Raw genomic sequence first — 100,284 nt, 5'->3', positions numbered from 1 at the left:
GTCAAACGTCAAACGTCAAACGTCAAACGTCAAACGTCAAACGTCAAACGTCAAACGTCAAACGTCAAACGTCAAACGTCAAACGGCTCGGAGCCGGTACAGACCAGTAGCGAAGTGAGCGGCCGGCCGGGACAGCTGTCCGAGGCCCATTCGGCGGGCGATCAGTGCCTTGGCAAGGCCGTGCGGCAATGACAAAAGGGCGCGGCTTGATACGGCGGTTTTCGGGCGGTAGGAGGTCATTGTGAGAACAATTCTCAACTGGTGGTGCATACTCTGCCTGCTCCCGATCCTGCGGCCTGCACTTCGCGCATCAACGCGAGCACGCGACGAAACTCAGGGTCCGCCTCCCGCAGCGCGCCGCCAGCCATCGAGCGATTGCGCACGCCATTGAGCGACTCGACAGTCAGACCCAGGATAAAGTCCGCCGCATAACCTCCCTGGAGCATGAAGAAAGTGTTCTTTGGCTCAATTGGCGTGATGAGTCCTCGCGGTCAGCACAGCCGGTTGAACTGATCCAGATTCTCATACAAGCAAGGTTAGTCCCACATTGTCAGAGCATCTTGCCTCCAAGCGAGTTTTCTCCTGTCTGCGCGCTGCCGGACATGAAGGATCCGGCCACGAACTTGGAGAACCCGCTAACGGTGTAGATGCCGTGTATCCCCAACCAAATGAAGTTGCACTGCACTGCCAACATCAAGAGAAGCAAGTAGCGATAAGGCGCGTCCGACACTCGCAGCCATGCGGTGGCGACCGCGCCAGAGACAGCGATCGTGCGCCGCCGGCTGGTTTGACGGGGCGCCCTCCGAAACCAGCTGATGCCGTCCCAGCGCGGCCAACTTTCCCTGTCAATCAACCCATTGCAAGTCGAAGACGTGGTAGCCCCAGGGCGGCATGTCCAGGAAAAGACCACGGGCGCGCAGGTCTTCGCCCGGTCGATCATAGACAGCCGGGCTGAGGCGGTCCTGGAGTCGTACGGTCCGCCCCCTCAGTTCGGCAAAGGGCGTACGCATGAAGCATTGGCTTTGCTGCGGCGAGTAGTTTACGGCCACGAACATCCACTCGTGAGGCGCCCGTACCCAGCGGAACGCGATGAAATTGTCCGACGTAGTGTTGTCGGCCCAGACCGGAACACATTCCAGTAAGGACCAGTTTCCATCGCGAACCAGCGGTTGGCGCAACACGGCAAGCAGCCGGTCATAGAACTGCGCGAGCACTCCGTCCACCGCTTCTTCCGGGGCGCGGACCAGATGCGGCGAGATACGCGTGCGCCGGCCCGCGAGCTGTCCCTGGTGGAAGAAGCGCAAGCCCGGCGAGAGGAAAGTCAGCACCGCGGCAGCCGCATGGACTTTGGGTGCAAAGGTCGAAGCCGCGCGCGGCTCGTCGTGATTCTCCAGAAAGCGCGCCAGCTTGTCCTGATAGGCCATGTCCGCGCCCAGATGCTCGCGCACGGGGCGGGCGCGCTGTTCGCGCAAGCGGTCGTACAAGCGCTTGTCATAGGCGTAGTCGAAGCCCTGCTGCTGCAGCGTCCATTCCATATCCCAGTAGACCTCAGCCATGAACAGGAAGCCGGGATGCTGGCGCCGCACTGACCCCGTCGCCTTCGGCCAGAACAGGTCGGGCCGGATGCCCCAAGTACGCTCGAACACCTCGGGCAATACCAGCATGGCCATGTCGCAGCGCACGCCGTCGCACTGGTCGGCGATGCGCTCCAGTTCGCCAATCATCGCTTGTTGCAAGTGCGGATTGCCGTAGTTGAGCTGCAGAGTGTCGGGCCAGCCGTCGAAATATGGGTCCCTGCCGTAGGCAAGCAGCAGCGGTCCGTTCTTCGTTGCCACGCGGCAATAGTTGCGGGGCGAACGCTCCAGATCCTCCTCGCTGCCATGGACGAAATAGTCCGGGTGCTCGTCGGTCCACGCGTGATCCGGGGCCATGTGGTTCGGCACGAAATCGAGCATCAGGCGCAGCCCGCGCTGTCGCGCGCGCGTGCGCAGGCGCGCCAGCGCTTCGTCGCCGCCGAGGTCGCGGTGCACGGAGTAACGCGTGATCGCAAAGCCGGAGCCGGCGATATCCGACTCGCACAGGTCGGGCAGCGTTTGCTCGAACTCATGCCGCCACGCCGCGCTGCTGCGCGAGATGCGCTGCGCGGCAGGCCCGGTCTGCCAAACGCTCAGCAACCAGAGCCAGTCGAAACCTATCTCCACCAGACGGTCCAGTTCGGCGTCGGTAATGTCATCCAGCGTGACTGCATGGCCGAGCGACAGCGACAACTCGGTCATCCTGACCCGGGTGTTGAGCTGGTAAAGTGCCGGATAGCGAGGTGTCAGCACAGTCGTCAATCCCCTCTTTGGAACCAAGGATACAGCGTCATCCCGCCCTCGATGAGAAGCGTCGTGCCGACAATGTAGTCGGTGAAATCCGACACTAGCCAGACCGCGGCACGGCCGATCTCCCCGCTCTCCCTGATGCGCTTGTACGGCACGAGATTCATCAGTCCGGCATAGGCCTCTGGCGTAGACCATGCCGGAGCGTTCATCGCCGTTCGGATCGCGCCCCGCGCTATGGAAATGACACGGATGCGCTTCTTGGCGAGTTCCCGCGCCAGGCTCTTCATCAGCGGCATCAGCCCGTCCTGGGAGGCTGCGTAATTGAGGTGGCGAGTCCACGGAATCAGCTCGTGCACCGAACTTGGGAAGATGGTGTTGCCGGTCGCTACGGAAACGCCCGGGCGCACGCCGCGCCGGAGGAACTCACGAACGGCCTCGCGCGCGCGCAGAAGGGTGCCAGGAAGGTTGACGCTGATCACCGCGTCCATTGGGCCACGCTCATCTCGTGGAACGGCGCGTTGCGCCCCATGCCGTCAGTGCTGACGAGGATGTCGACGGTGCTAAACTCTTGCTCCGCCGCAGCGAACATGGCTTGCACTTGCGCCTCATCGGCTATTCGGCGGGTGCGGTGATCGCGCTCTGCCCGCCTCCGCGAATTCCTTCGTCCACCAGCTCGGTGTCCGCAGGGTTGGCCACGTCGGACTATCACGTTGGCGCCTGCCCGGCCGAGCGCGACAACGATGGCGGGGCCGATCCCGGAATTGGCGCCCGTCAACCGCGCTGTCTGGTCTTTTGGCAAGTCCAGAGATTTCAGCGTTGGGATCGCCGGCTGGGGCAGGTTTCTGTTGGCGTAGTAGCTCTCCATGGCGTACTTCTTCGTTCGGTTGCTGGGTAAGCGCGGCATCGTTGGCTCCGCAGGTTTCTTCGCCCTTCGCGGCTGATTGGCCTGGGTCGCCTAGGTGGCCTTCTCGGGATTGACAGGAATGCCTTGGGTTGTAGACTCCGGGCCCCTGTGCGCGGCTCTCAGCGCACGCAAGGTCGCCACCTGCGCGCCCGGCGTTAGCAGCAAGTCCTTCGATAGCATGGCATTCCCCTGAATGATGCGCGCGACGCAGCCGGTCCAGCCGGTCTGGTGGCTGGCGCCGATCCCGGCGCCGGTGTCGCCGTGGAAATACTCGTAGAACAGCACGAGGTCGCGCCAGTGCGGGTCGTCGCGGTACTTGTTCGCCGCGCCATACACTGGTCGGCGGCCATCGCTGTCGCGCAGGAAGATCCGGCTCAGGCGCTCGCCCAATTCCTGCGCCACTTCGAGCAGCGTCATCATCTGGCCAGACCCAGTCGGGCACTCGACCTTGAAGTCCTCGCCAAAATAGGCATACAGGCGTATCAGCGAGGTGTAGAGCAGGTAGTTGATCGGCATCCACACCGGCCCGCGCCAGTTGGAATTGCCGCCGAACATGCCAGTGTCGGAATCGCCCGGCACGTAGGCCACGCGATACTCCTGGCCCGCGTGGTGAAAGACGTAAGGGTGCTCGAGGTGGAAGCGCGACAGCGCGCGGATGCCATGTGGGCTAAAGAATTCCTCTTCATCCAGCATGCGCGCCAGAATGCGGCGCAGCTTCTGCTCGCCAACGATTGCCAGCATGCGCCGGTTGGCTACGCCGGGCTGCTGGGGCAGATGCATGTTGGCGGCGAGCTCGGGGTGGCGCCCCAGGAAAAGCCTGGCACGCTCGCGGAACTTCGGCAGCCTGGTGAGGAGGTCTTCTTCGAACACCGCCACCGCGGCCAGTGGCAGCAGCCCGACGATGGAGCGCACCTTGAGGCGCGTGGCGCTACCGTCCGGGAAACGCAGCACATCGTAGAAGAAGCCATCCTCTTCATCCCACATTTCATCGTTCCGCTCGCCAACGCTGTCCAACGCGCCGGCAATGAACACCGTGTGCTGGAAGAATTTCTCGACGAACTCCTCGTAGAGCGGCTCCTGCAACGCAAGCTCGACCGCGATGCGCAGCATCTGCTGGCTGAAGAACACCATCCACGCGGTACCGTCGGCCTGGTCCAGGTAACCGCCCGTGGGCAGTGGCGACGAGCGGTCGAACACCCCGATATTGTCGAGCCCGAGAAAGCCGCCCTCGAAGACATTGGCCCCCGTGCGGTCCTTGCGGTTGACCCACCAGGTGAAGTTGACCAGCAATTTGGAGAAGGCGTACTTGAGGAATTCGATGTCGCCCCTGCCACCGTGACGCTCCTTGTCGAGGACGTAAAGCTGCATCGTCGCCCAGGCATGCACGGGCGGATTGACATCGCCGAAATTCCACTCGTAAGCGGGGAGTTGGCCGTTCGGATGCAGATAGTCGTTGCGCAGCATCAGGTCAAGCTGTTGCTTGGCGAAGTCGGGGTCGACCATGCTCAGCGGAATCATGTGAAAGGCCAAGTCCCACGCGGCGTACCAGGGATACTCCCATTTGTCCGGCATCGAGATGATGTCGTCGTTGAACATGTGCGCCCATTCGCTGTTGCGTACCCGCCTGCGCTCCGGTTTCGGCAACCGGCCACCTGCGCCGTGCTCGTCGAGCCAGACGCCGAGGTCATAATAGAAGTACTGCTTGGTCCAGAGCATGCCGGCCAGCGCCTGGCGCATGACGCTCACCCGGTCTGGGTTGTCGCGAATTGCGAGCGGTGTCATCGACGCGTAGAAGGCATCGGCGTCCTCCAGCCTGGCGGCGAACACGGCGTCGAAATCATGGAAGGGCGCGGACGCCGCACCCGGCGCCTGGGTCGTCAACCGTAAACGCACGACTTGCGACTCACCACCGCCGATGTTGAGCTGATAGTGGGGCGCTGCCTTGGTTCCCTGCTGCGCGGGGTTTACTGCCGCGGCATCGCCATGCACGATGAAGTCGTGGATGCCGTCCTTCGCGTAAGGCGACGCATTGCCCGTGCCGAACAGCCGGGTGTTGTTGGTCTCATTCTCGGTGAAGAGCAGCGGCACGTCGGGGTCGCAGTAAAGGTAATACTCGTCCAGCGATTCCAGAAACAACGGGTCGCTGTGACGGGCGCGGACCGCCGCTTGCCCGGAGAAATCGACGCGCTCGAGGATCGGTTTCGAACCGCCCCCCGGCTGCGACCACGTGTTGCGGAACCACAGGGTCGGCAACAGGTGCAGCGGCGCCGCGTCCGGACTGCGGTTGAAGACGCTGATTCGCACCAGCACGTCTTCAGGCGCCGCCTTGGCGTATTCGACAAAGACGTCAAAATACCGGTTGTCGTCAAACACGCCGGTGTCCAGCAACTCGTACTCGGCCTCATGCTTGCCGCGGCTGCGGTTGGTCTCGACGAGGTCGGTGTATGGATAGGCGGCCTGAGGATACTTGTACAGATACTTCATGTACGAGTGCGTCGGCGTGGAGTCGAGATAGAAGTAGTACTCCTTCACGTCCTCGCCATGATTGCCTTCGCCGTTGGCCAGGCCGAAGGCGCGCTCCTTCAGGATCGGATCGCGCCCATTCCACAGGGCAAGCGCGAAGCACAATACCTGGTGGTCGTCGCTGATACCGCCGAGGCCGTCCTCGCCCCAGCGGTAGGCGCGCGAGCGGGCCTGGTCATGGGAGAAGTAGTTCCAGGCGTCGCCGTTGTCACTGTAGTCCTCGCGCACCGTGCCCCATTGCCGCTCGCTAAGGTAGGGCCCCCATTTCTTCCAGGCCGCCCGGCCCGCCTGCGCTTCATCGAGCCGGTTCTTCTCTGCTTCATTGCTCATGGCGTGCTCTCCTTCTGGCCGGCGAAGCCGGGCAGCTGGATCGGAAGGGGGGCGGGCGTGAGCACGATACACGTGCAATCCAGTCAGGCATTAAGCCGGCTTCTGCGAAAGCTGCGTAGATACCTGCCTGATCTGCGCCCAGTGGGCCGCCACCTTGCAAGACGAGAATCGCCTGTTCGAACTTTCCGCCATTCGCGATTGGCGTTCGACATCTTCGCGTGGCTTGGAGTGGGCATGATCGTGGTTGGGGAATCGGTGCGTGCACACGTAAAAAAGCTTAGGCGCCGGGATCATCTTTGTAAAAGGTTGACCGCCTGCTGAAAACTCAATGGAGCCACCACGACTCTCTGGCACCACAAAGCGCTCGTAATCGCGGCTTCTGCCTTCCTGACCTACGACCGTTCGCCCTGCTGTAGCCGCGCCATGTCGTGCTTGATCACGGCCATCCCCCAGCCGTCATCACCGGGTCAAGGCGCCGAATATCAGGATCCCATTGTTCGCGTCGACCGGCCCCAGCAGACGCCCTGGACATGACGATATCGTCATAGCCCAGGGTCACCAAGTCAGGTAGCTTGCTTCATGCGCCAATTGTTTGGGTAAGGCCTCGTCTGAGCGCATCGGACTTCGCAACTTCAGAACACCATCCCTAGCGGCTATGCGGCTCGTGCTTGCATACGTGACGATTCAATGGCGAATACAACGAGCATGCCGCCCAGGATTGAGACATTCTTCAGAATGTGATTAAGTTGATTCAGGATATCTGCGGGATCGGCGCGCCAGAAGCCGTGGAAAATGATGGTCGTCGGCACCAGGAACAGTGCAAGAAGCAGCGCGCCCAACCGCGCGTTCCAGCCCGAGATCACGGTCAGTCCGCCACCAATTTCAATCACGATGGTTAGCACCAGCAGCAGATCCGGGCTCGGCAGTTCAGCGCTGGCAATCCACGCAGAGTAGGCCGCGAAGTTGCCAATCTTCAGGAGACCGGAAAATAAGAAAAGAGAGCCGAGAAGGGCGCGACCGACAGCGTACGTTCGTGAAATGAGGGTGGGCGCGAGCGACATAGTGGACGTGACCATGATAATTCTCCAGAATCAAACAACGCCGGCAGGCGTTTCTTATCAGCCAAATGGTTGAACGGATCGGCGTCCCACAATGCTGGCTGCTGCCAGGAGCCAGTTGACGGGCGCAGGGACCTCACCTTCGTGTTTCATATCAAACAATATTCCGAACCGTTCCCTGACGAATCGCAAAAGCCTCTTTCCGCCCTGCAGTGATTACGTCGCCCGGGGAGGGCTGATCCATGCGTTATCACAAGGGGGAATCACCTTGATCGAGAGTGGCGAGCGGCTCGAGATAATCCGTGCAGCGGCCCGTGACGGGCGAAGGATTGGGCGGCCGGTTGGTCGGGATTGGTGGGCCACCTTCATGGTGGCCGGCACCTCGATCCGCTTCAGGATGCGGACGTTCAGTGCTCCCTAAACGCCGGATCGACGCGAGCAGCATGTGGCTTCGCGCCGCCAGCAAAGTATCCTCGAACCTGAACATTGCCTCGGACAGCAGTTTCAACTCGACCTGGCTCTTGGCTTCGTCTGTCCTGCATGCATCAATCTCGATGTAGATGCGTTTTCCAAGATCACGCACGAGAGCGGGATCGAGCTGCCCCTGAGAGGCTGCGTGACTCAGGTGAAACAGCAGGGTGATCAATCCGTTCGGAGTGGAACGGGCCGGCGACGCGATGCTTATTCTTGAACCCACCATTGCAGTCTCCACTTTCGGCAAGGCACCGACTATAGGATGCGAAAGATCCCGGAATTTTGGTTACATCATCAAAATGGCAGGCCATTGGCCCGCAATAAGGGGGTGTCGGCTTTGCATGCGTTATGCTGTCACCGCACGCGCCGGCCTGGCAGCCGGTGTTCTTCGCCTTGAGGCCTGTTTATGTCGGAGTCGGATACTGGGGCGAGTGTGTCCCTGCTTGTAGCCAGTATTGTTCCAGATCGATCAGGTTAAAGAGAAATGTGAGATCCATCGGTTCGTCTTCGGCCGTGATCCACTGCTCATGATCGGCCCCTTGATAGATCACCGTCAGGTAATAGCTGCCATGAGGGAGTTTGAGATAGGCCAGGGGACCGTCCGTGACCAGTCGTAGCAGTCGTTTGCCCTTCTCGTTGGCCAGGATCAGCATGACGCCAGAGACGGGCCTGCCTTCCGAAGGATCTTGGAAGCTGAGCCGCACATTGAATTGGCCGGAGATAGCCTGCATTTGCCGCACGGCTTCGCTCCCGATCCCGCCCGAGACATACCGGACGCCAGAGGATTGGTGGATTTCCGGCGGCTTTGGATGCGCCGCGAGGGTCTGTGCGTGGAGAAGCGGCGCGGTAGCAAGAAGCAACGCAGCGGCAGCCGTACGCATAACCTTGCTAGCGTGCATGGCAAGTGATCGATGATGGCTTTCCTCGTTTCCAGACTGCAGCATCGCGGTCATGGCAATCCTCCTGCCTTGGCGGACAAGGCGCGCAATATAGCTCCGCCTGTTCTGAAGCGTAGGTCGTATGCGCATTGGCCCATTGATGCATCGCAAGCTTGATGCCGTATACATCCCTGCCGGCTCCTCATGGGTGCTGTTGCGCAGCAGGGGGGTACGGTCTTACTCTTGCTCCATTCGCGCCTCGATGCGTCCTTTGCGAATGGCGGCCAGGAACGCTCGATAGTCGTTCCGATTCTGAGAGCAGTACTCGGTCGCGAACTCGCAGATCGCGTCGTCGAAGGTTTGTCCTGAACCCATGTAACCAGCGATCATAGCGGCATCGCCGGAACGGGCATGCGCTCGGGCGAGGGCGTGTGCGCACATCCGGCCGTATTGCCTGAGCATGCCGGTATCCCAATCTTCGATGACCGCCGACAGTTTCATGTCACGCAACTGGCGTATAAAGAAGTCGCGTCCGTTTTTTCCCCGGGTCCACCCCAGGAAGACGTCGCTAGCAGTCTGCATGAGACGCTGGCCAATGATGACGCGTTGGCCGTGATTGGAATGCAAGCTCTTTCCAGCGTAAGGTTCCAGGACAGAAGCACGGGCTTCCTTTACCTGCAGAAACAGCGGATCGTTATCCGCGGCAAGAAACAGGCCTACGCCGCACATCGTGCCAACGCTCCCGACACCGACCACCTTGATGGCCATGTCGAAGAAGTGGAATCGGTCAAAGAGCACTCGGGTATGCTCGGCAAGACTTTCCCGATATGAGGCAATGGCTTTCGCGTAGCCCGACGCAAGGCCGGGCGCCATTTCCTCGGTCGGGTGGAAGATCAGGGGTGGCTCATCCTTGATTCTGGGCTTTTCTCCTTCCGCAGACACCAGCTTTGGATACAGATGGTCAGGGACCGTCTTGCGCCTTTCGGCCTCGATTCGCTGTGCAAGCCGCTTGCGGGCCGCGGCGACGATGTCGGGATCACCGCTGCGGTCTTCATACTTCTGCAGGTCGATCCGGTCATACCAGACGTCCAGCGCGCGCATCCAACCGTAGTTGAACATCCGTTCGCGATACTCGCGTACAAGGTCAGTGACGACACGCGCGGCATCGCTCTTCGGCAGCGCGAGATGCTCGGCAGCGATCGCCACGCTGGCGGCAAGACGCTTGAGGTCCCATTCAAAAGGGGCCGGAAGCGTCTCGTCGAGATCGTTGATATCGAAGATCACGTTGCGTTCTGGTGTAGCGAATCCGCCGAAGTTCATCAGATGCGCATCTCCGCATGCCTGTACGCGGATCCCGCTGGCGGGCGTGGTGGCAAGGTCGGCTGCCATCAAGGCAGCCCCACCGCGATAGAAGGCGAAGGCAGAAGCCGCCATACGTCCAAAGCGGATCGGTATCAGTTCGAGAATCCGTCCCGCATTGGATTCGTCCAGAAGTTTGACCGGATCCTGGCGATTTGCCACCGGCGTCCAGCCGGACTGCGACACGCGGGGTACGGTGTCGCGCAATGCCCGACCTTTGGCTGCGCGCTCGTCGGCGCTGAGGTAGGACGAGTGGGCTTCGGATATAGCGGCCAGGTTTTTGATATTTTCGGGCTTGTTCATGACATTCTCCTTCTGTCAGGCTGTCTCGGCCTGTACCGGACTCAGCGGGCTATGCTAGGCCGCTGTTGGCGCCGCCGTGCCTCCTGGTGCGATAACCGATGCTTCGGGCGCCCGGAATCCGTCGATTACGTCCGCCACCGAGATGCGGCGCCCGAAGTAGCCAAGACGCTCTTCGAGCCCTTCAGCACGAAGGATGTCCCTCACTTCGGCGTGTGCTGCAACCAGGCGCAGCGGGATGCCGGCACCTTGCAGTTCTTCATGCAGCGCAGCCAACATGCGGGCCCCTGCCAGGTCAACGACGGGGGAAATCGAAAGATCACACACCACCAAACGGAGCGGCTCGGCGGTGCTGTGAATCTTCTGCCAAACTACCGTACGCACATGCTCGACGTTGAAGTAAAGCAGCGATGACTCAACACGGAAAATCAGGACATGCGGGACAAGTTCGTTGTCCGGATTCCTCTCGATATCGGAATACATTCGCGTCCCGGGAATGCGTCCCAGAAATGCTACATGCGGGTGGGCGGCGCGATGGATGATTAGTAGCATGGATACAAGCACCGCCACGACCACGCCTTTCAGGATGCCCAGCAGCAGGACTGCGGCAAACGCCACCATGGACACCACGAATTCGAATCGGCTCACGCGCCATACGTGGCGTAGTTCGCGGATGTTGATTAGACCCTTGACCGCGACTAGTACGATAGCTGCCAGGACGACACTAGGTAGGTTGGCCAGCAGGCCGGTCAGGAACAGCAGGCACAGTCCGATCGTTCCCGAAGCAAATACCAGGGCAAGCGGCGTCTTAGCGCCAGCCTTGTCGTTGACCGACGATTGGGACAGGCCGCCGGCGACCGGATAGCCCTGAAAAAATCCCACAGCCAGATTTGCCGCGCCAAGGCCAAGCAGTTCCTGGCGTGGATCAATGTCGTAGCCGTGCAATTGAGCAAGAGCGCGTGCCGCCGACACACTTTCCACATAGGACAACAACAGGCAGGCGAACGCCAGAGGAATCACTCCGTCCACATCGCGTGGCCGCAAGTCTGGCAGACGGAATTCCGGCAAGCCTTGCGGCAGGGCGCCGACGACCTTGAAGCCGAGCCCGCCGAGTGATGTCAGTGAAAGCAGCGCGATCGAAACTACCACGACGAACAGTGCTACCGGCCGGCCCGGAAGGAATTTTTCCCCGAGAAGCAGTACAGCGATCGCGCCCAGGCCGAATCCGAATACCGCGAGGTTGGTCTCCGGCACCTGCTGTGCAAGTACTGCAATCCGTTCGAAGAAAAATTCGCCGCCTCCCTTGACCCCGAATAGTTTTGGCAGCTGGGTAAGCGCGATGGTCAGGGCCGCACCGGCTTTGAAGCCGAGCAGTATCGTTTCGCTGATGAAATTGACCAGCGAACTCAGCCGTAGAAGCCACGCCAGGACGCACATGGCAGAGATCAGGAGAGCAGTCAGCGCCGCAATCGACGCCAACCTGCTGGGATCGCCATTGGCCATGCCCGCTACGGTGACGCCGACGAGCATCGAAATCGCAGAGGTTGGCCCGACTGCAAGTTGACGCGACGAGCCGAACAATGCATAGAACAACCCACCGGCCAAGTAGCAGTAAATTCCGTACTGCGGCGGCAATCCCGCAAGGGATGCATACGCCAGCGACACCGGGATACCATATGCGGCCAGCGTCACACCCGCGATGGCGTCATGCGCCAGCCATTGCGGTTGGTAACTCGGCAGCCATTGTGCGGGCGGGAACATGGTGCGCCAGACGCTGGAGACCGTGGTGGTGCTTCGTTTGTCCAGCGCTGAAGAGTCTTTCATCACGGCACCCCCAAGCCTATGGGTCAGAAAATGGCACGAGCATATCGTCACATCCGTTTGTGCCGCCTGCCTCCAACGCCACTCTCACCTGATATCCATACGGACGGGAACGGGACTGCGTTCGCCCGCGAAGGGCGAAACCCACTGAGCGGCAAGTTAAGGCTAGGAGCGCTGCAAGAATCGAAGTTGATCCACATCAGTCATCCGTACTCTCGGGGCTTTGCGGGCAGTTCATCTGATTTCTGGCCGTGGGCAAACGCAGCCTATTCCGCGACCTATGCTGAATGTGCAGCCAAGGGGTCGTCGCATCGAGCCAATTCGCCCAGTCTTCACTCCTGCCGTCAAGTCTGGTTCCCATGGTTGAAGGACGGCCGCGCCCGGCGATGGCTCGGCCAGACGCGCAAGAATTTGGTGCCTGCCATGCACTCTGCGCCACCATTCTCCGAACGAGAATGTCATGAATGCCTTTAGGCTGACCATTGCCTTTGACGACAATCTGTTCTGTGCGATGCCTGGAGAAAGCCTCAAATAGCCATTCGTCCAGAGGAGACATTTGTCTTGGCCTTCGCCAACATCATGGTTCACATGGACAAGCTGGTCTCAAGCAGGGGGGCGTCATGCCCAGGATTAGGGACGAACTCCGGGGCGCGGAGTTCCGGTAGCCTGGACCTTCAACGCGCCGCGTCCCCCGGGATGCGGGCTATGCCATCGCGTCCTTGATGTCGCCGGTCACAGCGCCAAAAATTAGACACGTACCCAAACGACCTGAGGAGCGCGATCATGGCGGATTTGGCTGATGCTGCGACCCGGCAGGCGCGATGCGGCGATGATCCCTTGCGTCAGTTGTTGGTGGCATCGGAAATCTTCCCTCTGGCCAAGACGGGCGGCCTGGCGGACGTCTGCGGGGCGCTCCCCAAAGCGATTGCCCGACTCGGCATCGACGTCCGCTTGATGATGCCGGCATATCCGGAAGCCTTGGAGCGCCTTGTTGCGCCGCGGCAGGTAGCCGAGCTTGCGGAACTGCTGCCGGGAGTCTCTGCGCACCTGATTGCGGGTTCGATGCCGGGTACCGGCTTGCCGGTCTGGCTGGTCGACTGTCCGGAACTGTTTGACCGACCCGGTACACCTTATCAGGATCCGAGCGGCTGCGATTGGGAGGACAACGCGCAGCGCTTTGGCGTGCTCTGTCACGCGGCCGCACGGGTGGCCCTGGGGCAGGCCATCCCCGACTGGCGTGCGGACGTCGTCCATGCGCACGACTGGCATGCCGGACTAGTGCCTCTGCTGCTATTACTGAACGGCCAGCACCGGCCACGCACCGTATTCACCGTCCACAACGCGGCTTTCCAGGGCAACTTTCCACTCGACCGTGCAGAGCTGCTTGGTCTGCCTCAAGAGACAGTGACACCCGACGGCATCGAATTTTACGGCCAGCTCTCGTTCTTAAAGGCCGGAGTGCGCTACGCCGACAAGGTGACGACCGTCAGCCCGACGTACGCGAACGAAATCTGCACGTCCGAGTTCGGCTTCGGCATGGAGGGGCTGTTCCGGGCCAGACGTGCCGATCTGGTCGGCATCCTCAACGGCATCGATGCGGAGCAATGGGATCCACGTACCGATCCGTATCTGTCGCACCACTACTCGCGCGACGATTTGAGAGGAAAGCAATCATGCAAAGCCGACGCGCAGCGGGACCTATATCTGAATGTCGATGCGTCGGCACCGCTGACGGTATTCATCAGCCGTTTGACCTCGCAGAAGATGGCCGATGTGGTGCTCGAGCGGTTGCCCTACATGATGGCGCGCCACCCGCGGCTGCAATTTGCACTGCACGGGTGCGGCGAGCGTAAGCTGGAATCCGGCTTTACGTCCATGGCCACCCGCTTTCCCGGGCGCGCGTCAGTGCAGATCGGCTATGATGAGGCGCACGCGCACAGCCTGCATGCAGCCGGTGACATTCTCCTGCACGGGTCCCGTTTCGAGCCATGTGGCCTGGCCCAGATGTATGCCATGCGTTATGGCACGGTTCCAATCGTGCGGCGGGTTGGCGGACTTGCCGACAGCGTGCGCGATGCGGGCACGCATGACCGGCCCGCTCCCGGCGCGACCGGCTTCTTGTTTGACGACGCGACGGGGGAAGCCTTGGAATTCGCGCTGTCGCGCTGTCTGGCCCTGTATGAAACGCGGCCTAAGCGCTGGTCAGAGCTCCGGCAGCTGGCCATGTCGAGCGACTTTGCTTGGGCGCGCTCGGCAGCGAGCTACGCGTGTATTTATCGTGAACTGGCGGGCATGCGTCTGCCTGCGCTTGGCCCTGGTTCGCGAGGACCGAATGCTGCCCCTGATTAAGCCGGGACGTGTGGTCGGCGTGTAGTGCAACCGACGTTGCAATCCCGAGGGGCTCCTGCACACGCTCTGTCTTGTGGCTGCTTACGCTGTCGCGGATAAGGCGAATTCCTTGCTCCGGGCGCTGACGACAATGTCGAGGGAGAACTGGTTCGCGCCCATTCAGCGCGAGGTGATCGCGAAAAGTCAAGCCGATCAAGTGGAGGTACGACGGTCCATCACGGCGATTCTGTCCGGTGCCTTTTCACTGATGCAGTGGTGTTGTCTGTCGGCATATGCGGGGCGGCCCGACATGCGCAGCCAACCAAAGCAGCGTGGCGCCGGGCAGCTGCAAACCAACCTATTGTGCTGATGATCCCACGTGTATGCGTTGCCGCGAACCCTGCCGGAGAAGTTGTCTGCGTTGACGGAACTGGCACTCGATTTGCGCTGGACTTGGAGTCACGCGCTGGACGTCTTGTGGCAAACCATCGATCCGGAGCTCTGGGCGCGCAGCCCCAATCCATGGGTGATCCTGCAAAACATTCCGCCAAATCGTCTGGATGAACTCGGGAGCGACAGCACCGTCTTGCAGGACCTCAATCGGGCGATTGAGAATCGCCGGTGCTACCTCGCGGGCGGGCTCGGAGTGCTGGCGGGCGACTACCTCAAGACGGCTAGCGATCTGGATGCGCCAGTGATTGGCATAGGACTGCTCTACCAGGAAGGCTATTTCTGCCAGATCATCGATGCGAATGGGGACCAGCGGGAAGCCTATCCCCACAACGCTCCGACGAGCCTGCCTATCCAGCCGATGATCGGCGCGGATGGCGCGTGGCTGAAAGTTGAACTGAGGCTGCCTGGCCGTATGCTGTTTGTCCGTGTATGGCAGGCGATTGTCGGACGCACCCGCTTATACCTGCTCGATAGCAACGATGTGCGCAACGGTGCCGCGGAACGCGGCATCACGGCTAAGCTGTACGGCGGGGGGGCGGAAATGCGACTGCTACAGGAGGTGGTGCTTGGCATTGGCGGCTGGGCCATGCTCGAAGCGCTCGGCATCGAGGTGGAGGTGTGTCACCTCAACGAAGGTCACGCAGCGCTGGTGGTCTTGGAGCGAGCCCGTCGCTTCATGCAGCGCACGAATGTCTCGTTCCGGGAGGCCATGTGGGCCACCGGAGCCGGGAACGTGTTCACGACGCACACGCCAGTGCCGGCAGGATTCGATGCATTTCCGCCATCATTGGTCTATGCGTACGCGCGCGAATATCTTCGTGAATTCAACCTCTCGGTAGATGATTTTCTTGCGCTGGGTCGGCTTGACCCGACCGACAAAGACGAACCGTTCAATACTGCCTATCTGGCACGGAATGGGTGCACGTATGTCAATAGCGTGAGCCGGGTGCATGCCGAGGTCAGTCGCAGGCTTAGCGCGCGAGCCAAGCGATGACAGCGGCCCCGTCGTCGGTGGGGGCCATCCGGGCGGCCGGGGCGGGTGCGCGGTTGCTCCCGCCACCGGACAGCGCCCGAGGCAGCCGCTCCAGCGGCATGGGTGGCGTGGCGACGGGTCATCGGTCTATGTAAAATCGTGTCAGGCGTGGGTGCGTGGGTGCGTGGGCGCCCAGGCGATGCCCTTGCTGGCTGCAACTCCCCCGTTCCGGTTATCGCATTCTCGAGCAATCTGGACGTCCCGGACAATCGAAGGCGCCACTGATTTCCATCAACCGTCCTTGGGCATCACAACCTAGAGTGAATCCAGGACCATCCAGGCCGACGGAGTACAGCCATGCGCTATGAAAGCATTTTGGTGCACCTCGATGCCAGCCAGAGCGCAGCGCGCCGCCTGGAGCTCGCCGCCCGTCTGGCCGTGGCCAACGAATGCCGGCTGATTGGGTTGTTTGCAGGGTTCATGGCTCCCGCGTGGGTCTATGCTATGCAAGGTACTGAGCAGTTCATGGCCGAGGATCTCGAGCGGCGCCACCAGGTACGCGACGAGGTGCGACGCCGGTTCGAGGCCGCAGTGAGCGAGCTGTCAGTGGAAACGGAGTGGCGTGCGGTGGAGGGCGAGCCTGTGGCGATGGCGCTGCGCGAAGCCCGCGAAGCCGGCCTTATCGTTGCCGGACAGTACGATCCGAGCGATCCCGGCAGCTTCGTCGCGCATCAGTTTTTGGAATCCTTGATACTTGAAGCCGGCAGGCCGGTGCTCGTGATTCCGTTGGCGGGGGTATTCCCAACGGTGGGGACGCGGGTCATGCTGGCATGGAATGGCAGCCGGGAAGCGACAAGGGCCCTGCACGACTCCATTCCGCTCATCGCCGGCGCACAGGTCAGGATCCTGAACGTGCAAACCACGTCCAAGGAGATGCGCGCGGACGCAACGCCTTGCAGCCACGCGGCCCGGACGCTGATGCGCTACGGCGTTGCCGTAGAGGTCGAGCACGGTACCGGGGGCTCCGATCTGACCATCGGCGAGTTGCTGCTTTCTCGCACGGCAGATTTCAATGCTGACCTGATCGTCATGGGGGCCTACAGCCATGGCCACGTGCGCGAGCTGGTGCTCGGCGGTGTGACGCGCACGTTGCTGGCGTCCTTGACCGTTCCCGTATTGATGTCGCACTGACTTCCGCCTGGACCGCCGGCGTGTAGAGGGTCGCTTCGAGCAGGCCGCAATGGCGATGGCGTGGATACCTTCCGAGCTTCGGCAAATCGAGCTGTGGACCGGCGTGACGGTCGCGTGCATGTTCAAGCAAATAGGCAATGGTATGGGGTCGCAGCGAGTGCGGTCCGCGATCTCCAGCAGCGCGCCGGCGTCGGTGGGCGCGTTCCAGGTCGGCCACAGCACGCAAGCGCGGTTCTTCCCCTAGCGGGGAATAGGAATAGGGCGAGGCCGGGATGTCGCATCAAATGAAGCGATCGGCGGGCGTGGTTGTGCTGCGGCCGGAGGCGGGCGAATGGCGTTGTCTCATTCTACGTGCCTACCGAAATTGGGATTTCCCCAAGGGGTTGCCTGAACCAGAGGAGACCGAACTGGGGGCGGCATTGCGCGAGACCGAAGAGGAAACCGGCCTGACAAGGCTGCAGTTTCGGTGGGGCGAGCAGTACTGCGAAACCGAGCCCTACAACCGCGGCAGCAAGGTGGCTCGCTATTATCTGGCGGTTTCGGCCCGGGGCGACGTTGTCTTGCCGATTAGCCCGGAACTGGGCCGGCCGGAACACCATGAATTCCGCTGGGTATCTTTTGCTGAAGCTGAGCAGCACTTGCCGCCCCGGCTGTTGCCTGTACTTGAGTGGGCGCGGAGGATGGTCGTAATGAAAGTCGCGAGAGACCCTCCTGAAGGGGCGTCGGGTCCGGCGCCAATGGAGTAGCGCCTCCGCCTTCTCTTTCAAGTGACGCATGCGGACGATTCCAGAGATCTGAGGGTTAGCAGCCCTTGCAGGGATTCGTCGACTTCAGGGACGGATCGTCAGAACGGCGGCGCCGGCCAGTCTGCCCGCACCCATGGGGGCAAAGGTCAGCGCCGCGAGTGGGCGAGCACCGGTCTCTGCGCTACAGCTTGCACCGCCGGCTGCACCACTTGTCCAGTTCCACCGCAATCGTCAATGTCAGCGCGAGCGACAACAGCCCGGCCCACGTCGTAGCCGACACAGGTGTGAGACTGAGCGTGTCGCTTAACCCAGGTATGTACATGGCAGCAATATGGAATGACTGGGCGGCCAGTACGCTGGCCACCAGCATCGGATTGGCGAAGACCCCCTGTCGGAATACGGAGTGGCGCTCCGAACGGCTATTAAACGTCTGCAAGTTCTCAAACAGCACAAACAGCAGCAGCAATTGGTTGCGTGCCTCGTCGATGGGATAGCCGCGGTCGAGCAACCAGTAGAAAGTTGCGAATCCCCCTACGCCCATGACTAGAGTCGAATAGCAGATGCGGCGGATCATTACGCGGTCAAAGATCGGTTCCCGGGGCTTGCGCGCCGGATACGACAGTTCATCGCCCTCCGCGTGCTCGGTAGCAAGAGCCACGTCCTGGATGCCATTGGTCACGAGGTTGAGCCACAGCAGCTGCACCGGCAGCAATGGCATTGGCAGACCCAGGGGAATCGCAAGCAGAAACAGAACCATTTCGGCCGCGCCCGTGGAAACCACCATAAAGATGACTTTTCGAATGTTCGCGTACGCCACCCTGCCTTCATGGATGCCGTTGACGATGGACGCAAAGTTGTCATCGGTGAGGACAATGTCTGCGCTTTGCTTCGCCACTTCAGTTCCCTTTCGGCCCATGGCCACACCGACGTGTGCGTGCTTGAGCGCAGGAGCGTCGTTGACGCCGTCGCCAGTGACTGCCACGAAATGGCCGGTTCTTGCCAGCGACAGGACAATGGACAGCTTCTGGTCCGGACTGACGCGGGCGTAGATGCGCGCACGGCGGGTCAGTTGGTCGAGTCCGTGCGGCCCCTCGCTCTCGGCCTGGCGCACCTGCTCGCCCGTCACGACCTGGTCCGCGTTAAAGCGCAGCCCCGCCTGTGAGCCAATTGCGCTGGCCGTCAACGGATCGTCGCCAGTCACCATCGCCACGTCGATGCCGGCGCTGTAGCAGCGTCGGATAGCCTCGGGGACCTCTGGACGAACCGGATCCTTCATGCCTGCCATTCCCAGAAAGGTCAGATTGACCAGGTGCCCGTGTCCATAGGACCCGTCCGGCTCCGCATCAATCGTGCCTTCAGCGAACGCCAGCACGCGTAGTCCTTGCGCGGCCAGCGCTGTCTTTTCCCGAAGCAGTGCCTCGCGCCGGATCGGCACGGCATGGCCGCGAACATCCGCCTGGTCGCACATGGCGATCAGCGTCTCGGGCGCTCCCTTGACGAACACGCGGATCGTCTCTTCGTGCCGGTGGAACGAGGCCGCGTACCGCAGGTCTGGCTCATAGGGGATACGGGCCACCAAGGGGTACCGCTGTCGGACCTCATTGGCTACGGTGCCTCCCTTGTGCGCCGCGGCCAGCAGCGCCACGTCCACGCTGTCCCCGGTGCCAGTCCAGCCGTCGCGCTCCCTGGATAGTTGCGCCTCATTTGGCAGCGCCGCGGCCCTCAGCAGGGCCGCTACCTGCGTTCTGGCGTCCTGCTCGGTGGCGCCGGCGGCGCGGATCTTGCATTCGTCCAGGTCGTGCCCGACGTCGAAGGACAGCGCCGTGCCGCCGGGAAGCCGGACATCCGTGACGACGAGCTCGTTCATGGTCAGGGTGCCGGTTTTGTCGGTGGCGATCATGGTGCAGGAGCCAAGCGACTCCACGGCGGGCATTTTGCGCACAATCACGTGGGCCTTTGCCATCCGCCGGATGCTGATCGCCAGCGCCACCGAAATGGCGACGGGCAGTCCTTCGGGGATCGCGCTCACCGCCAGTCCGACCGACATCATGAACAGTTCGCGCAATGCCATGCCGCGCAGCATACCCACCAACACCAGCAACGCCACAGCGACGCCTACCGCCACCGCGATCAGTCGAGAAAAACGCTGGAGCCTGAGAATCAAAGGTGGCTGCGAGATGGATTCGCGGCCCAGTTCCCGCGCAATCCGGCCAATTTGCGTGGCAGGGCCAGTTGCCACCACGATGCCGTGGCCCCTGCCGCGGAGCACCACAGTGCCGGCGAAGGTCAGGCACTGGCGGGCGCTCGCTGGGGCGTTGCTGGGATCACATGCGGAGAGCTTGCGCACCGGTAACGATTCGCCAGTAAGCAGGGATTCATCGCACTGCAAGTCAATGGCGTAGGTCAGTTCCAGGTCGGCCGGCACTCGGCTGCCGGCTTCCAGCACCACCAGGTCACCCGGTACCAGGGTACTTGCGTCGATCTCCTGCTGCACGCCGTCCCGGATCACCGTGGCACGGGGCTGCTCCATCTTGCGCAGCGCCACGGTCGCCTTGTCGGCCGTATGCTCCTGTGCGGTGCCGATGACGCCGTTAATCAGCAGTACTGCCCCAATGAACAGTGCATCCTTCAGGTCACCCAATGCAAGCGACACCGCCGCCGCGGCCAGGAGGATGTAAATAAGCGGACTGAGGAACTGGCGCAGAAACACGGCGACTACCGACCTCGGGGCCGCCTGAGGCAGCACATTGCGACCCACCTCCGCCAGCCGCGCACGAGCCTGCGCGGTGGTCAGGCCGGGTGGGACGTGCGCCGGATCGATGCCATCCCGGGTACCGTAAGGTTCTTCGTGAGATCGGGGGCGATCCGTTTGCAACGCGCTGGAGCGATTTTGCATGAGGTTTCCCAAGGGATGCTCGGCGCGGAGCCAGGCGTGTGCACCCTGCGCGTACGCCATATGCGGCCGGCGGGGCCGGACACTGTTCAAGCGTAGGTACCCGTGTGTCCACATGATTGATCCGGATCAACCACTATTCGGTTCCCCCTCCTAGACTGCCTGTATCAGCCAGCGGCACCCGTGGTGGGGCCAGCGGCTTTGCGCAAGCGTCAAAGGACACCAGCATGCAACTGCAATTCCTCGGCGCGACCGATACGGTCACCGGCTCCAAGTACCTGCTCGATACCGGCCGTCACCAAGTCATGGTCGACTGCGGCTTGTTCCAGGGATACAAGACCCTGCGCCTGCGCAATTGGGACCCACTGCCGCTCGATCCGGCCAAGCTCGACGCCGTGGTGCTGACCCATGCCCACATCGACCACAGCGGGTATTTGCCCCTGCTGGTGCGCAACGGCTTCCGCGGCAGCGTGTATTGCACCATGGGCACCGCGCAGCTGTGCGGCATCCTGCTGCCAGACAGCGCCCACCTGGCGGAAGAAGACGCCGATTACGCGAACCGCAAGGGCTTTTCGCGTCACCGGCCCGCATTGCCTCTTTACACTGCCGCCGACGCTGCACGAGCAATGCGGCGGCTCCAGCCAATGGAGTTCGGCAAGCGCTTCCAGGTGGTGCCCGGCGTAGAGGCCGAGTTTGCCCGGGCCGGACATATCATCGGGGCAGCGATCGTCACGTTGTTCGTCGACGGCAAGCGCATCGTCTTCTCCGGCGACCTCGGGCGGCAGCAAGACATCGTCATGCGCGCGCCGGAGACGGTGCGTCAGGCGGATTACCTGCTGGTGGAGTCCACCTATGGCGACCGGCGGCATCCGGATGACGACCCGCTGGATGTGCTCGGCGAGATAGTCAGCCGGACAATTGGCCGCGGCGGCAGCTTGATCATCCCCGCTTTCGCGGTGGGGCGCACGCAGAGCTTGCTGTACTGCCTGCACCGCCTGCGCGAGCTCAAGCGAATCCCCGACGTGCCGGTGTACCTCAACAGCCCGATGGCCATCGACGCGACCATGATTTTCTCGCTGCATCCGGAAGAGCTGCGCATCAGCCGCGAAGAGTGCGCCGCAGCCTGCAATCTCGCCACCCCGGTGCAAAGCATGGAGCAGTCGATCTGGCTGAACCACGACCGAAGTCCCAAGATCATCCTGGCTGGCAGCGGCATGGCTACCGGTGGTCGTGTGGTCCACCATCTTGCCGCCTACGGCCCGGACCCTCGCAACACCATCCTGCTTTCCGGCTTCCAGGCGGCGGGTACGCGCGGCGCAGCGCTGGCCGCAGGCCGGCGCGACATCCGCGTCCATGGCAAGGACATCGCCGTGCATGCGTCGGTGGAGCAGGTGGAGAACCTGTCCGCACATGCCGATGCCGCGGAACTCATGACCTGGCTTGGCGGCTTTCACCAGGCGCCGCGGCGTACGTTTGTCGTGCACGGCGAGCCACAGGCAAGCGATGCGCTGCGCCAGCACATCGAGCGCGATCTGCGCTGGGCGGTCACCATGCCGGAATATCGGCGGTCCTACCCGCTCGATTGATCCAGCCCGGCGCCTGTCATGTGCTTCTTTAGGCACGTCTGACAAACCGGAATCACGTTATGGACTTTAGAACCATCCTCGTCGACCTCAGCGAAGATTCTGCCCGGTCGGCACGCATTGAAACGGCGGCACGGGTTGCCGCGAAATTCGGCGGCAGCGTGGTCGGACTGACTGCAACGGGAACAAACCTGGAGCCGTTTCGCGGGGCGGGCGAAGAAGCCGGGCAATACGCGGCGCTTGCCGCCAGCCAGCTGCACAAACTGGTTGCCGGTCACAAGGAAGCCCTCGACACGCTGACCAGGCAAGTGTCGCCGGACATTCCCACCCGGCACATCATTATCGACGCCGAATCCGGCTGGGCGCTTGCCGACGAGGGCCGTTTCGCCGATCTCATCCTGCCCGCGCCGCCGTCGGCGGATGCCGATGTGCCGGCGCTGCTGGCCGGGGTTGCGGAGTATGCGATGCTCAATGCCGGCCGGCCCATCTTGCTGGTGCCGGGCGCGGCCGGCCCGCGCTTTGCTCGCCATGTCGCCATCGCATGGAACGGCGGCAGAGAGGCCGCGCGGGCCGTAGCGGACGCATTGCCGTGGCTCGCGCATGCCAGTGCTGTTTCCGTCCTGGTGGTCAGCCCAGACAAGTATGGTGGTGCCATTGGGGAAGAGGCCTACCGTGACAGCGGGAACCGGCTGACAGCGTGGCTGGCCAGCCATGGCATCAATGCCGATCTGGTTTTCGGGGAGGGCGACCCCGACCACGTTCTGCCGCAACTTGCTTGCAAGGTACAGGCCGACCTGCTGGTCGCCGGCGGCTATGGCCGTTCCCGGCTTAAGGAGCTTGTGCTGGGCGGCACCACCCGCGCCCTACTGCGCCAGGCAGCGTTTCCGGTCTTTATGTCGCACTGAGGTGCGATCACTGCCAGTCGGACCTGGCAGTGCGTTAGCGGAGGCCGTGCCGGGGGCGCCGTTTGGCTAGCACTTTGCCGGGCAAGCCAAACGTCGGGTTGCCGACATCGCCGAGCTGATTCCTGAGCTAGTCTCTAAAACGGCTTCCCACAACAGCGGCTCGGCTGCCGAAGCGCCGAAGAAGCACGAGAATCGAGCCTTGGAACACGCCGGCTCAGGTGCTGAGCGGATTGAGCTTTGGCTTGCAGGACCGTGTCGTCGCTCTATATTCTATTCAGAAGTGATTAAGAAGCCCGGAATCGGCCAGACATTGCGCGTTGCGTGACTAACCCATTCGCCCCCAAAGACAAGGCTCAGCTGTTATCGTTCGAGAGCCCGCGCTCCTATGCTATCGATATGGCGATTGGCAGTGGCGCGGTCGTCCTCTTCGTAGTGCTTGCCTTCGTTTTGCAGGCTACCGTCGAACGGCACCGGGGGCTTTTGGCGCCGTTGGTGCCGCTATTGGGGGGGGGCATCGGGCTCGTTGTTGGTCTCTATTGGATCAGGCTGAGAAGGCTCAGGCGCGTCTCGGGGGGCAGCCGTCAACGACTGGAGGAAAGCGAAGCGCGGTTGGCGGAAATCATTCGCTCGTCCATGGAAGCGATCATCTCCGTGGACAGCGACCAGCGCGTCGTGCTGTTCAATCCGATGGCCGAAGCCTTGTTTGGCTGGCCAGCGGCGCAGGCGATTGGCCGCCCACTGGGCGATTTCATTCCTGAGCGCTTCCGCGCCGCGCACGCGGAGCATGTGCGCCGGTTTGGGATTACTGGCGTATCGGAGCGTCAGATGGGATCTCAACGCCTGGCGCTCTATGCTATGCGGCGGGATGGCAGCGAATTCCCGGTCGAAGCGTCCATCTCGCAAACTGTTCACGGCGGCACCAAGCTGTACACTGTGATGCTGCGCGACATTACCGAGCGCGTCCGTGCTGAGGAGGCCATGCAGCGCAGTCTTCAACGCGTGAGGGAAAGCGAGGCCCGCCTGGCTGGGATCATCCGTTCCTCCATGGAGGCGATCATCACTGTGGACAGCGACCAGCGCGTCGTGCTATTCAATCCGATGGCCGAAACCTTGTTTGGCTGGCCGGCGGAGCAGGCGATCGGGCGCCCACTGGGCGACTTCATTCCTGAGCGCTTCCGCGCCGCCCACGCGGAGCATGTGCGCCGGTTTGGGATTACCGGTGTATCGGAGCGCCAGATGGGGCGTCAACGCCTGGCGCTCTACGCCATGCGGCGGAACGGCAGCGAGTTTGCGATCGAGGCCTCCATTTCGCAAACGGTCGACGGTGGCGGCAAGCTGTATACAGTGATGTTGCGCGACATTACTGAACGCGTCAGTGCCGAAGAGGCCCTACGAAGCTCGCGCGAGGAATTGCAGCAGCTTTCCGACAGTATCCTCGCCACTCGCGAAGAGGAGAAGCGCCGCATCGCGCGCGAACTCCATGACGACCTGGGTCAGCGCCTGAGCGCGCTGAAGATGGACTTAGCCATGCTTGGCTCGGACGTGGAGGAGGGTAAGCCCACCGTTGGCCTGCTGGACGAGATCGCAGGCATGAACGCGGTCATTGACGACACGGTGGCCTCTGTCCGCCGTATCGCCAGCGCTCTGCGGCCCGCGCTGCTGGACGACCTGGGTATGCTGCCAGCCATTGAGTGGCTGGCGAACGATTTTGCCAACCGGTATGGTCTGGCGGTGACGGTGGACGGCGTCGACGTCGATGTCCCGGAGCAGACGGCGACCGCGCTGTTTCGCATCGTGCAGGAGGCACTGAGCAACGTCGTTCGCCACGCTAACGCGACCAGCGTGCAGATCCACCTGGTGTGTGATGACGACCGGGTTGGCCTGCGAGTACAGGACAATGGTGCAGGCTGGGACATGAAGCCACACGCCAACGAGCCGCGCAAGTCGCTGGGCCTGTTGGGCATCCGGGAGCGGTCTCGTCTGCTCGGGGGCGCCGTATCGATCGAAAGTGCTCCCGGGAAGGGCTTTTGCTTGAGGGTAGATATCCCCCCGCAACGGAACGCCGGCTTGGCAGGGCGCGCGCCGTGATTGGCCTCCAAGGAAACACGATTCTACGGGAGATCCCCCCACGCTGGAAAAACTGCCGCCCGGATGAACGCCATGAAGCGCCCGGAAAATCACTCGCGTGGCCGGGCGTTGGCACCACTGCGAAAGGTAGGGCCGCGGCGTCATATCGACAGCACTTTAGGTGACTCATGGATTAGCATCCAATTGCGATCGAGCTTGCGTCGTGCCAACAGTGCCCGGCGCCGGCGGCTTGCCGGCCATCGTGGGGCATCGGGCACATGGCGGGATTGCCTTCTCCGGCACAGACTCTATAGTCCATTGGCATGTTAACGGAAATGAGAGCCTGCTGCCGGCCAACCGGTTCGATGGGAAAGGGAAAATCGCTGAAGGTTCCGTCGCGGCAATGCGCTCTGCGGAACTCGTGGGAAGAGGGGCCTTCCGCGTGAGTGTTTTCTTCTCACATGAACAGGGAGACCATGCATGACACGCGTGATGATTGCGGACGACCACGCCGTCGTGCGAGACGGCTTAAGGCACATCCTGGAACGGGCGGGGTCGTTTCAGGTGGTTGCCGAAGCGGCTGACGGCGCGCAAGTACCAAGAATGGTGAGGGAATGCAGTCCGCAGGTCTTGCTCCTTGATCTGTCCATGCCCGGCAGGAGCGGTCTGGAGTTGATCCGCCTACTACGCACCGAAGCCCCGGCCTTGCGCATCCTCGTGTTGACGATGCATGCGGAAGAGCAATATATCGTCCGTGCGTTCCAGGCCGGAGCGGCAGGCTACCTGACCAAGGAAAGCGCGGCCACGGAGCTGGTGTCCGCCATCGGACAGGTAGCGCGGGGTGGTACCTATGTGAGTCAGGGAATTGCAGCAAAACTGGCAAGCGGCCTGAAGGATCAGAGCGATGACTTGCCCCACCTGCGGCTGTCGGACCGCGAGCTGGAAGTGTACCGGCGGCTGGTGCTGGGCGAGCCCATCACGGCGATCGCCACGGCACTGTGTGTCAGCGCCAAGACCGTTAGCACTTACAAGATGCGCCTCATGGAAAAGATGCAAATGCCCAATGAAGCCATGCTGCTGCGGTATGCTATGCGGAACCATCTGTTCGACGACGACGCCGACCTGTAGCAGTCGCGTGTAGTTGAACTCGCCCTGGCATTATGATGTTGAGGCGGTCCCTAGCCCGGTCAGCGCCAAGCGCAGCGCGTCTAGTTCCAGCGTCCTGTCAAAGCAGTAGCTCGCGCCTGCCCGCAGGCAAGCGCGCCGCAGCGGCAGGCTGAGGGCGTCGCTCAGCACGATCACGATGGCGTCTGGGATGGCTGACCTGAGTATCCTCACCTCCTGGATCGCGCCGCCACTTGCGGTGCGCAAGCCGATCACGACAACGTCGGGGCGATGACGCATGAGTCTAGTCAGCTCCATGATGGCGCTAGCGCCCGACCCTGCAATTCGTATGCGAGGCAATCGTGCGAAGATGCCAAGCTGCCTGCTTCGGATCGCATTCGCATGCTCGAGCAGGTACACAGTGAGGACCTTGGGTTGGATACTGTCTGGCATGTGGCCAGTATGACCGCCGCCTATTTGGCAGAATATAGGAGGCGGCTGAGAGTGGCGTCAGGGCGGCAGAAGGCCGTGTCAGTAATCCCTGACAGCTCGCAGCAATGTCCATTGATCCGGGTTGGATGGCGGCTCGGATTTTCAGGGAAGTCAATGTACCTGCGCCGCGAGACGTCAGCTTGCGCGGCCTAGGTCTTGCCTAGGACCCCGCCCAGCTTAATTGCCGCCGCCACAAGAGCCACCGCGCCGACCGTGATCGCCAGTTCCAGCACCCCCGCACTGACGGATGTGGCCGTGTCTTGATGTAGCCCAAGATCGCGCCCTCCTGCGCACCTACTCTGGATGACATCACCGGCGCAACCGATGCCTGTCGGCGACCGGCTTGTCTTAGGAGATTCCCATGCGCGCGATGGCGCTTGCCGCCTGCCTGCTCTGTGCGGGTCCATTCATTGCCATCCCCGCGGGCGCTGCTTCGGCGGAGTCGCCCGTGGTTCCGGCGGCGCCGGCGGTTCATCACATGAATGGCATCGACTACGTTTCCGGTGGGATCGGGGTGGACCAGGTCGCGGCCATGCGCGGCATTGCCGGCCGCTTCAACGTCCATATGCACTTTGTGAGCGAGTCCGATGGCAGCAGCTTGTCTGACGTCACCGTGACCCTGTTCGATGCGCGGCGCGAGCTAGTGCTGCTAGTGATGAGTGAAGGGCCGCTGCTGTACCTGCGGCTGCCGCCAGGCGACTATCGCGCGCTGGTCCGTTCCGCAGGCGCGATCGAATGCCGCTCCGTGCGTGTGGGCCCGGACGGCACCGGACCGTCGTTGATGCTGCGCCTGCCAGGGGATTTCCCTGTAGCCCCGGCGCAAACAGGGACCCAGCGCCCGCCAGGCGATCGGCGCGCGCAGGGCGTTGGCACCGGCGGCTGCTACCGCGGCGGGTGAGGGGGGGGCCTGCGATGCCTTGGTATGCTGACCGATATCCTGCTTCAATGAAGCGGCTGTCGCCGGCAGTGCGCGGAAAGGCGATCGAAATTGCCAACGCCTTGCTCGCCAGCGGCCATGATGAAGGCATGGCAATTCGCGTTGCCATTGCCGGCGCGCGGCGGTGGGCGCGCAGGCATCCGGATCAACTGGCGCGTACGCTGCCAGCTGGCCTTGAGCGAGACCCATGGGACCAATGGCTATGAGGCAGGCGTCAAGCGCATCGTGCGGGACACGCCGCCCTTGGCCGGCACCACCAGCGTCTGCTCGCGCTCCTTGCCATCCGCGCTGGCGACGACGCGATAGCGGCCTGGCGGCAGCTGGACGAACAGGAACGGACCATCGGACACGACCGCGAAGCGCTGTTTGCCGCGGCTGTCATAGATATACGTGTCGACACCAGCGAGGTATTGACCGCCGCTTCCGGTGAAAGTGAGCCGCAGGCTGTAGTCGCCGCTGGCCTTGCGCAGGTAAGCCGCCTCGTCCTGGCCGACACCGCCGGTCAGGTAGCGAACACCATCGGCGTCCCTGGGCGCCGGCATGCCATCCGCAGCGGTCGCTCCCGCCGCGCGCGGACTGCAGTCCATGCCGTAGCGGCTGCCAAAGCGGTCGTTCATCCCCATACGCCGGTTGTCAGACCCGCCGTGGCGCAGCGTGACGCCGCGCTCGCTGGCGCGCGTCGCGATCAGGTCGTGAGTGCGCTGCATGATCGCCTGGCGCTCCTGCGCGGACGTGGCGCTGCGCAGTCTTGCGCAAATGTCGGCGCGCTCCGCCTCGGTGAGCAGGTCTGCGCCGCGGACTGCCTCGCGGGGCCGTGGCGGCGCGGCCGGCGACGTATCGGGCTGGGCAAGCGCCGGCGCGGTGCCGGCACAGAGAAGGGCCGTCAGCAGCAGGGCCCGGCAGTCAGGGATACGTTGAAGATTCATGGTAGGACAGCTCCCCACGGGTTGATGAAAGGAGTGGAGCTGCCGCCGCCGTCTGCCGCAGGTGCCGCTTGCAGGCAGCGAGCAGCCTGCTCGCCTGCTACCAGCGTAGGCCGGCAGCCGCGCGCGCCGATTGCGATGCCGCAACCCTAAGCGAGAACGCCGGCATCCTCTTCGCCGAGCGCAAGGTGCAGGTTGATGCCATCGACGCCGGCCGCGGTGCTGGTCCTGAAGCCGCAGGCGCGCGCCAGAGTCAGCATGGGCCGGTTGTCATGCATGGTGCAGCCCACCAGCGCACCGATGCGCTTTGCGCGCGCATAGCGGATCATCTTCTCGAGCAGCAGCTTTCCCAGTCCTTGCCCCTTGCAGTCCGAGCGCACGGCGATGCCGAACTCCGCCTGGAGATTGTCCGGATCGGCAACGGCCCGGACCTCCCCCAGGATGGAGGTCTGGCCACACGCATCGGTAGTCGTCGCGATGAACGCCATCTCACGCGTGTAGTCGATCTGCGTGAGCCTTGCCAACTGGCTGTGTTCCGGCTCGCGGAACGTGCAGAAGTAGCGTGCATGGACATCTTCCGGCGTCAGCTGGCGGAAGTAAGCCTGGTAGGCTGCTTCGTCGGCGGGGCGCACGGGCCGCAGCACAATGGTGCGGCCGTCCTGCTCGACGCGTTCCTCCAGCGCTTCTGGATAGGGTTGGATGGCCAGCCGCGGGCGCGTGCCCGGCGCCGGCGCCCTGATGGCGATGCGGGCATCGAGCGCGATGACGCCTGTCGCGCTCGCCAGCAGAGGATTGATATCAAGTTCGGCGATCTCGGGAATATCGCAGACCAGGCGTGATACCTGTACCAGTACCTGGAGCAAGCCGTCCCCGTCGACGCCCGGGTGTCCGTGCCAGCCTTCCAGCAGGCGCCCGATGCGGGTGCGCGACACCAGGTCTTGCGCGAGCAGCGCGTCGAGCGGCGGCAGCGCAACCGCATGGTCGCCGATGCGTTCGGTGTTGACGCCGCCATGGCCGAATAGCAAGACGGGGCCGAACACGGGATCGGTGGCGGCGCCGACGATTAGCTCGAAGCCATCGCCGTGCCCGACCATCGGCTGGACGGTAAAGCCTTCCACCCGTGCCTCCGGGGCTTGCTGCCAGATCCGCTCGAGCATGGCGCTGCCGGCGCTGCGCACCGCGGCGGCGTCGGCGAGGTCCAGTGCAACGCCGCCCGCGGCAGACTTGTGCGTGATGTCCGGGGACAGGATCTTGAGCGCGACCGGATAGCCTATCCGTGTGGCCTGGTCGACAGCCTCATCGACGCTTGCCGCGGTCCGTGTCGCGACCACGGGGACGCCATAGGCGGCCAGCGCGGTTTTGGCCTCCGGCTCGGTCAGCAACGCCCTGCCGGCGCGCAGGACATTGCCGATGATCGTGCGTACCTGGTTCTTGTCAGCCGGCGTGTACATGCCGTCTGCGGGCGGCGTGCGCATCAGCAACTGCTGGTTCCTGTGGTATTCGCAGGCCTGCAGGAAGCCGCGCACTGCCCGCTCCGGGGTGTCGAAGGTCGGTACGCCGGCATGTTGGCACAAGCGGCGTGCCTGCTGCACGGCATCCGCCCCGAGCCATGCTGTCAGCAGCGGCTTGCCGCCGGACGGCGCGCTGACGAGCGCGGCCGCGATCTCGGCCGCCGGCACGATGGCCGTGGGTGCATGGATCATCAATACAGCGTCAACCTCGGGCGCCTCGCACAGGATGGCGTAGGCCTGCAGGTAGCGCTTGACGGGCGCGTCGCCGATGATGTCGATTGGATTCGCGCGCGGCCAGGTGGCGGGCAGCACGGTGTCCAGCCGGGTCAGGGTCTGGTCTGACAGGCGCGCCAGGGTCCCGCCGGCATCCGCCAGCGCATCCGTCGCCATCACGCCGGCGCCGCCGCCATTGGTCAGGATGGCGAGGCGCTCGCCACGCAGCCCGCGCATGCGGGCAAGCATCTCGACGGCGTCGAACAGACTCTCGGTGCTGTCCACGCGCAGCATGCCGGCACGACGGATGGCGGCGTCGTAGACGTCGTCGGCACCCGCCATGGCGCCGGTATGGGACGCGGCGGCGCGTGCCGCCTGCGCCGAGCGCCCGCCCTTGACGACCAGCACCGGCTTGTTGCGGGCGGCGGCGCGCGCCGCGGACATGAACCTGGCGCCGTGGCGGATCGCTTCGACGTAGAGCAGGATGGCCTGCGTCCCGGCGTCGCTGGCCAGGTAGTCGAGTACGTCGGCCGCGTCCACATCGGCACTGTTGCCCAGCGAGATGAAATGGGAAAAGCCGATCTGCCGCGAGCGCGACCAGTCCAGCACGGCGGTGGCCAGCGCGCCGGATTGCGTGGCGAATGCCAGCTTGCCTTGCCGGGCCGTGCCGGGTGCGAAGCTGGCATTGAGGCCGATCCCCGAAGCGATCAGCCCGACGCAGTTCGGCCCGAGAATCCTGAGCAGATGGGGCCGCGCAGCGTCGAGCATGGCTTGCCGCAAGGCGCCTCCGGCGCTGTCCTCGGGCCCCTCGAAGCCGGCGGTCAGCACGATGGCCGCGCGCGTGCCGGCGGCGCCGAGCTCGGCGATGAGACCCGGGATGGTGGAGGCGGGCGTGCACAGCACCGCCAGGTCCGGCGGCGCCGGCAACGCGCCGACGCGCGCGTAACAGGGTTGGCCCGCCAGCGTGGCATACTTCGGGTTGACCAGGTACAGCTGGCCGGTGAAGGCGCCCGCGGACAGGTTCGCCAGCACGGTTGCCCCCACGCTATGCGGCCGCAGCGTCGCGCCGATGAGCGCGACCGAGCGCGGACGGAACAGGGCATCGAGGTTACGAACTGTCATGGCTGGCTCTCCTGGCAACTGCCGGCACCACCTGCGTTCCGGGCCCAGTCGGGAGGTCAGAGATTCACTTGAATGATGTTCGACACTTCGGTGACCCCCGGCGCTGCCCAGGCGGCTTCGGAGGCGGCCTCGCGCTCGGCCCAGCTGCGCAGGCTGCCTCGGAGCGTCACCACACCGTCCTTCACGTCGACGGCGACATGGGTCGCGTCGTCTACCGCCTGGCGCTCGATCGCCTTGGCGATTCGTTCCTTCACGTCGCCAGGTGCGATCGCTGGTTGAACCGCGATCGCGTTGGCTACGCTAACCACGCCGTATAGCCCCGCCACCGCGCGCTCGGCGGCCAGGCGCTGGTAGTTCCAGTCGACCGTGCCGGTCAGCGTGACGCAGCTGTCCTCGACCATCACCTGGATGCGATCCGCGGGTAGCACCGAGGTCCACGCCAGGATGTTGCTCGCGGCGCGTGCGATGTCGGCATCGGTGCGCTGCGCGTCATCGGGCAGGCGCACGTCGATTTCGACGGCCAGGCCCCTCACGCCGGGCACACGCCTGACGGCGTCCTCAGCGGCATACTTGGCAGCATGGCTGCTGAGATGGCCGGTCAGCGTGACCACACCGTCCGTGACCTGCACGCCGATTTCGGCGGCATCGACGGCCGGGTCCCAGGCCAGTTCCTCGACTACATGCTGTTTGAGCTGGATATCGCCTTTCATGTCGTTGTCTCCTGTTTGCGTGGCGCCCTCGGGCGCGATGGCGGCGCGTGCCGCCTGCTCCGTGCGTGCCGACGCGGCCTCGCGCTATCGGCATTCGACCGCGTTTTCAGTTGGCGTCACGGCCGCGTTTCCAGCTGATCGATGACGGCCGAGATACCCGGCGCAGACCATACCGCACCGATGGCCGCGCGGCGATCGGCCAGGGAGCCGACGCGGCCGGTCAGCGTGGCGGTGCCGTTCTCGACCGTGACGCTGATATGGTGGGCCTCACGCAGGGCATGGCGTCGCAGCGCCTCTTCGATGCGCTGTTCCACATCGGGGGGCGCGGTCTTCTCATTCATCCGGATGTTGTTGACGACACCGATTACGCCGCGCAACTGGCTGACCGTGCGTTCGGCCAGCCTACGCTGGTAGCCCCAGTCGACGTTTCCCGACAGCGTGATCCAGCCCTGCTCAACGCGAACCTTGATAGCGTCCGCGGGTACATGCACGTGCCATTGCAGCGCGTCGCGGGCCGCCTCGGCAATGGCTTCGTCCATGAAGGCCCCGGGGGGATGCACGTCCAGCTTGATGACAACCGCGCGCACGCCGGAAACACGTTCCACAGCGCGCTCGGCGGCGAGCTTCTCCGCATAGCTGGACAGGTGCCCGTTCAGCGTGACGATCCCCTCATGGACTTCGACGCCGATGGACGCCGCGTCAATCGCCGGATCCCAGTCGAGTTCGTCGGTGACATCCTTCTGGATCTGATGATCGGTTTTCATGCTTTACCTCTGTACGAGTCCGGCGCCGAACGCGGCACCGGGTGTGAAGTCAATAGGCGGATTGGTGGTCAAGTGGACGACCGGGGCGGCGCGCTGCTGGAACGCTCTCGCTCCTGCTCCTTGCGCACGAGCGAAAACAGCATGCCCCAGTCGGTTGCGAGGGCGGCGAACAGGTCATCGAGCGCAATCACTCCGGTCACTGCCTCGCCGTCCAGCACCGCCAGGCGTCGTACGCCGTGCGTCAGCATCAACTGCATTGCATCGGCGACGACGGCATCCCGTTGGATCGCCACGAGGCCGCGCGTCATCACCTCGACCACGTCGGTCTGGCATGGGTCCGCACCGGTAGCTGTCGCACCGATGACGATGTCCCGGTCCGTGACCATGCCGACCGCGCGCGTCCCGGCCGGTGAGTTCTCTGTCACGATCAGCGCACCGACGTGGCGGTCCCGCATCTGGACGGCAGCTTCCTGCAGGGTGCAGGACAGCGGGACATGCACGGCTTTCGCTGAGCAGATATCCTGGACTAGCATCCCGGTCTCCTTTTCGGCGCACTCGCCTAACGTACGGGAATGCGTTGCTGGGTCGAGCTTTCCTTCTTGGGCAGCACCAGGCGCAGCACGCCGTCCTGGAAGCTGGCATCGATCTTTTCCGTGTCAATGTTGCCATCCAGCGTAAAGGCGCGCTGCATCGAGCCGCTGTAGCGCTCCTGGCGGATCACGCGGTCGCCTTCCTTCTCCTCGGAAGCCTTCTCGAGCTTGGCGGAGATCATCACCGTTCCGCGATCGACGCTGACGTTGATGTCTTCCTTTTTCACGCCTGGCAGGTCGGCGGTAATGGTGAAGCTGGTGTCGGACTCGGCCACGTCGACCTTGAACGCCAGCTCGGTACCTGGCGCAATCCGCCAGTTGCGCAACATGCTCTGCAGCATGTCGCCGAGCGGTTCGATCGAGAACGGGTCGTAGCGCCTGATGTTGCTCATCTTGGTCTCCTGGGATGACGGCGCGCGATGCGCACCGGATGCTTCTTACTTTGGCAAGCGGGGGCGATTGTGGTTTGCTTTGCATCAAGCGCCGGCGCAATGCCTACCAATGCGCCGCTTGTGCGCCCCGAATGGCGGGATTGCGTCACTTGTGCCGCACCGCTCGGACGCATGCGGCAGGGCGCGTCAGGTAAGCCTGACAAGCCCTGCTGCATTCCTGACAGTCAACTCAGCGCAGCCTTCTAGGCGCGCAAGCGCTGCCGGCCAATACTTCGGTCAAACACATAGACATGGCGCCACACAACGCTGCGGTCCGCCAGAAACGATGGGACGAGCGAGGGTCGGGACGAGGGAAAGGGCCTGCGGGCCGGAGACAACCATGTTTGACTTGCACACTGAGGATGACGCCGCCTGTGGCGCGACCGAGATGTTCGTCGTGTTCGAAAGGCGCCACGAGACCCAGGCCGCGCCGCAGGCGCCGGGCGATGCCCGGGCGCGATGCACGAACTGCATGCTGGGGAACCTCTGTATGGCCGCCAGCCTCGAGGCCGGCGACATGGCCCGCCTGGACTCCGTCGTGCAGGGCTGGCGTTCGGTCAAGCAGGGCGAACGGCTGTACCGCGCCGGCGATCCGTTCCGCAGCCTCTATGCGGTCCGCGCCGGCTCGTTCAAGACCGTGGTGGCGCCGGAGCGGGGCAAAGAGATCATCTCCGGCTTCTACATGGCGGGGGACACCATCGGCATGGACGGAGTCTGCCAGGAAATCCATAACTGCGATGCGATTGCCCTGGAAGACAGCGTGGTTTGCGTGATCCCGTTCCACCTGCTCGAGGCGCTTTGCCGCGAGATCAAGCCGCTGCAACGCCAGTTGCACAAGATGTTCAGTGCCGAGATCGTCAGGGAATCGCGCCAGATGATGCTGTTGGGCAACATGTCCGCCGAGCAGCGCGTGGCGGCGTTCCTGTTGAGCGTCTCGGCACGCTACCGCGAACGCGGCTATTCGGCCACGTCGTTTGTGCTGCGTATGACGCGTGAGGACATCGGCAGCTTCCTCGGCGTGACCCTGGAAACCGTGAGCCGGGCCTTATCCCGGTTCCAGCAGGAAGGCCTGCTCACCGTGCAGGGCAAGTCCATCGAGCTGCTCAACCTGGATGCCCTGGATGCTCGCTAGCAGCGTCATACTCGGCAAGGCATGACGTGAACGATCCCAGTTCTGATCCCGGAATTCCCGGCCGGCTCGGCGATGGCGTGGCCGCCGCCGCGTCCCGCGAAGTCGGGACGCTGGTGTTCCGGCCGCTCGAGATCGATACCTGGCAGGAGCATGTCATCTACATGCATCCGGATTGCCCCGTCTGCCGCGCCGAGGGCTTTTCCGCGCAGGCGCGCGTGCGCGTGCAAATCGGCGACAGGTCATTGATCGCCACGCTGACGCTGCTGGGCGCGCCGCTGTTGGCCATGGGCGAAGCGAGCCTATCGGTGAGCGCGGCACGCACGCTGGCGGCACGCGCCGGCGATGTCGTGCATGTCACCCATGCGCCGGCGCTGGAGTCGGTGCGGGCACTACGTGCCAAGATCTATGGCTGCCACCTGGACAGCGCCCAACTGGACGGCATCATCGGCGACATAAGCGCAGGGCGATACGCGGACGTGCATATTGCGGCATTCCTTACCGCTTGCGCGGACGGTCGCATGAGCCTGCGCGAGACCGTCGACCTGACCCGGGCCATGGTTCGGTCCGGAGAGCGCCTGTGCTGGGACCGCGAGGTGGTTGCGGACAAGCATTGCGTCGGCGGGTTGCCGGGCAATCGCACCACGCCGATCGTCGTGGCCATCGCGGCGGCGGCAGGCCTGGTGCTGCCCAAGACCTCGTCACGCGCGATCACTTCGCCCGCCGGCACCGCCGATACGATGGAAACCCTGACTCGCGTGACCCTGGACGCGACGGAACTGCGGCGCGTGGTGGAGCAGGTTGGAGCGGCGCTGGTGTGGGGCGGCGCGCTGAGCCTGAGTCCCGCGGACGACGTGCTGATCCGCGTGGAGCGCGCCCTGGATATCGACAGCGATGCGCAGCTGGTAGCGTCAATCCTGTCGAAGAAGGTTGCGGCCGGCTCCACCCACGTGCTGATCGACGTGCCGGTGGGGCCGACGGCGAAGATCCGCGAAGACAGCGAACTGGAACGCCTGCAGAGCGCCATGACCAAAGTCGCGAACGCTTTCGGGCTGAAGATCCGGATCCTGCGCACCGACGGCTCGCAGCCGGTGGGGCGGGGCGTCGGGCCTGCGCTCGAGGCGCTCGACGTGCTGGCAGTGCTGCAGGGCCAGCCGACGGCGCCCGCCGACCTGCGCGAGCGCTCGCTGCTGCTGGCGGGGGAGCTGCTGGAGTTCTGCGGCGCGATGCCGGAAGGACAGGGATGGCAGCAGGCCGGCAGTCTGCTCGACAGCGGTGCGGCCTGGGCCCGGTTCCAGGCGATCTGTGAAGCGCAAGGCGGGCTGCGCACCCCGGGGCAGGCGGTGTTCCGGCGCGACCTGGTGGCGGCAAGTAGCGGCATCGTGACCGCCATCGACAACCGTCACATCGCGCGCGCGGCGAAGCTGGCCGGAGCGCCGCGCCGGCAGGTGGCGGGGCTGGAGCTGCATGTCCGCACCGGCGACGAGGTCGCAGCCGGCACACCGCTCTGCACGCTGCACGCCCAGGCGTCCGGCGAACTGGAATATGCGTTCAGCTACGCGCTGGCGCATGACCCATTCGGCATTCAATAGCCCGCCGGCCCGTTCGCCTTCGTCCGCTTTAGTCCACCGGCACCCACCTCGCCAGCAGACGGCGCGCGGCAAACGCAGCGCCAGCATAGCCCAGCAGGATGGCCGCGAGCAGCGGCCAGTAAGCGCCCGGCAGCGGGTGCATGCCCAGCGGTGTGGCCAGCGGCGACAGGCGCCGACGAGGCACAGCCCGACCGTAGTGGCCAGCAAGGCCTGGCTGGACCGGCTCTCGATGAAGGGCAGCCTGCGCGTGCGGATAATGTGGACAATGAGCGTCTGCGAGAACAGGGACTCGATGAACCAGCCGGTCTGGAACAGCGCCGCGTGCGCAGGCGTATTGGCGCCCAGCAGCCAGAACAGCGCGGCGAAGGTCAGGTAGTCGAAGAATGAGCTGACCGGGCCCATGCCAAGGATGTACTCCCCCATCTTGCCGACCTCCCAGCGCCTGGGCCTGCGCAAGGACTCGTCGTCGACATTGTCGGTGGGCAGGGCCGTCTGGGAAAAATCGTAGAGCAGGTTGTTGGTCAGGAGTTGGATCGGCGCCATTGGCAGGAAGGGCAGCCAGGCACTTGCTCCCAGCACGCTGAAGATATTGCCGAAATTGGAGCTGGCGCTCATGCGCAGGTACTTGAACAGGTTGGCGAAGACCCGCCGCCCCTCCATGACGCCGTCATGCAGCACCAGCAGGCTCTTTTCCAGCAGGATGACGTCGGCTGACTCGCGGGCGATATCGGCCGCGCTGTCCACGGAAATGCCGACGTCGGCGGCGCGCAGCGCCGGCCCGTCGTTGATCCCGTCGCCCAGCACGCCAACCACCCTGCCATGCTCGCGCAGCGCGCGCACCCTTGTGCACGGGCGTGAGCTTGGCAAAGATCTGGTTGCGCAGCGCGGCATCGGCCAAGCCCTGGGCATCCAGCTTGTCCAGGTCGCTGCCAAGCACCGGCGCGCTGCGTGCAAGCCCGACCATCTGGCAGATTTTGCTCGCGATGCGTGGACTGTCCCCGGTCAGGATCTTGACGTCGATGCCGCTGTCGGCCAGGGCAGCCAGCGCGGGGGCCGCACTTTCCTTGGGGGGATCGAGAAACGCGATGTAGCCCAGCAAGGTCAGCCCATGTTCGTCGGCCAGGCAGTATGCGTGCGTCTCCGGCGCCTCCGGCAGTTCGCGAAAGGCGATGGCGATGACGCGGAAGCCATCGTCATTCAGGCGATCGCTGATGGCCATCAGGTCACGATAGTGCGTGGTATCCAGCGGCACGCGCTGACCCTCAAGTTCGGCCGCGGTGCAGACGGAGAAGACTTCCTCCACCGCGCCCTTGCAGATCAGCATCCGGGCGTGGGGCGCCTGCACGACGACGGACATGCGCCGGCGGGTAAAGTCGTAGGGAATCTCGTCGATCAGCCGGTAGGCCTGCGCAATTCGCATGCGCTCGCTCAACTCCTCATGCCGCAGCACGGCCACGTCGAGCAGATTATGCAGGCCAGACTGGAAATAGCTGTTGAGATACGCAAACTCCAGCACCCGCTCGCTGTCATGTCCCGCCAGGTCGACATGTTGCTTGAGGATGACAAGGTCCTGGGTCAGGGTCCCGGTCTTGTCCGTGCAAAGCGTGTCCATGGCGCCAAGGTTCTGGATTGCGGCCAGACGCTTGATGATGAACTTGCGCCGGGACATTGCCATCGCGCCCTTTGCCAGGTTGACGGTGACCAGCATCGGCAGCATCTCGGGGGCGAGGCCCACGCCAACCGCCATGGCAAACAGGACCGCTTCAAACCAGTCGCCTTTGGTCAGCCAGTTGATCAGGAACACCAATGGCGACAACACTGCGAGGATCGCCAGCATCAACCGGGCGATGCGGTTCAGGCCAGCTTCGAAATCGGTAGGCGGCTCCTGCCCGGCGATCGACTGCGCGATGTGCCCGAAGATCGCGCGGTCGCCGGTCAGCACGATGACCGCCGTGGCTGTCCCGCTGAATACCGCCGTCCCCATGAGGGCGATATTGGGAAGATGGCCGGCTTGGGCAGCGGTAGCGACAGCGCAGCGCGCGGGGAATTTCTCCACCGGCATGGATTCGCCGGTCAATGCCGCCTGGTTCACGAACAGGTCTTTGGATGCGAGCAGCCGGGCATCGGCGGGTATCAGGTCACCCGCAGCCAGATGGATGATCTCGCCAGGAACAAGCTCGGCGATCGGGCGCTCCTGCGCGACGGGCGTGCTGCCTGGGTCCGCACGGCGCCGCACGGCGATGGTGGTGTGGACCATCGTACGCAGCGCCGCCACGGCGCGGTCGCTACGCGTTTCCTGCCCCTGCCAGGTGGCAAGCGAGACGCTCAGCACGATCATTCCGCCGATCAAGGCAGCGGCGCTGTAGTCGTGCACAAGCACTGATACCGCCGACAGCACGATCAGCATCACGTTGACGGGGCTAGCCAGCCGCCGGGCCAGGCTGGCAAGCCAGTGTGGGCCATGGTTGGGAGCAATGGTGTTGGGGCCACACGTCCCCAGGCGCGAGGCCGCCTCGCGTTCGGTTAAGCCCGCCTCGGTCGCGCCAAGTCTGTCCAGGACTTCGCTGGCATCATGCGTGGCAGCCCATTCCAGTTCGGCTGGCGGGGACGTCACGTGGACGGCGTGCGGCGAGCCCTGCCGGCCCGGGGTTGACGCGGCACGGCGGTCGCCCCCCGAGGGCCGGTCGACCGTAGGGAGGGGCGGCTCTGCATCCTTCTCCATGCCTTACGGAGCCCGTGGCGCGCGCACTAGCAGTACTGGCACCTTCGACCCCTGCACCAGGCCCTCGGCCACGCTGCCCATCATCAGGCGGCGCACCCCGCGCCGGCCGTGGGTGCCCACCACGACCAGGTCGGCGTGGACCCGCTGTGCAGCCGCGTCAATCGCCGTGGCGATGTCGCCAAGGGCAAGGATCTCATCAACCAGTTGCGTGTGGCATTCGACCTTGGCCGCGCGGGCTTTGGCCGCGGCCTCGGCGAGCAGGCTGCGTCCGCCCTCGACCAGGTCGGGGCGCAGGTCGGCCAGGCTGCCGTAGCCCATGTCGTACTTGAGATAGCTGTTGTCGACCACGTGGACGATCTCCAGGCGGGCCTTAAACATGGCCGTGAGCTGGATCGCCTCGGCCAAGGCACGATCGCCGCAGTCGCTGCCGTCGATGGCGACGACGATTGTCTGGTACATGGCGTTGCCTCCTTGTTGAGCGCCCGCGGGCCGGAGTGAAGCGATCCCCGTATGCGGGGACATAGACACTGCTTCCAGCTTAGGGCCGGGAAGGGTGGGCCGGTTGATGCAGGTCAGGGGCACGGCTATCGGCCAGCCCCGGGCGGCATTTAGTACCTTCGTTGACAGGCATCAACGATGCATGCTTTGTCATCCCCTACCTTGGAAAGGAAAGGACCATAGAGCCAAAGCCGAGGCGGCAGCCATGCCGGCCCCGTTAGGGCCGTTTGTACTAGTGCAACCATGGTGACCAAATATGGACGAAGAGATCAGACAGAAGATCCTGACCTTGTTGAACCAACACAGGATCATGACGCTTGCCACCCTGAGGCCGGATGGCTGGCCTCAGGCTACCACTGTAGGTTATGTGAATGAGGGTCTCACGCTCTACTTCCTCTGTGGTCCGAGCAGCCAAAAGGCGGCCAATCTGGCATTGGATGACCGTGTCTCGCTGACAATCGATCACGATACGCCAGATCTCATGGCGATTACCGGCCTGTCCATGGCGGCGCACGCGCAACTGGTGGTCGATGTGGCCTTAGCGGAGAGGATCCTGCGGATGTTCCCATTCAAGTATCCGGAGCAGATTGCCTTGCCGGTGCCGATGCCGACCACGGCGGACGTCCGAATATTCAGGGTGATCCCAATGGTCATTTCCGTGCTCGATTATTCCAAGGGCTTTGGGCATACGGATCTTGTCACCTGCTGACCTCTGGTCCCTGTAAGCCCACCGAGGAGTATTCGCTTCGCGTGGTCGAGCAATGGAAGCTGGGACGCAAGCGCGTCGATGACGGCGCGCTGCTCATCATCGCCAAGGATGACCGCGCGCTTCATACTGAGGTGGGCTACGGCCTCGAAGGCGTCCTGACTGACGCCGCGAGCAAGCGCATCATCAGTGAAGATATCGTGCCCCGATTCAAGCAGGGCGATTTTTATGGTGGTGTGTCTGCGGGCATCGACCGCATGCTTGGGGTCATCGAAGGGGAGCCGCTGCCACCGCCGGAGGAAACGGCAGGGGATCGGGGCGACCCCATGCGGCAACTGATGCCAATCCTCCTTGTGCTCACGCTGATCCTGGGTGGGGTTCTGCGCTCCATGCTGGGGCGCTTCCCGGGTGCAGTCGCGACCGGTGGGGCCGTTGGTGTGGTCGCGTGGATGCTCTCCGGCGCCATCTTTGCCGGCATGGTTGCGGGAGCAGTCGCGCTCTGTTCACGCTAATGGGTGGCTCGCACATGGGCTTGCTAACTATTGGCGGTCGCTCGGGAAGAAATGGCGGCCGCTCGGGCCCTGGCGGATTCGGCGGCGGTGGCGGCGGCTTTGGCGGTGGCGGTGCCTCCGGTAAGTGGTGATGGTGAAAGTTTGTCGTGCGGCATCTGCGGAGGACTCAATGGCAACTGAGGGTCGCTCGCAGGAACTTTGCGCGCAATCGAGCAAGGTGGCCGCGGGTTCCGTGCCGGACGTTGCGCTGGGACAAGGGCTGCGGCCAGACAGCAGCTAGCCTCTAGCTATACGGCCGACAAAGGGCGCAGCCACCTTGAGGAGTCGAACATGGCGATATTTATCATGGAAACCCGTGTCTCCGTGGAGTCCCTGCGGCAGCCGCGATCGTTTGAGGCATTGGAACGCGGCGTTGCCGGCTATCTGGAAAAAGTCTGTCCGGATGTGAAATGGCTGGGCAGCTATGCGACCCTCGGGCCCTATGATTATCTCGATATCTTCGAGGCCAACGACATCGAAACCGCCATGCAGGTATCGGTCCTGGTGCGGGCGTATGGTCACGGAGAGGCCTCGGTGCATCCGGCCGTGGACTGGGGGCGATTCAAGCACCTGGTGCGGAATCTGCCGGAACTACCACCCGTGTGAGCAAGGCCATGTGGATCGGTGTGCCCAAAGAGATCAAAGACAACGAGTACCGGGTTGGCCTGACGCCTGCCTGCGTGCGCGAACTTGTCAGCCGCGGTCACCAGGTCATGGTCCAGGCCGGGGCCGGGACCGCGCTTGGTCTTTCCGACGCGCAATACGAAGCGGCTGGCGCGAAGCTGGCTGCCGATGCGAAGGCCGTATTCGACCGGGCCCAGATGATTGTCAAGGTCAAGGAGCCACAACCACGCGAACTGGCGCTGCTCAAGCCCGGGCAGATCCTCTACGCATACCTGCATCTGGCCGCGGACCGTGAGCTGACTGCCGCGCTGCTGAAATCCGGTGCGGTCTGCATTGCCTATGAGACGGTTACGGGCCCTGACGGTGGTCTGCCGTTGTTGGCCCCCATGAGCGAGGTGGCCGGCCGCATGTCAGTCCAGGTGGCGGCCGCCTACCTCGAGAAGCCGCACGGCGGCATGGGACTGCTGCTCGGCGGCGTCCCCGGCGTTGCGCCGGCACATGTCGTGGTGATCGGTGCCGGCGTGGTGGGCGCCAATGCTGTCCAGATCGCGGTTGGCATGGGGGCGCGCGTGACAGTATTGGACAAGAATATCGATCGTCTGCGGCATCTCGGCGCTGCGTACGGCAATCAAGTCGTGACGGTCTACTCCAGCGCGGACAGTATCGAGCGCGCGTTGCTCTCGGCCGATGCGGTCATCGGCGCGGTGCTGGTGCCGGGCGCCGAGGCGCCCAAGCTGGTCACGCGCGCGATGGTGGCGCGCATGAAAGCGGGTTCGGTACTGGTGGACGTGGCGATAGACCAGGGAGGCTGCGCCGAGACATCGCGTCCGACCAGCCATACGGATCCGACCTATGTGCTGGACGGCGTGCTGCACTACTGCGTGACTAACATGCCGGCTGCCGTGGCCAGGACCTCCACGTTTGCCCTGAACAACGCCACGATCGGTAATGCGATGGCCCTTGCCGACAAGGGATGGTCCCGCGCGCTCTCAGACGATCCCCACCTGCGGGCCGGGCTAAATATCTGTCGCGGGAGCGTGACCTATGCAGCCGTCGCAAGCGCTCATGGCTACGACCATGTACCCGCAGAGCAGGTGCTGGCCTGAACGGGGCCGACAGACAGGAGTATCCGACAGTACGGCCGACACGTTGCTGTCCGCCGACTATGGCGGCGCAAGCCCCACGGCTGACAAGGCAAGATGAAACTTCCTCGCAATCTTCCCGACAATCAGCAGGTCGCCCATTGCCTGCAGGAAGCTGCGCAGCACCTGGAGGAGCAGGGCGCGAACCCGTTCCGGGTCGGCGCATACCTGGCTGCCGCGGACACCGTTGCCAACCTTGATGCCGATATCCGGGCGCTCTTTGACGAGGGGGGCATTGACGCGCTTGATGCGCTGCCCCGCATTGGCAAGGGAATCGCGGGGGCGATCGCAGAAATGCTTATTACCGATCGCTGGCGCCAACTGGAGCGACTTCGCGGTGGAGAGGACGATGCGGGGCTATTTCAGACGGTGCCGGGGATTGGCCACGAACTCGCCACCCGCATCCGTGACACCTTGCATATCGATACCCTTGAAGCGCTGGAGCTTGCGGCTCGCGACGGCCGTCTCGAGCGGGTCGAAGGCGTTGGCCCGCGTCGCCTGGCAGGCATTCGCGCTGCGCTGGATGAAATCCTGAGCCGGCAGCGTCAGTGGCGAGTCCTGCATCAGCGCAAGGCACCGCTGATGGAGCCGTCCGTATCTATGTTGCTGGAGATAGATCGCGTCTATCGCGAGAAGGCCGCCGCTGGTGCGCTGCCGACCATTGCCCCAAAGCGATTGAACCCAGAGGGAAAAGCGTGGCTGCCGGTCCTGCATGTGACCAAGGATCAGTGGCACTTTACGGCGCTGTTTTCCAATACCCAGCGCGCCCATGAACTCCGGCGTACCGCAGACTGGGTGGTCATTTACTTCTACGACGCCGGCCACGAAGAGGGCCAGCGAACCGTCGTTACCGAGACTCGCGGTTCATTGATCGGCAGCAGGGTCGTGAGAGGGCGTGAGTTGGAGTGCAGGGAACAATACCTGGAGCGGGCGCCGTAGTCGCCCCAGGCGGCGGATCAATCTGCCGCGTCTGGCTCCTGTAGCCTTGAGCGGATCTCGTTGCGTGCCGTGTCGCGCAGTCGCAATAATGCTGGCCAGTCATTGCCTGATGCGAACGCGGCTTCGCCGGCAACGAGTGCCAACGAAGCACGACTCGGCCACCAGCGCCCGTCCCGCAGCAATGAGCGGGTGCCGATCAGGGCGATGGGAATAACCGGCGCCCGCGCGCGGGCGGCGCACCGGAACGCGCCCAGCCGGAAAGGCCTCAATCCGGGCTCTCGCCGGAAGGTGCCCTCGGGGAAGAAGACGAGGGATTCGCCCCCCAGGATTCGCTTCTCCAGCGCACTGGTATCTTCGACCCCACGCGCGGGGTCGAAGCGCTCAACGAAGGCGCAGCCAAGCCTGCCCAGGAGCATCGCCAGCGGCGGGCTCCGCAGCAGTTCCTGCTTCGCCACAAAGGTGAAGTGGGGAGGCAGCACCGCCGTGAGCAGAATCACATCGGTGTAGCTGGCGTGGTTGGCCACGATGACCACCGGCGCCGACCGGCCGAGGTCGGGCAGGCCTTCGATCTTTGGAGACAGCCCAGTCAGCGCGAGGCCGAGCCGGGCGCTGGCCCGCGCGATCCGCCGACGCAGCGGGCGCCCCGGGAGGAGCACCACCAGCAGACAGGCTGGCAGGGCAAACAGGACGCAAACCGTCCATACCCAGGCACCCCAGATCCACGCTGAGGCCTGATGCAGGAAGCGCGCGAACTGGATGCTTGCGCCAGAGATGGCAATCCGTAGCAGTTGACGCCAGGGCGCGCGCGGCGTGCCATGGATCTCGCCCCGTTCGTACAACTCCCGGCAGGCGGCGCGGCGCAGCTTGCCACTGGACGTCTTGAGTACCGTGCGCGGCGGCGCCAGCACCACTTCGTCGACAGGCATGCCCATCAGGTCTACCGCCAGATGGCTGATTTCGGCACGTATCCGGCTGCGCGCGTCATCGTCCTCTTCGCGCGTCTCGGCCAGAACGACCAGGCGCTCGGTACCGGAGCGTGTATCGGTGGCGGGGAAGACCGCGATACCGCCTTTGCGCACGCCGGCCAGCCGGCTGATCGCCTCTTCGAGTTCCTGCGGGAACAAGTGCTGGCCAGCGCGAATAATGATGTCCTTGAGGCGCCCTGTCAGATAAAGCTCGCCGGCTGCGATATAGCCCATGTCGCCGCTCCTCAGCCATGGACCATCGAACAGGCCCGCTGTGGCCTCGAGGTTGCGGAAGTAGCCCGTGGTCGCGGACGGGCCTCGGAACTGGACATGCCCCAGCGCGCGTTCGGGCAACTCGTGCCCGGCTGGATCGGTGATGCGGATCTGATGGCCCGGCAGCGGCAGGCCGCTGGAGACCAGCCTGAGCGCCCTGCGCCCCGACCGGTCCGGCGCACGGGCGATACCCTGGCGCGCGAGCGCATCCCGATCGATTTGGTCGACGCACGGCCCACGTCCTGTTGGCGGGAACGCAAGTCCGACCGAGCATTCGGCGAGGCCGTATACAGGGGTCATGGCGGCGCGATCGAAGCCATACCTGGCAAAGCGTGCGGCAAAGCGCTCAATGGTTTCCGGGCTGACCGGCTCAGCACCGTTGTATGCCAGACGCCACGAACTCAGGTCCAGGCCGGCAAGATCCTTTTCATCAATCTTGCTCGCGCAGAGCTCGTAGGCGAAGTTGGGCGCCGCGGACACGGTGCCGCGATGCTGGTGAATGGCCCACAGCCAAGAGGCAGGGCGCGTCAGGAAATCAGTGGGCGACAGCAGCACCAGGCGGAATCCAAGCTGCAGACCCCCCATGCAGGCTCCGATCAGGCCCATGTCGTGGTACAGCGGCAGCCACGACACAAAGACATCGGCCGCGGTAACATGCGCGGCACGCTCCATCGCTCGTAAGTTGGCGAGCAGATTGGCATGCGTTAGCATGACCCCTTTCGGGTTGCCCGTGCTGCCGGAGGTGTATTGCAGAAAGGCAATGTCATCCGGCCGCCCGCGCCCTGCGCCGCTTGGGCCATCACCAGCGGCGCTGAGATCGGCAGGCGCCAGGATCTTGCGCAGCGCCGCGCATTGCGCGCGCAGCAGGCGCAGCAGGGGCTTGGCCGGTGGCGCAGTCACGAGGATGGCAGCCTCGGCATTGGCAAGGATCCCGGCGCTGCGCCGCATGTGATCCTCGATCTGGGAGAGGCGCGCGGGCGGATAGAGCGGCACGGGGATACAACCGGCATAGAGGGCGCCGAAGAAGACGTCGAAGAAGTCGCGTCCGGTCGGCAGCATCAGGGCCACCCGGTCACCCGCGGCCAGGCCCTGCCGCGCCAGGCCAGTGGCTACGGCAAGCGCGCCCGCCCGCATTGACCCGTAGCTGAGGTCGCCGCTCCCCTGGAGGGTGGCGTATATCTCATCGCCATGGGACGCTGCATGCCAGTCAATCAGGTCCATGAGCGTAGCGGCACTGTCTGGCGGCCGGTTGGCTGCTGCCGTCCTGGCTGCACCATGCACCACGGGGACCGCGGGCATCGCAGCGGGGATGGCGGCGGCTGCCCCGTGCGCTGTCAGACTGAGCAGGTCACGAGGCGTCTCGGCGGCCATGAGCGCTTCTTCATTGACCCTGGCGCCATATTCGTCCTCGATGCGCGTCAGCAGCTCCGCGCGCGCCAGGCTGTCCAGACCGAAATCGCGCTCGAGCGAATGATCAATCCCCAAAGTGCTGACTTCCTGCGCACCGGGCCGCAACTCTGCCGCCAGCGCGCGTACGATGCCAAGCAGACGTTGCGCATCGGCAGGCCCGGCTTCGGGTGCACAAGGGGGAGTAGGATCGCGCATGTCATTCATTGCATCTTCACTCGCCGACAACTCAGGGGCGCATTCCGATGGTAGTTGCCCGCCCTTCGGTTTGCGGCCTGAGCAAGACCTTGCCGAGGGCCGACCTGGCCAGCGATGGCCGGAACTCAACGTAGTGGGGCACCTTGTAGCCGGTCAGCTGCGCGCGGCAATGGGCCAGCACTGCCTCGGCGGAAAGCGCGGGATCGCGCCTGACCACCAGGAGCTTGACTGACTCGCCGGAGCGTTCGTCCGCGACGCCGATGGCGCAGGCGTCCCGGATGCCGGGATGCTGCATGGCCACGTCCTCGACTTCCTTGGGGTAGACCTTGAAGCCGGATACCACGATGACCTCCTTGCTGCGCGCGAGGAAGCGCATACTGCCTCGGGTGTCCATCACACCCATGTCGCCGGTGCGCATCCACCCGCCGACGCCGAGAACGCGTGCCGTTTCCTCCGGCATATTCCAGTAGCCCCGCATGACCTGCGGGCCTTGCACACAAATCTCGCCCGCCTGGCCCGGAGGGAGGTCCTGACCCGTCTCGTCCCGGATGGCTACCCGTGTGGAGGGCAGCGGCATGCCGACAGCCCCGCTGAACGCCACGCCACCCACAGGATTGATACAGACAACCGGTGCCGCTTCGGTCAGGCCATACCCCTCGATCAACGGAACTCCGGTGGCCTGCTGCCAATGCAGCGCTACCACGCGCTGCACTGCCATGCCGCCGGCAACTGCCACCTTGAGGCTGCCGGCGTTTGCCCGGCAGATCTCCGCAAAACCCGGTGCGTCGAGCAATAGCCTGAACAAGGTATTCACCCCGCTGATCGCGCTGAAGCGCGTGGTCCGCAGCGTACGCAGCAGCGTGCGGAGATCGCGCGGGTCGGTGATGAGCACGTTGTTGCCGCCCCATCGCACGAACGTCAACAGGTTCGCCGTCAGCGCAAAGATGTGATGCAGGGGCAGCGGCGTTACCACAACCTCCTTGCCAGCCTGAAACGTCGCGCCAAGCCAGGCGGAAATCTGCTCGACATTGGCCACCAGGTTGCCGTGCGTGAGGATGGCACCCTTTGGTATCCCGGTCGTGCCACCCGTGTATTGCAGCAGGGCAATATCCTCCGGCGTAAGCGGAGGTTCGTCTGGCGGCTGACGACGGCCACGTCGCAGCGCGGCATGGAAGCTGACCGAACCCGGCAGACGCCAGGGCGGCACGCGACGCTGGATCCACTTGACGAGAAGGTTGACCAGGCGTGCCCGCAACGGAGGGAGAAGATCGCCCACCTTCGTGGTCACGACCTGACGAACGGCAGTGGAGCCGAGAACCGCCTGCAAGGTGTGGGCAAAGTTCTCCAACACGACGATCGCGGTCGCGCCTGAATCTGCAAGCTGATGCCGCAACTCGGGCGCCGTGTAGAGGGGGTTGACGTTGACCACCACCATGCCGGCACGAAGGATCCCGAAGAGCACCACGGGGTATTGCAGCAGGTTTGGCAGCATGATCGCCACGCGAGCACCCTGGCTTAGCCCCTGCTGCTGGAGATACGAGGCAAAGTCGCGCGTCAGGCAATCGAGTTCCGCGTACGTGAGAACAGCTTTCATGCTGGTGAAGGCCTCACGCGTGGCGTATCGCCGGCAACTGTGCGCGAGCATGTCGGCAAGCGAAGCAAAGCGATGGACGTCGACCTCCGCAGGCACGCCTGGGGGATAGTGTTCCACCCAGGTGGGTCTCGGTTCGGGAGACGGGGTTTTCACGTACTCTGGCATATTGCCCCCGATGCTTTTGGCTTGCCCGCCGGCGACACGGACCACCACTGTTCGGCGAAGGGCTTCCATCCGGTGCCATGTGTGCCGGGTGTGCAGGACACGACGTTCTCTAGCCTTCGGGCCGAAGCAAGCTCAACGTGTTGCTGCGGCTTCCAGGTAGGACACGACATCGTCAAGCGTGACGAGCCGGCCGTAGTCTGACTCCGGAATCTCCACCTTCAATTTCTCATGCAGGGCAAGCAGGAAGCGGAGCCAGTCCATGGAATCAAGGTCGACCTCCCTGCGCAGCGGACGATCCGGGCGCAGGGCCTGCGGCTCGATCTCAGGGGCGATCTCGCGTAACGTGGACACGACGATGGCGCGGATACTGGCGTTGTTCATCGATCAAGCTCCTCAGGATGTTGCAGCAGTTCCCGTAGTTCGGTGAGAAAGAGCGCGCCACGATGACCGTCGGAGACACGATGGTCGGCCGAGAGGCTGGCTGTCATGGCTGGCATCACTGTCACTGCACCGTCTTCCGCCCATGGCTGCTCGATGATGCGACCGAAACCCACCAGCGCCACCTGGGGAGGGTAGATGACCCCGAACACCTGTTCCGCGCCCTGATCCCCGAGATTGGTAATGGTGACGGTAGGCTCGGACAACTCGGCACGCCTGAGGGAACCAGCGCGACAGCGTTTGACCAGGTCGGCCAGTTCTTGCATCAGTTGTGCAACTGGCTTGCTGTCGGCATGCAGCAGCGCTGGCGCCACCAGGCCGCCCTGGCGGAGGGATATCGCGACCCCGACGTGCACGGCCGTTGCGGCGCTGAACGCACCGTTGCGGAAGAATCCATTTAACTCGGGGAAGCGCTTGAGAGCGACTGCGACGGCTTTGATCAGCAAGACTGCCGGGAGGGCGCGCTCGGTCATGGACCGGCCAGCATTTTCCCGTGCGAGCCAGGCGAGCGCAGTGCGCAACGGAATCGTCTCTGCGACGTAGTAATGGGGAATCTCGCGCTTGGCTCGCGCCATCGCCGCGCCAATTGTCTTGCGGATTTCGGCCGATCGGTCGCCTGGCGTGGCGGCGGGCTTGCGCGCTGCTTGCTCGACATCGGCCAGTGTCACCGCGCCACCCGGCCCGGTGCCGGTCAGGGCTTCGACGTCGATCCCCTGTTCCCGAGCGAGCTTGCGCGCTGCCGGGGACACCATGCGTCGACCCTGAGTGCCGCCCGCCGGCTCTGGTCTAGGCGCGTGCCGTATGGCGCCCGGTGTTTCGCCAGGCTCAAGGAAGGTCGCCATCAGCGTGCCGACGGGAATCTTGTCTCCCCGCGAAACCAGGAGTTCAGCGACGACACCGTCGTGCCACGTCTCCACCTCGATCGCAGCCTTGCTGGTGTCGACCACGGCGATGATCTGCCCCTTCTTCACGGTGTCGCCGGGCTTCACGGCCCATTCGAGCAGCGTACCCTCATCCATGTCTGCGCCCAGCGAGGGCAGGCGGAATTCGATCACGTTGTCCTCGCCGGAACGATGCGCCGATTGCGGGCACGGGAGGTGAGGGGTGCCGGCTTGCTCATGCGATCAGCTGGCTGGCGGCGGCTGCAATCTTGTCGGCCTGGGGCAGGGCGGCCTCTTCCATATGCCTGGCATAGGGAATCGGTACCTCCGCAGAACAGACTCGTGCGACCGGTGCGTCGAGTTCATAGAAGACCTGTTCGACGATGCGCGCCATCACCTCCGCAGCGAGGCTGACGCTGCGCCAGCCCTCGTCGACGATCACCGCACGACGGCATTTCGCGACGGATGCCATGATGGTCGCATCGTCCAGCGGGCGCAGGACGCGCAAATCGACCACTTCTGCATCGATTCCCTGGGCCGAAAGCAAATCGGCGGCTTGCATCGCCTTGGGCAGGCCGCCACCATACGCGATCAGGGCCACGTCCTTGCCGGTCCGCCTGACCAGTGCCGAATGGATATCCACGACGGACGCTTCCGGGATTTCGCTTTCCACGTTGTACAGGCCTGCATGCTCGAAGATCAGCACCGGGTCGGGATCGGCTAATGCCGGCGCCAGCATGCGGCGTGCATCCTCGACGGTGGCGGGCGCCAGGACCCTGAGGCCCGGTATGCTGGCATACCAGCCCTCGAAGCTGTGGGAATGCTGGGCCGCGACCTGGCGGCCCGCCCCGGTGGCCATCCGGATCACCAGCGGTACGGAGAACTGCCCACCAGACATATGGCGGTACAGGGCTGCGGTATTGACGATCTGGTCGAGTGCGAGCAGGCTGAAATTGACGGTCATCAATTCGACGATGGGGCGCATGCCGCCCAGGGCCGCGCCGATGCCGGCGCCGGTGAAGCCGAGTTCCGAAAGGGGGGTATCGCGGATGCGTTCCGGGCCGAACTCGGCTAGCAGTCCCTTGGAGACCGCATAACTGCCACCGTAGCGGCCAACGTCCTCGCCCATCAGGAAGACGCGACGGTCCTTGGCAAGCGCCTCGCGCAGGGCTTCGCGCACGGCCTCGCGGTAGCTGAGGCGCACGCTCATGGGGTGCCTCCCGCCGGTGAGCACACATCCTTCAGCAGATCCTCGACAGGCTCCAGGGTACCCGCCTCGGCAAAGGCCTCGGCCCTCGCAACCTCCACCCCAACGTCGGCGTCCAGCGAGAGAAATTCGTCTTCCGTCAGCTTGCCTTCCGCCTTCAGCCGCGCGGTGAACGTATGAATGGGACCGCGTGCCTTCCACGCCTCGACTTCGGCCGCCTGGCGATACAGATCCGGGTCGTACATGGAGTGAGCGCGGAAACGATAGGTGCGCAGCTCAAGGAACACCGGCCCCGTGCCGCCCCTGACGCTGGCCACGGCATTCCTGGCAGCTTCGCAGACGGCGACCACGTCCATTCCATCTGCCGCAAAAGCCGGCATCTTGTAGGATGCTGCCTTGACGCAAAGGTCTGTCTGTGACTCATGGCGCTCCAGAGCCGTCCCCATCGCGTAGAGATTGTTTTCGCAGCAGAACAAAAGCGGCAGCTTCCACAATGCGGCCAGGTTCATCGATTCATGGAACGCGCCTTCGGCGACCGCCCCGTCGCCGAAGAAGCAGGCGGTAACGCGCTGGCGGCCCTGCATTTTCTCGGCGAGCGCAAGGCCCACCGCCAGCGGCAGGCCTGCGCCCACGATGGCGTTGCCCCCAAAGAGGCGGGTAGCGCGGCTAAACAGGTGCATGGAGCCGCCGCGGCCTCGCGCACAGCCTTCCTGCTTGCCGTACATTTCGGCCATCAGCACGCCCATGTCCATGCCGCGAACCAGCGCATGCCCGTGTTCGCGATAGGTGGCGACCACATTGTCGTCAGGGGCGAGCGCGTGGAGGACACCAACGCATACGGCTTCCTCGCCGATGTACAGGTGCAGGAAGCCGCGTATCTTGGCCTCGCCGTAGCGCTGCGCGCATGCCTCCTCAAGACGGCGAATACGCACCATGTCGCGCAGCAGCAAAAGCGAGAAAGCCTTGTCATAGGGAACCGGTCCGGCTGGTGGCGGGGGGGCGGGATGCTCGATGTCCATCATGATCCGGTCTCAAGCGTGGAGGTGTCGCCCTCCGGCAGGCCAAGTTCCCGGGCCTTCAGCAATCGGCGCATGATCTTGCCACTGCGTGTTCGTGGCAATTCCGCGAGGAAGGCGATGTCCTTGGGGGCCACCGCCGCGCCGAGGCGGCTCCTGCCATGGCCAAGAAGCTCCAGGCGCAGCGCTTCAGAAGGTTCAAAGCCTTTGTTGAGCGATACGAATGCCTTCACCACTTCCCCTGCCACCGGATCCGGCTTGCCGATGACGCCGGCTTCGGCGACGGCCGGGTGTTCCATCAGCGCACTCTCGACCTCGAAGGGGCCGATCAGGTGTCCCGAAGACTTGATGACGTCATCAGTGCGGCCGACGAACCAGTAGTAGCCGTCGGCATCGCGGCGTGCGAGGTCGCCGGTCAGGTACCATTCGCCGGCGAAGCACTTGCGGTAGCGCGCTTCGTCGTTCAGATAGGCGCGGAACATCGACGGCCAGCCGCTTCTGAGTGCAAGCTCTCCCTCGGTTCCGGGGGTATCGATCAGCTCGGCGCGTCCGTCTTCCTTGCGCAGCACGATGGCCGCGTCCACCCCGGGAAGCGGCCTGCCCATCGCCCCAGGCTTGATATCAAAGGCTGGCGTGTTGGCGATCATGATGCCGCCTGTTTCCGTCTGCCACCAGTTGTCGTGAATCGGCAGGCCCAGCACGTTCTTGCCCCACCAGACAGCCTCGGGGTTCAGGGGCTCGCCGACACTGGCGATAAACCGCAGTTTCGGGAAAGCATGCGCTCTGGCCGCATCGGCCCCCGCCTTCATTAGCATGCGGATCGCGGTCGGCGCCGTATACCAGACCGTAACGCCTTCGTCGCGAAGGATTCCATACCAGCGCGCCGCGTCGAATTCTTCGGGGTCCACAATAGACGTTATGCCATGCAGCAATGGGGCGATGGCACCGTAGGATGTGCCGGTCACCCAGCCCGGATCGGCCGTGCACCAAAAGATGTCGTCCGGATGAAGATCGAGCGCATACCTGCCGGTTGCCCAATGGGTGAGCGCCGCGCCATGGACGTGCACCGCCCCCTTTGGCGTGCCGGTCGTGCCACTGGTGAAATGCAACAGCGCCATGTCTTCGGATGTGGTGGGCGTGATCTCGCACGCGTCCGTCGCGCTGCGCATCATTGCAGCCAGGTCAAGCGTGCCCAGTATTGCGGTGGGGCCGCCGTCTTCGGCGACCAGCAGAACGTGTTTGAGGCTAGGTATGCGGTCGCGCCATGCGGCGACCTTGCGCATGAAGAGTTCATCGGTGGTGACCAGCACCGAGCCCTTGCCAAGGTTCAGTCGCGTGGCGATCGGCTCGGGGCCGAATGCCGAGAACAGCGGCGAGACCACGCAGCCGTTCTTCAGGGCGCCGAGCAGGGCCGTATATAGCTCCGGGATGCGCCCAGCGAGAATGAAGAGCCGGTCTCCCTTGCCCACGCCGAGTTCGCGCAGGACGTTACAGAAGCGATTAGTGAGACCGGCCAGCTCTGCGTAGGTAACGGCGTGCGCTGCCGGTCCGCCGCGGGAAAGAAAGCGGAATGCGACCTTGTCACCCGCACCACTTTCCACATGGCGGTCCACCGCCTGCCAGGCGATATTGAGTCCGCCATCGGGCTGGATGCCGAGGGTCCCGCGGATGGGGTCCCAGGAAAAGCCACGACGCTCCGCCTCATAGTCGGCAAAATTTGGCGCAACACGCAGGTCCGCTGCCGTCTTGTGGATGATTGTTGACAGATCCATTCTGGCGCTTGGTCTCCTTGGGACCACTATAGGAGCCGGGGCAGGCAGCGAAAAGCGGTGCGGCCAGCGCTGCCCGGCCGTCCTTTACCCACGCGGGCAAGGGCGCGCCCGGACCGCTTTAGGGAAGGCATCGGGGCTAACGGTCAGGGTCAGGCTGCCGTAGGGAGCGTTCTCGGTACTTCCGGCATGTCTCTTCCATCTTTCGCCTGTCTGATGCTCATACAGACGAGATCCTTGTCCTTGCTTGCTCGGCGGCAGCAACATGATGCTTGACCGCGATAAAGCTATCGGGACTCACCGACATCGAATCGATGCCGCTTTCGACGAGGTACCCAGCAAACTCCGGGTGATCGCTAGGCGCCTGGCCGCACAAGCCGACATCGGCCCCGGCCTTGTGCGCCTCTGCGATGACGCTGTGGATCATCCATTTGACAGCGTCGTCCTGCTCGTCGAACAACTCCGCGAGTTCTGCCGAATCGCGGTCCACGCCAAGCGTGAGCTGAGTCAGGTCATTGCTGCCGATTGAAAACCCATCGAAGCGCCTGGCGAACTCGCCTGCCAGGATCACGTTCGACGGAATCTCGCACATGACATATACGTTCAGGCCGGCTTCGCCGCGCACGAGGCCGTTCTCCGCCATGACCTCAAGTACGCGGTCCGCCTCTTTTGCGGAGCGGCAGAATGGGATCATGACGATCACATTGGTGAATCCCATCTCCCTGCGCAGGCGGCAAATCGCCTGGCATTCCAGCGCGAAGCCCTCCCGATAGCGGGGAGAGTAGTATCGCGACGCCCCGCGGAATCCAAGCATCGGGTTCTCCTCCCGGGGCTCGAATTCCGCGCCGCCGATCAGATGGGCGTACTCGTTGGTCTTGAAGTCGCTCATGCGGACCACTACCGGGTGTGGATACTGGACAGCGGCAATTCTCCCCAGTCCGCGCGCGAGCCGGTCGACAAAGTACTCCGTCTTGCTTTCGTATCCAGCGGTCAAGTCGGCAATTGTCTGCTTCGCCTCATCGTCCTTTAGCGTGTCGTAGCGGACCAGCGCCATTGGATGGATCTTGATGTGATTGTTGATCACGAACTCCATCCGCGCCAGCCCGACGCCATCGGCCGGGATCCGCCACCAGCGGAACGCTGCTGCGGGGTTGGCAAGGTTCAGCATGACCTTGGTATGGGTTGCCGGGATACTGCCAAAGTCGATTTCCTCGACTTCATAGTCGGCGGTGCCTTCGTAGACAAAGCCCTCGCGACCTTCCGCGCAGGAAACGGTGACCTCTTGCTCGTCGTGCAGCAGATGGGTCGCATTGCCCGTGCCGACGATCGCCGGAAGCCCAAGCTCACGGCTTACGATGGCTGCGTGCGAGGTGCGGCCGCCGTGGTCGGTGACGATGGCAGCTGCACGCCGCATGACGGGCACCCAGTCGGGGTCCGTGGATTGGGTCACGAGGATAGCACCGTCGACGAAGCGTCCCATCTCGCGTGGGCTCTCGATCACGCAAACCACGCCCGCCGCGACGGCATCCCCGATGCTCACGCCCGATGCCAGCTTGCGGCCGGCCTTCTTGATGCGGTAGGTCTTCACCGCGCTCGCCTCGCGTCGCGACTGGACGGTTTCCGGTCTGGCCTGGACGATAAACATCTCTGCGCTCTCGCCGTCCTTCGCCCATTCGATGTCCATGGGCTGGCCATAGTGGTCTTCGATCGTGCGGGCCCAGCGCGACAAGGTAAGAATCTCCTCATCTCCCAACACGAAGGACGCGCGTTCTGCCTTCGATGTCGGGACATACTTGGTCGGACCGCGGCTATCGCTCGTGTAGATCATCTTGCGGCTCTTGTCGCCGAGCTTCTTCCCGATGATCGGCGTGAGTGACGGGTCGGACAGAAGCGGCTTGAACACCTCGTATTCGTCCGGTTCGACGGTGCCCTGCACGACGCTCTCGCCCAGACCCCAGGCGGCGTTGATCAGGGCCACCTTGTCGAAGCCGGTTTCGGTGTCTATCGAGAACATCACACCGGCGCCGCTCAGGTCGGATCGCACCATGCGTTGGACGCCGACCGACAACGCAACCTTCAGATGGTCGAAGCCCTTCGCCTGCCTGTAGCTGATCGCGCGGTCGGTGAAAAGCGAGGCGTAGCAGCGCCGGCAAGCGTCAAGCAGTGCACGATCACCCCGGATATTGAGGAAGGTTTCCTGTTGTCCGGCGAAGCTGGCATCCGGCAAATCCTCGGCGGTCGCGCTCGAGCGCACGGCGACGTCCATGTTGACCCGTCCGGTCCGGCGGTTCAGCTCTTCATAAGCCAGACGGATCGCCTCAGCCGTTTCTCTGGGCCATTCGCCGCGGAGGATGAGCTGACGAATGGCGGCCCCGGCCTCGGAGAGGGAAACCTTGCCGTCAGCAAGTTCGCTGAGCACCCTGGACACGGTTTCCTGCAGGCCATTCGTGTCGATGAAGCGCCAGTATGCATCCGCCGTGACTGCGAACCCCGGGGGAATCTTGACGCCTGCGGGCGCGAGGTTGGCCACCATCTCCCCCAGCGACGCGTTCTTGCCACCGACGCGAGGAACATCGGCCCGTCTTAGATCTTCGAACCAGACAACCTGCGTATGTTCGTTGGACATGTGCTGCTCCTTCTCGGTGGACTTATACCGACGCCTAAGCAAATCCGGATTCCCTTTCAACGCGTAACGTCTGGGAAGCTGCCAAGGGGGGTTGAACAGCGCTAGCGAGCGACTGACTGATTCACACTAGTGGTGAAATGGCATTGTGGCTTGATACAACGCAAGCCCCCACAAGGCACCCACAAGGCAAGCTTCACCGGCGGCAACTCTGTGCACTGAAGGCGGCACTGGTGCGAAACACGGCGGGATAAGTCGACGCAACGCGATGCAGAGTACGCCGTGTAGGCGCGGGGCGATCATCTCGATGTTGACGTGCATCATGCTTGGCCGCCAGGCGAGCTCCGATAATGAGAAATGGAGACTCAGGCGACAACATTCGCTTTTCGAGCTACGGCACACCAACCCGGTCGCCCGGCGCTTTCGAAGTCCCTGCACAGGAGAGCATCATGGTCTTCAAAACCGTATTGGTCGAACTCGGGCGTGACACAGGCTGCGCCGCTCGTGTAGGCGTTGCAGCGGACCTCGCCAAGCGCTCCGGCGGTCATGTGGTGGGATTGACCGCGACCGGCGTGCCGTTCGAGCGGATTCCGGACGCCGGCAGCGATGCAGAGCGCTACGTGGATGTGGCCAGGGTCGGCCTGGCGGCACAGGCGGAAGAGATGGGCGTCGCGTTCCGGCGCCTGATGGAGCAGGCAGCGCCTGGGGTGGCACATACCCACCGCGTGGTCGAGGAAGACCCGGGATGGGCGTTGGCGCAGGAAGGCCGAGTATCAGACATCGTCGTGCTGGCACCACCGCCCGACCCGTATTCGGTAGGCAGCCTTGCAGCCGAGACCGCCGAATATGTACTGCTAAATGCCGGCAGGCCCGTGTTGCTGGTGCCGGATACTTACCAGCAGGCGGAGATGGAACATATCGTGATCGCTTGGGATGGCTGGCGAGAGGCCGCTCGCGCCGTGGCGGACGCGATGCCGCTATTGCTGTGCGCAGAGCGGGTCACTATCGTGGCAGTATGGAACCGGGACGACCGGCCTACTCCAAAGTCGGAACCAGTCGCGGGCCTGCGTCAATACCTCGAGCGGCATGGCATTGTCGCGGGGGTGTACAACGAACCGACGAGCGAGGCGGTTGGCCGGGTGCTGCTTGAGGCTTCACGGAGCCTGAACGCGGACCTACTGGTGGCCGGTGGCTACGGACATTCCCGCATGCGCGAGGTGATGCTGGGCGGCACCACGCGGACGCTGATGCACCATGCCGGGATGCCACTGCTGCTGTCGCATTGAATGGCGGCGAAGCGCTGTGTGCCACATGCTCACCGCGATTGCGCGGCACGAAGACCGGTGGGCCTGCGCATGTCGCTGATCAGGTCGCGAATTCGCAACCGGTCGGTCAGGGGGACTTTAGGGCTTCGTTGACTGGCATCAACCCGCATGCCCTTGCGACCGCTACTTTGGAAAGAACCATAGCCGAAGCCGAGGTCGCCATGTTCCGCCGAATTCTCCTAGCCATCGATGGCAGCCGTTCATCCTTAAGTGCCTTGGAGCAGGCAGTGTCCATGGCGCTGGCCACCCACGCCGAGGTCAGGGCCATGTTCGTCGTCGACGACAGCGACCTGTTCTTCGAGATCAGCGCGCGTGACCGGCCCGGGCTAATGGCCGACATCATTGCTTATGGCAAGCAGGTGCTGGCTCGCGCCGGCGAGCGCCTGAGTGCCTCCGGCGTGCGCTGGAGCAGCAGGTTGGCCGAGACGCCCGGCACCCCTGCGAGGATTGCCGAGGCGATCGTCGCGGAAGCGGACCACTGGAGCGCGGACCTGATCGTCATGGGCACACACGGCCATCGCGGCGTGCGGCACATGGTGCTGGGCTCGGTCTCGGAGCACGTGGTCAGCAAGACGGTTCGCCCCATACTGCTCGTTCGGCAGCAGTCAGGCAGCGAAAGCCCCTGACCGTTCCGTCCCGGTCCGCGGATACCCCAATAATCGTCTCGGAGTGACGCAAATGCAGGTTTCAAGAAGGCTTGGCCTCGGGCTGTCGTCGCTGGCGATTGCCGTTGCGGCGGCCGGTTGCGCCACTCGCGCCGCGCCGGCTGGAGCTGGCGTGCAGATTATGGAGCAGCACGGCGTCTCCTACGTATCGGGTGGGGACGATGAGGCGGGCCTGCAAAGCATGTTGACCGTCGCCGCGCGTTTCAATGTACGGCTGACGATGGTGGATGCCGGGCGCGGCAAGCCGCTGGGCGGTGCCACGGTGGTCGTGGCCAGCCAGGCGGGCCGCCCCGTGCTGCACACTACCGCCAGCGGACCTCTGTTCTACATGCGACTCAAGCCGGGTGCCTATCGGCTCGCGGTGGGCTACCAGGGACGGGACCAGATGCGCGACATCGTCGTCGCTGGCGAGCCGCTCGACATGACGTTCCGGCTGCCGGTCAATACGCTCGAGGACGACTGGCTGCTCTGCGGCACGACACCCTGTCCGCGTCGCTGAACCCGACGCCTGGACCGGGTCGCCGCGGGCAGGACACCGCGCGGGTTCGCGGCGGGTCAGAGCGGACCGCGAAAGGGCGACGGGGCCGGAAGAAGCGCTCAGGTCTCGTTCGGGGACAACCAGGCGGGCCGCCCGGCGTGGGCAGGCCTGGAGTCCGCGAAGCGCAACGCCTGCACGAAGTCATCGATCTCGGCGGCGGCATCGCCGCTCAGCACGTCGCGCTCGAGCAGCACGAGTGCCGGCGCGGGTGTTTTGCCCGTGAGCTTGGCTATCTCCGCCTCTGCCTGGAAGCCCCCGCGCGCTGCCATGACACAGATTGCAGACACGCGCGCGGCCAGCGGCGGCTTGGCGACACTGGCGGCGAGGAAGCCGCGCATCGGGGCCGCCAGCCTGCCCATCCATACCGGTGCCAGGACCACGACGTGCTCGCAGCGATCGAGGGCCGGGCCGGCGTAGCGGTACTCGACTTGGCGGTGAAAGAGGATATCGATAACGCACCGGAGGTCGCCAAGGATCCCGGCGCGGCTTTTCACGTCGGCGACCTCGGCCAGTGGCCATCCCGACCGCGCGGCAACGGCCTCGGCGACCTGGCGTACGGTGCCGGTCCGGGAGTAATAAACAATCACGGCTTGGGTCATCACGGGCTCCGATCAGATGGCAGCGGACGTCGCTGTTTCTGCAGCGTAGGCCTTGCGTGGCGGCCGCCATTGATGCGCATCAACTGGGACATACGGCCTCCCGCCACGGCGGTTGGAGCGCCGTGCCGCGGCTTTGACACATATCAACAGCAGTTGCGCCGGTTGCCCTACGCTGGATTAAGCTAGTCCAGACCCGAGCCACCACAGGCTCCCATCGCCGGAGAATCCGCTATGTACCAGCGCATCCTTGTCGCCATGGACGGCGGCGCCGCTTCGGAACTTGCCCTGGAACAGGCCATGATCATCGCGCTCGCCGCCAGCGCGGAAGTGGAGGTGGTCCATGTGGTCGATGACCGCAGCCCATTCCTGGATGTCAGCAATCTGGATCCGGTGAGATTGATAGAGGACCTCACGACGGCGGGCGAAAGCGTCCTCGCCGCCGCCGCCAGCAGGCTTGCCGCGGCGGGCATTCGCCACGTAACGCGGCTGCTCGGCAAGCCGATGGCGGAGGACGACGTTGCTACCACGATCGCGGCCGAAGCCAATGGCTGGGGCGCCGATCTGGTTGTGATGGGTACGCACGGCCGACGGGGAGTGCGGCGACTCGTCATGGGCAGCGTCGCGCGGAGCGTGATTACCCTAGCCGTCGCGCCCGTCCTGCTGGTCCGCGCCGAGGAGGCGTAGGCAGGCGAACAGACTTTGGAGGGCGTTACGCCAGACAGCTATGCATAAGATCGACTTTGCCGGCGAGATGCCGGATTATTGCCCGACAGGTCCCAGCCTGCAGTGCACCGCGAAGGTGGACGGGTCGCCCGCGACCTATGAAATCACTGCTGAGGCGCTTGAGGATCATTTCGGCGCACGCTCGTACCGCAGTGAAGATTTGCTGCCGGCATTCATCAGCAACCGCCAGGACATTGAACGCGTCGCGGGAGCCCTGTTCGAGATGACGGGTGCGCGGCACATCGTGCTGCACAGCGGCCATTTTCGCTTCGCGGTGTGAAGCGCACGTCGTGGCCGGCGGCAGCCGCCCTGGGGCGGTGCTCGCCCCACAGGGAGCTAGCCATGAAGAATCGCTTGCAGTCATGCACCCCGACAATACCGCCAGGATGGCGCAGGCTTGCCGCCTGCGCGTTGGTGCCGCTATGCGCAGCGTGTACCGCCGTACCGGACCCGCTGCGGCCGCCGAAGCCACGCACGATCGCGCTGGCGTCAGGCGACCTGGGGCAACCCGTACCTGGTGTTCCGGGCAATGGCCTCTCATGCTCGGTTGGCCGCGCCGCTCAGTCGTAGCGCAAGTCAATGCCGAAGCCGCCGACCAGTTCGCAATCGACGACTCCCGCTGCGTAGGCGAAGAACCACTCTTCAGCCTGTTGCACGCTACCCCGCAGGGCGCGCCAATCTGGCGTAAAGCGAACGCCGATGCTTCTGTCCGGGGCTGTGAAAAGGACGCCGCCGCTGGGCTTGCCTGGCGCGGTGGCGTCGGGGACGCACAGCACGATATGTAATCCCTTGTACGACCGCTTCGTTTCATGCATGTGAGTCTCCTGCGAGGTTTGCCACCGGGGCGCATTCCAAACGCACCGGCGCTCGCTCTATGGGAATCATAGTGGCGCGAACCAGAGCGGTAGTGGTGCCACCGGTACCGACTGTGGCGCGGACAGGAAGGCGGCTTGATGCACGACAAATCCTGGGCCAAGTGGCGACATAGGCTTAAGCAAGCCCCGTTCGGGGCTGCCTGATGGAGACAATCCATGGAATACGCAACGATCCTGGTTCATCTCGATTCCAGCCGCCGTGTGTACGACCGGCTGAACCTCGCCACCCAGTTGGCGCTGGAGTTCCAATCCACGCTGGTCGGCCTGCTTGCAGTCGGCAAGCCCGATCCCACCGCCGTGCGCTACCTGGTGGACGGTGACCGCTATCTCGCCTCTTACGACGAATGGCAGCATCAGGTCGGCGAGCGGGCCCGCCATGCCCTGATGGGCGCGACGGACGAGGTCGCCGTCACTACGGAATGGCGTGCGCCGGACTGGGCCACGGCGGCGACGGTCCAGGCAGAGGCACATCGGGCGGATCTTGTCATCCTCGGACAGCACGATCCCACTGATGATGCCGCCTACGCCGAGCGTGGCTTTGTTGAATCCATCGTGCTGCAATGCGGGCGGCCGGTGCTGGTGGTGCCGTATGCAGGCCGGTTCCCGCACGTTGGAAAGAACATCATGGTGGCGTGGAACGGCAGCCGCGAGTCGGCGCGGGCCATCCGCGATGCGCTCCCGCTTCTGCAGCGCGCAGACACCGTGGAAGTGGTCTCGTGGACGCCCTCAGGCGTTCTGAAAGGGCCATGGGTGTCGCCGCCTCAGTATGCGGTGGACTGGCTGGCTCGGCATGGCGTGGCAGTGCAGCTGTGCACTTTTGCGGCGGGGGGCGGCGATGACACCGGCCAGATGTTGCTCTCACACGCCGCGGACCGAAATGCTGACCTGATCGTCATGGGGGCCTACGGCCACAGTCGGGTGCACGAGCTGGTCCTTGGCGGTGTTACCCGCACGCTGCTCGAGTCGATGACAGTGCCGGTACTGATGTCGCACTGATTTTGCCGTAGTGCCTCGGCGATGCGATGAAAGGAGGTGCAGTGCGGCGGCTGCGACAGAGCGGGATGCCGAGGGAGGTCGGCCGATTACCTATCAACACTGATAGTGGGGTCGCTTGATGAGATACGATGAATAATGGCAGCCGAACACTCCGCCAGCTTGCGCAGGGTTTCTGGAACGAGTTCCTTAGGCGTCGACCGGTATTTCCCGTGTCAGACGGCATGTTTCCGTTCGAGCCGGCTATCCGTAAGCGGTACATCGAGGTCCAAGGTAGAACTTATGCTGTCTGGCGGGCTCGCGCGATTAGGGCTGGCTTTTCTGCCGAGGATTTTTTCCACGCGAGCATTTGCGTACGGGCGGCGATGCACTGATTGCCGCCCGCGATGGTGGGTGCGCAGTTCTCGTGCCCTAGGCGTTCAGGTTCCGTCTTCCCGACATACCTTTCGGCCCATTGAGAGTTGACTAGAAACTGTCCGCCGGCATGTCTTTCACCGGTAGTTTGCCTTTTCCCAATGTGTAAGGCACAGCGCTGCGAACAAGCCCCTTTCTAGGGTTCCAGAACGTAGGCACCAGGAGCGTCCGCGAGCCCCTGGGCCGGCGCCTGTCGCGTGCAGGATCCGGTCGAGTGGGCCACTAGCCAGTCATGCCACGCCGGCCACCAGGAACCGTCGCGGTACACAGCCACGCTGAGGAACTGCTCCGGGCTCAGGTAGGGCGCGGCGCGCATTCGCGTATGCACATGGTAGCGCCGGCCCGGGTGGCCCGGCTCCGACACGATACCTGCGTTGTGGCCGCCCGAAGTCAGCAAGAAGGTCAGTTCGGCCCGGGTCAGCAAGTGGAGCTTGTACACGGATCGCCAGGGCGAGACGTGGTCGTGTTCGGTGCCTACCACGAAGAGCGGGAGGTCGAGGTCCGACAGGGCGACAGGCTGTCCGCCAACGCATAGCTTGCCGGTGGCCAGCTCGTTGCCCAGGAACAGCTTGTGCAGGCATTCCGAATGCAGGCGGTAAGGCAGTCGCGTGGTGTCGCGGTTCCAAGAGACCAGATCGTTGGCGCGCAAACGTTGGCCGAGCAGGTACTCGCTCATTACGCGCGACCAGATCAGGTCCTGGGCGTTCAGCATCTGAAAGGCAGACTTCATCTGCGGCCCGTCCAGATATCCCTGACTCCACATGAGGGCGTCGAGCGTGGCGAGCGAGCTCTTGTCGATGAACAGGCCCAGTTCGCCCGGATCATGGAAATCGGTTTCGGCCGCAAAGAGCGTCATGCTGGCCAGTGGCCCGCCGGCGGCGTCGCGGGCCAGCATGGCGGCACCCGTGGCAAGCAGGGTGCCGCCCAGGCAATACCCGGCGGCGTGGATGTGCGCGCCGTCGCAGCGCGCGTGCACGGTGTCGAGCGCAGTCAGAAGCCCGGCCTCCAGGTAGGTGTCAAGCCCGAAGTCGCGGGCCGAGGCGTCCGGGTCTTTCCATGAGATCATGAACACGGTATGGCCGCTCTCGACCAGGTAGCGCACCAGCGAATTCTCGGGCTTCAGGTCGAGGATGTAATACCGCATGATCCAGGATGGCACGATCAGGACCGGCTCGCGCCAGACCGTATCGGTGCCGGGTGCGGGCGCATACTCGATCAGTTCGATCAACGCGTTGCGGAACACCACCTTGCCAGGCGTGCACGCCACGTCGCGCCCGGGTAGAAATTCCAGCGCGGGGCGCCCCGCGGGCAGTCCAGGCACCTTTGACAGCAGCTCACTGGCGTCCTGCAGCCAGTGATGGGCGCCTTGCAGGAAGTTGGCGCCGAAGGTGCTCGAGGCGGTCCTGGCAATCGTCGGACTCATCCACCAAACATTACCGGGTGCGAGCAGGTCAAGCCATTGCCGGGCACAGAAGGCGACGATGTGCTGGTGATGGCGCGACAGGCCGTCGATATCCTGCGTCAGCGACTCCCAGAAGGCCTCGTTGCGCATGAACGCATCGCGCCAGCAACGATAAGGCCAGTCCTGCCAGCCGGCATCGGCAAAGCGCTGATCGCTGACGTCAACGGACGGGGGCTCGGCCGCGGTCGGCAACAGCCGTGGCGAATCTTCGATGCTGTGTTGCAGCCACACTTGCCAGGCCTGCACGATCTTTGCCGGGGAGATGCCGAGCTGCAGCGCCCAGTCGAGCCCGGCCAGGCTTGCCGAGATCACCGACAGGCCCCCGGTGGCGCGGGCCAGGCCGGCGCGGATCTGCTTGTCCAACCAGACTTGCGCCGGTATGGCGGGCTGCGGCGCGCATTCCGGCATGGCCGACAGGCTGGGCGGTGACGTCCTGTCGTCGATCCTCATTGCAGGTGTTGCCCGCCGTTGATGGCAAAATTCGCGCCAGTGACGAAGGCCCCGTCGTCGCTGCACAGGTAAGAGATCAGCGCCGCGACCTCGGCCGGCTTGCCTAGCCGGCCGACCGGGATGGTCGGCAACACGTCCCGCTCGAGGATCTCGGCGGGCATGTCCGTCACCATGTGGGTATCCAGGTAGCCCGGCGAAACGGTGTTGACGGTGATGCCTTTGCGCGCGAGTTCCAGCGCCAGCGCCTTGGTGAAGCCATGTACCCCCGCCTTGGCGGCGGCATAGTTGGTCTGGCCAAAGGCGCCCCGCGAGGCATTGACCGACGAGATATTGACGATGCGGCCCCAACCACGCGCCAACATCGGCTCAACCAGCGGCCGCGTCATATGAAAGAGCGAGTCGAGGTCCGTGCGCAGCACGAAGTCCCAGTCAGCCTTATCCATCTTGCGCAGGGTCCGGTCGCGCGTGACCCCGGCATTGTTGATCAGAATATCGACGTCGCCGAGCTCGCTGCGCACTTGCGACACGCAGTGCTGGCAGGACGCGAAGTCCGTCACGTCGACCGGGAACGCCGTGAATTCGCGGCCGGCGGAGCGTTGTGCGCCAAGCCACTGGGTCACGTGGTCATTGTGTACGGAGTGCGTCACCACGACGCGCACGCCGTCAGCCAGCAGCCGCACGGCAATTGCTTCGCCGAGGCCGCCCATGCCTCCCGTTACCAGGGCAATGCGTTGTCCGGCCATCTCGTCAGCTCCGTGACGCGCCGGCGGGGCGCGCCGGGGCCTTCGCGCCTGGGGTAGGGACGGCCATCAGGCGGCCGACGTTGTCGAACATCTCGCGCGCCGATTCCGCAAAGGGCGAGTAGCCGCCTCCCTCCACCATGACCTTCTGCTGATAGTCGTGCCAGGCTTCGGTCGACTCGCGCAGGTGCTCCATGAAGGCCGAGGCCATTTCTATGTAAAGGCTGCCAAAGTCGCGTGCATGCGCGGCGTTGCGCTCGACCTGCGCGGCCAGAATCTGAGCGGGCAGGCCATTGAAGGCGTTCCAGTCGGGCGCATCGTTGACGTGGGCGAGCGCCTGCCGGGTGCCTTTGATGTCCTCGTCCAGGGCCTTGAGGCGGAGCCTGAGCAGCATCTGGCGCGATTCTTCCCAGCGCAGCCATATGCGCAGGGCGGACTGCTCGGCGCAGCGCGCGAGTTCGAAGGCGGGATCGGTCTGGTCTGGCATGGAGGAACTCCTATAGTCAAGCGGCTGGCCTGCCCCGGGGCGCGCAGGTCTGGATAAGTCTAGGAGGGCAACCTTGGAGGGGCTTGACGTATCGCAAGGAGTGCGCAATGCGTCGGGCGGCGCGGCATGGCCAAGCCGCGCCTGCGTTCGTCAGAGCGTCAGAGCGCAGGGGTCGCATGGCCGGCGGCCTGCGCATGTGGCCGGACACCCGGAGAGGCAAGGCCGATCAGGAGCCGGGACCGAGCTGTTCTGCTACACGCCGCGAGCAAACGGGCTTTCCTTTGATCCATCCCAAATGGCAGGGCCGGCTTGCCGCCTACGGTAATCCCAGGGGGGCGTTGCCGACCCCATCGATCTGGAGCACGACGTGACACATCCCATCGTTTTATCCGAAGCCGGCGTGGAATACCTGAAGCTGCCGCCACCGCAGACCGAAGGTGGCATGCCGCTGCTGACGGCGCTGCTGCAGCGCCGCTCGACCCGACACTTTGCCCCGCGGAACCTGGATGACACGCTGCTGTCGTCCCTGCTGTGGGCGGCTTTCGGCGTCAATCGCCCGGGCACTGGCCTGCGCACCGCGCCCTCGACCCGCAACTGGCAGGAAATCGACCTGTACGCGGCGCTGCGCGACGGACTGTACGTGCTTGAACCGGCGGACTGGCGCCTTCGGCTGGTCATCGGCGAAGACCTGCGCGCGGCGACCGGCCTGCAGGACTATGTTGCCGAGGCGCCATTGAACCTCGTCTACGTGAGCCGGCTCTCCAGGCTCGACGAGACCGACAAGCCACTGCGCCAGTTCTATACCGCGCTGGATACGGGGTATATCAGCCAGAACGTTTACCTCTTCTGCGCCGCGTCCGGCCTGGCCACGGTGGCGCGCGGCCTGCTGGACCGCCGCGCGCTGGCCGCCTCCATGCGGCTGGAGCACGACCAGCGCGTGATCCTGGCCCAGAGCGTGGGCTATCCGGCGTAAGCCGCCACCCAGGCAGCCAAAGGAGGGGACCATGCCATTCATTGACAGGGCCGATGCGGCCGCACAACTGGCGCGTGCGCTTTCCGGCCACGCAGGAGAACGGCCGCTGGTGCTGGCCGTTCCCCGCGGTGCAGTGCCGATGGGCGCCATCATTGCCGATGCGCTCGGCGCGGACCTTGACGTCGTGCTCGTGCGCAAACTCGGCGCACCGGGCAACCCGGAGTTCGCCATCGGCGCCGTAGACGAGAGCGGCTGGACCTATCTCACACCCTATGCCGCCGCGGCAGGCGCCGACAGCGAATACATCGACCGCGAGCGCGCGGCCCAGCTTGCGACGCTGCGGCGGCGCCGCGCCGCCTACACGCCGGGCCGGGAACCGGTCCGCGCCACCGGTCGACAGGTCATCATTGTGGACGACGGCCTGGCGACCGGGGCCTCGATGATCGCCGCGCTGCACGCCATCCGCGAGCAGAAGCCCGCGCGGCTCGTCTGCGCGGTGCCGGTGGCGCCGCCGCGGACGCTGGAACTGTTGCAGCCCTATGCCGACGAGGTGGTGTGCCTGGAGACGCCGGCCGGCTTCCGGGCAGTGGGGGAGTTCTACCGCGACTTCTCGCAGGTCGAGGATGCGGAGGTCGTGGCTTGCCTGAAAGGGCGGTAAAGACACGCACACGCGAGGAGGCACCCATGAAGGGCGACAGGCAGCTGCAGCAAGACGTGACCGAGGCGCTGATCTGGGATCCGGCGGTCCATGGCAACGAGATCGGGGTCCAGGTCCAGGACGGCGTCGTCACGCTGACCGGGCACCTTGGAACCTTTGCCGAGAAGTACTCGGCAGAAGCGGCGGTCAGGCGCATTCCCGGGGTGCGGGCGCTGGCCGTGGAACTGGACGTCCACCTGCCCGACGATGCGCGCCGCACCGATGCCGACATTGCCCGGGCCGCGGCCAACGTGCTGTCCTGGAATTCGATGGTGCCGGCCGACCGTATCCGGATCCTGGTCGAACACGGCGTGGTGACCCTTAGCGGCGATGTCGACTGGTACTACCAGCGCACCGGCGCCGAGCACGCCGTGGCCGGACTGTTCGGCGTGGTCGGGGTCACCAATGCGCTCGCCATCCGGCCTCGTGCCGACAAGCAGGACGTGGCGGCACGGATCCAGGCGGCCATCGCGCGCCAGGCTGCCAGCGACGCCGACCAGGTAACCGTGACGGTGAGGGATAGCGCGGTGACGCTGACCGGCACTCTGCGCACGCTGGCCGAGCGCGAGGCGGCATTCGAAGCGGCCTGGTCTGCACCGGGTGTCAGCGCGGTCGTCAACCAGATCGAAGTCAGGCCCGGCTAGCTCAGGCATTCGCCCTTGCCGCACTACCGGGGCGCCGCTGTCGGGCTGGCCTGCGCGGTCAGCGCATCGGCAGCGCGCGCCAGGTCCTGCAGGGTAGTGCTGACGGTGACCGGATAGGGTGCCGACGGCTCCAGCGCTTGCAGGGCGGCGGGCAGCGCGGCGAGTTGCTGTGCGGCATAGGCCCGGCTGGTGAGCAGCGGCACCTCTGGCGCCACACGCCGGCCACGCGCCATGCTAGGCTGCATCAGCGGCAGCCCGTCACAGGCATCCCCCTCGATTGTCAGCGTATCGTCGAGCATGGTGCCGTCGGCGCCGTAACGACGGTAGGACTGCTTGCGGCCAGGCCAGGTGGCCTTGCCTTCCGAGCGCTTGCGCCGCGGCAGGCCTGCATACTCGGTCAGCTTGTACGCGCAGTCTAGATACGGGGCGTCGGCCGAGGTGTTCATGCGCGTGCCGACCCCGAAACCGTCGATGGGCGCGCCCGCTGCGACCAGGTCGCGGACGCGATACTCATCCAGGTTGCCGCTGGCAAAGATGCCGATCGACTGCAGGCCGGCGCCGTCGAGGATGGCGCGCACCCGGCGCGCATGCTCGCCGAGGTCGCCGCTGTCGATGCGCACCGCTTTGACGGCGATCCCACTGGCGCGCAGCATCGCGGCCAGTACTGCCACCTTCTGCGCGGCGGTCTCGGTGTCGTAGGTGTCGATCAGCAGCGTGGCGTTTTCCGGCTGTGAGCGCGCGAACGACGCGAAGGCCTCGCCCTCGTCCAAGTGCGCCTGCACATAGGAATGCGCCATGGTGCCGTAGGACGGGATGGCGAAGCGCACGCCGGCCAGCAGTGTCGCGGTGCCAGTGAACCCCGCCAGATAGCTGGCGCGGGCCGACAGCAAGCCGGCTTCGGCGCCGTGCGCGCGGCGCAGGCCAAAGTCGACCAGCATGCGCCCCGCCCCCGCCAGCACCACGCGCGCCGCCTTGCTGGCCACGATGGTCTCGTAGTGCAGCAGGTTCATGACCCGGCTTTCGACCAGCTGGGCCTGCTGGATTGGCGCGGTGATGCGCAGGATGGGCTCGTCTGGGAAGAACACCGTGCCCTCCGGCATGGCCTGGACATCCCCGCTGAAGCGGAAGGGCATGAGCGATTGCAGGAATGCCGGGCTGAAATGCCCGGTCGACGCCAGCTGGTCAACGTCGTCCTCGCTGAAGCGCAGCCGTTCCAGGTAGGCGAGCACCTGTTCCAGCCCTGCCGCCAGCAGGAAGTTCCTGCCCGGCGGCAGTTTTCGGACGAAGAACTCGAAGCTGGCGATAGCGTTCATGCCGCTGTCGAAGTACGCCTGCATCATGGTGAACTCGTACAGGTCGGTCAGCAGCGGGCTTTCGCAATCGAGGGTAGTCATGGCGGGTCACGCAGGCAGCGTTGCTCAGTAGTCTTCGCCGAACATCGACGACCCCGGGCGCGTGCCGGCATCGCCCTGGCCGGCGGGGCTGCGCTGAATCGCGATCATGCAGTCCGTCGTCAGCAGCAGGGAGGCGATCGACACGGCATTTTGCAGGGCGGTGCGCACCACCTTGACGGGGTCGATCACGCCGAGTTCGATCATGTCGCCATAGCGCTCGGTGCCGGCGTCGTAGCCGAGCGTGCCTGAACCGGCGCTCACTTGGTGCACCACCGCGTCGGCATCTGCACCGGCGTTGGCGGCGATCTGCCGCATCGGCGCAGCCAGTGCCGCGTGGACGATGTGGCCGCCGGCGGCCTGCTCGGCGTTCGGCGCCTGCCAGGCTTCGAGGGCGGCGCGGGCGCGCAGCAGCGCCACGCCGCCGCCGGCGACGATGCCTTCGTCCACCGCGGCACGGGTGGCGTGCAAAGCATCCTGGAAGCGGTTCTTGCGCTCGTGCAGCGCGCTCTCCGTGGCCGCACCCACCTTGATCACGGCCACGCCGCCGGCCAGCCGGGCCAGGCGCCGCTGCAGCGCCTCACGCTCATAGTCCGAGCGCACCTCGTCCAGGCGCAGGCGCAGGGCGGCAATGCGCTCGGCCACACGCGGGCGTTCGTCACCGGAGCCGATCAGGGTGGTGGTGTCCTTGTTGACCTCCACGCGGCGGGCTTCGCCAAGCTGTTCCAGCGTCACGTGCTCGAGCGAGATGCCTGCCTGCGGTGAGACCACGGTGGCGCCGGTCAGCGCGGCCAGGTCGCCCAGCTGCTCGGTACGCGAGTCGCCGAAACCCGGCGACTTGACCGCGCAGCTCTTCAGCGCGCCGCGCAGGTTGTTCACCACGAGCGTGGCCAGCGCCTCGCCCTCCACATCGTTGGCGATGACCAGCAAGGGCCGGCCCGCGTGGCTCACGGCCTCCAGGACCGGCAGCAGCTGCGCGATGGCGGCAATGTTCGCGTCGCACAGCAGCACCAGAGGCGATTCCAGCACGACGGCACGGCTCTCGTTGGTCGCGAACAAGGGCGAGAGGTAGCCGCGATCGATCAGCGCGCCGTCGGCGATGTCGAGTGCGTCGTCCAGCTTGGAGCCATCCTCCACGCTGATCGCGCCATCCTTGCCGACCCGCTCGACAGCCTGAGCCACCAGCGTGCCGACGGACTGGTCGCCGCTGGCCGAGATCGTGGCGATCTGGCGCATCTCGTCGGTACTATCGCAGGGCCGGGCGCATTCCAGCAAGGCGCTAGCGACCAGCTTGCCGGCGGCCTCGATGCCGCGCTTGAGTTGCATGGGGTCGTGGCCGGCTTCGACGTATTTCACGCCTTCAGCCACGATCGCGTGGGCCAACGTAGTCGCGGTCGTGGTGCCGTCGCCGGCGATCTCGCTGGTGCGCACCGCGGCCTCGCAGAGCAGGCGGGCGCCCATGTCGGCGAAGGGATTGGCCAGCGTCACCGACTTCGCCACGACCACGCCGGAATTGGCGACCAGCGGCACCATGTCGGGCCGCTCCACGATCACGTTGCGGCCGCCCGGGCCCAGCGTCACCTTGACCGCGTGGGCCAGTTGTTCCACGCCGCTCAGCATCATGCGGCGCGCGCCCTGGTGGAAGATAAGTGTTCTGGCAGGCATGATGATCTCCGCATTAGTGGGGCTCGCACGCTTTACGGTAGTTGCCATCCCGGCCTGCGCGTTGACGCAACGCAAGCCCCGCGGTGGTGCCCGGCGCCTGTGGCAGGCGCGCTTCAGTCCGGCCGGCCGCTGCCCAGCGCGGGCACGGGATGCCCGGGCTGCAGCGGCTCCAGCGCGGTGGTTTCGTCCAGGTGAAAGAGGGCGTCGAACTGGCCGGCGATCGAGGCATCGAAATAGTGGCTGGCACGCTCCGTGCGGGGCAGGTAGAGCACGCCGATGGCGCGTTCCAGCATGACCTCGAAGAGCGGGTGGCTGGCCTGCGGTCCAAGCGGCAGGAAGAAGCGGTCGAGCCCGGTGCTGTGGAACAGTGCCTCCCAGCTGTCGTGCAGTGCCGGCACCACAGCTTTATGTTCGGGGTCGCCGTCCCATTCGGAGGCCGCGCAGACATGGCCGGTGTAGGTGGTAAAGCCGACCAGCAGCGCCTGCGCGCCGGCCTGCTGGCGCACCAGCTGCCCCAGGTTCCACTCGCCGCGCAGCTGTGATTCCGTGGCACGCGCATCGCCCAGGTGGGAGTTGTGGGCCCAGACCACGATGCGCCCGCTGCCGCCGCGACGCAACCGGTAGGTGGCCAGCGAAGACAGCGTTTGCGCCATGTGCGCGTCGCGTAGATTCCAGGTGCTGACGCGGCGGCCGAACATCTCACGATAGTAGGCTTCCGCATTGACGACCACCGTCGCGTTGCGCTCGGCAAAGTAGTGCGAATCCATGGCCGCCAGGCCGTTGCGGGAAATATAGGCGGCCTCGTCGTTGCGCAGCTGCAGCAGCTGGCGGATGGCGCCGTCGCGCGCCGGCGCACGCAGCCCGGTGGCGGCCTGGTAGCCGTAGGCAGCCGGGTCACGCACATGGTCGAGCGCGGCATAGTGCTGCCGGGCAGTCTCGGCCTGCACCGGGTCGGCGCGCTGAAGGTAGCGGATCACGGCCTCGGCCGAGCGGTACAGGCTGTAGAGGTCGAGCCCATAGACACCGACCCGCCGTTCCGGCGGCAGGCCGGCATTGTGGCCGCGCAGCCATTCGATGAACGTCAGGAATTCCCGGTTGCGCCACATCCAGGACGGGAAGCGTTCGAAATCGCTTAGGGCCTGCTCGGCGCTGTCGTCGCCCTCGCCCTGCACGTAGCGGTTGACACGCCAGGCGTCGGGCCAGTCCCCTTCGATGGCGACGGCATCGAAGCCCTGGCCACGGACCAGCGCCTGCGTGATCTGCGCCCGCATCCGGTAGAACTCGGCCGTGCCGTGCGTGGCTTCGCCAAGCAAAACAATGTCCTTGCCGTGGGCCATGTCGAGCAGCGGATCGTAGTCGGAGGCATTGCCTTGCAGGCGCTGTGCAGCCTCTCGGACTGCCAGGAAGGGGGTAAGCGGAGATGCCATGGGGTACTCCTCGGGTGGCTACTGCATGACGGGTTCGTCTTGCGGCGCTGTCGCGCCCGCCTGCATCAGGGCGTCGAGCGCGGCCCGGTCGACCACTTCTTTCTCAAGCAGCAGTTGCGCCAGCCGGTAGAGGCGGGCGCGCTGCCCGAGCAAGGTCTGGCGTGCCCGCTCGGCGGACTGGTCCAGCGTGAGCCGGATCTCCTCGTCGATGGCCTGCGCGGTGCGCTCGCTGTACTCGCGTTCCGGCCGCGACAGGGCGGCCGCGGAGGGCAGCAGGGTGCTGCGTGCGCGCTCGTAGCACGGCACGAGCGATTCGCTCATGCCGAACTGGGTGATCATCTGTCGCGCCATGTCGGTGGCACGTTCCAGGTCGTTTTGCGCGCCGGTGGAGACGTCGCCGAAGACAATCTGTCCCGCCGCGCGCCCGCCCAGTAGCACATCCAGCCGGTCCAGCAGCTCGCTGCGGCGTAGCAGGTAGCGGTCTTCGGTCGGGGTCTGCTGCGTAAAGCCGAGCGCCGCAACGCCGCGCGGAATGATGGAGATGCGCGAGTCCCGGTCCGCGAGCCGACAGCATTCGGCGACCAGCGAATGTCCGGCTTCGTGGTGGGCAATTGTCTGCTTTTCCAGCGGGATCATGATCCGGTTGCGTTTTTCCAGCCCGCCAACGATGCGGTCGAGGGCCAGGTTGAAGTCTGCGTTGTCGACCGCCGGCTTGTTGTGGCGGGCGGCCAGCAGGGCGGCCTCGTTGACCAGGTCGGCGAGGTCGGCGCCGGCAAAGCCCGGCGTGCGCGCGGCCAGTTCTCGGAGATTGACTTCCGGGGCCAGCTTGACATGACGCACGTGCACACCAAGGATCTGCTCGCGCCCTTTCAGGTCGGGGCGGTCCAGCACGATATGGCGGTCAAAGCGGTCGGGCCGCTGCAGCGCGGCGTCGAGGATTTCCGGGCGGTTGGTGGCGGCCATGATGATCACGCCCTTGTTGGTGTCGAAGCCGTCCATTCGCACCAGCAACTGGTTGAGCGTCTGTTCGCGCTCATCCTGGCCGCCGGCCGTGTTGAGGGTACGGGTCTTGCCCAGCGCGTCCAGTTCGTCGATGAAGATGATGCACGCGCCTTCTGTTCGGCCTGCGCGAACAGGTCGCGCACGCGCGCCGCGCCCACGCCGACGAACATTTCCACGAACTCGGCACCGCTCATGCTGAAGAACGGCACCCCGGTCTCGCCGGTGACGGCGCGTGCCAGCAGCGTCTTGCCGGTGCCCGGGGCACCCAGCAGCATCACCCCCTTGGGAATCTTGCCGCCCAGGCGCCGGTAGCGCTCCGGGTTCTTGAGAAAGTCCACCACCCCCTCCATCAACTCCACCTTGGCTTCGTCGATGCCGGCGACGTCGGCGAAGGTCACCCCAGTCTCCCGCTGAAGATAGCCCCGGGCCTTACTCTTGCCGATCTCCATCAGGCCCCCCCGCGGCATTCCCTATGCGCCGGTACAGCAGGCTCCAGATCGCGAAGGAGACGAGGGCCGGCACGATCCAGGACAGTAGCGTGCCCAGCCATCTGGCATCGCCTTGCCCGGCATAGCGCACATGAGCCGCGTCCAGGTCGGCCAGCAGCCCCGTATCGCTGATGCGGGCCGTGGCGAAGGCGCGCTCGGGGCTGCCGCCGCGCTGTAGCGCGGCCGCCTGGTCGGCTGGCAGGATGGTCTCAACACCGGCTGTCGCCAGCGTGCCGCTGATCGCCGTCTCGCCAACAGTGGCGCCGCGCACCTTGCCGGCCTTGAGCAAAGCCTTGAAGTCGCTGTAGGCCAGGGTGGTGACGGTTTCCGTGGCGACGTGCGATGGCGGGTAGGCGCCGCAGGTGAAACAGATACACGGCCGACTTGCGCAAGAAACGCTTCACATCAGCTTCGTAGACACCGGTGTCCCATGCCATCGTTTGGATCCTTGTGAGGGTTGTGCTCGGTTCCACGATAGTGGCGGGTCGGGGCTGGCCTTTGATCGGTATCAACGGACACCGTCACAACGCGATGTCGGCCTTGCAGAAGCCTGCCGTCGGCGGCGAACGGCGCCTTGATGTGCCGCAACCCTCTCGCCGCACGGTCGTCCAGAATTCAGGGGATGCCAACCCGCGCAGGAGGAACGACGTGACGGCCCGTTTTCAACACATCGCCGCGGCGGCCGGAAAGGGTGCCCGCCGGCTTGGCCGCGCTACGCCGGGGCCGGCCGGCAAGACGACGGGTACCAACGACGCCATCGTCGCGATCTTCAATGAAATCGCCGATCTGCTGGATATCTCGGGCGCCAACCCATTCCGGATTCGCGCCTACCGCAATGCGGCCCGCACTGTCAGCGGATTGTCCGAAGACGCAGGCGCCATGCTGGCGCGGGGCGTCGACCTGACCGCGCTGCCGGGCATTGGCGACGACCTGGCCGGGAAGATTCGCGAGATCGTGGAAAGCGGCAATTGCACCGTGCTGACACAACTGCGCGAGGCCGTGCCCGGCCAGGCGGCGGCCTTGCTGAGGCTGCCCGGCTTGGGGCCGCGCCGCGTGCAGGTGCTGCAGCGTGAGCTGCATGTTGCCACGCTGGACGACTTGGCCAGAGCTGCGCGCGAGCACCGGATCAGCGTGCTGTCGGGATTCGGGGCGCGCAGCGAGCAGCGCTTGCTGGAGGCGATCCAGGCACACCTGGATCGGAACCGCCGCTTTAATCTGGAAGTGGCGACGCATGCGGCCGAGCAGCTCCTGGCTTACCTGCGCCGCGAGACCACGACTCAGTCGCTGGACGTTGCGGGCAGTTATCGGCGCGGCAAAGACACCGTGGGCGACCTGGACATCGTGGCGGCTTCGGCCTCACCGAAAGATGTGATCCGCACCTTCGTCGCGTATCCAATGACGCAGCGGGTGATCTCGGCCGGCACGACCCGTGCCAGCACCGTGTTGGCGAACGGTATACAGGTGGACCTCAGGGTGGTGCCGGCGGTGAGCTACGGTGCCGCGCTGGTCTACCTGACGGGCTCGAAAGCGCACAATGTCGCGAAGGCCAGCGGAGTGCTGGTGAGCATCAACTCGGATGCCCATCGCGCGCGCGACTTCCAGACCCTGTCCTTCGGCCTGGCCCGGGCGCGGCGCGGATGGCTGCAGGCCGCCGACGTGCTCAACGCCCGCCCGTTGCCGGTATTGCGCAGCCTGCTGCGGCGGACCATGTAGCCGGCAACCTCCGCAGATGTCTGGCCGTTGTTTGATCCAGCCCAAGTCGATTGCCGCCCAGGCGCATAGCGTTAACGGTGTGGGCTACCTCGGGCTCTACCGGTCTCAGGGCGCTGAATGGTGTAGGGACGCCGCTGCAACCGACCGTCAACCGGCGTGCATGTCAATGACTAAAGAGGCATCAAGATGAAAGTCCGCGCACAGTCAATGAAGGTCCGGCCGGTCCGCTGGAACCCGTTCCCCGTCGAGCACGTGCCCGACCGCTACAAGCAGCCGGCGGCTGCCCCGGCGCTGGCGAGTTGCCCGAATCCTTCGAGGCGGCGCATCGGGCCGAGATTCTGGCCGGTACGGCACCGCGAAGTCCAGTTGCGGGCACAGCATCCGATGGAGCGCGTGATGGCGATTGAGTCGGGAGAACAGGGCACGGTGATCACCGCGACCGGGCTGCACCTGGCACGAGACATCGGCAACGCCATCCACCATGCATACCGGGGAACGCTCACGATCGATTACGGCAACGCCGAGACCGAACTGCACGTGCATTGGCACGGGGCGGTAGCGAGGTCACCGGGACGGACGGGAAGGGGAGGCCTCATGGAACACATTACCACCGAACAGGTGCGAATCCATATTGGCGATATCGAACTGCCGGGAGACCTTGCCCTGCCGGAAGCGGCATCCGGCCTGGTCCTGTTTGCACATGGCAGCGGCAGTTCGCGCCACAGTGTGCGCAACCGCGAGGTCGCCTCGACGCTGAACCGGATGGGCCTGGGCACGCTGCTGTTTGACCTGCTGACGACCGACGAGGACGTCGGGATGGCGAAGCGGTTCGACATCGCCCTGCTAAGTGAGCGGCTCAAGGCTGCCACGGTATCTGTGGCGCACCTGGCGCTCGAGCGCCACCTGCGGTTCGGCTACTTCGGCGCGAGCATGGGAGCTGCCGCAGCCATCCGCGCCGCTGCGGAGTCGCCCCCGCACATGCGGATCGACGCGGTGGTATCGCGCGGCGGCCGCGTCGACCTGGCCGGCCATGAGGCGCTGTGCCGATTGCAGGCGCCGACGCTGATGATCGTGGGGGAAGCGGATCCAGAGCTGCTGAAACTCAACGCGCGCGCCATGGCTTGGATGTCATGCGAGAAGCGGCTGGGGGTGATTCCTGGCGCCACGCACCTGTTCAAGGAGCCAGACGCGCTGGACCAGGTCGGCGAGCTCGCCGGCGAGTGGTTCTGCCAGCATTTTGCAGCGATGGCGCAACACGCGCCGCCTGGGCGAGTCGTCTAGCCAGTCGTTTGCGACGACAGGATTTCCATGGTGCCGTGCGACGCACGGCGAAGACGCGTTGAAAAGGAGAATGACATGAACGATATCCGCACCGAACTCTCGATGCACAAGGAGGCGCTGACCCGTGATGCCAACACGCTGCTGGCAGACGTGCAGGCATTGTTGCGGGATGTTGCCGACGAAGCCGGCGTTGAGTCAACCCAGGCGCGCACGGAGCTGGCTGCGCGCCTGCGCGTACTGCAAGGACGCCTTGACGCGCAGCGCCAGGCGGCGCGGGCACGGGTCTCGCAATGGGCCGATACCACGGACCGCTACGTGCACGCGCACCCGTGGGAAAGCATGGGCTCGGTCGCCGCGGTTGCGGCCGTGGCCGGCGCCCTGGTCGCACTGGCCGTTGCCCGCCGCTAGCGGGTGCGCGGCATGTCTGGATGCCGCCAGCAAGGACTCCCGCATGCTCCCGATCTTGATTGCCATGCCCGGCAATGAACAGCAGGCGGGGGCCATCGCTGCCTGCCTGCCGGGGCTGCCAGGCGAGGCCGAGGTTCGCCGCTTTCCCGACGGCGAGTCCTACGTCAGGCTGCTGCAGCCGGCGGCCGGCCGCGAGGTCGTGATCGTGTGCACGCTGGACCGTCCGGATGCCAAGCTGGTGCCACTGCTGTGGCTCGCCGCCGCCGCCAGGGAAGGCGGTGCCGTGCGGGTCGGACTGGTGGCACCATACCTGGCGTACATGCGCCAGGACAAGATCTTCCGCACAGGCGAGATCGTGTCGGCACGCCATTTTGCGGCGCTGCTCGGCGATAGCTTCGACTGGCTCGTTACCGTGGACCCGCACCTCCATCGAATCGGCTGCCTGGGTGAGATCTTCGCCAGGCCGGCGATTGCCGTGCATGCCGCTCCGGCCATTGCGTCATGGATCGGCCAGGCGGTGCGCGCGCCGCTGCTGGTCGGCCCGGACGAGGAGAGCCAGCAGTGGGTGGACGACATCGCGAGCCGTTGCGGTGCGGACAGCATTGTCCTGGCCAAGCAGCGCTTCGGCGACCACGAGGTCAGTATCGACGCATGCGGCCTGCCTGCGCCCGCGGGCCGTACGCCGGTACTGGTCGACGACATGGTCTCCACCGCGCGCACCATGCTGGCGTCGGCGCGGCTGCTGCGCGAACACGGCTACCCGGCGCCGGTCTGCGTCGGCGTCCACGCGCTGTTCGCGGAGGCAGCCTACGCCGACCTGCAAGCGGTCGCGGCCGACATTGTCACGTGCGACACCGTTGCGCACCCATCCAACCGCATTCCCGTGGCAGAGCGCCTGGCAGCTGGCATCCGGCAGGCACTGCAGGCGCCAGCGGGTTCAGGAGACCCATTATGAGCAAGCTCACAGCGCAGGAAACCGTCTCGCTGGCGGCGCAGCTTGACGCGGACGAGGCGCGCATCCATGCCGCCGTTGGTTCCGCCGACACGCCAATGACACCATTGGCGCAGCGTGAGGCGCAGGACGAGGGCGACCTTGCCGACGAAGAAATCATGCGGCGGCAGGACGATGCGATGCTGGACCACTATCGCATGCAACTGGCCGACATCGCCGCCGCGCGGACGCGGATGCAGCACGGTCAGTACGGTATCTGCATCGATTGTCAGCAGCCGATCCCGTTCTCGCGCCTGCAAGCATATCCGACCGCGAAGCGCTGTACCGCATGTCAGCGCCGGCACGAGCAGCTTTATGCGTGACCGTTGGAGGATAACGGGCAGGCCGCTGAGGGCGGCTGAGCGCCTGGCGGGCTGCCACCGCGGAAACGACGGTCGCCCCCCGGCAGCGCGGCCGGGAGGCTGGCGCAGACGGGCTAGCGCAGGTCGTACTCGCGCATCATCTCGGTCGTGACTGCCTTGACCGTGGCCAGGCATGCGGGCGGGACTGCGGGGAAGGCGTCGATGGTCCAGTTGCAGCCGCCGTTGGCAGCTGCGTCGACACGCTGCGGCAACGGGATGTCGCAGTCGCGGCAGGTGTCGCCGAGGTCGGCGTTTTCCTGCAGGCGCCGCAGAATTTCATTGCGGATCTGTTCCGCAGTGCCGAGGTTCTTGATCATGTCGGTGTCTCCTGTTCTGGTAGTGGCGATCCGGCCATCTCTAGACCGGCGCGCTGCCGCGCGGGGCCGGGTGCCCGATGGTCTGGGACAGGATCGGTTCCTCGTCCTCATTTAGCGACATATGCTCGGCTAGCAGGCGCCGGTTGAGCCAGCCGCGCACTACCGCGCCCAGCCCGGCCGAGGCGCAGTAGAGGTAGACGTTCTGGACCATGGCGCCTGCTGCGGCGGCAGCGAAGGTCTCACGCAGCTTCGGGGGCACGTCCTGCATCCGGCCATGGTTGGCGACGTAGACCAGGTCCAGGGGCGCCATGCCGACGAAGTCCTGATAACCGGTCATGCTGCGCACGTCTGCCGCGCGCTTCAGCGCGAGGCAATGGTGGATCGGGTCGTAGCGGTAGAGGCCGGCGGGCAACGCCGCGTAGACGTCGATCACCGCCTCGCCGTGCGGCGAAGGGGCTGTGCGGCCGCCGCCCTGGGAGCGGTTGACTCCCGCCGCGGCCCACAGGAGCTCGCTCAGCTGCTGCAGCGGCAGCGGCTGCTCATCGAACTCGCGGGTGCTCATGCGCTGCCACAGCGCGCCCATCAGCGGCAGGCCATTGGTGCGGTCCGGCTGTGGCAGGGCGATGACCCGCTCGCTCGTGCCGGTGGCGGGGCGTGGCAGCAGGTCCTTGATGGGCTGGTAGGGGATGCGCTTCAGTTCGTCCATGGGATGCTCACATTTGTTGCAAAGAGCGGCGCCAGCGCTCTGCGCATGGAACCAGTATGGACGAATGTAGGCGCTGCCCCCGGCCATGGGTTGCGCTCCGTCAAGCAGCGTCGATGAGGCGTTCCTGGGTGTGAAAGCAAGCGATGCTGGCGCTGCTTTAGATTTAGATGGCGGCCGGGCTCTGGGGTCAGCCGCAGCCGGGCGTAGCGCGGCCCATGAAGCTGCCTGGCGAGGCGACGCAGGCACGCTCGGCTGCGGTCAATGGCTCCTGGATGCATATCTGCCACGCCAGCACGCCGTCGTCGGCATCCGACAGATCCCGGCCCGCTCGGGCACGAGCGGCGATGCGGGCGCGCAGCGTCTCAGGGCTGGCTTCGCAGGTGACGATGGCGAAGGGCACGCCAAGGCGGAGGGCCTGGGCCGCAAAGCGCTCGCGCTCGGCGCGGGCCAGGAAGGTGGCGTCGGCAATCATCGGGAACCCGGCGCGGCAGCCGAGCCGGCAGACGGCGAGCAGGCGTCGGTAGGTCCGCGCCGTTTCGCTGGCGGCATACCAGCCCCCCGCCGGTGCCATGCCGCCGTGCAGGCGCTTGCGTACCGCGTCCGAGCGCACACGTACCATTGCCCCGGCCTCGCTCATCTGCGCTGCCGCCGTGGACTTGCCGCTGCCGGACAGCCCATGCATCACCACCATCGGCCCGCGACGGCGGGTGAGGCACCGCCATGCCAGCGCCAGCAGCCTGCCTGCCTCGGCCTGCGCCGGCGCCATGGACGCGCCCGCGGCGTGCTGCTGGCAGGCGTGCTCCAGCAGCACGCGCGCGCGCACCAGGGCCCGCATTGCGAGATAGAAGGGCAACACGGCCAGCGCGCCGTAGTCTCCCGATTGCTCCAGGTAGCCGTTGAGCAGCCGGTAGGCCAGCGCCGGTCGGCCATGGTGCAGCAGGTCCATGACGGGGAAGGCTAGGTCGCTGATGGTGTCGGTCCAGCGCAGCGCGGCGTCGAACTCCAGGCAGTCGAATGGCGTCGGCACGCCGTTCAGCAGCACGATGTTGCCCAGATGCAAGTCTCCATGGCACTCGCGCACATGGCCATTGCGCAGGCGCGCCCAGAACGCCCCCGTTAGCCGGGTGGCCTCGCTGCGCGCCCGCAGGGCTACGCGGCTGGCCAGGTGCGAGGCCTGTGTCAGCCGCCCGATGCCACCCAGGCACTCTGCAAGGGTCACATCGATGCGGGCCGGCGTGCCAAAGCCATCGGCCGGCGCTGCGGGCGGCTGCGCCTGGTGAAAGGCCGCAATGCTGCGCGCCAGCGCATCGATATGGCCCGGCTCCAGCCGGCCCGAAGCGGTCCGTGCGCTGAGCAGGTCTTGCTGGTCGAAGCGCTGCATGCGCACCGCATGCTCGATCGGCATGCCGCTGCCGCCGATGCGCACCGAGCCGGGCGTGGGGCCCGCCATGACCGGCACCACATCCAGGTACAGGGCGGGCGCGAACCGGCGGTTCAGGCGCAACTCGGCCTCACAGTCGTCGCGGCGTGCCTGCGCCGTGGAGAAGTCGACAAAGTCGAACCGCACCGGCTTGCGCAGCTTGTAGGCAAAGTCCCCGGCCAGGAAGACACGGGAGATATGCGTCTCGATGACCTGTACTGCCGGCGCCGGGTGGGGGTAGGCGTCCGGTTGTTGCAAGGCGGCCGTCAATGCCGCGTCGTCCCATTGACTCTCCATGTCCCTTGCCGACGGCTCCCTTCCGCTGTTGTGACTGTCAACCTCAACTGCTGCCTCGGCACGCAGACTCTGCCTGCCAACTCGCCCCCGCGGCGCCCTATGCCGTCACGCGTGCGGCCAGATCCTGGCCCAGGATGCCCGCCGCACTACAAAGTACGCCCACGATAGCCAGCAGCGCGCGCCACGGGTGGCTCAGCAGCGCCTCCACTTGCTCGCTGCGGCTCTCGCCAGACAGGCACCACGTGCAGAAATGTTCGCAGTTGTTGGTAAGCAGGCGGTAATCGTCCTCTCCAAGCCGCGCAGTCGCGCGCCGTACGATCTCCGCCTCGACGTACCTCGCTTGCGTCGCCGGCTCGACGCGAAAGCCGTAGCCGCCGGAAAAGCCGGCGAGTGTGGTCTTTTCGACCGGGCCGCAACGCAGGAAGCCTTTGAATCCGACATAATGCACCACCTCGCCGTTGCCGGCATAAATGCCATGGTGGACATAGCCACGACGGTCCGTCGTCAGATGCGCGCCAAGGGGAATGTCCGCGGCGATTGCCGCAAGGCGCTGTGCGTGTCCGATTTGGTGATCGCCGCTCATCGCTTTCCCCTTGTTGCCTTTGTTGCGCTGGTCGCTCCTGCCTCGGTGGGCCGGGTTTCTTGCTCTCGCCGGCAGCCTGGCGTGCTGCATGCCTTGCTGCCGATGCCGATAACCGTGTGCCCCCGTGTATGCCTGCAGTATTGTTCCCGGCCGGCGATGCCGAAATCAGCCGGGTCCGAAAAACGTGTCGGCTTGGTGCCATGCGGCTTGTACGCCCATCGCGACGGCGCTTGTCCGTCGTGCGCACCGGGCTGTCAGCGGAATCTGACAAGGGCGCGGCGGTATAACCCGATATTTACCAGCCATTGCGGCGAGGCAGAGCATGCCCCCTACACCCCCACTTGGTCTCGCGCACCGTTGCTTGAGCCAGCGTATTGCGGCGCTCGAAACGCAATGCGAGGTGCCGCCGCTGCTGCGCCATGCTCGCGATGCCTCACTAACAACGAGAGCAGGCGCTGGCACAAGCGTGCCGCCTTGATCCTTGCAAAAGGGGGGCGATATGCGCCCCGCTGAGGCGGCGTTCTGCCGACTGGTGGTGACTTTCGGGGTGGTGACTTCGGCAATCGTTGACAGGTATCAACCTCTATGTCCGACCGAACGCTACTTTTTAGTAACCGATGACCATCGCTACAACTGGCATCTCAATGCGCTGTTGGAGGGACGAACATGGAGATGACGTGGAGCTTTATTAGCGAGCTCTGGTCCCTGGTCATTGCCGTAGCTGCTACGGGTTGTGCGTCCCGCTACGGGCAAGTCGAACCAAACTTGCAGTCAATGGCCCACTATGGCGTGTCATACGTGTCGGGCGGGGACAGCGAAGCAGGCATGGACGCGATGCTCGCCATCGCGAACCGCTTCAACGTACGTCTGACCATGGTGGCCGCCTCGGGACGGGGACCCGCTACCGGATGCTGCCATCCTCGTGGCCAGCCAGGATGGGCGCTCGATATTGCATGCGACCGCAACCGGGCCGATGCTCTATCTCCAGCTTCCCACGGGGTTTATCGGCTGGCAGTCGGTTATCAGGGCTGGGTCCAGACCCGCGATATCGCCGTGGACGACCAGGCACTCGACATGACGTTTCGCCTCCCCGTGACGACGCTGGGGGACGACTGGCTGCTCTGCAGCAAGGATCGCGGCCACGTCGCGGTTACAGCCGCCTTGTGACGCTTTCTCGGCTTCGAAATCAAACACCAGCGTCCTTGTCAGTGAGTGTCTCGTGGCCAACGGCTCGCCGCTAGACATCATGGCGTCATCCTGCACCTATACGGCAGATCGGCGGCTGCCCGAGCGCCCTGGCAGTGCTGATGCCGGCGTCGAATCAGCCGATGCGCAGATGGCGCACGCCGCACGTCGTCGGGCGGTCACTCCGTCGGCGCATCTTCGCGCAGCGCATGGAAGAGCTCGTCTTCTTGTGCGCAGTGCAGCCGCAACACGGCGTCGAGCCCGTAGAGCAGCCGCTGGTACTCCCTGATGCGGCATGCGTCCGGCCCGTCCGGCGGCGAATCGTCTACCATGTGCTGCAGGAGCAGGATGACGCGAAAGAGTTCGCGGTGCATCGCGCTCATCGCCGCCAGCGGATCATCGCCGCCGACCAGCCGGGCGAGTTGCGGATAGAGCAGCGCGTCATCGTGCTGTTCGTGGGGCAAAAGCGTCCCGCTGAGGGAAGCGCACAAGCGGCGCAGTTCCATGCCAGCGGCGTGACCAGGCATGGCTGGCAACCTGTCCGCGAGGCTGCGGATCTGCTCCATCAGCGGCGCCAGCGCCGCGTGCTCCTGGTTCAGGCGCTCAGCGTCGGCCGTGGACAGGCGCTCTGCAGGCACCGACGGGTCGGCACGCAGGGCGCGCAGCGCATTGGCGATGACCAGCACATCGATCACCTCCTGCAGCAAGGCGCCGGCCAGTGGCGGCAGGTAGCCGAACGCGGCGACCGCCATCGCCACGAACGACAGGCCCATGCCGGCCATGGCGCTTTGCACGGCCAGCCGGCGCGACCGGCGGGCAATGCGCACCGCGTCCACTAGCCGGTCAAGCCGGTCCACCAGCAGCACGATATCCGCGGCTTCCGACGATGCCGCGGCGCCGCGTGCGCCCATGGCCACGCCGACGTCCGCGGCGGCCAGCGCCGGTGCATCGTTCACGCCGTCGCCCACCATTAGGACGGTGCCGTCGTGGCGCGCCGCCTCGATCGCGGCAAGCTTCTGCGAGGGGGTGAAGTTGGCATGGACCTCGTTCACGCCAAGCATCGCGCCTATCGTCTCGGCGACATCGGGCCGGTCTCCCGTAAGCATGGCCAGCCGCCGTATGCCCGCCTTGCGCAGCAAGCGCAACGCGCGCGGGGTGTCCATGCGAATCAGGTCCACGAACTGCAGTGCCCCGACCAGCACGCCATCGACCGTGACCAGCGAGACCGAAGCGCCTTCGTAGGCCGCGCGTTGCAGCATGGCCTGGCACCAGGGCGGCCCGGCATCTCTGCCGCCGGCAAAGGCGGGCGATCCCACCGCCACCGCGTGCTCGCCGACCCGCCCGGCAACACCAGCACCGGCGGTCTCGGTCATGCCCGACGGCAGGTCCAGGACCAAGCCTCGCTCGCGCGCCGCGGTCGTGATGGCCTCGGCGACGACATGGCCGGAGGCCTGCGCCAGTGAGGCGGCGACGCGCAGCACGTCGGGCGCTGGCCATCCGGGCGCGCTTTCGATGGCGGCGAGGCGGGCCCTGCCACCCGTCAGCGTCCCGGTCTTGTCGAAGAAGAGGATGCTCGCCTGCGACAGCCTCTCAAGCGCGCCGCCGCCCTTGACTAGCACGCCGCGCCCGGCGCAACGCGACACCCCGGACACGATCGCCACCGGCACAGCCAGGATCAGCGGACAGGGAGTGGCGACCACCAGCACCGCCAGCGCCCGTGCGAGCTCACCGCTGGCAAGCCAGGCAAGCCCGGCGACTAGCAGGGTGACTGGCACCAGCCACAGTGCATATCGGTCGGCCAGCCGCGCCGCGGGCGGGCGCTCCGCGCGGGCGGTGCGCACCAGCCTGGCGATGCCGGCGAAGGTGCTGTCCGCCGCGGTGGTCGCTGCCACTATCTCGAATGGGGCGCCCGCGTTCAGCACACTGCTGCGCACGGTCTCGCCGGCGAGGCGCGGCCGTGGCAGCGACTCGCCAGTGAGGGCAGATTCGTCCAGCGTCGCCTGGCCCAGCAGTGCGCCGTCCACGGGCACCACTTCGCCATGTCGGACCAACAGTCGGTCCCCCGGATTGACAACATCGAGAGAAACCGCGCGCCATTCGCCGTCCTCGAAGCGGTTGGCGGAGTGCGGGGCGCGGCTGAGCAGGGCGGACATTTCCCGCTCGGAGCGGGCCTGCGCATAGTTCTCAATCGCCCGGCCACTCTCGATCATCAGGGCCAACACGGCAGCCGCGAGGAGTTCACCAAGCGCCAGCGCCAGTCCGATCGCCAGCAGCGCCAGGACATCGACGCCCGCTTCCTTTCGGCGCAGCGACTGCACGATGGCGACGATCAGCGCGCCGGTGACGACCAGCGCACCAGCCGCCCAGGCGAGCCTCGCGGCCACCGCTGCACCGAAGGCAAAGAGCAGCAAGCCAGTTCCCAGCGTGCCGGCCGCAACTGGCAGCAAGCCGAGGTCGAAATTGCGAAACCCGATGTGCATGGCGACCCGATTCCCCGCGTAACTGCGCGCCCTCTGCGAGCCGACTCTTGCTGATGCCCTCAGATGACAGCAGATTCTGCCGCGCCGGCGGCGGCGCAGTCCAGGCTGCGCGCCGAATCAGGCACTGTGCCTGTAATAGTAGTCCAACAGACACAGGGCCGTCAGCGCCCCGGGGTGGACCGCCGTCCACTATGTTCCTATGGATAAAGCCCCCCGCACGCCTATGAGAACGTCTTTCACCCAGGTCACGGCCCTGTTGCTGGCGCTGTTGTGCGCGAGGCAGGCCGCGGCGCAGCCTGCCGGGCGCAGCGTACCGGTCCTCGTCTACCATCGGTTCGCCGCACAGGCCGTGGATGCGATGACGGTGCGCACCGAAACCTTACGTGCGCATCTGCGCGTCTTCGAGAAGACCTGATACCAGATCGTGCCACTGGCCCAGGCTCTCGCCTGGCAGGCGGGCGCCCCGGATACGTTGCAGCCGCGCGCCGCCGTACTAACCGTGGATGACCGATATCGCTCCGCTGGATCGATACGCCGGCGCACAGCGTGCCGCGATGCTGCCCCTCGGCTGGCACGAAGCGCGTCGGCCGGAAGATGGCGCCGGTGTCCAACGCGTTCAGCTCGCGCGCAAGCGCCTGAGCGTCAATCCAGGGCGCACCGACCACGCGGAACGGCATGGCCGTGCCGCGGCCGACACTGACCTCGGCCCCTTCCACCAGCCCCACGTCCGCATACAGCGACAGGGCCTCAGCGTCCCGCAGGTTGGGCGATATTGGCACCCAGCCGAGCCCGGTGTCGCCATACCGCATCGCCCGTCGATATTGCGCCATCGGCACCACGACCAAGTCAGCGCCGATACCTAGCCGATCGTTGAACAGCCGCGCCAGCTCGCCCAGCGTCATGCCGTGCACGAGCGGAAGCGGATATGAAACAATGGTTCGTCCGCCGCTTTGCAGCAGAGTGACGCAGAAGGGTGGATTCTTATCCCGGCTACGCCGTCCTTCACCGCAACAAAGAAGCCATCTGAATGGCACTACCGGCAGCAACCGTTTGAACCCGACCACAGGGATCTCGCAGGAGAATCTGTTCCTCCAGATACATGCGCATCGTCCGGACATGCCTGTTTCCAGGCGTCCAATCGGGCAGGTAGTCATCTTTCACCCGCCGCCCCAATAGCACGCAGGATCTCATCCCGACTTATCGAAGATGCCGGCTTCGAGATCTTTCCTGAAATGCTGAACCCAATCGGTTTCATCGCCGATTGGGTATTCCCTTGTAACTTGTGTCGATAGTCTGGTTACCGTGACGTAGCCCTGTAAACCGATGTTCTCGTCGCCTTTTGGGTCAGTCGTATCCGTCTCCACGAGTTCGAAATCATCTGCTGCCAGATCATTACGCTGCAAGGTCGCAAGAAAGTCCTGTTGTTCATCCGGTTCGATCAGTCGCATCGTTGGCCCCTCGCTGTTCAAAGGGGCGAATACCGGAACTCTCTTTCAACGATTCCAGTTTCATTTCAGCCCTCCTACGTGTGGGCAGTATTGGGTGATGCCCACTGCCCGCTCGGCTTACATCACGCCACCTTGACCTCAATGCGGCTCGGTTGTGTGTGTTCGGCTTTCGGGATGCGTAGCTTGAGCACGCCGTGGTTGAACTCGGCGACAACCTTTTCGGCATCTAGTTCCTTGGATAGCGTGAACACGCGCCGGTAACGGGGCAGGGAAACCTCCGTGTAACTGGCTTCCATGCCCTCCGGCAGATCGAGGACGACTTCGCCCTTGATGGTCAGGATACCGCCTTGCACCTGCACGGCCAGCTTGTCCTTGGGCACACCCGGCAGATCGGCGTATAGGGTAATGCCTGCGGCGTCCTCGTACACATTCACCGGCGGCATCAGGGCTGCTTCAGGGCTGGCAGTTTCGGCTTGCTTGGTGACAGCAGTATTTTCGCTCATGGCCAGATCCTCCTCGCTCACTGGATGCTGATTTGGCGCGGCTGCGCGGCCTCGAGGCGCTGGATGCTGATGTGCAGCACGCCGTCGCGGTACCTGGCCTCCACCGCCTTGGGATTCACGTCGCTTGGTAGGCTCACCACACGGCGGAAGCGGCCGGCGAAGCGTTCATCGATATGCACGGAGGTTTGCTCGTCCTTGTCGGGAAGATCGGGCTTGCGTTCGCCGACAATGGTCAGCACGCTCTGCACCAGCTGCACGTCGATGCTGGCCGGATCGACGCCAGGGGCAAAGGCGTAGATTTCCACCGAGTGGGGTGTGCCGCCTACATTCATGGCCGGAAAACTGACCCGACCGCGAATGCTGGGAGACAGCTCGAATGGCTGCTGCCACTCGCGCTGTAGGCGTTCCAGCTCTGAGAATATGTCACGGGGAAACAACGATCGATACATCATGTTTGCCTCCATTCGCTTTCGCGTGGGCGCCATATTCGGACGCCCCCGGTTGCAATGGTACGGCTTCGCCTGCGGATTTCAAGGTCTTGATTTGACTGGTATTCGACATCATTCTTCCGAGTAGAAGGGCAGCCCTCGAGACCGGAAAAGGGGAACACGCATGGAGTTCCATGACTACTACAAGACGTTGAGGGTGGCACGCGATGCCACGGCGGAGGACATCAAGAAGGCGTTCCGCAAGCTCGCGCGCAAGTTCCATCCGGACGTTTCCAAGGAGTCCGATGCCGAACTGCGCATGAGGCAGCTCAACGAGGCCTACGCCGTGCTCTCCGACCCGGACAAGCGCGCCGCGTACGATCAATTGGGGCGAGGCTATCAGCCCGGCCAGGAGTTCCGTCCGCCGCCGGACTGGGACACCGGCTTCGAATTTTCCAGTCGGGGTTTCTCGCCCCAGGAAGAGGCCGATTTCAGCGACTTCTTCGCCGAGCTGTTTGGCCATGTGGGGGGCAGACACCGCGGCTCCCATGCACACGGTGGCAGCTTCCAGTCACGCGGTGTGGATCACCACGCCAAGGTGCTGCTGGACCTGGAAGACGCCTTTACCGGCGCCACCCGCCAACTTTCGCTGCGCTTGCCAAGCATGGACGCCCAAGGCGTGGTGCAGTTGAGGAGCCGGACCCTCAGTGTGAAAATTCCCAAAGGCGTGCGCGAAGGTCAGCTCATCCGTCTGGCCGGGCAGGGGGCGCCGGGGATGGGCGGCGCGCCGGCGGGGGATCTTTTTCTGGAGGTGCATTTCAATCCGCACGACCGACTGAAAGTGAAGGGGCGCAATCTACACCTCACCCTGCCGGTGGCGCCATGGGAGGCGGCGCTGGGGGCGGTGGTGCCGATCAATTTACCTGGGGGCGAACTGAAGGTGCGCATTCCCTCTGGCGCCCAGAGCGGCAGCGAGCTACGTGTGCGCGGCAAGGGCATTCCCGCTAATCCACCGGGCGATCTGCTGCTGGACATCCAGGTGGTGTTGCCGCCGGCAAACACCCCCAAAGCGCGGGAGTTCTATGAAACCATGGCGCGGGAAATGATTTTTAATCCGCGCCCGGATAGGAGAGCCTGACCCATGTCTGATGATGACGTTCTGATCGGCTGCCTGTTGGATGAAGCTTGGCTGACTCTGGAGCAAGTGGCGGCAGCCTGCAAGGTAGAGTCAGAGTGGCTCATGCAGCATGTAAATGAGGGCCTATTTCCCAATGCGGTAAGCGTCGCTGGCGTCTGGCGGTTTTCCAGTGCCAGCCTTCGACGGGCGCGGCGCATGCGTCAGTTGGAGCGTGACTTTGACGCCATACCGGAACTGGCTGCTCTGGTGGCCGACCTGCTGGAAGAAATGGATGATCTGCAAGCGCGGCTGCGCTGTACCAGTCGGGGCTGAGCGCTACATGGATGCGCAAGCCTGGGCCGTTGAGCCTGGGCGAACCGTCTGCTGCCAACTCGTGCCCCCCTGGCCCCTGATGGGCGTAAACGCTACAAGGGGCGGCGCTGCTCGCGCGCCCGCAGAGTCCGCCGCCAGAGCCACTCTCTTGCGTACTTCAACGCGGCGATTTTTAGTACCTCGTTGCAGCCAGCCTTCAAGTTGGGGTGCCCGTTTGGGGTACGTGAATGACCGCTGACCGCTGTGGATTCAACTGGTGGATGCAACGGATTGGTGAAATCGTCTGGGGGTGTTTCGTACACTCTGTTCGTTCCCACGCCGCGTTGCCTCGGTGAGGAATGGGCTGACGATAGGCTTCCGTTGTTCATTGAGTGTCTCTTCCTCGGTATAGTGCCGCAGACGCCGCTGCGGACTAGTCTCGAACGATTACTTACTTGGGGAATGTATGAAAACACCGAACTCCGGCTTCCATGCCGCTCCGTTCGACGTTCCGAACGTTGATCACTTTCGCTTCCACCGGCCTCACGCGCATCTTGCCCCGGCGTTCGGCAACGACAGGTTCGCGCTCAAGGCCGAAGCCTTCGCACGTTTTTTTGGGACGCCCGTTTTTTTAGGGGCACAGACGGTAATCGTCGCCATCTGGATTGGGGTGAACGCCCTCGGTTTCACCAGGTTCGACGTTTACCCATTCATTCTCCTTAATCTGGCATTCAGTCTCCAAGCGGCCTATGCCGCGCCGCTCATCTTGCTTGCTCAGACGCGACAGGCAGCGCGAGACAACGCCCACGCCGAGGCTGACGCGCAACACAGGGAGGCCCTTGCTGTCGCTAACGAGCAGCGGCAGGCAATTGCCGCGCAGAACGCGGCACAACTGCTGGAGTTGCTGCAGCGGAATACGGAACTGACCGAACTTACCCAAAAATTAACTGTGCGTGTCGAAACGCTGACCGTCGAGTTGCACGAGAAGCTCTTGCAAAAAGACTCAAAACCATAAAGCCGACACCCTGCCCATCAAGGCTGAAGTGGACGTTCGTGTTGGTGAGGTACTGGGAGTGAGCCAAAAGCGGGGGGCAAATCCGTCAGGAAAGGGGTCTATTGTGTACTGAGACCGATTAATGGCGTTGTCAAGTTGGCGAAGCGGTCGGGTAAGATGAGGCGATGAAGAAGAAATCGCTCTTCATGGCCACCGGTTTCCGGCGGCGATCATCAGCTGCGCGGTGCGCTGGTATTTTCGCTTCAACCTGAGTCTGCGCGACATCGAGGAGTTGCTGTTCGAGGGCGGTGTCGTCGTGACCTACGAAACCATTCGCCGTTGGTGCGAAAAGTTCGGCGCCGGCTTCGCGCATCGCGCCAAGGTCGCACGGCGCAAGCCAGGCAGCACTTGGCATCTGGACGAGATGTTCGTGAAGCTGCGCGGTGAGCCCTACGCCCTATGGCGAGCGGTCGACGAACATGGCGCCGAACTCGACATCCTGCTGCAGAAGCGGCGCGACAAGGCTGCCGCTAAACGTTTCTTCCTGCGCGTGCTGTGCTCTTGCCCGGCGCCGCGCAAGATTGTCACCGATCAGCTGCGCAGCTACCCGGCGGCGAAAGCCGACATCCCGGAGTTGGCCTGCGTCAAGCACGTGTTCGTGAAGGCGACCGCCCGCGTGAACAATCGGGCTGAGAACAGCCACCAGCCCACCCGTGATTGCCTTGTCTGGCTGTCGGCAAGTTGACAGAGCCCTTGCCTACCTTCAGCTCGCGCTGACTACCGGCATGGCTGCCACAGTGGCCCTCGGCAGTCGGCCGGCCCGCGCACCCGCAGGCCTGGAACAGCGTGCTCGACTTCCGCAAGCGTGGATCAGGAACTCGCGCAGCGCGTCGGCCGGCTTGTCGAGCTTGGGGCCCGCCTGCCACAGCATGCCGACCTCCATGTCCGGCACCGCCGCGGCGATGGTCCTGGCCTCGATCTGCTTGCCCTCCAGCGACCACGGCCGGTACACCATATCGGTCAGCACGCCGAAGCCGGCCGCGGCGAAGTAGCGAAACTGCCGCAGGGTGATCTCCTTGGCGATCCTTTTCGGTGCCCCGCGTGACTTGGCCATGGCCATCCCTCCGCTACGGGCCTCTGCGAAGTGCTTATTAGCAGGCGCGGATCTTTGCCGGCATCCCGGCCGCCATTGTGAGAGTATAATTTCACGTTTATGAAACAACATGGAAAACCGCCTCCTCGCTGGCTTTCCTTCTGCACAAACGCCCCCCATGCCACGGTCACTACCTGATCCGACTCCACCGTCGCGCGCGACGATTCGCACCATTCACCAACTGGGCGACCGGATTCGAGCAAGCCGGGCAGGGAAAGGAATGCCTATTGACCAGGCGGCCAGGCATTCCGGTGTCTCCATCGGCATGCTGTCCAAGCTCGAGAACGGCAAGGGGGTCAATCTCGAGCATGCCCTGCGTGTATTGGACGGACTGGGTTTGACGATGCTGGTCGTTCCCAAGGCGCATGCGCCTTGGCTCGAACAGGCAGCGGCCCATGCGGCCAAGATTGGCGAGGATGTGGCGTGGGACCAGAATGCTTAGCTAGTTGCGTCGCCTGGCGCCGTGGCGTGGAAGCGGTCATACTGTTTCCGCACCTCCCGCCATCCGATATCCCATGGCCCGGTAGCCTCGTTGGCGCTTGTCCCAGCGCTATTATGCGCATAATAGCCAGCAGGGAGGCGATTATGGGCCGAACAACAGAAGCTAGGCCGCGCAAAGCGGCGAACGTGACTTTGCCCGCTGACCTAAATGAAGAAGGCAAAGCCCTCGAATTGAACTTCTCGCGTGTGTTCGAGATGGCAATGCGCGAAGCGATCCGCGTCGAGCGAGGTAACCTTTGGGCAGCGGAGAACGCAGATTTCATCGCGTCGCAAAATGAGTTCGTCGAGCAGCATGGGCTGCCACTTGCTAAGCATCGGATGTTCTGATGGCGCGATTCGACGTCTATGCGAACAAGGACGACACAGCCCCGCGCCTTTCCTCGTTGACGTTCAGAGCGAATTTCTCGCCGGCTTGAGCACAACTGTCGTTGTGCCTTTGATCAGGGCCAATTCGCATCCCGGGGCCTCGGCTACCACCCCTGATCCCGCCTTTCGAGTTCCAGGGGATTCGTTGCGTGTTCTATCCGCCTTTCATAGCAGCAGTTCCCAAGCAAGCGATGGGCGAGCGAGTCGGATCGTTGCGTGTTGAAAGCGGCGTCCTCGTGACGGCGATCGACCGCTTGATGGGTGCCTTCTACTCAGCGGTCCGAAATATAGGCGACAGATGGGGCGTCGAAGAATGAGCGCACAAGCCGGCGGTTCTTCTTCACGTCGTGCAGATGCTGCTCAACGCGGATTTCCAGTTTCTCGCCCGCTCGCAACGGATTGCGCGCCACACCAGTTCGCTTGAGATGACTCCACACGAACTCGTCGGGATTCGGGTCGGGCGCGTAACCCGGCAGCACATGCATCGTGAGCTTTCCCTTGGTCGATTCGATGTACTCGCACACATTGGCCTTCTTGTGTGCTGGCAGTCCGTCAACGATCAGATGCACTGGGCGGTTGCGGCCCTTCATCATCTTCTTGAGCAATTCGATGAATAGCTCCGCGCTCAAGGCCCCTTTGTAGGTCGCAAACCAGAAGGCACCGTTGGCGTTCACCGCGGACGCGGCGGAAATCGATTGGCGCTGCCCGGGGCGCTCAATCACCGGTGTCTCGCCTTTGACCGCCCAGGTCTTGTCATGCACCGCGTCGGCTCGAAATCCTGATTCGTCCCAGAAGTAGATGTCCGCACCGCTTTGCTTGGCCGCAGCCGCAATGCCCGGAAACGATTCACGCTGCCAGCGCTCGACGGCCTGCGGATTCACACCAAATTTCTCATCGATGAGCGTGGCCACAATCTGTCGTGTCCACAGCCCGAAGTCCATGGTACTTCTTGGCACGCTAACATCCAGAAGACTGAGAGTCGACTGCGGGAAATCTTGCTGATTTTCCGTATCGTTTTGCCGGAGGCGCCAAAGTTCTCCGAAAGTCTTTCGCAGCTAGATTTCCGGACGCGCGAGCTCTTTGCCTATGTTGAAGCCAACGGCGGCTCGACGATCTTCTATGGAAAGCGGCATCGCGACGGCCGACCGATCTCAACAGCTATGGCTGAGTCGGCGGTCAATCAGATTCTTAACCAACGCATGTGCATACGGCAACAGATGCGATGGTCGCCGCGGGGAGCCCACCTACTGGCGCAGGTTCGATGTGTCGTCATCAACTGTGACTTAAAGGAACGACTCACAGCCTTCAGGCTGCGTATGAAGGAGCTACCCGCTGAAGTGGCTGAGTTTCCTGAGCGGCTGGGGCGAATTGCTGAAGCCGAACCCCAAGGTTTCTAACGCTCCCAGTCGCTCGTTGCCGTGGAAGTCGTCTATCCGCCAGGAGCCGCTTCATTGCCGCATAGCCACGCCAAGTCGGCGTTCATTTACGCATATGTTGTCGCTGGCAACATCGCCAGCAAGGTGAACGACGAGCCGGAACGCATCTACAAAGTCGGGGAGGCGTTCTTCGAGGAACCTGGCTCACGCCATCCTGTGAGCCGCAATGCGAGCAAGAGCGAGCCCGCGAAGCTCCTGGCCGTGTTCGTGGCTGGCGCTTCGGATGAGGTGGGGCCTCTGGTCGGTGGGCATTTTCGAAAGTTTTGGCCTGTTACTACTTATCAATTCTACGCGACAACGGATCAATTCTGCCGAGGCGGCGAGCCGCATCATATCTGCAAGCGCGGACACGATCTGCCTTCGCAGACTCCGCACCTACAAAGGAGAACACCATGCATTTCCTCGACGGGGCCCTGCTGCCCGAAAACCAGGAAAAACTTGTCATCACCGCTGCTCCGTACGGCCCGCAATGGGAGCCGGGCGACTTTCCGTCTGACATCCCGGTCACGATCGAGGAGCAGGTGCAAAAGGCGGTGGACTGCTACAACGCCGGCGCCACCGTGCTCCATTTCCATGCCCGCGAGGACGATGGTTCGGGCTGCAAGAACCTTGACCGCTTCAACGAGCTGCTATCGCGCCTGAAGCAGGCGGTGCCCGACATGATCATCCAGGTCGGCGGCTCGATCTCGTTCGCACCAGTCGAGGAAGGCGCGCCCGCCGAGTGGCTGAGCGACGAGACGCGTCACATGCTGGCGCGCCTGAAGCCGACGCCCGAGCAGGTCACCGTGGCGGTCAACACCGGCCAGATGAACACGGTGGAGATCATGACCCCAGAGGACTGCGCAGGAACCTCTTTCGAGCGCAAGGCGGTCTACGACGCCTACGAGGAGATGATCGTTCCGGCCGGGCCCGCCTGGTTGCGCGAACACCTCGCCCAGCTGGCGGCCAACGGCATCCAGCCGCACTTCCAGATCACCATGAAGTCGGGGCTCGTCACCCTCGAGCGCCTGATCCGGCGTGGCATCTACAAGGGGCCGCTCAATGTGAACTGGGTCGCGCTCAGCGGCGGCTTCGACAACCCGGACCCCTACAGCATGATGGAGTTCATTCGCCTTCTCCCCGATGGGTCGACGCTCACGCTGGAATCGCTGATGCGCGCCACCCTGCCGATCAACACCATGGCGATCGCCATGGGCCTGCACGTGCGCTGCGGCATCGAGGACACGATCTGGGGCCCCACCGGCGAGCCGATGTCCAGCGTGAAGCAGATCGAACAACTGGTGCGCATCTCGCACGAACTGGGACGGGGCGTCGCGTCGGCTCAGGAGGCGCGCGCGATCTTCAAGATCGGCACGCAGTACCAGACGACCGAGCAGACGCTCGCCGAGTTGCGTTATCCCACCGCACGTCGTCCGACCAGGCCGGCACTGGCGGAACGCAAGGTGGCGGCATGAAAGACCTTCATGAAGTGACCGTTGTCACGGTGCCGGGGCTGCGCGAGGAAACACCGGCGCACTGGCAGGCGCTGCTGGCCGGCGAACTGCCCAACGTGCGCTCGCTCCCTGCGCTGGGGCGCACCAACATCGACCTGAATGCGCGGGTCGCGGCGATCGACGCCGCCGTACTGGCTGCGCCGGCGCCGGTCATCATCGTGGCGCACAGTGGCGGATGCATTGCGACAGCGCACTGGGCGCGCCGCACCGGCCGGAAGATCCTCGGCGCCCTGCTGGCGACGCCGCCGGACCTGGAGCAGCCTCTGCCGCCCGAATTCCCTGCGCTGTCGGCTTTCGCCGAAGCAGGCTGGGCACCTATGCCGAAGGGTCCGCTACCTTTCCACTGCATCGTGGCGGCGAGCCGCGACGATCCGCTGGGAGAGTTTGCAAGGGTGGCGGACATGGCGTACGGCTGGGGCGCGGAGCTGGTCGACTTGGGCGAGGTCGGGCATCTGAACCCAGCGTCGGGCTATGGGCCATGGCCCGCAGCATACGCGCTGATTCGCAGGCTGGCCCAAAGCCGAGATGAGTCGGGAGTCCTCGCATGAGCCCAAGCCAAACGCCCACTTGTGATGCCTTGCGCGCGCAAGGCCACTGGAATCCCGATTGGGACGCCATGGCGTCTCTGGCGCCGGACTGGACCGAGCAGTTCATGCGCATGGTCAGCTTTCCGCTGAACTCCCCCGCGCTCGACTCGCGGACCTTCGAGCTGGTCTGCATCGCGATCGACGCGTCTGTGACCCACATGTTCGCGCCCGGCACGCGACGCCACATTCGCCGAGCGCTCGATCTCGGCGTGAGTGCCGACGAAATCGTGGCCGTGCTGCAGCTCACCTCCACGCTGGGGTTGCACACCATGAGCCTGGCGGCGCCCCTGCTGCAGCAGGAGCTGCGCGAGCGCCAGGCCACGGCCAACGAGCGGCATGAACCTCGTTCTACCCTCTCAGGAGACTGCCTTGAAAACCACCAGCAACACGTGCATCGACCAGCAGGGGAGCCGCATGACCTCGGTTCAGCAGGTTGAACAACTCGCGCGCATCGCCAACGAGTTGGGCCAGCGGCAAGGAAGCGCGGGAGATCTAAAAGGTTGGCGTGCAGTACAAGACGATTGATGAAACGCGGGCCATTTTGGCATGGCACCCAAACGCAAGCCCGGGAAGCGGCGAGGTCCCCGTCGCGGGTAGCTGGCCTGTGCCATTGGCATCCTCTCTCGAAGAGGATTGCCGCTGGAACCTGGATCGCTGAATTCCAAGCGTCGGGGCTCGTGGATCGGTTACTGAATTACCTCACTGGATATTTGAAAGGACACGATGACTCTTCCTGACAAAAAGACACTGAATACTGTTCGCCGTAGTCTTGTGCGCGCCGCGATGGCCGGATTGTTTGCGGCTTCGACGTCGATCGCTGTGGGCCAGCCTCTGGCAGATCGCCCCATTCGCATCATCGCCGTTGGCACGCCGGGAGCGACGGCGGATATTCTGGCGCGAATAGTGGCCGACTCCTTGACCAAGAGTTTGGGGCAACCCGTCGTCGTGGAACCCAAGCCAGGGGCGGGTGGTGCCGTGGCCATGGAAACTTTTTTGAGAGCGCCTGCAGACGGACACACCTACCTGCTGTCCATCAGTAGTCTGGTTTCCGAGCTGCCCTACACGTTCAAGCCTAAGTACGATCCGTTCACAGCGATTCGGCCGCTGGTCGAACTGGGAAGCATGGGCGCGATGCTAGTGGGCAACTTCAACCTGCCACCCAAAAACTTTCAGGAGTTAGTTACCTATGTGAAGGCCAACAAGGGGAGGATCAATATTGGGTCGTTCTCGCCGGGAACGATATCGCACATACTCGGACTTCAATTGAACCAACTGGCGGGGCTCGATATGAATATCATCCAATACAATGGGTCCACTCCCGGATTGGTGGATGTTATGGCGGGGAACGTCCAGTTTCAGATGGATGTGCCATTGACTTCCGTGCCATTGATCAAAGCGGGAAAACTCAGGCTATTCGCCGTCAGCTCGCCCAAGCGCTCCGAATTGATGCCAGATGTCCCGACTTTCGCCGAATTGGGGTATGACGCGATGACACGGACCTCCTGGATGGGACTGTGGACGCTCCCTGGTGTTCCGGATGCGATCCAGCAACGTATCCGGAGCGAAGTTTTGAAAGCGTTAAATACGCCAGAGATCGGCGAACGGCTCTCCTCGCTAGGTCTGAGTGTGACTTCCAAAAATCCGCGCACTCCCGAGGAATTGTCCATGAGCTTGAAAAAGGACTACAAAACAACGGGCGAAGTGCTGCAAGCGGTGGGCTATAAGCCTCAGTAAGCGTTTTGGCGGACCTTTCTGGCATTCGTGAGGCGTCGATCTTTGAGAGAAGGACGCCGTGAATCAGGGCGCCGGAAAGCCCTTCGCCAGGCCGTCATGATCGCTGACAGGTTCTAAGGGTGTACTCGGCGAGTGGGGCGCCGACAATGTCGCCAGCCACCTGCCGCTGCGACGACTTGGCTACGACGAGGACCTCAAAGGGACGGCATTGCTTTTTGCATCTGCGGCGGGCAGGCACATCAAAGCGCTGGCGGTGGCGGCGGCGGTGCCAGCAGTGTCATCGTTGGGTGACGCGCACCGACGCGTGTCAAAAAGCGCAAGAGTGGAGATTCGACGATCGGGCGATCAAAGGAGAGCTTTTGGGACCGCCCGGCATCATGGCCCGGAGAGCAGGCTGCCCCTCCGGCTGCCGATCGAAGAGGCACCTTCCTGACATGGCAGTGCTGGTTGCTTATATCACCGGCGGATGACTGGAAGTCCATGTGAGCGCATCGTCCGATGCTCACCAATACAAAGACCGAGGAGAACAAAGTTGGGCAATAGCAACAGCAATGCCATAGGGTTTGATCGAACGTCTCAGCCAGTTCGGCTAGGCAGCAACGACCTCGCCGCGAAGATGAAGAAGACGGGACTGGTCCTGGTCATGCTCGGCGCAGGATGCGGTACGGCGCTGGCTCAGACCAGCGTCACCCTGTACGGCGTTGCCGACGCCGACCTGGAGTTTGCCAACCACGTGGGCGTGGCGCCCGCACCGGCCAATGGCTACAATCCCGGCATAGGCAATAAGGTCTACCGGATGAACTCGGGCGGCTTGTCCGGCTCGCGTTGGGGCTTGCGAGGTACGGAAGACCTCGGTAGTGGGTTGTCGTCGCTATTCGTGCTGGAAGGCGGCTACAATCAGGACGCTGGCACCTCGCAGCAGGGCGGCCGGCTGTTCGGTCGCTCGGCGTACGTCGGCCTTGCGAGTAAGAACTATGGACAGGTGGCCTTTGGCCGGCAGTACACGTCGCTGTTCGACACGATGTCGAACTTCGTGCCGGCGCTCTACGCCACTTCTTATGAGCCGAGCGCTTCGCTGCTGGGACCTAACTATCGTGAAGACAACACGGTCAAATACAAGGGTGCATTCGGTCCGCTGACCGCATCGTTGCACTGGTCATTCGGCGTCGGTCTGGCTTTGCCACAGACGAGCCCGTTGCTGGTTGCCGGTGGCGGTAACGGTGAGGTGCCTGGTCAGTTCCGTCGGGACACTGGTTATGGCGCGGGCCTGTCCTTTATCGCCGGTGGCATCGGCATCTCGGCAGGCTACGACCAGTTCAACCCGACATTTGGCAGCGACACCGGTACCTTCAAGAACGCGGCAATTGCAGGGAGCTATGCCTTTGGCAATGCCAAAATCATGGGCGGTTATCGCTGGGGTCAGAACCGGGGAGCGAACGGCAGCATGGTCAAGCGCGACGACTACTACTGGATCGGCGGGCAATATCAGTTCACGTCGGCCCTGGGCTTGATCGCGGAGTTTGCCTACGACAATATCAAAAACCTGTTCGGCAACCAATCGATACCCAATCCCTGGCAGATCAACCTGATCGGCACCTACTCGTTCTCGAAGCGCACCGATGTCTACCTGACGGCGGCCTATTCGAAAAATGCAGGGCTGGGACTGGATTCGCTGGCCAACGGCTTCGCCAACAGCCTTGCGCTGGGCAACAGCTATACCCTCGGCCGGGGCGAGTCCAACATGCTGGGGGTCGCGCTGGGCGTGCGCCACAAGTTCTGAGTGCGCCGCCGGGAGACAGGCAAGGAGTAGGTGGTTCGAGTCCACTACGATGAAGGAAGCGAACCACATCGGCCCCGAGCCGTGCGCTGGCCACCGTGAGGTGGTCGGCGAAGCGTCGGTAGGGGAACGTATGGTCCAGCCGCCTGCGTGCGGGTACCGACGGGGGACGCGTGTCGCGCTCGGGCATGGCAGTAATGACCTAGGGATAACCCCTGGAATGGGCGGACTCGTCTGGGAAATGTGTAAGAGCCGCCGCCCCGCGCTCCGTGCGTGCCGCAATCAGCCCCTTGCGGACCGTCCGACACAGCAACGGCCGCCCGCGCCGCTGTGCCGCAAGACCCTCACCCCTCGGTTCTTCCCGCGACGCTAAATCTCCGAGTCCGCCGATATCCATCATCCGTCCGAAAACGGCATGAGCCGTTAGTTCGCGCTTACCGTTTGCACGCTGCCGGCGCCAACGTGAGAGTGTCCCGGCTAACCTGTCCCTGTCATTAAAGGGAAAGTGCAAGACATACATGGTAAAGCGGCAAGTCGGACCAGGCCTGATGATTCGCCGCACAGGTTGTTCCTCCGGCGCGCTCGATGTGCAAGCCGCGGGCGCACTTTCATGTTGGATAGAAGACAGGAGGCGACATGGCGAAAGTCGTTAGGATTTACGAGACGGGCGGGCCCGAGGTCCTTCGTTTCGAGGACGCCGCTGTTGGCGAGCCGGGCCCGGGAGAGGTCCGCGTCCGTCACGTGGCCGTAGGACTGAACTTTGCTGACACATACTTCCGCAGCGGTAC

86 protein-coding genes and 12 pseudogenes are annotated in these 100,284 nt (G+C 64.4%); 49 read left to right on the top strand and 49 right to left on the bottom strand.

The features are described from left to right. Positions 1-192 (top strand): annotated as a pseudogene (locus tag AC3WL8_RS21040) (hypothetical protein); the annotation flags it as partial. Positions 193-254: 62 nt separating this feature from the next. Here AC3WL8_RS21040 and AC3WL8_RS21035 read toward each other — a convergent pair. The 9 genes and pseudogenes from AC3WL8_RS21035 to AC3WL8_RS20995 form a co-directional block, all read right to left on the bottom strand. Further along, the gene (locus AC3WL8_RS21035; protein ID WP_249221413.1) at positions 255-446 is read right to left on the bottom strand and encodes a hypothetical protein; all 192 of its coding nucleotides are present in this window, start codon (positions 444-446) and stop codon (positions 255-257) included. Between the two features lie 399 nt (positions 447-845). Continuing rightward, positions 846-2,276, bottom strand: coding sequence for an alpha-amylase family glycosyl hydrolase (locus tag AC3WL8_RS21030; RefSeq protein ID WP_492378721.1), 1,431 nt, complete (start codon positions 2,274-2,276; stop codon positions 846-848). A gap of 56 nt (positions 2,277-2,332) precedes the next feature. Continuing rightward, a pseudogene (locus AC3WL8_RS21025) lies at positions 2,333-3,189 on the bottom strand (SDR family oxidoreductase). A gap of 90 nt (positions 3,190-3,279) precedes the next feature. Beyond that, on the bottom strand, positions 3,280-6,081 hold the full coding sequence (locus AC3WL8_RS21020) for an MGH1-like glycoside hydrolase domain-containing protein (protein WP_492378737.1): 2,802 nt from the start codon (positions 6,079-6,081) through the stop codon (positions 3,280-3,282). 653 nt (positions 6,082-6,734) lie between these two features. Then, entirely contained in the window at positions 6,735-7,157 is a 423-nt protein-coding gene (locus AC3WL8_RS21015) for a DoxX family protein (protein WP_492378720.1), read from the bottom strand. A gap of 232 nt (positions 7,158-7,389) precedes the next feature. Beyond that, positions 7,390-7,785 carry a hypothetical protein gene (locus AC3WL8_RS21010; protein WP_492378719.1) on the bottom strand — a complete coding sequence of 132 codons (396 nt, stop codon included), beginning with the start codon at positions 7,783-7,785 and terminating at the stop codon, positions 7,390-7,392. Between the two features lie 232 nt (positions 7,786-8,017). Further along, complete coding sequence (locus AC3WL8_RS21005) at positions 8,018-8,566, bottom strand: hypothetical protein (RefSeq protein ID WP_492378718.1); 549 nt, start codon at positions 8,564-8,566, stop codon at positions 8,018-8,020. Positions 8,567-8,728: 162 nt separating this feature from the next. Next, positions 8,729-10,153 carry a DUF2252 domain-containing protein gene (locus AC3WL8_RS21000; RefSeq protein ID WP_153954459.1) on the bottom strand — a complete coding sequence of 475 codons (1,425 nt, stop codon included), beginning with the start codon at positions 10,151-10,153 and terminating at the stop codon, positions 8,729-8,731. 54 nt (positions 10,154-10,207) lie between these two features. Then, positions 10,208-11,974 carry a SulP family inorganic anion transporter gene (locus tag AC3WL8_RS20995; protein ID WP_492378717.1) on the bottom strand — a complete coding sequence of 589 codons (1,767 nt, stop codon included), beginning with the start codon at positions 11,972-11,974 and terminating at the stop codon, positions 10,208-10,210. 780 nt (positions 11,975-12,754) lie between these two features. Here AC3WL8_RS20995 and glgA point away from each other — a divergent pair. The 4 genes from glgA to AC3WL8_RS20975 all read left to right on the top strand — a co-directional run bounded on the left by glgA (position 12,755) and on the right by AC3WL8_RS20975 (position 17,662). Beyond that, on the top strand, positions 12,755-14,320 hold the full coding sequence (gene glgA / locus AC3WL8_RS20990; protein WP_249221416.1) for a glycogen synthase GlgA: 1,566 nt from the start codon (positions 12,755-12,757) through the stop codon (positions 14,318-14,320). A gap of 358 nt (positions 14,321-14,678) precedes the next feature. Then, positions 14,679-15,746 carry an alpha-glucan family phosphorylase gene (gene glgP, locus AC3WL8_RS20985; protein WP_492378716.1) on the top strand — a complete coding sequence of 356 codons (1,068 nt, stop codon included), beginning with the start codon at positions 14,679-14,681 and terminating at the stop codon, positions 15,744-15,746. Between the two features lie 336 nt (positions 15,747-16,082). Next, positions 16,083-16,916 carry a universal stress protein gene (locus AC3WL8_RS20980; protein WP_492378715.1) on the top strand — a complete coding sequence of 278 codons (834 nt, stop codon included), beginning with the start codon at positions 16,083-16,085 and terminating at the stop codon, positions 16,914-16,916. Between the two features lie 272 nt (positions 16,917-17,188). Beyond that, positions 17,189-17,662: an NUDIX domain-containing protein gene (locus AC3WL8_RS20975; protein WP_228772451.1), complete on the top strand. Its 474-nt coding sequence runs from the start codon at positions 17,189-17,191 to the stop codon at positions 17,660-17,662. Positions 17,663-17,843: 181 nt separating this feature from the next. Here the strand turns inward: AC3WL8_RS20975 and AC3WL8_RS20970 are convergent, their stop codons facing one another. Next, on the bottom strand, positions 17,844-20,558 hold the full coding sequence (locus AC3WL8_RS20970; RefSeq protein WP_153954462.1) for a cation-translocating P-type ATPase: 2,715 nt from the start codon (positions 20,556-20,558) through the stop codon (positions 17,844-17,846). A gap of 224 nt (positions 20,559-20,782) precedes the next feature. Between AC3WL8_RS20970 and AC3WL8_RS20965 the strand changes: the two genes are divergently transcribed. The 5 genes and pseudogenes from AC3WL8_RS20965 to AC3WL8_RS20945 all read left to right on the top strand — a co-directional run bounded on the left by AC3WL8_RS20965 (position 20,783) and on the right by AC3WL8_RS20945 (position 26,238). Next, a complete protein-coding gene (locus AC3WL8_RS20965; RefSeq protein WP_492378714.1) occupies positions 20,783-22,141 on the top strand; it encodes an MBL fold metallo-hydrolase RNA specificity domain-containing protein in 1,359 nt (452 codons plus the stop codon). Positions 22,142-22,200: 59 nt separating this feature from the next. Then, the gene (locus tag AC3WL8_RS20960) at positions 22,201-23,043 is read left to right on the top strand and encodes a universal stress protein (protein ID WP_153954464.1); all 843 of its coding nucleotides are present in this window, start codon (positions 22,201-22,203) and stop codon (positions 23,041-23,043) included. Between the two features lie 396 nt (positions 23,044-23,439). Continuing rightward, positions 23,440-24,009, top strand: a pseudogene (locus AC3WL8_RS20955) (PAS domain S-box protein); the annotation flags it as partial. Between the two features lie 12 nt (positions 24,010-24,021). Next, the gene (locus AC3WL8_RS20950; protein WP_228772461.1) at positions 24,022-25,131 is read left to right on the top strand and encodes a PAS domain-containing sensor histidine kinase; all 1,110 of its coding nucleotides are present in this window, start codon (positions 24,022-24,024) and stop codon (positions 25,129-25,131) included. A gap of 459 nt (positions 25,132-25,590) precedes the next feature. After that, positions 25,591-26,238 carry a response regulator gene (locus tag AC3WL8_RS20945; protein ID WP_492378713.1) on the top strand — a complete coding sequence of 216 codons (648 nt, stop codon included), beginning with the start codon at positions 25,591-25,593 and terminating at the stop codon, positions 26,236-26,238. 30 nt (positions 26,239-26,268) lie between these two features. Here the strand turns inward: AC3WL8_RS20945 and AC3WL8_RS20940 are convergent, their stop codons facing one another. Next, complete coding sequence (locus AC3WL8_RS20940) at positions 26,269-26,514, bottom strand: response regulator (RefSeq protein ID WP_228772452.1); 246 nt, start codon at positions 26,512-26,514, stop codon at positions 26,269-26,271. A 553-nt stretch (positions 26,515-27,067) separates the two neighbouring features. Here AC3WL8_RS20940 and AC3WL8_RS20935 point away from each other — a divergent pair. Then, entirely contained in the window at positions 27,068-27,604 is a 537-nt protein-coding gene (locus tag AC3WL8_RS20935; protein ID WP_153954467.1) for a hypothetical protein, read from the top strand. Positions 27,605-27,843: 239 nt separating this feature from the next. Here the strand turns inward: AC3WL8_RS20935 and AC3WL8_RS20930 are convergent, their stop codons facing one another. The 6 genes from AC3WL8_RS20930 to AC3WL8_RS20905 all read right to left on the bottom strand — a co-directional run bounded on the left by AC3WL8_RS20930 (position 27,844) and on the right by AC3WL8_RS20905 (position 33,868). After that, the gene (locus tag AC3WL8_RS20930; RefSeq protein WP_153954469.1) at positions 27,844-28,569 is read right to left on the bottom strand and encodes a carboxypeptidase-like regulatory domain-containing protein; all 726 of its coding nucleotides are present in this window, start codon (positions 28,567-28,569) and stop codon (positions 27,844-27,846) included. A 146-nt stretch (positions 28,570-28,715) separates the two neighbouring features. Further along, positions 28,716-31,412, bottom strand: a complete 2,697-nt coding sequence (locus AC3WL8_RS20925) for a bifunctional acetate--CoA ligase family protein/GNAT family N-acetyltransferase (protein WP_492378712.1) — start codon at positions 31,410-31,412, stop codon at positions 28,716-28,718. Positions 31,413-31,468: 56 nt separating this feature from the next. After that, on the bottom strand, positions 31,469-32,122 hold the full coding sequence (locus AC3WL8_RS20920; protein WP_153954471.1) for a BON domain-containing protein: 654 nt from the start codon (positions 32,120-32,122) through the stop codon (positions 31,469-31,471). Positions 32,123-32,238: 116 nt separating this feature from the next. Continuing rightward, the gene (locus AC3WL8_RS20915) at positions 32,239-32,886 is read right to left on the bottom strand and encodes a BON domain-containing protein (protein WP_153954472.1); all 648 of its coding nucleotides are present in this window, start codon (positions 32,884-32,886) and stop codon (positions 32,239-32,241) included. 68 nt (positions 32,887-32,954) lie between these two features. Beyond that, positions 32,955-33,419 (bottom strand): CBS domain-containing protein, encoded by a 465-nt coding sequence (locus tag AC3WL8_RS20910; RefSeq protein WP_153954473.1) that lies wholly within the window; start codon positions 33,417-33,419, stop codon positions 32,955-32,957. 26 nt (positions 33,420-33,445) lie between these two features. Further along, positions 33,446-33,868: an Hsp20/alpha crystallin family protein gene (locus AC3WL8_RS20905; RefSeq protein WP_153954474.1), complete on the bottom strand. Its 423-nt coding sequence runs from the start codon at positions 33,866-33,868 to the stop codon at positions 33,446-33,448. A 379-nt stretch (positions 33,869-34,247) separates the two neighbouring features. Between AC3WL8_RS20905 and fnr the strand changes: the two genes are divergently transcribed. Both fnr and AC3WL8_RS20895 read left to right on the top strand, forming a co-directional pair. Beyond that, positions 34,248-35,039: a fumarate/nitrate reduction transcriptional regulator Fnr gene (fnr, locus tag AC3WL8_RS20900; protein ID WP_153954475.1), complete on the top strand. Its 792-nt coding sequence runs from the start codon at positions 34,248-34,250 to the stop codon at positions 35,037-35,039. 77 nt (positions 35,040-35,116) lie between these two features. After that, on the top strand, positions 35,117-36,628 hold the full coding sequence (locus tag AC3WL8_RS20895) for a thymidine phosphorylase family protein (RefSeq protein WP_211984564.1): 1,512 nt from the start codon (positions 35,117-35,119) through the stop codon (positions 36,626-36,628). Between the two features lie 28 nt (positions 36,629-36,656). On the opposite strand, the gene AC3WL8_RS20890 is transcribed toward AC3WL8_RS20895, so the two are convergent. The 4 genes and pseudogenes from AC3WL8_RS20890 to AC3WL8_RS20875 all read right to left on the bottom strand — a co-directional run bounded on the left by AC3WL8_RS20890 (position 36,657) and on the right by AC3WL8_RS20875 (position 39,809). Continuing rightward, positions 36,657-36,812, bottom strand: a complete 156-nt coding sequence (locus tag AC3WL8_RS20890) for a hypothetical protein (RefSeq protein WP_492378711.1) — start codon at positions 36,810-36,812, stop codon at positions 36,657-36,659. Between the two features lie 53 nt (positions 36,813-36,865). Further along, positions 36,866-37,408: pseudogene (locus tag AC3WL8_RS20885) on the bottom strand (cation transporting ATPase C-terminal domain-containing protein); the annotation flags it as partial. After that, positions 37,296-39,350 (bottom strand): magnesium-translocating P-type ATPase, encoded by a 2,055-nt coding sequence (gene mgtA / locus AC3WL8_RS20880; RefSeq protein WP_492378710.1) that lies wholly within the window; start codon positions 39,348-39,350, stop codon positions 37,296-37,298. The gene mgtA and the pseudogene AC3WL8_RS20885, both read right to left, overlap by 113 nt. A 3-nt stretch (positions 39,351-39,353) precedes the next feature. Further along, positions 39,354-39,809, bottom strand: coding sequence for a universal stress protein (locus AC3WL8_RS20875; protein ID WP_153954477.1), 456 nt, complete (start codon positions 39,807-39,809; stop codon positions 39,354-39,356). Positions 39,810-40,104: 295 nt separating this feature from the next. Between AC3WL8_RS20875 and AC3WL8_RS20870 the strand changes: the two genes are divergently transcribed. The 5 genes and pseudogenes from AC3WL8_RS20870 (at position 40,105) to AC3WL8_RS20850 (ending at position 43,810) form a co-directional block, all read left to right on the top strand. Then, positions 40,105-40,557 (top strand): pyridoxamine 5'-phosphate oxidase family protein, encoded by a 453-nt coding sequence (locus AC3WL8_RS20870; RefSeq protein ID WP_153954479.1) that lies wholly within the window; start codon positions 40,105-40,107, stop codon positions 40,555-40,557. Positions 40,558-40,580: 23 nt separating this feature from the next. Beyond that, positions 40,581-41,197: pseudogene (locus tag AC3WL8_RS20865) on the top strand (TPM domain-containing protein); the annotation flags it as partial. Between the two features lie 199 nt (positions 41,198-41,396). Beyond that, positions 41,397-41,711 carry a GYD domain-containing protein gene (locus AC3WL8_RS20860; protein WP_153954480.1) on the top strand — a complete coding sequence of 105 codons (315 nt, stop codon included), beginning with the start codon at positions 41,397-41,399 and terminating at the stop codon, positions 41,709-41,711. Between the two features lie 8 nt (positions 41,712-41,719). Beyond that, positions 41,720-42,835, top strand: a complete 1,116-nt coding sequence (gene ald, locus AC3WL8_RS20855) for an alanine dehydrogenase (RefSeq protein ID WP_492378736.1) — start codon at positions 41,720-41,722, stop codon at positions 42,833-42,835. 93 nt (positions 42,836-42,928) lie between these two features. After that, positions 42,929-43,810 carry a helix-hairpin-helix domain-containing protein gene (locus tag AC3WL8_RS20850; RefSeq protein WP_492378709.1) on the top strand — a complete coding sequence of 294 codons (882 nt, stop codon included), beginning with the start codon at positions 42,929-42,931 and terminating at the stop codon, positions 43,808-43,810. Positions 43,811-43,827: 17 nt separating this feature from the next. Here AC3WL8_RS20850 and AC3WL8_RS20845 read toward each other — a convergent pair whose 3' ends face one another. From AC3WL8_RS20845 to ppsA, 8 genes are all read right to left on the bottom strand, one after another. Continuing rightward, the gene (locus AC3WL8_RS20845) at positions 43,828-46,662 is read right to left on the bottom strand and encodes an AMP-binding protein (protein ID WP_492378708.1); all 2,835 of its coding nucleotides are present in this window, start codon (positions 46,660-46,662) and stop codon (positions 43,828-43,830) included. A gap of 22 nt (positions 46,663-46,684) precedes the next feature. Then, a complete protein-coding gene (locus AC3WL8_RS20840; protein ID WP_492378707.1) occupies positions 46,685-48,364 on the bottom strand; it encodes an AMP-binding protein in 1,680 nt (559 codons plus the stop codon). Positions 48,365-48,544: 180 nt separating this feature from the next. Then, entirely contained in the window at positions 48,545-48,793 is a 249-nt protein-coding gene (locus AC3WL8_RS20835) for an acyl carrier protein (protein WP_153954483.1), read from the bottom strand. After that, positions 48,790-49,905, bottom strand: a complete 1,116-nt coding sequence (locus tag AC3WL8_RS20830) for a dihydrolipoamide acetyltransferase family protein (protein WP_492378706.1) — start codon at positions 49,903-49,905, stop codon at positions 48,790-48,792. The genes AC3WL8_RS20835 and AC3WL8_RS20830 overlap by 4 nt, the downstream gene beginning before the upstream one ends. Positions 49,906-49,966: 61 nt before the next feature. Beyond that, a complete protein-coding gene (locus tag AC3WL8_RS20825; protein ID WP_211982983.1) occupies positions 49,967-50,941 on the bottom strand; it encodes an alpha-ketoacid dehydrogenase subunit beta in 975 nt (324 codons plus the stop codon). Beyond that, positions 50,938-51,960 carry a pyruvate dehydrogenase (acetyl-transferring) E1 component subunit alpha gene (gene pdhA, locus AC3WL8_RS20820; RefSeq protein WP_492378705.1) on the bottom strand — a complete coding sequence of 341 codons (1,023 nt, stop codon included), beginning with the start codon at positions 51,958-51,960 and terminating at the stop codon, positions 50,938-50,940. Before pdhA ends, AC3WL8_RS20825 begins: the two co-directional genes overlap by 4 nt. Continuing rightward, positions 51,957-53,726, bottom strand: coding sequence for an acetate--CoA ligase (gene acsA, locus AC3WL8_RS20815; RefSeq protein WP_492378704.1), 1,770 nt, complete (start codon positions 53,724-53,726; stop codon positions 51,957-51,959). Before acsA ends, pdhA begins: the two co-directional genes overlap by 4 nt. 217 nt (positions 53,727-53,943) lie before the next feature. Next, positions 53,944-56,349 (bottom strand): phosphoenolpyruvate synthase, encoded by a 2,406-nt coding sequence (gene ppsA, locus AC3WL8_RS20810; protein WP_492378703.1) that lies wholly within the window; start codon positions 56,347-56,349, stop codon positions 53,944-53,946. A gap of 446 nt (positions 56,350-56,795) precedes the next feature. On the opposite strand from ppsA, the gene AC3WL8_RS20805 reads away from it, so the two are divergent. From AC3WL8_RS20805 to AC3WL8_RS20795, 3 genes are all read left to right on the top strand, one after another. After that, the gene (locus AC3WL8_RS20805; RefSeq protein ID WP_153954488.1) at positions 56,796-57,632 is read left to right on the top strand and encodes a universal stress protein; all 837 of its coding nucleotides are present in this window, start codon (positions 56,796-56,798) and stop codon (positions 57,630-57,632) included. Positions 57,633-57,832: 200 nt separating this feature from the next. Next, on the top strand, positions 57,833-58,297 hold the full coding sequence (locus tag AC3WL8_RS20800; protein WP_492378702.1) for a universal stress protein: 465 nt from the start codon (positions 57,833-57,835) through the stop codon (positions 58,295-58,297). A 52-nt stretch (positions 58,298-58,349) separates the two neighbouring features. Next, the gene (locus AC3WL8_RS20795; RefSeq protein WP_153954490.1) at positions 58,350-58,835 is read left to right on the top strand and encodes a carboxypeptidase-like regulatory domain-containing protein; all 486 of its coding nucleotides are present in this window, start codon (positions 58,350-58,352) and stop codon (positions 58,833-58,835) included. 98 nt (positions 58,836-58,933) lie between these two features. Here the strand turns inward: AC3WL8_RS20795 and AC3WL8_RS20790 are convergent, their stop codons facing one another. Continuing rightward, positions 58,934-59,473 carry a flavodoxin family protein gene (locus AC3WL8_RS20790; RefSeq protein WP_492378701.1) on the bottom strand — a complete coding sequence of 180 codons (540 nt, stop codon included), beginning with the start codon at positions 59,471-59,473 and terminating at the stop codon, positions 58,934-58,936. Between the two features lie 231 nt (positions 59,474-59,704). Here AC3WL8_RS20790 and AC3WL8_RS20785 point away from each other — a divergent pair, with 231 nt between their 5' ends. Together AC3WL8_RS20785 and AC3WL8_RS20780 are read left to right on the top strand one after the other, a co-directional pair. Next, complete coding sequence (locus tag AC3WL8_RS20785) at positions 59,705-60,157, top strand: universal stress protein (protein WP_153954492.1); 453 nt, start codon at positions 59,705-59,707, stop codon at positions 60,155-60,157. Between the two features lie 40 nt (positions 60,158-60,197). Continuing rightward, a complete protein-coding gene (locus AC3WL8_RS20780) occupies positions 60,198-60,476 on the top strand; it encodes a DUF1488 family protein (RefSeq protein WP_153954493.1) in 279 nt (92 codons plus the stop codon). A gap of 280 nt (positions 60,477-60,756) precedes the next feature. On the opposite strand, the gene AC3WL8_RS20775 is transcribed toward AC3WL8_RS20780, so the two are convergent. Next, on the bottom strand, positions 60,757-61,011 hold the full coding sequence (locus tag AC3WL8_RS20775) for a hypothetical protein (RefSeq protein WP_492378700.1): 255 nt from the start codon (positions 61,009-61,011) through the stop codon (positions 60,757-60,759). A gap of 216 nt (positions 61,012-61,227) precedes the next feature. On the opposite strand from AC3WL8_RS20775, the gene AC3WL8_RS20770 reads away from it, so the two are divergent. After that, positions 61,228-62,067, top strand: a complete 840-nt coding sequence (locus AC3WL8_RS20770) for a universal stress protein (RefSeq protein WP_153954495.1) — start codon at positions 61,228-61,230, stop codon at positions 62,065-62,067. 547 nt (positions 62,068-62,614) lie between these two features. On the opposite strand, the gene AC3WL8_RS20765 is transcribed toward AC3WL8_RS20770, so the two are convergent. Genes AC3WL8_RS20765 through AC3WL8_RS20755 form a run of 3 tightly spaced genes read right to left on the bottom strand, consistent with a single transcriptional unit; the run spans position 62,615 to position 65,617 of the window. After that, positions 62,615-64,390 carry a PHA/PHB synthase family protein gene (locus AC3WL8_RS20765; protein WP_492378699.1) on the bottom strand — a complete coding sequence of 592 codons (1,776 nt, stop codon included), beginning with the start codon at positions 64,388-64,390 and terminating at the stop codon, positions 62,615-62,617. After that, entirely contained in the window at positions 64,387-65,133 is a 747-nt protein-coding gene (gene phbB, locus AC3WL8_RS20760; protein ID WP_492378698.1) for an acetoacetyl-CoA reductase, read from the bottom strand. Before phbB ends, AC3WL8_RS20765 begins: the two co-directional genes overlap by 4 nt. 4 nt (positions 65,134-65,137) lie before the next feature. Continuing rightward, positions 65,138-65,617 (bottom strand): hypothetical protein, encoded by a 480-nt coding sequence (locus AC3WL8_RS20755; RefSeq protein WP_492378697.1) that lies wholly within the window; start codon positions 65,615-65,617, stop codon positions 65,138-65,140. A gap of 367 nt (positions 65,618-65,984) precedes the next feature. Between AC3WL8_RS20755 and AC3WL8_RS20750 the strand changes: the two genes are divergently transcribed. The 3 genes from AC3WL8_RS20750 to AC3WL8_RS20740 are packed head-to-tail and all read left to right on the top strand — an operon-like array spanning position 65,985 to position 67,931. Continuing rightward, on the top strand, positions 65,985-66,590 hold the full coding sequence (locus tag AC3WL8_RS20750) for a nitroreductase family protein (protein WP_492378696.1): 606 nt from the start codon (positions 65,985-65,987) through the stop codon (positions 66,588-66,590). A 31-nt stretch (positions 66,591-66,621) separates the two neighbouring features. Beyond that, the gene (locus tag AC3WL8_RS20745) at positions 66,622-67,248 is read left to right on the top strand and encodes a phosphoribosyltransferase (RefSeq protein WP_492378695.1); all 627 of its coding nucleotides are present in this window, start codon (positions 66,622-66,624) and stop codon (positions 67,246-67,248) included. A gap of 26 nt (positions 67,249-67,274) precedes the next feature. After that, positions 67,275-67,931 carry a BON domain-containing protein gene (locus tag AC3WL8_RS20740; RefSeq protein ID WP_153954501.1) on the top strand — a complete coding sequence of 219 codons (657 nt, stop codon included), beginning with the start codon at positions 67,275-67,277 and terminating at the stop codon, positions 67,929-67,931. Between the two features lie 23 nt (positions 67,932-67,954). Here the strand turns inward: AC3WL8_RS20740 and AC3WL8_RS20735 are convergent, their stop codons facing one another. The 4 genes and pseudogenes from AC3WL8_RS20735 to ftsH all read right to left on the bottom strand — a co-directional run. Further along, complete coding sequence (locus AC3WL8_RS20735) at positions 67,955-69,325, bottom strand: nicotinate phosphoribosyltransferase (protein ID WP_211983007.1); 1,371 nt, start codon at positions 69,323-69,325, stop codon at positions 67,955-67,957. Between the two features lie 24 nt (positions 69,326-69,349). After that, on the bottom strand, positions 69,350-70,987 hold the full coding sequence (gene groL, locus AC3WL8_RS20730) for a chaperonin GroEL (RefSeq protein WP_211983009.1): 1,638 nt from the start codon (positions 70,985-70,987) through the stop codon (positions 69,350-69,352). Positions 70,988-71,100: 113 nt separating this feature from the next. Next, entirely contained in the window at positions 71,101-72,414 is a 1,314-nt protein-coding gene (locus AC3WL8_RS20725) for an erythromycin esterase family protein (RefSeq protein WP_492378694.1), read from the bottom strand. 18 nt (positions 72,415-72,432) lie between these two features. Further along, positions 72,433-74,226, bottom strand: a pseudogene (gene ftsH, locus AC3WL8_RS20720) (ATP-dependent zinc metalloprotease FtsH); the annotation flags it as partial. Positions 74,227-74,402: 176 nt separating this feature from the next. Here ftsH and AC3WL8_RS20715 point away from each other — a divergent pair. The 5 genes from AC3WL8_RS20715 (at position 74,403) to AC3WL8_RS20695 (ending at position 78,620) form a co-directional block, all read left to right on the top strand. Then, positions 74,403-75,617 (top strand): helix-hairpin-helix domain-containing protein, encoded by a 1,215-nt coding sequence (locus AC3WL8_RS20715; RefSeq protein ID WP_228772454.1) that lies wholly within the window; start codon positions 74,403-74,405, stop codon positions 75,615-75,617. Between the two features lie 594 nt (positions 75,618-76,211). Then, the gene (locus AC3WL8_RS20710; RefSeq protein WP_153954542.1) at positions 76,212-76,898 is read left to right on the top strand and encodes a dienelactone hydrolase family protein; all 687 of its coding nucleotides are present in this window, start codon (positions 76,212-76,214) and stop codon (positions 76,896-76,898) included. A gap of 75 nt (positions 76,899-76,973) precedes the next feature. Continuing rightward, on the top strand, positions 76,974-77,306 hold the full coding sequence (locus AC3WL8_RS20705) for an ElaB/YgaM/YqjD family protein (RefSeq protein WP_153954506.1): 333 nt from the start codon (positions 76,974-76,976) through the stop codon (positions 77,304-77,306). 43 nt (positions 77,307-77,349) lie between these two features. Continuing rightward, entirely contained in the window at positions 77,350-78,261 is a 912-nt protein-coding gene (locus tag AC3WL8_RS20700; RefSeq protein WP_211983013.1) for a ribose-phosphate pyrophosphokinase, read from the top strand. Beyond that, a complete protein-coding gene (locus AC3WL8_RS20695; protein WP_153954508.1) occupies positions 78,258-78,620 on the top strand; it encodes a TraR/DksA family transcriptional regulator in 363 nt (120 codons plus the stop codon). Before AC3WL8_RS20700 ends, AC3WL8_RS20695 begins: the two co-directional genes overlap by 4 nt. Before the next feature lie 113 nt (positions 78,621-78,733). Here AC3WL8_RS20695 and AC3WL8_RS20690 read toward each other — a convergent pair whose 3' ends face one another. From AC3WL8_RS20690 to AC3WL8_RS20675, 4 genes are all read right to left on the bottom strand, one after another. Further along, on the bottom strand, positions 78,734-78,976 hold the full coding sequence (locus AC3WL8_RS20690) for a hypothetical protein (protein ID WP_153954509.1): 243 nt from the start codon (positions 78,974-78,976) through the stop codon (positions 78,734-78,736). A 40-nt stretch (positions 78,977-79,016) separates the two neighbouring features. Then, positions 79,017-79,682 (bottom strand): SagB/ThcOx family dehydrogenase, encoded by a 666-nt coding sequence (locus AC3WL8_RS20685; protein ID WP_153954510.1) that lies wholly within the window; start codon positions 79,680-79,682, stop codon positions 79,017-79,019. A gap of 187 nt (positions 79,683-79,869) precedes the next feature. Continuing rightward, positions 79,870-81,399, bottom strand: a complete 1,530-nt coding sequence (locus AC3WL8_RS20680; RefSeq protein WP_492378693.1) for a bifunctional aminoglycoside phosphotransferase/ATP-binding protein — start codon at positions 81,397-81,399, stop codon at positions 79,870-79,872. A 97-nt stretch (positions 81,400-81,496) separates the two neighbouring features. After that, the gene (locus AC3WL8_RS20675; protein ID WP_211983017.1) at positions 81,497-81,982 is read right to left on the bottom strand and encodes a lecithin retinol acyltransferase family protein; all 486 of its coding nucleotides are present in this window, start codon (positions 81,980-81,982) and stop codon (positions 81,497-81,499) included. 666 nt (positions 81,983-82,648) lie between these two features. Between AC3WL8_RS20675 and AC3WL8_RS20670 the strand changes: the two genes are divergently transcribed. Beyond that, a complete protein-coding gene (locus tag AC3WL8_RS20670) occupies positions 82,649-83,149 on the top strand; it encodes a carboxypeptidase regulatory-like domain-containing protein (protein WP_492378692.1) in 501 nt (166 codons plus the stop codon). 197 nt (positions 83,150-83,346) lie between these two features. On the opposite strand, the gene AC3WL8_RS20665 is transcribed toward AC3WL8_RS20670, so the two are convergent. Next, on the bottom strand, positions 83,347-85,647 hold the full coding sequence (locus AC3WL8_RS20665) for a heavy metal translocating P-type ATPase (RefSeq protein WP_211983019.1): 2,301 nt from the start codon (positions 85,645-85,647) through the stop codon (positions 83,347-83,349). 223 nt (positions 85,648-85,870) lie between these two features. On the opposite strand from AC3WL8_RS20665, the gene AC3WL8_RS20660 reads away from it, so the two are divergent. Next, on the top strand, positions 85,871-86,062 hold the full coding sequence (locus AC3WL8_RS20660; protein ID WP_194946830.1) for a hypothetical protein: 192 nt from the start codon (positions 85,871-85,873) through the stop codon (positions 86,060-86,062). A gap of 103 nt (positions 86,063-86,165) precedes the next feature. Here the strand turns inward: AC3WL8_RS20660 and AC3WL8_RS20655 are convergent. From AC3WL8_RS20655 to AC3WL8_RS20640, 4 genes and pseudogenes are all read right to left on the bottom strand, one after another. Further along, positions 86,166-86,573 (bottom strand): annotated as a pseudogene (locus AC3WL8_RS20655) (exo-beta-N-acetylmuramidase NamZ domain-containing protein); the annotation flags it as partial. Positions 86,574-86,834: 261 nt separating this feature from the next. Beyond that, entirely contained in the window at positions 86,835-87,095 is a 261-nt protein-coding gene (locus AC3WL8_RS20650; RefSeq protein ID WP_153954514.1) for a transcriptional regulator, read from the bottom strand. 122 nt (positions 87,096-87,217) lie between these two features. After that, on the bottom strand, positions 87,218-87,598 hold the full coding sequence (locus AC3WL8_RS20645) for an Hsp20/alpha crystallin family protein (RefSeq protein ID WP_153954515.1): 381 nt from the start codon (positions 87,596-87,598) through the stop codon (positions 87,218-87,220). A gap of 17 nt (positions 87,599-87,615) precedes the next feature. Further along, on the bottom strand, positions 87,616-88,050 hold the full coding sequence (locus tag AC3WL8_RS20640) for an Hsp20/alpha crystallin family protein (RefSeq protein WP_013958692.1): 435 nt from the start codon (positions 88,048-88,050) through the stop codon (positions 87,616-87,618). Positions 88,051-88,210: 160 nt separating this feature from the next. Here AC3WL8_RS20640 and AC3WL8_RS20635 point away from each other — a divergent pair, with 160 nt between their 5' ends. From AC3WL8_RS20635 to AC3WL8_RS20620, 4 genes and pseudogenes are all read left to right on the top strand, one after another. Then, positions 88,211-89,164 (top strand): DnaJ C-terminal domain-containing protein, encoded by a 954-nt coding sequence (locus tag AC3WL8_RS20635; RefSeq protein ID WP_153954516.1) that lies wholly within the window; start codon positions 88,211-88,213, stop codon positions 89,162-89,164. 3 nt (positions 89,165-89,167) lie between these two features. Beyond that, positions 89,168-89,476 carry a chaperone modulator CbpM gene (locus AC3WL8_RS20630; RefSeq protein WP_035823653.1) on the top strand — a complete coding sequence of 103 codons (309 nt, stop codon included), beginning with the start codon at positions 89,168-89,170 and terminating at the stop codon, positions 89,474-89,476. Between the two features lie 445 nt (positions 89,477-89,921). After that, positions 89,922-90,470 (top strand): DUF1003 domain-containing protein, encoded by a 549-nt coding sequence (locus AC3WL8_RS20625; protein WP_211983021.1) that lies wholly within the window; start codon positions 89,922-89,924, stop codon positions 90,468-90,470. 164 nt (positions 90,471-90,634) lie between these two features. Continuing rightward, positions 90,635-91,167, top strand: a pseudogene (locus tag AC3WL8_RS20620) (IS6 family transposase); the annotation flags it as partial. 45 nt (positions 91,168-91,212) lie between these two features. On the opposite strand, the gene AC3WL8_RS20615 reads toward AC3WL8_RS20620, so the two are convergent. Next, positions 91,213-91,563 carry a type 2 periplasmic-binding domain-containing protein gene (locus tag AC3WL8_RS20615; protein WP_371827440.1) on the bottom strand — a complete coding sequence of 117 codons (351 nt, stop codon included), beginning with the start codon at positions 91,561-91,563 and terminating at the stop codon, positions 91,213-91,215. A gap of 109 nt (positions 91,564-91,672) precedes the next feature. Between AC3WL8_RS20615 and AC3WL8_RS20610 the strand changes: the two genes are divergently transcribed. The 3 genes from AC3WL8_RS20610 (at position 91,673) to AC3WL8_RS20600 (ending at position 92,692) form a co-directional block, all read left to right on the top strand. Next, on the top strand, positions 91,673-92,044 hold the full coding sequence (locus AC3WL8_RS20610; RefSeq protein ID WP_235205870.1) for a helix-turn-helix domain-containing protein: 372 nt from the start codon (positions 91,673-91,675) through the stop codon (positions 92,042-92,044). A gap of 143 nt (positions 92,045-92,187) precedes the next feature. Then, a complete protein-coding gene (locus tag AC3WL8_RS20605) occupies positions 92,188-92,430 on the top strand; it encodes a type II toxin-antitoxin system CcdA family antitoxin (RefSeq protein WP_211983025.1) in 243 nt (80 codons plus the stop codon). Further along, positions 92,378-92,692 carry a CcdB family protein gene (locus tag AC3WL8_RS20600; RefSeq protein WP_492378691.1) on the top strand — a complete coding sequence of 105 codons (315 nt, stop codon included), beginning with the start codon at positions 92,378-92,380 and terminating at the stop codon, positions 92,690-92,692. The genes AC3WL8_RS20605 and AC3WL8_RS20600 overlap by 53 nt, the downstream gene beginning before the upstream one ends. Before the next feature lie 49 nt (positions 92,693-92,741). Here the strand turns inward: AC3WL8_RS20600 and AC3WL8_RS20595 are convergent. Then, a pseudogene (locus AC3WL8_RS20595) lies at positions 92,742-93,407 on the bottom strand (IS630 family transposase); the annotation flags it as partial. A 12-nt stretch (positions 93,408-93,419) separates the two neighbouring features. Between AC3WL8_RS20595 and AC3WL8_RS20590 the strand changes: the two are divergent. The 8 genes and pseudogenes from AC3WL8_RS20590 to AC3WL8_RS20555 all read left to right on the top strand — a co-directional run. After that, positions 93,420-93,873: pseudogene (locus AC3WL8_RS20590) on the top strand (ISKra4-like element ISBte2 family transposase); the annotation flags it as partial. Next, positions 93,873-94,133 (top strand): annotated as a pseudogene (locus tag AC3WL8_RS20585) (cupin domain-containing protein); the annotation flags it as partial. The pseudogenes AC3WL8_RS20590 and AC3WL8_RS20585, both read left to right, overlap by 1 nt. Positions 94,134-94,297: 164 nt before the next feature. Then, the gene (locus AC3WL8_RS20580; protein ID WP_492378690.1) at positions 94,298-95,359 is read left to right on the top strand and encodes a beta-keto acid cleavage family enzyme; all 1,062 of its coding nucleotides are present in this window, start codon (positions 94,298-94,300) and stop codon (positions 95,357-95,359) included. After that, entirely contained in the window at positions 95,356-95,946 is a 591-nt protein-coding gene (locus AC3WL8_RS20575; protein ID WP_492378689.1) for an RBBP9/YdeN family alpha/beta hydrolase, read from the top strand. The genes AC3WL8_RS20580 and AC3WL8_RS20575 overlap by 4 nt, the downstream gene beginning before the upstream one ends. Continuing rightward, entirely contained in the window at positions 95,943-96,422 is a 480-nt protein-coding gene (locus AC3WL8_RS20570; protein WP_211983039.1) for a carboxymuconolactone decarboxylase family protein, read from the top strand. The genes AC3WL8_RS20575 and AC3WL8_RS20570 overlap by 4 nt, the downstream gene beginning before the upstream one ends. A gap of 286 nt (positions 96,423-96,708) precedes the next feature. Continuing rightward, entirely contained in the window at positions 96,709-97,719 is a 1,011-nt protein-coding gene (locus AC3WL8_RS20565; protein WP_211983040.1) for a Bug family tripartite tricarboxylate transporter substrate binding protein, read from the top strand. A gap of 616 nt (positions 97,720-98,335) precedes the next feature. Further along, positions 98,336-99,499, top strand: coding sequence for a porin (locus tag AC3WL8_RS20560; protein ID WP_211984578.1), 1,164 nt, complete (start codon positions 98,336-98,338; stop codon positions 99,497-99,499). A gap of 633 nt (positions 99,500-100,132) precedes the next feature. Continuing rightward, positions 100,133-100,284 (top strand): annotated as a pseudogene (locus AC3WL8_RS20555) (quinone oxidoreductase); the annotation flags it as partial.

The sequence above is a fragment of the Cupriavidus sp. FW305-F7 genome, assembly GCF_058782875.1.
This window is presented reverse-complemented; position numbering and strand designations above follow the sequence as displayed.

Coding starts and splice junctions, on each gene's coding strand:
- AC3WL8_RS21035 (WP_249221413.1), bottom strand. CDS start 446: ATGCTCCAGGGAGGTTATGCGGCGGACTTTATCCTGGGTCTGACTGTC.
- AC3WL8_RS21030 (WP_492378721.1), bottom strand. CDS start 2,276: ATGACCGAGTTGTCGCTGTCGCTCGGCCATGCAGTCACGCTGGATGAC.
- AC3WL8_RS21020 (WP_492378737.1), bottom strand. CDS start 6,081: ATGAGCAATGAAGCAGAGAAGAACCGGCTCGATGAAGCGCAGGCGGGC.
- AC3WL8_RS21015 (WP_492378720.1), bottom strand. CDS start 7,157: ATGGTCACGTCCACTATGTCGCTCGCGCCCACCCTCATTTCACGAACG.
- AC3WL8_RS21005 (WP_492378718.1), bottom strand. CDS start 8,566: ATGACCGCGATGCTGCAGTCTGGAAACGAGGAAAGCCATCATCGATCA.
- AC3WL8_RS21000 (WP_153954459.1), bottom strand. CDS start 10,153: ATGAACAAGCCCGAAAATATCAAAAACCTGGCCGCTATATCCGAAGCC.
- AC3WL8_RS20995 (WP_492378717.1), bottom strand. CDS start 11,974: ATGAAAGACTCTTCAGCGCTGGACAAACGAAGCACCACCACGGTCTCC.
- glgA (WP_249221416.1), top strand. CDS start 12,755: ATGGCGGATTTGGCTGATGCTGCGACCCGGCAGGCGCGATGCGGCGAT.
- AC3WL8_RS20980 (WP_492378715.1), top strand. CDS start 16,083: ATGCGCTATGAAAGCATTTTGGTGCACCTCGATGCCAGCCAGAGCGCA.
- AC3WL8_RS20975 (WP_228772451.1), top strand. CDS start 17,189: ATGTCGCATCAAATGAAGCGATCGGCGGGCGTGGTTGTGCTGCGGCCG.
- AC3WL8_RS20970 (WP_153954462.1), bottom strand. CDS start 20,558: ATGCAAAATCGCTCCAGCGCGTTGCAAACGGATCGCCCCCGATCTCAC.
- AC3WL8_RS20965 (WP_492378714.1), top strand. CDS start 20,783: ATGCAACTGCAATTCCTCGGCGCGACCGATACGGTCACCGGCTCCAAG.
- AC3WL8_RS20960 (WP_153954464.1), top strand. CDS start 22,201: ATGGACTTTAGAACCATCCTCGTCGACCTCAGCGAAGATTCTGCCCGG.
- AC3WL8_RS20950 (WP_228772461.1), top strand. CDS start 24,022: ATGCAGCGCAGTCTTCAACGCGTGAGGGAAAGCGAGGCCCGCCTGGCT.
- AC3WL8_RS20945 (WP_492378713.1), top strand. CDS start 25,591: ATGACACGCGTGATGATTGCGGACGACCACGCCGTCGTGCGAGACGGC.
- AC3WL8_RS20940 (WP_228772452.1), bottom strand. CDS start 26,514: ATGCGTCATCGCCCCGACGTTGTCGTGATCGGCTTGCGCACCGCAAGT.
- AC3WL8_RS20935 (WP_153954467.1), top strand. CDS start 27,068: ATGCGCGCGATGGCGCTTGCCGCCTGCCTGCTCTGTGCGGGTCCATTC.
- AC3WL8_RS20930 (WP_153954469.1), bottom strand. CDS start 28,569: ATGAATCTTCAACGTATCCCTGACTGCCGGGCCCTGCTGCTGACGGCC.
- AC3WL8_RS20925 (WP_492378712.1), bottom strand. CDS start 31,412: ATGACAGTTCGTAACCTCGATGCCCTGTTCCGTCCGCGCTCGGTCGCG.
- AC3WL8_RS20920 (WP_153954471.1), bottom strand. CDS start 32,122: ATGAAAGGCGATATCCAGCTCAAACAGCATGTAGTCGAGGAACTGGCC.
- AC3WL8_RS20915 (WP_153954472.1), bottom strand. CDS start 32,886: ATGAAAACCGATCATCAGATCCAGAAGGATGTCACCGACGAACTCGAC.
- AC3WL8_RS20910 (WP_153954473.1), bottom strand. CDS start 33,419: ATGCTAGTCCAGGATATCTGCTCAGCGAAAGCCGTGCATGTCCCGCTG.
- AC3WL8_RS20905 (WP_153954474.1), bottom strand. CDS start 33,868: ATGAGCAACATCAGGCGCTACGACCCGTTCTCGATCGAACCGCTCGGC.
- fnr (WP_153954475.1), top strand. CDS start 34,248: ATGTTTGACTTGCACACTGAGGATGACGCCGCCTGTGGCGCGACCGAG.
- mgtA (WP_492378710.1), bottom strand. CDS start 39,350: ATGGAGAAGGATGCAGAGCCGCCCCTCCCTACGGTCGACCGGCCCTCG.
- AC3WL8_RS20875 (WP_153954477.1), bottom strand. CDS start 39,809: ATGTACCAGACAATCGTCGTCGCCATCGACGGCAGCGACTGCGGCGAT.
- AC3WL8_RS20870 (WP_153954479.1), top strand. CDS start 40,105: ATGGACGAAGAGATCAGACAGAAGATCCTGACCTTGTTGAACCAACAC.
- AC3WL8_RS20860 (WP_153954480.1), top strand. CDS start 41,397: ATGGCGATATTTATCATGGAAACCCGTGTCTCCGTGGAGTCCCTGCGG.
- ald (WP_492378736.1), top strand. CDS start 41,720: ATGTGGATCGGTGTGCCCAAAGAGATCAAAGACAACGAGTACCGGGTT.
- AC3WL8_RS20850 (WP_492378709.1), top strand. CDS start 42,929: ATGAAACTTCCTCGCAATCTTCCCGACAATCAGCAGGTCGCCCATTGC.
- AC3WL8_RS20845 (WP_492378708.1), bottom strand. CDS start 46,662: ATGAATGACATGCGCGATCCTACTCCCCCTTGTGCACCCGAAGCCGGG.
- AC3WL8_RS20835 (WP_153954483.1), bottom strand. CDS start 48,793: ATGAACAACGCCAGTATCCGCGCCATCGTCGTGTCCACGTTACGCGAG.
- AC3WL8_RS20825 (WP_211982983.1), bottom strand. CDS start 50,941: ATGAGCGTGCGCCTCAGCTACCGCGAGGCCGTGCGCGAAGCCCTGCGC.
- pdhA (WP_492378705.1), bottom strand. CDS start 51,960: ATGATGGACATCGAGCATCCCGCCCCCCCGCCACCAGCCGGACCGGTT.
- acsA (WP_492378704.1), bottom strand. CDS start 53,726: ATGGATCTGTCAACAATCATCCACAAGACGGCAGCGGACCTGCGTGTT.
- ppsA (WP_492378703.1), bottom strand. CDS start 56,349: ATGTCCAACGAACATACGCAGGTTGTCTGGTTCGAAGATCTAAGACGG.
- AC3WL8_RS20805 (WP_153954488.1), top strand. CDS start 56,796: ATGGTCTTCAAAACCGTATTGGTCGAACTCGGGCGTGACACAGGCTGC.
- AC3WL8_RS20800 (WP_492378702.1), top strand. CDS start 57,833: ATGTTCCGCCGAATTCTCCTAGCCATCGATGGCAGCCGTTCATCCTTA.
- AC3WL8_RS20795 (WP_153954490.1), top strand. CDS start 58,350: ATGCAGGTTTCAAGAAGGCTTGGCCTCGGGCTGTCGTCGCTGGCGATT.
- AC3WL8_RS20790 (WP_492378701.1), bottom strand. CDS start 59,473: ATGACCCAAGCCGTGATTGTTTATTACTCCCGGACCGGCACCGTACGC.
- AC3WL8_RS20785 (WP_153954492.1), top strand. CDS start 59,705: ATGTACCAGCGCATCCTTGTCGCCATGGACGGCGGCGCCGCTTCGGAA.
- AC3WL8_RS20780 (WP_153954493.1), top strand. CDS start 60,198: ATGCATAAGATCGACTTTGCCGGCGAGATGCCGGATTATTGCCCGACA.
- AC3WL8_RS20775 (WP_492378700.1), bottom strand. CDS start 61,011: ATGCATGAAACGAAGCGGTCGTACAAGGGATTACATATCGTGCTGTGC.
- AC3WL8_RS20770 (WP_153954495.1), top strand. CDS start 61,228: ATGGAATACGCAACGATCCTGGTTCATCTCGATTCCAGCCGCCGTGTG.
- AC3WL8_RS20765 (WP_492378699.1), bottom strand. CDS start 64,390: ATGAGGATCGACGACAGGACGTCACCGCCCAGCCTGTCGGCCATGCCG.
- phbB (WP_492378698.1), bottom strand. CDS start 65,133: ATGGCCGGACAACGCATTGCCCTGGTAACGGGAGGCATGGGCGGCCTC.
- AC3WL8_RS20755 (WP_492378697.1), bottom strand. CDS start 65,617: ATGCCAGACCAGACCGATCCCGCCTTCGAACTCGCGCGCTGCGCCGAG.
- AC3WL8_RS20745 (WP_492378695.1), top strand. CDS start 66,622: ATGCCATTCATTGACAGGGCCGATGCGGCCGCACAACTGGCGCGTGCG.
- AC3WL8_RS20740 (WP_153954501.1), top strand. CDS start 67,275: ATGAAGGGCGACAGGCAGCTGCAGCAAGACGTGACCGAGGCGCTGATC.
- AC3WL8_RS20735 (WP_211983007.1), bottom strand. CDS start 69,325: ATGACTACCCTCGATTGCGAAAGCCCGCTGCTGACCGACCTGTACGAG.
- groL (WP_211983009.1), bottom strand. CDS start 70,987: ATGCCTGCCAGAACACTTATCTTCCACCAGGGCGCGCGCCGCATGATG.
- AC3WL8_RS20725 (WP_492378694.1), bottom strand. CDS start 72,414: ATGGCATCTCCGCTTACCCCCTTCCTGGCAGTCCGAGAGGCTGCACAG.
- AC3WL8_RS20710 (WP_153954542.1), top strand. CDS start 76,212: ATGGAACACATTACCACCGAACAGGTGCGAATCCATATTGGCGATATC.
- AC3WL8_RS20705 (WP_153954506.1), top strand. CDS start 76,974: ATGAACGATATCCGCACCGAACTCTCGATGCACAAGGAGGCGCTGACC.
- AC3WL8_RS20700 (WP_211983013.1), top strand. CDS start 77,350: ATGCTCCCGATCTTGATTGCCATGCCCGGCAATGAACAGCAGGCGGGG.
- AC3WL8_RS20695 (WP_153954508.1), top strand. CDS start 78,258: ATGAGCAAGCTCACAGCGCAGGAAACCGTCTCGCTGGCGGCGCAGCTT.
- AC3WL8_RS20690 (WP_153954509.1), bottom strand. CDS start 78,976: ATGATCAAGAACCTCGGCACTGCGGAACAGATCCGCAATGAAATTCTG.
- AC3WL8_RS20685 (WP_153954510.1), bottom strand. CDS start 79,682: ATGGACGAACTGAAGCGCATCCCCTACCAGCCCATCAAGGACCTGCTG.
- AC3WL8_RS20680 (WP_492378693.1), bottom strand. CDS start 81,399: ATGGAGAGTCAATGGGACGACGCGGCATTGACGGCCGCCTTGCAACAA.
- AC3WL8_RS20675 (WP_211983017.1), bottom strand. CDS start 81,982: ATGAGCGGCGATCACCAAATCGGACACGCACAGCGCCTTGCGGCAATC.
- AC3WL8_RS20670 (WP_492378692.1), top strand. CDS start 82,649: ATGGAGATGACGTGGAGCTTTATTAGCGAGCTCTGGTCCCTGGTCATT.
- AC3WL8_RS20665 (WP_211983019.1), bottom strand. CDS start 85,647: ATGCACATCGGGTTTCGCAATTTCGACCTCGGCTTGCTGCCAGTTGCG.
- AC3WL8_RS20660 (WP_194946830.1), top strand. CDS start 85,871: ATGAGAACGTCTTTCACCCAGGTCACGGCCCTGTTGCTGGCGCTGTTG.
- AC3WL8_RS20650 (WP_153954514.1), bottom strand. CDS start 87,095: ATGCGACTGATCGAACCGGATGAACAACAGGACTTTCTTGCGACCTTG.
- AC3WL8_RS20645 (WP_153954515.1), bottom strand. CDS start 87,598: ATGAGCGAAAATACTGCTGTCACCAAGCAAGCCGAAACTGCCAGCCCT.
- AC3WL8_RS20640 (WP_013958692.1), bottom strand. CDS start 88,050: ATGATGTATCGATCGTTGTTTCCCCGTGACATATTCTCAGAGCTGGAA.
- AC3WL8_RS20635 (WP_153954516.1), top strand. CDS start 88,211: ATGGAGTTCCATGACTACTACAAGACGTTGAGGGTGGCACGCGATGCC.
- AC3WL8_RS20630 (WP_035823653.1), top strand. CDS start 89,168: ATGTCTGATGATGACGTTCTGATCGGCTGCCTGTTGGATGAAGCTTGG.
- AC3WL8_RS20625 (WP_211983021.1), top strand. CDS start 89,922: ATGAAAACACCGAACTCCGGCTTCCATGCCGCTCCGTTCGACGTTCCG.
- AC3WL8_RS20615 (WP_371827440.1), bottom strand. CDS start 91,563: ATGGCCAAGTCACGCGGGGCACCGAAAAGGATCGCCAAGGAGATCACC.
- AC3WL8_RS20610 (WP_235205870.1), top strand. CDS start 91,673: ATGGAAAACCGCCTCCTCGCTGGCTTTCCTTCTGCACAAACGCCCCCC.
- AC3WL8_RS20605 (WP_211983025.1), top strand. CDS start 92,188: ATGGGCCGAACAACAGAAGCTAGGCCGCGCAAAGCGGCGAACGTGACT.
- AC3WL8_RS20600 (WP_492378691.1), top strand. CDS start 92,378: ATGAGTTCGTCGAGCAGCATGGGCTGCCACTTGCTAAGCATCGGATGT.
- AC3WL8_RS20580 (WP_492378690.1), top strand. CDS start 94,298: ATGCATTTCCTCGACGGGGCCCTGCTGCCCGAAAACCAGGAAAAACTT.
- AC3WL8_RS20575 (WP_492378689.1), top strand. CDS start 95,356: ATGAAAGACCTTCATGAAGTGACCGTTGTCACGGTGCCGGGGCTGCGC.
- AC3WL8_RS20570 (WP_211983039.1), top strand. CDS start 95,943: ATGAGCCCAAGCCAAACGCCCACTTGTGATGCCTTGCGCGCGCAAGGC.
- AC3WL8_RS20565 (WP_211983040.1), top strand. CDS start 96,709: ATGACTCTTCCTGACAAAAAGACACTGAATACTGTTCGCCGTAGTCTT.
- AC3WL8_RS20560 (WP_211984578.1), top strand. CDS start 98,336: ATGAAGAAGACGGGACTGGTCCTGGTCATGCTCGGCGCAGGATGCGGT.